This window comes from Paenibacillus bouchesdurhonensis (genome assembly GCF_900155685.1).
Classification (GTDB): Bacteria; Bacillota; Bacilli; order Paenibacillales; family Paenibacillaceae; genus Fontibacillus; species Fontibacillus bouchesdurhonensis.
Window position 1 is genome coordinate 2,319,397 of record NZ_LT732548.1, and the last position, 91,938, is coordinate 2,411,334.

Consider the following 91,938-nt stretch of genomic DNA (forward strand, 5'->3'; position numbering starts at 1 on the left):
CCGCCACTACTTGAAGGATCAGTTAACGGCAGGGCGGGAAATAGTCCTGACGGGCAAATGGGACTTGAGGCGCAGCCAATTGACTGTGTCGGAGTCGGAATTTCCCGATCGCGGCACGCTGCGCAGCGGGAGCCTGCAGCCGGTATACTCGGTAGGCGGGAAAATTACGCAGACCTGGATGCGTAAGATAATTGGCCAGGCGCTGCAGCAATATGGGGAAATGATCCCGGAGATATTGCCGCCGGAGCTTCTCAAGAAGTATTCATTAATGCCGAGGCGGCAGGCGATTTGGCGGATTCATCAGCCTCAGGACAGCGAGGAAGGGCAGCAGGCGCGGCGGCGGATGGTCTATGAGGAGCTGTTTCTGTTCCAACTGAAACTGCAGGCCTACCGGGCGATGAATCACGAGCGCATGGACGGGGTCAAGCATGAGGTCGATAATGCGACGATCCGCGAGTTCGTACGCAGCCTGCCCTTCGAGCTGACGGATGCGCAGAAGAAGGTGGAGTTGGAGATATTGCAGGATATGCGTTCGCCGTTCTGTATGAATCGTCTTCTCCAAGGAGACGTAGGCTCCGGTAAAACGGTTGTGGCTGCGATCGCCCTGTATGCGGCCGTCAAATCGGGACATCAAGGCGCGTTTATGGTGCCGACGGAAATTTTAGCGGAGCAGCATATGCGCTCATTGTCCCGGTTATTTGAATCCTATGGCATTACCGTGGGCCTGCTCACGGGCAGCGTGACCGGACGCAAGCGCAAGGACTTGGTCGCTTCAATGCAGATGGGATTGACGGATATCGTCGTCGGTACCCATGCGCTTATTCAGGAGGACGTCTTCTTCCGCTCGCTCAGTCTGGTCGTGACGGACGAGCAGCATCGGTTCGGGGTAAATCAGCGCAGTATTTTGCGACGCAAGGGCTTTAATCCGGACGTGCTAACGATGACGGCGACGCCGATTCCCCGGACGCTGGCGATTACTGCATTTGGCGATATGGACGTATCTACGCTGTCCGAGCGGCCGAAGGGGCGTAAGCCGATTTCGACCTATTGGGTGAAGCACCATATGATGGATCGGGTGCTTGGGTTCATCCAGCGCGAGGTATCCGCGGGAAGGCAGGCTTATCTGATCTGTCCGCTGATCGAGGAATCCGACAAGCTGGATGTGCAGAATGCCATCGATTTGCACGTATCGATGCAGCAGGCTTTTCCGCATTTCAAGGTCGGGCTGCTGCACGGGCGGATGACTGCGGCCGAGAAGGACGAGGTGATGCGCTCGTTCTACGATAACGAGGTGCAACTGCTCGTTTCGACGACCGTCGTTGAGGTCGGCGTAGACGTGCCGAACGCGACGCTCATGATCGTCATGGACGCGGATCGCTTCGGCCTGTCGCAGCTGCATCAGCTGCGCGGCCGGGTGGGCCGGGGGGAGCACGCTTCGTATTGCGTGCTTATCGCCGAACCGAAGTCGGAGGTCGGTCAGGAACGGATGAAGGTCATGACCGAGACGGACGACGGCTTCGAAGTGGCTCGAAGGGACTTGGAGCTGCGCGGTCCCGGGGATTTTTTTGGCACCAAGCAGAGCGGGGTGCCGGAATTTCGAATCGCGGACATGGTCAGCGATTTCGCGGTGCTGGAGGCGGCGCGGGACGATGCCGCCCAGTTGGTTGGCGACACGCCCTTTTGGACGTCGCCGCAGTATGAGCCGCTGCGCGGGTACTTGCAGCGGGAGCAGGTGTTTCAAGGCGAGTTGATCGATTGACGCAAGCCGAAGAAAGCTATAGCCTAACCATATAAAAAATGCAAGCAATGCCTTCCGTAAGCTGATTATAGTTTACGGAAGGTATTTTTTTGCCCGGATAAATGGATAGTAGGACAAGGGTTGAAATAATATTTTAATTAATTATTATTATATTGATATTAAATATCAAAGAGGGTATAATGATGTTGAAGAAAGCGATTTCAAATAGATCTAGAAGGAGGGAGTACTCTATGCTGGATAAATTAACTACGGAGACTCGAAATGAACGAACGATGCACTTGGATCGGATGAATATAGAGGAACTGCTGACGGTTATGAACGAGGAGGACGCCAAAGTAGCGGGAGCGGTCAAAGAGCAAATTCCTCAGATTGCTGAAGCGGTTCGAGCAATTACGCAAGCAATGCGCAGCGGAGGACGGCTCATTTATTTGGGGGCCGGGACGAGCGGCAGAATTGGGCTGCTGGATGCGGTAGAATGTCCGCCGACCTTCGGAACTTCTTCGGAGCAAGTCGTAGGTCTGATTGCTGGAGGAAGCAGCGCTTTTATTAAGGCGGTAGAGGGGGCGGAGGATCGTGAGGAATTGGGTGCTGCCGATTTACGGGAGCTCGGGCTTAAAGGCAATGATGCTGTAGTTGGATTGGCTGCCAGCGGCCGTACACCGTATGTAATTGGTGGACTTGCGTATGCGAGAGAAATTGGCGCCGCAACGATTAGCGTGAGTTGCAACAAGGATGCGGAGATTAGCGCGAAGGCGGACATTGCAATTGAAGTCGAGAACGGCCCGGAGGTGCTTACCGGCTCCACTCGTCTTAAAGCGGGAACATCACAGAAGCTCGTTTGCAACATGCTGTCTACGGCTTCGATGATCGGATTGGGCAAAGTATACGGTAACTTGATGGTGGATGTTCAGCCTACTAACGAAAAATTGGTGGAACGAGCGAAGCGTATCGTTATGGAGGCCACGTCATGCGATTTATCTACAGCGGAGAAGACGTTAAGCATGGCCGAAAATAAGCCGAAGCCCGCGATTCTTATGATTTTGACGGGCTGCTCCTATTTAGAGGCGCTGGAGAAGCTGGAGCGGACGGAAGGCTTTATCGGCCCGGCGGTAGATGGGCTGTAAGTATGCAGCAAGGATTTGCAAGGAAATGCAAGGAAATATAGCATCAGGCATTCCATCGATAGAATGTAAAGGGAGGTTAAGCAGATGACTCAGATGAACAAGTATGCAGCAATGGCGCAGGAAATTATGGAGCGGATCGGCGGGGCAAGCAATGTGCGGCAATTTACGAATTGCATGACTAGACTTCGGATTAGTGTGAAGGATCATGGCCGGATTGATGAAGCGGCTTTGAAGCAAGTCGACGGGGTGCTCGGGGTTGTGGACGATGAGACCTATCAAGTGATTCTCGGGCCGGGTGTCGTAAATAAAGTGGCCGAGCAATTTGGCGGACTCCTTCAGCAAGCATCCAAGGACGGCCTGGAAGGAAGCAAAGCGCCTTTCGCAGGAAATATGGCAGATTCAAACGCTGATTTCGTTAACACTGCAGCGAGAAACAACGATGATATCAAAGCTGCGCTAAAAAAGAAAAATAATACGCCCTTTAAAAATTTCCTGCGCAAAATTGGCAGTATCTTCATCCCGCTCATTCCCGCCTTGGTCGGGGCTGGCATTATTAACGGCATTGCCGGCTTGATGAACAATCTGATCACATCGGGGAACGAAGCAGCCTGGCTGTTGACGCTGCAGCCGATTCTCGGGGTCATCGGCTCGGCATTCTTTGGATACTTGACGATCTTTGCCGGAATTAATGCTGCCAAGGAATTTGGCGGAACACCGTCGCTGGGCGGTGCAGTTGCTGCAATTATCGTGGCTCCGGCCGTCGCGAAGATTACTTATACGTATCCGTTCTTTGGAGAGATTAGCCTGAACGCCGGCCAGGGCGGAATTATCGGGGCTATACTGGCCGCGGGTCTTGTCTCTATCGTAGAAAAATTTATTCGCAAACGCGTCCCTGCTTCCATCGATATTATCGTCACACCGACGCTGGCCCTGCTCGTGGTCGGATTGCTGACCGTCTTCTTCCTCATGCCGGTTACGGGAATCATATCGCAGGGGATCGGAACGGTTACGACATGGTTGCTAGCTCACGGCGGGCCGCTATCGGGGTTTGTGTTGGCTTCATTATTTTTGCCGCTCGTTATGTTCGGACTGCACCAGGCACTTATTCCGATTCATGCCGAGTTAATCAATCAGGTCGGTTACACGGCATTGCTTCCTATACTGGCAATGGCCGGAGCCGGCCAGGTCGGATCCGCGATTGCGATTTATATTAAGCTGAAGCATAACGCCAGACTGCGCAATTTAATTAAAGGCGCACTCCCCGTCGGATTCCTTGGAATCGGAGAGCCGCTAATTTACGGTGTCAGTCTCCCGCTTGGCCGTCCGTTCATTACCGCCTGTCTCGGCGGAGGCTTCGGCGGAGCGCTGCTTGGGCTGTTCGCTATGTCGGAACGGTTCATCGGCTCTGTGGCGATCGGCCCTTCTGGCCTAGTTCTCATTCCGCTGATGAAAGGGCCGATGGATTTTGGAATGACGGTATTGGCTTACTTGGCTGGGCTGCTCATATCCTATACCGCGGGATTTCTACTTACTTATTTCTTCGGTTTTACAAAGCAGATGCTTGTAGAGCATAATAAGTAAGAGAATCATGGACAGGGGAGATGACGAGTGTCGGGAAGCATCGTAGTGCAAATCGAGGCTGTGCTGCCGCAGCTGCCGGAATCCGAACGAAAGGCGGCTCAATATATTTTGGCTGCGCCTGAGGAGGTTTCGAAGCTGAGCATCCATGTGATGGCGGAAAAAGCAGGAACGAGCGCGGCGGCGATTACCCGTCTGTGCCGCTCCCTCGGCTTAACTGGTTTTCCGGATTTGAAGGTACGGCTTTCGGTAGATAACGCCAAGCCGCAAAAGCCGGGCTATTACGATATTGAGCGCGGCGAGACGGTGCATAATGTGATTCAGAAAACGGTGGCCAATAGCCTGCAGGCCATCCAGGATACGGTGCTGCATTTGCAGCCGGAGCTGATTGAGGAGGTCGTCGGCCTTTTCCGTAAAGCCCCCGTCATCTACATGTACGGGGTTGGAGCTTCTGGAATCGTTGCAGCGGATGCCGCCCAGAAATGGCTCCGTCTTGGCAAGCAGGCTTCAGCGCTGCAGGACGGGCATTTGCTTGCCGCAGCGTTGGCAAGCGCTCCTGCGGATGCGTTGTTTATGGGGGTTTCCTATAGCGGCAATACGAAGGAGGTCGTTCAACTGTTTCGGGTAGCGAAGCAGTATGGTGTACACAGCATTGGTATATCCCGGTTCGGCAATCATAAAGTATCCGAATTAGCGGATACAATGTTGTATACGCCGCTCGCGCCGGAAGCTACGCTGCGCAGCGGAGCTACAGGTTCTCGGCTTGCGCAGCTCGTCGTCATCGATATTTTGTTCTTTGCTTATGCATCTACGCAGTTTGAAGAGACGATAGCTAGACTAGGACAAACGCATGAAGCGATTTCCTTCCTTAAATAAAAGCTAAATAGAAGTGTAGGCAACATGTACATCCTATCCGTCATATATTAGTGGGGATTAGTATGTGACGGGAGGTGTACACAGTTTTGAGTTATCAGCAATATGGCATTAGCCCGCAACTAGTGGAGCGCATTAAGCTGAAAATGAAAAATCCGGCTGTAAAGGAACGCATTAAGGGCCTCGTTGACGGCCTCACTAAAGCGGATTTACAGGATCGGGGCAAGGTGAGACGATTGGTTAAATCGGCTTCTTCGATCCTGAACGAACGATTGACGAGCGTACAGGAGGAACAGATCGTTCAGTTTGTCATCGCTCAAAAGATTGACCCGCGCAATACGCTTCATCTAATTAAATTGTGGGGGATGTTTAGGTAATAGGCCTGTAAAGCATAAAATCGTCGTCCATTTATCCCCTTTAAGTAGGCACTCGGAACTTGAAGGGGATTCTACATGGCTAAAAAGGACAAATATTTAAACAAGTTCGTCTTTTACTTTTAGTTTTCTTATGGACAGTCATTCTATTCAGGTTTCTAAAACGTGTATGTATTTTGAAAAAAAGATAAATGATTATTATTCAAATAAGAATCTGGTTTAGGCAGCCAAAAGATGACTTCTGATGAATTCAGAAGTCATCTTTTTTAAGTGCGCTCGGCATGAGCGATAACTTGGTTAAAGTCAGCTTTTCATCTGTTTGCTTGATAGATGTATGACCAGTCCTATACTCAGAATGCTAGCCCTTCGTTAGCCCGGCTTCGCTGAGAAAGCGGCGCGCAATGTCGATTTGATATTGCACACGAGTTGAAAAAGGAAGGCTCCAGCCCGTTTCCACGGTAACCGTCCTGGCTCCCAAAATGCGGGCGGCGGCGGTGCGGGAAGAACCGGGCAGTTCATGCAGCCGAAGGTTAAAGTAATGGGAAGTGTTGCCGATGCCGCGGTTGAGGGCTTTGATGACCTTTCGAGCCGCAGGCAGGGAAGAGCTCCCCGGATTGCTGATTAGCGTCTGGCCCAGCACTTTGGCATTGCGCTGCGATAGCCCATTTGCTTCATGGAGATCCAAGTACCAGGACGGATGAAAGCGTCTTGCTGCTTCAAACAACGCTGCGGACAAGGTGTGCTTCGCCGCTTGGCCCGCTTTCCGGGGAAAGGTGCGATTCAAATCCGGCACACCGCGAATACGCTGGCGATATGCTTTCTTATTAACGATGGGCACGATCATTAAGCTTCCTTTATGAATCCGCAGTTGATCTTTGCCGATCATGCGGACGAGCTTGCGAGCGGCATGAACACTGGCGGTTTCATTGCCGTGTATGCCCGCCACGATCATAACAGCCGGGCCTGTACGGGCGCTTCTTGCCATGTAATATGAGGTAGAGTAGGGGGTGCTCGGCAATAGCGTATATTTTTGTATAAGCATAATCCTCACCTCCACTTCAATTTAGGAGTTGATGGTGAATATACCATTATACATATGCGTAAGGAGGGAGGATTAACTGGACAGGTACCCCTTGAATTCAGCCCGTAAAAAGACTCAGATTATCGGTTTCTTGTTCCGCGCAAAATCGCAATCAAATCGTTTGTGTATTGCCCAATCGTCAGGCTGACCTGTGACTTCAGGAAATCCTTCGTCATGATAAACTCATCTTCAATTCCGCGGCAAACGAAGCGGTAATGCATGTCCAGACCGTCCATTGATGGTTCGAAAATGCGAATCTGCTGCTCGAGCAAGGATTTCCGGCATCGCTGCATATCCTCTCTGATATGTTGGGCGAGCACTTTCGTCGCTACGGCATAAAGAGATTTGAAGGTTTGGGATGACAATTCGACCTCCCGCTTCTTCTTCTCGACGATTTGGAGGGCGACAGGCAGAATGATGTGTTTTCTGATGGCTTCGATGTCCTTGGCCGTTGGCGGAGAGAGGGCTGGGATCGCCGAAGCGTTCGCCGCCGCATCTCCCGGGGATTCATGCCTAATCGATACAGATTGTTCCTTGTGCTGGGGAAGCATCATCCGGCTTGATTCCCATAGGCCGTTGCCTGTAAGCTTTTTACTCATTTATAGTGTCCTCCAATCTTGCGTGCCCGTTCTCTTGCTTGCCCTGACGTCGTTAATGAGGAGGCTCGGATTATAGCTGCACTGCCATAGCGGTCTTTGATCTGATCGGTCACTCGATCTAGGGCGCGAAATTTCACTTGGTTCTCGAAAAGAGTCAGCTGGTAGCCGCTATCCGCCGCGAGATTGCTAAGCCCGATGCCTAATCGGCGCACCGGTAGGCTGTTCCAGTGACGGTAGAACAGCTTCTTAGCTGATTCATATACAGTGTTTGTATGATGGGTCGGATCCGGCATTTTCATTTGCCGGGAGAAGCCGATCCGCGCGTCATAAGGGCTGCATAGGCAGCTGACGGTGATCACCTGTCCCATATAGCCTTTGCGTCGGCAGTCTCGGCATACTTCCTCCACGAGTTCCAGCAAGATGGTGTCGATTTCCTCAGTCTCCGCGTAGTCTCTCGGCAGCGTCATCATGTGGCTGACCGATTTCGGCGCAGCGTCGAAGGTGCGAGGCGTAACCGGGGAATTGTCCAGCCCGTTCGCCGTTCTCCACATCACTTCCGCCTGAATATCGCTTTGCTTGCCGAAGCGGGCGCGGAATTTATCCTTTAGCACGGGCAAAGGCGTTTTGGCGATATCGCCAATCTGATACATCCCAAGCCGCGTGAAGTGGGCAGCCATCCGGGAGCCGACTCCGAACATTTTGGGGATCGGCTGCGGCCAGAGCGCCGACGGCACGTTAGCGCTGGGCAAAACGTACAATCCGTTCTCAGTCTTCTTCGCCCAAATGTCCGTTGCCAGCTTAGCAAGCATTTTGTTGGAGCTGATGCCAATCCGAACCCAGACTCCAGTTTGTTTCAGTACTTTCTGTTGAATAGATTTGGCCATGACGAGCGGGTCGTCCTGAAATAGATGAAGGCTTCCAGATACGTCGAGAAACTGCTCGTCAATCGAGAAAATTTCGACTAGGTCGGTATATTCCCGGTAAATGTCCGTAATCATCAACGATACATCAATGTAATGCTGCATCCGCGGACGCATGACGACGAGCTCAGGACATTTCCGAATCGCTTCGCCTAATCGTTCTGCAGTAGTTACCCCAAAGCTCTTGGCGATGGGGCAGGCCGCCAGGATAATTCCCGAACGGCGGGCCGGATCTCCGGCCACAGCCACAGGCTTATTCCTACATCCCGGATGATCCGCTTTCTCAATGCTGGCATAGAAGCTCTGGCAATCTGCCAAAAAAATAGTTCTATTGCGTGCGTTCTTCATCTCTTTGGTGCCTCCCATAGTCTCATTAGAAGAATCATCAGCTCCGCTTTTACTAAGCTTCTCAGCATCTTGAAATGATGAATATAGCCTCGAACCCTATACTCCACCTCGACGCCTAGCGTATTCATCGTCGTATGAAGCACTTGAATGTGATGCTGGCGCATTTTGCTTCTAAGCACTTTCAGCTCGAGATGAATGCTGTTCTCAACCTCCTTAAGATAAAAAATCACCAGATTATAAATTAATTTATTCTGATGCAGGCTGAACTCCTGGATATCCCTTGCCAGCATATCAAGCAAAATAGGCAGCAAGGTGTACTCTTTGATGATTTGAATATCTTCTTCTGTCTCGATCATAGAGTTAGTCATGATATTACACCACCATAATGCGAACATGTATTCGTTTATATATTATATACCGAACACAAGTTCGTTATGCAAGTGAATTTTATGGAAAATGGATACTACGTTATAGTTCCTTAATATTATACATTTTGTAATTAAATGGTTCTTATTGGGGGGAGGATGGCTGGGTAAGAAGTCATCTGCGGGTCCTTGCAGTCCTATGGAAAATATCGGAATAAAGTTGCTTTGCAACCATTGAGCCTAGAGTAGGACCAGCGTACGTTTTTTTATAGGGCAACAAAAATTAACAAAACGCTCACAATCCGCGCCGTTAAGCGATTTTCTATCGAGACTTTGGTATCAATTTTGTAACCTTTATGGAAACGAGTGTAAAAATAGAACGAAACTTCGAAAAAAGTTGTGCGTCTAATATGAGCGAACAGCAGGGGCACTGTGTTCTATGAAAACAGCGACTTGGAAATGCAGCATCGTATTGCTTTGTTTTTCAAGTCCTTTTCATAAGGACAAGAGGTTCAGTAATTTAAAGGCGATAATGGAATTAACCGGGATAATGGTGCTAAAAGACTTCGATTACACAGGAAAGGGCCCAGATGCAAAACGCTTCTATCAGCCTAGTTACTTTATTAGAGTACTTGGTTAATGATAGAGGTAATACGTGGGGAGTGGAGGTGTGAGGGGACCGTACTGGTAAAATCGCCTGCATACAAAAAAATAGCGAGGTGACAGGAGCAAAACCGATGACAACGTTAGCGCGAAAAAGGCTAGTTATTTTACTTGTACTTGGCGGTATTTTGATCGCCGGGGGGATTTACCTCATCATCTTAAACCTGCCTCCGTCCCATACGACACACCAAACTTCGGACGGCGCAAAAATCAAGTTCCAGACTTCGGGAGACCGATTTATGGAGTACAAGGGCGAGGGGAAATGGCAGGAGATTTTTGTGAAAGGCGTCAACTTGGGGGCTACAGTTCCTGGTTATTTTCCAGGGGAATTCCCCATCACTGAAGAGGATTATATGCGCTGGTTCAAACAGATTGATGACATGGGCGCAAACGTAATCCGTATTTATACCGTGCATAATCCGGTGTTCTATACGTCCTTAGTTAAATACAACAGAGATAAGGGAGACGATCCGCTGTACTTCATTCAGGGCATTTGGTCGCCTGAGGAGCAATTGATCGAGCTTAAGGATGCATACAACCCTGGAATTAAAGATACGTTCCACAAGGAAATCGAAAAAGCGGTAAAAGCGGTGTATGGAGATTTAAAAATACCGGTGCAGCCGGGAGCTTCGGGAGGAAAGTATAGAGCGAATGCAGGGCCTTATTTGATGGCTTGGCATATCGGCACGGAGTGGGATCCCGAAATGGTTGACAACACGAATACACTTTATGCATCGTCTGTTTCGCCTTATCAAGGCAAGCATTTCTCCGCGCTGGAGAAGGCCAGTCCTTTCGAGAGCTGGCTCGCTGAATTGATTGATCAGACGGCTGAACTGGAAGCCGGCTATGGCTGGCAGCATCCGATGACCTTTACAAACTGGGTCACGACGGATGTGCTTGAGCACCCCGGGGAGCCTTTGTTCGAGGAGGACTTGGCTAGCGTGGACGCTACGCACATTGAACCGGTGGACTGGGAGGCAGGGTATTTTGCAGCTTATCACGTCTACCCGTATTACCCGGACTTCTTCCATCTCGATAAGACGCTGGAGACGATTCCTGACGGAAATGGCGGGTTCAATACGTACAAAGCTTATTTGAAAAAGCTGAAAGAGCATTACAAAGATATTCCGATCATGGTTACGGAGTATGGCGTACCCGCGTCTTTAGGCGTATCGCATATTGGTCCCGGCGGACGGAATCAAGGGGGGCACAGCGATGCCGAAAAGGCCGAGATCGACGTATCTTTGACAAAAGATATTTATGACGAAGGCTATTCCGGAGCCATATTGTTCATGTGGCAGGACGAGTGGTTCAAGAAGACTTGGAATACGATGCGCTTCGAAATTCCCGAGGATCGCCGTTCCCATTGGCTGAACGTTCTGACGAACGAGAAGCTGTTCGGCATTGTAGCTATGGGCTCAGGCAAGGAAGACGACATTATCATCGACGGCAAGCTAAGCGATTGGGATGCATTGCCTGAAGGTGAGATTAAGTCGTGGGACAAGCCAGCTCCCGGCATCGAACGATTCCGCGTGACGCATGACGAGGCTTACGTGTATGTAGGGCTTACGTTAACGGAGGATTTTGATCCCGAGACTCGGCAAATTTATTTGGGGACACATACGCAGCCCGGAGGAAATGAACCGGTCACGGAACTTCCCGGCATTAAGCTAAGCGATGGTCTGGAAAATTTGGTCGTCATCGGACGGGATGAAGAGACAGAAGTGAGAACGGCACCGAGCTATGACTTCCATCGTCGTCTCTATGGACGCTACGGCTACTGGATGCTCGATGAACAGACGGAGGAGCAGAAGGTTCAGTTCCAGCCATGGAAGCTGGCTGTCAGCCTGACGATGTCGCCGCCGGACACCCGGTTCAGCCAACCGTTTAAAGATATGACGGTGGGCAGTCTGGTGCGAGGGACTTCGGATCGAAACGATACAAACTTTAACTCGTTAACTTCATGGCAATACAGCGGCAGTGAAGTAGAGCTCCGCATACCATGGATGCTGCTGGGCTTTGCGGATCCAAGTTCCCTTCAGGTCATTGATTATGGCCAGCTTAAGAAAGACCGCATGTTTACGACGGCGGAAGTCGAGGGGATTACGTTCCTGCCCTGGATGAAGGATCGTCAGAGTCAGGAGGTTTTTGGGCCAGGCAGCAATGGAACCGTCGATCTGGCGGAGCAGCCGAAATATACTTGGTCGCCTTGGGAAACCGTGAATTACACCGAGAATCTAAAGTCCGGCTATTATGCGCTGAAAGAGTACTACGAAAGCTTGCCGGAACATCAACCTGAATAATCCGGTGTTTGGTATATAGAAGGAGGAATGTTCTTTATGTATACGCATCTTACCTTGGCTATCTATTTTATTTACGTATGCCTGGGGCTGATCGGGACTGGAATAGTTCTTTTATTCACTTTAAAGTTCAATCATTTGCACAAAGTAAAAAAGAGTCAGCAATATCTACAGAAGCATCAGGATTACTTCAAATTCATTCAATCTCATCTGAACGGAACTTCGGAGCTTCCTTTGCCGCCGGGCAGGCTTAAGGAGCTCGAAGGCCGGGTCATTCAACAAAAATTCATTGAGTGGATCGACCAGTTCAAAGGCGAGTACCGCGAGAAGCTGGTCAAGCTTTGCCATGATGCGGGGTTTGTGCATCAAGATATCAAGCTGCTGGACAGTCTGTTCTACGGACGGCGAATTGCGGCAGCCTATCGCCTTGGAGGAATGCGTGCCGCCGAGGCCGTGCCCCGGATGCTGACGATGCTGAAGAACGAGCGTTATACTCCGCTTACGATCGTCGTGGCCCGGGCTGTGGCCAAAAGCGCGGAGAAGGAGGAGCAGCTGAAGGAAATGCTGCAGCACCTGCTTCGCCACGGCAAGCCGATCCACAATATGGCTGCGGACATCGTGATGGAGAGCCGGCTTGATGCCAGTCGCTTATTGCTAAAGCTGCTGGATGACGAGAATCAGGATCTTGTGAAGGTGGCTCTCGTAGCCATGTGGGGGCAGGCGATTCCGGAGGTGGTTCCTTCCCTGGATCGTTTGGTCGGCGCCGAACAGACGGATGTCCGCGCCGAGGCCGTCAAACTCTACTTAAGCTCTAATCCGGTGCTTAAGGATGACACGATTAAGAACCTGATGTCCGACAAGGACTGGGAGGTGCGCGCCGCCGTGGCGAAATCACTTGGCTCCCTGCACGCTGCCGGAAGCATTCCGCTTTTGCGCAATGCGCTGAAGGATGCGAACTGGTGGGTAAGGAACAACAGTGCGGAGAGTCTGACGCGGCTGGGAGAAACAGGCTTTGAGGTTCTTTGTCAAATTGCGATGAATGGTTCGGGGGTTGAGCGGGAGACCGCTATGTATCATATCGAAAGAGCGATGCTGCAGGATAATGAGCATCAAAAACTCGACCAAATGGTCGCCTATAACAAAAAAAAGCTGCTGTACGAACGGTATTTCGGCGTGACCGAGCGAAAACCGATTCGTCAGGTTGCGGCGGTCGGAGGCGATTACACTGCTTAGAGACATATTGCTTATTTACGGACTATTTGCCATTTACTATGTAATGACGGTAAATACGATTTATTTTACGATCATGGCTTTTTCATTTCGCAACATTATGACGATTTTCCGCAGGTCAGCTTATTCGAAATACAACACGCTTTCCGGCTCGGAGCTCGTGCCTTCGGTATCCTTGCTTGTTCCGGCCTATAACGAGGAGCTTACGGTTATCGAAAACGTGAAATGCCTGCTGACCTTGAACTATCCGACCTATGAAGTGATCGTCATCAACGACGGCTCCAGCGATAATACGCTGGGGGTACTGCGGGAGGAATTCGGCCTTGAGCCGCTTCCGAATCCGGAAATACGAAACTCGATCGACTGCCAGCCGATCAATGCTGTCTATTTTAATCCTCAGTATCCGCATCTGTATGTAATAGATAAGCCGAATGGTGGAAAGGCGGATTCCTTGAATGCGGGTATCAACCTGTCCCATTTTCCGCTCATTTCATCCATCGATGCCGATTCCCTGCTGGAGAAGGATGCCTTGATCCGCATGGCTCGAATGTATATGGAGAACCCGGAAGAGACGGTAGCGATTGGCGGGGATGTGCGAATTGCCAACGGCTGCCGGATCGAGAACGGCGCGGTCAAAGAAGTGTCGCTGCCGCGCAAAATGTGGCCGATGTTCCAGGCCGTCGAATATTTGAAGGCCTTCCTGGGCGGCCGCATCGGCTGGAGCTCCATTAATGGACTGATCATCGTGTCCGGAGCTTTCGGGATGTTCCGCAAGGACTATGTCATTGCTGTAGGTGGGTACCGGGGAGGGTATCCTGGCGAGGACATGAACATCATCATCAAGCTGCATCGCTACATGCTGGAGAACAAGCTGAAATACCGGGTGGCCTTCTGTCCGGAAGCGGTATGCTGGACGCAAGCGCCGGATACGTACCGCATTTTGTCCAACCAGCGGAAGCGCTGGGGGCGCGGTAACCTGAAGAACATGATCGAGAACTACGATATGGCCTTCAATCCGAAATACAAGGTGATGGGGCTGTTGACCATGCCGTACAACATTATTTTCGAAGCGCTCAATCCGTATTTCAAAATTACAGGACTGCTCGCGCTGGTCGGGTATACGTTCATGGACATGACGAACTGGAAAATCCTCGTTGTGTTCGGGCTTATTAATATTTTGAGCGGGTATTTGCTCAGCATCGGCGCCTTGTTCCTTGAGGAACTCGCATTCAAGCGGTTTACGAAGGTATCCGATTTGGCCCGTCTGCTGCTCTTCTCCGCACTGAAATTTGTCGGATATGCCCAGCTTGGCGGACTATGGCGGATTCAAGGCCATATTCAATTTATGCGCAATAACAATTCCTGGGGGACGATGACCCGAACCAGTTGGAAGGAAGAGGGCAAAGAGGCTAAGACGGCTTAAGCCTTCAAGGCCACGGGAAGTGCTGGAAGGGAGTTGATAGCTGACATGCAGTAGCCCAAGGCAAAGGGTTGAATGATCTACAATAAAAGAAAGGTGGGAGTTCAGATGCCGAATACGGCAGCATTACAAACCGAAATCCAGCAATCCAGTTTATATTCAACTATTGAGCAGTATGTAAAGGAGTCTTCCCAGGAGGCGAATGGAGTTCTGTTCATCTATTCCGCAAATGCTCCGGCCTATTTGGAAGCGCAAATTCGAGGAATTCTGGAATCTCAGCCGGGCGTATCCTTTGATATGTGGAATGGAAACGAGCCTGGAAGCTACGCTGTTCTGCTGCCAGGGCAGCAGCTCGATGCGGTACATTTTCAAGGCTTGCTGCTCAAGCAACGAATTCAGGAAACGAATGGAGAGCTGGATCTCCACATGACATTGTCGAGCTTTCCCGAGCAAGGGGATTTCAGCGAGCAGGTAATCCAGCAAATGGAGGAGTCCGCCAAACTGAGTCCTTCTGGAGATATTCATATTTTTACGAGACAAGAATTTCGTTCGTCGCAAAGCCGCATTCTCATTGTAGAAGGGGATGCCACAGTCCGTGAATTTCTGCAAATCCGCTTGCAGATGCAGGGCTATGAGACGGCTGTTACGGATAATGGTATCTCTGCGCTCGAGCTTATCGAAAGCTGGAAACCTGATCTGGTGCTGACTGAATTAAACCTGTATGGGATTGATGGTCTGCCTTATATCCACCACATTCAACAGCTCAACGTCAAAAGCGTACCTAAAATTGTAGTTTTGACCGAGCAGCGTGTGGAGCAGACGATCAGTCTATGCTTCCAAAATGGCGTAGATGATTATATTACTAAACCATTCTCGCCGGTAGAGTTGGACGCACGGATTCGACGCTGCATTCACTAGAAAGAAACACACTCATACTAGATAAATAAACGGAGGTTGAAACCTGTGAATAAACAATACCATGATTTGTTGGAAGCTATTGAATCGAAAGAAGCTGTGCTATGTGTCGTGGGCCTTGGATATGTTGGACTGCCGCTGGCCGTAGAAATGGTCAAGCAAGGATTCAAGGTCGTAGGTATTGATCTGGATTCCAGAAAAATCGACAAGATTTACCGCGGGGAATCTTATATTCACGATATCTCCTCCAAGACGTTAAATGAAGTGGTACAATCGGGACGTTTCGCTCCAACTACCGACTATGCGGCCCTGCGGGACGTAGATGCTATCAGCATCTGTGTGCCGACTCCGCTTAGCGAAAACCAAGATCCAGACACTTCTTATATCGTAACTGTAGTGGAGAACATTAAACGTTACATGAGAAAAGGCGTTCTGATCACGCTGGAAAGCACGACTTATCCAGGAACGACAGAAGAACTGATCCAACGTGAATTGGAAAGCATGGGATACGTGGTCGGCGAGGATTTCTTCCTCTGCTTCTCGCCGGAACGGGTAGACCCGTCGAATGCGAAATTCAATACATTTAATACGCCGAAAGTCATCGGCGGAACGACAGAGGCATGCCTTGCGCTCGGCGTTGCCGTATACAGCAGATATGTCGAGACGGTCGTTCCTGTATCGTCGCCAAAGGTAGCAGAAATGTCTAAACTTCTCGAGAATACATTCCGCAGTGTGAACATTGCCTTTATCAATGAAATGGCAATGATGTGTGATCGGATGGGTATCGATGTATGGGAGGTTATCGATGCTGCGAAGACGAAGCCATTCGGCTTCATGCCGTTCTACCCGGGTCCGGGAATCGGCGGACATTGCATTCCGCTAGATCCGATGTATCTATCGTGGAAAGCAAAAGGATTCCGCTTCTACAGTCAGTTTATTGAGCTTGCTCAATCGACAAATGATAATATGCCTTATTATGTAGTCAATAAAACATCGAAAATTTTGAATGAGTATGCGAAGTCTATTAAAAAATCGAACATCCTTATTCTCGGCATGGCTTATAAACCGGATATCGGTGATCTGAGAGAGTCGCCGGGACTTGAAGTATATGAGTTGTATAAAGATAGCGGTGCGGCAGTGGAGTATTATGATCCGTATGCCACAAGCTTCAAGGACAAAGCTGGAGTCACCGTGCATAGCGTGGAGTATGACCTCGAGAAGTTCAAATCCTATGATTGCATGGTTCTAGTGACGAATCATACCAATCTCGATTACAGCGCCATTGCAGAGCTTGGCGTACCGATTTTGGATACGCGCAATGCATTCAAGGAATTCAAATTGTCCCACGTGTACAAGCTCGGTCACTCCGTGCAGCATGTGGATGAGCAAGAAGAAGTGCTTGTCGTAGGTTAAAGGCACTCCAATTAGAAGCGGAGGCGGAGATGAATATCAAATCATGGTACACAAGGTATAGAGGGCTAGCAATGATCATAACAGGAACAGCTATCTTACTCGCTGCTTTGGTTGTTGTTCTACTTCGTCCTTCCGTCCCGGAGGCGAAGGCGACTTGGCTTTGGGACACTCGGCTGGTGGAGAGCCACACGGAAGATATTATTGAATTTGCCAAGGAACAAGGCGTAACGACCATCTTTTTACAGATTGGAAATGAGGTGGCCGACGCCTCCTACCAGCGTTTTATCGCGGCTGCCGCCCAAGCCAAGATGGAGGTTCATGCCTTGAACGGACATCCGGAATGGGCGCTACGCGAACAGCGCAAGGAAGCAACCCGTTTTTTGAATTGGGTCAAACAGTACAATAAGGAGTCGAAGCCGGAAGAGCGGTTCGCAGGTGTTCAATTCGACGTAGAGCCTTATTTATTAAAAAGCTGGAGTACCGAGCAGGAAGCGATGGTAGAGCAATGGATGGAGAGCGCCCGGGTATGGGTTGAGAGCGCCCGGCGCGATCAGCTGAAAATCGGAGCTGCACTTCCGTTCTGGCTCGATGGCATCGAGCATGAAGAGCTTGGAGAAGGCCGCGACTTGAGGCAGTGGATGGTGGATAAGTTCGATTATGTGGCGATTATGGCCTATCGGGATGCCGCCGAGGCGATTTATGAAGTGTCTCGCGCTACACTGGAAGAAGCAGACGAGCAGAACAAACAGGTTTGGGTTGGCGTTGAGCTTACCGAGAGCATGGAAGGCCCGGGAGTTTCTTTTTACGAGCAGTCATTATCGTCTGTGAAGCAGGAATTAAACGAACTGGTCTCGCTCGTTGGCAAGCATTCCTCGTTTGAAGGCGTCGCCGTGCATAGCTATGAATCATGGCGGAATAAGCAGGAAACGAAGATCGCCCAAAAAACGGACGATACCTCCGGGGAAGAGGTATCCCCATAACAATAGTTAAATAAACATGCCCAGCGCCATAGGCGCTGGGCAGTTTGTGCTCGACAGTTAGTATAGAAGGAATAATACGATCCTTTTTGATATAATTATGGCTACAAGAGTTTATAAAAAGCGAATGGAGCGATTTCGATGATACTGCATAAAGGAGAGATTTTATTTCGCCAAGGAGACGATGGAAAGTTTCTCTACCATATTAAGAGCGGCCTATTCAAAGTAACGCGGCTGCATGAGAACGGCAATATGGTTCTGTTTAACATTCTGTATCCCGGCGAGACAGTGCCGCATCATTCCTTGATTTCCCCTAAGGAGATTCACGGCACCGCAGTTGCTCTCATCCGCAGCGAAGTGGAGATCATCTCTGCTCAGGAATGGTACCGCGAGTTGGAAGAGAATCCGCAAAAGCCGCTTGAGGTGGCCCGCCTCCTTCAGGAGAAGGTTCGCTTTATGCAGGAGCGCCTAGACCATCTTACGGTAGGTACTCCTGGCGAGCGATTGGAGCTGCTGCAGAAATGGCTTAGCCAACATGCGAACGGCGCTCCCCTAACCGATTATTTGACCCAGGAGGAGATCGGACAGCTGATCGGGATTAGACGCGAAACGGTCAACCGGCTGCTGCGAGGGCAACAGGTATAGCGCTAGCCGGGCAGTACAGAATTAGTTTGTACTGGAGGCGGAGCTGTTCAAGCTGCCGGCAGGCCCAAAAAATTCATAATGGATATTTTCCTCGGGCACATTCATTTCGTGCAAGGCCTGATAGATCGCTTGCATGAACGGTACTGGCCCGCAGAAATAGAAGTCGGACTGTGATGGTGCTGCCGTCGAGAGCCACGAAGCATCGATATATCCGCTTTTATCGCATCTATCGTCAGAAGCTGATGTTTCGTAAACCGTATAGTACTTCAAACGAGGAGAATTAGCGGCAAGCGTCTCGACATGCTCCTTCATAATATGATGCCCTTTGCTGCGAGCGGCGTGAATATATACGATTTCGCGTTCGGAATGCTGCAGCAGTGTCTCCAGCATACTGATCATCGGTGTCAGGCCTACGCCTCCGCTGATTAGTGTGACGGGAGTTTGCAGATCTTGATTCAGTGTAAATTCACCTGCAGGCGCGCTAAGCTCAAGGATATCGCCCTCCATCACGTGCTGATGCAGATAGGTAGATACTACCCCTGCCGGCCGATGATCGTCGCTATCCTCACGCTTTACAGTAATGCGGTAATAGTCGGCTCCTGGGGCGGTGGACAGGCTGTAGTGGCGAAGATGGGTGAACTCCTGGCCTTCCGGTTTTACTCTTACTGTAATATATTGACCAGGCTCGTAGGAAGCGATGGCCTTCCCGTCTTCAGGTACAAGGTAGAAGGAGGCTGCTTCTGAGGTTTCCTGTACCTTGCGATCGACGATAAAGCGACGGAAGCCGCGCCATCCTCCTGGCAGCTGCTCAGAGTGCTCATACATATCGGCCTCAACGCTGATAAATACATCGGCAATGACCCCGTAAGCTTTACCCCAAGCGTCGATAATTTCATCGGTTGCCGCTTCACCAAGGACGGTTTTGATCGCGCCTAGCAGGTTCTCGCCTACAATCGGATAATGTTCTGGAAGGATGCCGAGCGCGCGATGCTTGTGAGCGATGCCGCGAACGACCGGGAGGATTTGTTCCAGGGCATCGATATTTGCGGCAGCGGCATATACAGCATTGGCCAGCGCTGTCGGTTGTTTCCCCTGACGTTGGTTGGCATGATTGAAAATATTCAGCAGTTCGGGATGGTTTTTGAACATCGTTTGGTAAAATGTCCGGGTTATCGTTTCGCCATGAACCTCTAACACCGGAACAGTGGATTTAATGATTTCGATCGTACGGGAGTCAAGCATAACAGTACCCTCTTTCCAATTGAATTATCGTTCAAACTTCCCCATCAGTATAGAGCGGTGACAACCGTCAAAAGGTGATTCTCGTCACATGAAAAATTCCTAAAATGTGAACAAATAGTAAAATGCAATGATATTCATCACAAAATAGAAAGAAAAATAAATATCAGAGCGCCAAGCTGTTTAGTCATCATTGCTGCTGTGTTATAATAAAGATAGATACAAAACCAAAAAGAAAGGATCAGGATACCATGTGTTCCCGAAGGACGAAATCCCTAAGGACGATTTGGAAACGTTGTGATCTCTCTTACACTTAGCTTCTTTTCGTAGTTACGTCGGTTATTTGACTAGCCACCCTACGAAGGAAGCGTGGAATGATGCGAAGGATGACCTCCTCACCAGCCATCTTCGTAGGGTGCTGCCGTAAGGTTAACCAAACTACGATAAGAGGGATTGGAAATGGGGAAAAGAGTAAACTGGCAAGCTTTTAGCTTGCAGGTAACGATGATGCTGCTGGGTACGTTTTTATTGGCCTTTACGTACTATCATATCAATTTTCAGAACGGTTTATCCGAGGGCGGATTTGTGGGCTTAGCGCTGCTGGGCAAGTATTTGTTTGATTTGCCGCCTGCTCTGAGCATGATTATGCTGGATATTCCGGTATTGATCGCCGCCGTATTTTTAAAAGGACGCAAGTTTATTGTAAATACGTTATTTGCATCACTGGCATTTTCGGCATTTTATGAGCTGTGCGAACAGTTCTCGCCGCTTACCTTGAATTTGCAGGGCAATTTGCCAATAGCTGCACTATTGTCGGGCGTGTTCACGGGAATCGGCGCGGGTGTTGTACTGCGAGTAGGCGGGGCGACGGGCGGGGACGATATGCTGTCTCTCATGATCAGTGAACGATCCGGCCTGAAGATCGGCACCGTCTTCATTCTAATGGACGCCGTAGTATTAGGGATTTCTTTAATATATTTACCATTCACGGAAACGGTATTCACAATCATGGCCGTGCTGATCGCGGGCAAGACGATCACCTGGACTGTAAGTTGCGGGAAGCAAGATACCGCTGTTCTCCGTGTGCCATATGCAATCAAAGAGAAAACAGCTCGAGCCTGAGGCTTGGGCTGTTTTTGCCATGGACACAAAAAATAAACAGCCCCGGGAAGCGGGGCTGTTCGTAGCTGAACAACAGCGTTACTTTGCGTTCTCATCCTTCGGGTGGTTCTCATCCCATTCATGGGCTTTGGCCGTGCCGATCGCAATGGCTCTGCCTTCCTCATAGCCTTCCTCAAGCAGGGCATTGGCGATCTCAATCGCCTTGTGGCGAACGCGGACGTCCAAATTTTTCATGGAAACCGGATAGTCGTGCTTGTTCCAAGGCATGGATCGATCTCCTCCTTATTAGAGTGAAGTATATTCTATCTCCTCATATTCATTACCCTAATCAAGGAGCTCGTTAACGGGCTCCGTTATTCGCTGCCCTGCAGACGCTGTGGTTCCTCAAATAAGGGCAAGTATTCTCCATAGCCTTCCTGCTCCAGCTCCTCCTTGGGGATGAACCGCAATGCTGCCGAATTGATGCAGTAGCGCAGTCCGGTCGGCTGCGGCCCATCTTCAAACACGTGGCCAAGATGAGAATCTCCTTCACGGCTGCGGACTTCGGTGCGAGTCATGAAATGGCTTGTGTCCAAATTTTCTTTGATGCTGTAGGATCTCAGGGGCTTTGTAAAGCTCGGCCAGCCGCAGCCGGCATCATATTTATCCTTGGAGCTGAACAGCGGCTCGCCGGATACGACGTCCACATAGATGCCCTCGGCTTCATAATCCCAATACTCGCCCGTAAACGGTCTTTCCGTCCCGTTATTTTGCGTGACCTCATATTGAATTGGAGTGAGCAGCTGCTTCAACTCCTCCTTGTTGGCCGGGCCTGACCAATGGTGATCAATAAAATCCTCCCGTCCCGAGCCTTTGCGGTATCTTTGGTAATGGGCAGGGTTCTTCTTGTGATATTGCTGGTGGTATTCTTCCGCGGCATAGAACGGAGCTGCTGGAAGAATGGCGGTTACAATCGGGCTGGTGAAGCGGCCGCTCTGCTCCAACGCCAATTTGGACGCTTCGGCTTCCTTGCGCTGCTCCTCCGTATGATAAAAAATAGCGGTTCGGTATGAATCGCCCCGATCATGGAACTGACCGCCCTCATCCGTTGGATCGATTTGCTGCCAGAATAGTTCTAGCAGCTTCCTATAAGGAAACACAGAGGGGTCAAATGTAATTTGCACCGCTTCATAATGCCCAGTACGATTAGAGCAAACCTCTTCATAGGTTGGATTTACCGTATGGCCGCCAGTATAACCGGAGACGATGCCGTAAATGCCGGGAAGCTCTTCAAAGGGCGAAACCATGCACCAGAAACAGCCGCCAGCAAATGTAGCCAGTTCTTTGTTTGACATTGGCGTTGTACTCATCATAAGCTCCTTTCCTTTCGTTTCCTTTTAAATTTTATTATATCTTTTTTTGCCGAAATCCCCAAACCCATAACAGAAGGATGAGAAACACGAAATAAAATACGGCGATAAATGTCGCAATAAGAGGCTGTTCTTCCAGCGTTGAACCGACATAAGCATAAACATAGACCGCCGGAAGCTTGCCGACAAGCGACCCGAGGATGAAATGAATGAAGGACATCCCTGTTGCACCGGCATAAATGTTAACTGCCGTTTGGGGAATGAATGGGATCAAGCGGCATATGGCGATCGTTCGAAAAGGTCTGTGGGCAGAGAATTGCGTCAGCTGCTCTAATCTCTTGAAACGGGCCAGCCAGTTTGCAGCAGATTCTCTGAATATAGCGGCTCCTCCGTACACGATAGCTCCTGCCAGTGTGGAGCCGAATAAAATAATCGTCCCACCGCCTAAGGTTCCCATAACATAACCTGCCGCAGCTACCACGATTTTATAAGGCACTACTGGAAAAAGAGCAAGCAGTGTGGAGAGCACAAGCAGCAGCCAGACCGGCGGCGATCCCTGACTCCATGCCGTAAGCTCGTGTCGGTATACATATGTCAGTATGAATAGGACGGCATACAGGATTACGACAGACCATTTTTTCATTGGCAGGCCCTCACTTTCTTCCTGTATCATACCAAAGAAGCGATTCACTAGAAACATTCGCAAAAAATTCACTTTTTTTGTATTGCACTATCCATTGCTCCGGGCGCTTTGGCGAAACTCCTTGGGAGACATGCCGTAGCGCTTGCGGAAAACGCGGTGGAAATAATTGTAGTTCGGAAAGCCCGAGCTTTCTGCGACATGCTCCAGGGATAACGGGCTAAAGATAATGCGCTCCCGCGCCATATTCATGCGAATCTCCAGCGTATATTGAATGATGCTCGTTCCGAAGGCCTGCTTAAAAAGAAATACTGCCCGGGACACGCTAATGCCGACATGAGAGGCGACGTCCTCGAGCTTAAACGAGGATGAGGCGTTTTCTTCAATATAATTTTTAATACGGTGGGCAAGATAGGTTTGATGCGATGGAGCCTGATGCTCCTGTAAATTTCGATCGATGTCCAGACATAAAATTTTGAGATAATATTCGGCGATTTTCGGTGAAGGATTAGACATTCTACGCTGCTCGAGCATGATCTGCCGAAAGGCGCCGAGGATGCCCTCGGATAGCGTGACTTTAAATTTCTGCGGTCGCGCCGTTTGCTGCCACCATTGTTCCACCCAAGCGCCGGACAGAAAAATATGATAATCCGCACTGTCCACCGTATAGTCGCCGGATTGATTCTGCTCTGCCTCAATTTTTAGCTCATAGGGCTCATCTGGAGCGAATAGCAGCAGATCGCCAGCTTCAAGCAGCACGAGTTGGCCGTTGATACGTCCTCCCCGGCATCGGCCTGCCGTCTGGAGACGAATTAAGTAATGTCCCAATCCGTCATCGTTGGTCATATGGAAAGGTTTGCGGTGAAGCGAGTAGCCTGCTGTCAGTATTTGCAAGTCATCATGAAGTCTCATGCATTGTCCTCCATTACTTTGTTAAAAATAATAAGCAGATTGTTCATGTCTCAATCATATTATTCATTTTAAATTAGAACCGAATTTATTACTATGTTAATAGAGTGATGGCAAAACAACAATAACGCTTCTGGGGGTACCACTATAATGACAGGCATGAGAATCGGAATCATCGGATGCGGCAACATCAGCCCAGCCTATTTGAACTATTTGCAGGATAGCAGCATCGTCAAAGTGACAGCGCTTGCTGATATGCTGCCGGAGAAGGCGGCGGAACGAGCCAAGGAGTATGAGATTGAACGGGTATATACAGTAGAAGAGATGCTGCAGTCCCCGGACATCGACATTATCCTTAACCTGACGATCCCGGCTTCCCATGCGGCGATTAATATTGCTGCCCTGGAGCATGGTAAGCATGTTTACGCGGAGAAGCCACTGTCGATTTCTCTTGAGGATGCCAAACACACACTCGCATTAGCGGAAGCCAAGCAACTCCGAGTAGGCTGCGCCCCTGACACATTCCTGGGAGCGGGGATGGAGACCAGCCGGAAGGCGATTCAGGAAGGCCAGATTGGCAGGCCGATCGCTGCGACGGCGTTCATGATGGGAGAAGGGCCGGAGGGATGGCATCCGAACCCGGAGTTTTTCTATGCGGAAGGCGGCGGGCCGATGTTTGATATGGGGCCTTATTACTTGACGGCTCTCGTCAATTTGCTTGGGCCGATTACACGCCTCAGCAGCTCCGCGGCAAGCTTGATCCCAGAGCGTATTGTGAAGACCGGGCCGCGGGCAGGAACGCGGATTCCCGTGCACACGCCCACACACTTTAGCGGAACGCTCGATTTCGCAGACGGAGCAATCGGCACCTTGGTAACGAGCTTCGACATTCCCGGAGGCAGCACGCTGCCGCGTATTGAAATATACGGGACAGAAGGTTCCTTGCTCGTTCCTGATCCAAACTATTTTGACGGCGTTGTGAAGATCCGCAAATACGGCTCCGAAGAATGGAGCACTGTTCCGCCTGCGTTTACTGGGGCCGCTAATGAAAGAGGCAAAGGGATCGAGGATATGGCCAGAGCGATTCTGGAGCACCGGGAGCATCGAGCCAGCGGCAAGCTCGCTTATCATGTGCTTGAAGCGATGCATGCTTTCATTGCCTCATCTAATGAAGGAAGACATATTCATCTGGAAAGCGCTGCGGCATTGCCATTGGAAGCTGCTTTCAGAAGCTCCGTTAAAGCGGTACTTGTATAGGCGAAAGGGATTTGCTGTTCCTGTTAGAGGTTATCCAATCCATTAATCATATGAGGTGATAATATGACACAGTTAGGACTGCAATTGTACACGGTTAGAGATCATTTAGAGAAGGATTTTGAAGGCACATTGCGCAAAGTAGCGGAGCTTGGCTATAAGGGGGTTGAATTTGCGGGCTATTTCGGGCGCACGCCTGCAGAAGTATTAGAAATATTGAAGGAGACGGGGCTGACAGCCATAGGTGCCCACACACCTTATGATCGTCTTCGGAACGCGCTGGAAGAGGAGATTGCATTTAACAAGGCTATTGGCAACCGCTATCTTATTTTCCCATACTTGGCGGAGGATGAGCGTAACCGCTGGGCCCAGGTCATTGAGGATCTGAAGGTGATCGGCCAGCGCGTGGCTGACGCGGGACTTGTGCTTCTCTATCACAATCACGAGTTCGAATTGACGGAGACGCTTGATGGCCAGCCTGTTCTTGATGCGATCTATGAGCGTGTAGGCAAGGAGCTGATTCAGGTTGAATTGGACTCATGCTGGGTATCCTATGCAGGCTTTGATCCGCTAGAGTACATATCGAAGTACAGCGGCCGCATGCCATTGCTGCATTTGAAGGATATGGTCAAGAAAGAAGATGGATCGGCAGAGACGGTTGAGCTGGGCCGGGGGATCGTTAATCTGAAGGCGATCGCAGACGCCGCTGTCAAAGATCAAGTAGAATGGATTATTGTGGAGCAGGATTACTGCGCCAAAGATTCGCTGGACAGCATTGCGGAAAGTATGGAGTGGATTAAAGCTTATGTCCAAGAGGGAGGAAAAATAAATGTCTAAAACGTTAAAAGTAGCTATTATCGGTTGCGGAGGAATTGCTAACGGCAAGCATTTGCCAAGCTTGGCAAAACAGCCTGAAGTTCAAATGGTCGCTTTTTGCGATATTATAGAAGAGCGGGCTCAAAAAGCCGCGGCTGAATACGGCGTTGAAGGCGCTAAAGTATTTACTGATTTCCGTGAGCTGTTAAAAGAAGATGTGGATGTCGTTCATGTGTGTACGCCGAATGATTCCCACGCTGAAATCACGATTTCTTCGCTCGAATCCGGCAAGCATGTCATGTGTGAGAAGCCGATGGCCAAAACGGCAGAGCAGGCGCGCCAAATGCTTGATGCGGCTAAACGTACGGGCAAAAAGCTGAGCATTGCTTACCAGAACCGTTTCCGCAGCGACAGCTTGTATTTGAAGCAACTGTGCGAGAACGGTGAGCTGGGCGATATTTATCTTGGGAAAGCCCTTGCGATTCGTCGTCGTGCGGTACCAACCTGGGGCGTGTTCCTGGATGAAGAGAAGCAAGGCGGAGGCCCGCTGATCGATATCGGTACTCATGCGCTCGATTTGACGCTTTGGCTAATGGACAACTACGAGCCAAAAAGCGTCACTGGGTCGGTATTCCACAAGCTGGGCAGCCGGGAAAATGCGGCAAACGCGTTTGGGCCATGGAACCCTGAAGAGTTCAAGGTAGAGGATTCGGCATTTGGCTTCATTAAGATGAAAAACGGAGCAACGATTATGCTGGAGTCCAGCTGGGCACTGAACGTAGTTGAGACTGGCGAAGCGAAAACGCTGCTCTGCGGTACCGAGGGCGGTGCGGATATGAAGGATGGTCTGCGCCTAAACGGGGAGAAGCTAAGCCGTCTTTATGAGACGAAGGTGGATTTCGGTGGTGGCGGTGTCGCATTTTTTGACGGCGAGGAAGAGTCTGATGCGACTCGCGAAGCAAGATTATGGGTAGAGGCGATTCTGGAAGATAAGGAGCCTTTGGTTAAGCCTGAGCAAGCGCTTGTGGTCACTGAAATTTTGGAGGCGATCTATGCCTCCGCGAGAACCGGCAAAACCATATATTTTGACTAATTAAAAAAAGCTAAGGAGGATCATCCATGAAACTAGGTGTATTTCTCGTACTGTTTGGCGGACGTCCATTAGAAGAGGCTTTAGACTTGGCGGCAGCCCAGGGACTAAAGGCCGTGGAAATTGGCACAGGCGGGCATCCTGGCAATTCTCACTGCAACCCGGATGTGCTGCTGGAAGACAAGGCAGCCCTTGAGCGCTTCAAGAAGGCGGTGGAATCGCGCGGAATGATCATCAGCGCTCTGAGCTGCCACGGCAATCCGCTGCATCCACAGAAAGCGATAGCTAAGGAATTCCATGATGCTTTCGTCAAGACAGTCCAGCTGGCTGAACGCCTTGAGGTTCCAGTTGTGAATACGTTCTCGGGCTGCCCGGGCGACCATGAGGATGCGAAGTATCCGAACTGGCCGGTAGCTCCTTGGCCGAATGACTTCCAGGAAGTACTGACTTGGCAGTGGGACAATAAGGTCATTCCTTATTGGACGGAGTGGGGAAAATATGCCGCTGACCACAATGTAAAAATCGGCTTGGAGCTTCATGGCGGATTCTCTGTTCACACGCCAGCTACTCTGCTGCGTCTACGGGAAGCTGCGGGTGAAGTCATTGGGGCCAACCTGGATCCAAGCCATATGTGGTGGCAGGGCATCGATCCCGTACAGGCGATTTCCATTCTAGGCCGAGCGGGAGCCATTCACCATTTCCATGCGAAGGATACATCCGTTGATCCGATCAACGTCAATATGCATGGAATTACGGATATGCAGCCGTATACGGCAATGATGGATCGGGCATGGCAGTTCAGAACGGTAGGATATGGCCATGATCTCAAAACATGGAGCGATATTGTCAGCGCTCTTCGTCTGGTCGGTTATGATTATGTGATCAGCATCGAGCACGAGGACGGATTAATGTCCATCGAGGAAGGCTTATCGAAGGCGGTACGTAATCTACAAGGAATCATTATTGAAGATTCGGCCGCTGATATGTGGTGGGTATAATTGGGTAAGGAAGCAGTATAATAGAAATAGCGGCTACCGATGCGGTAGCCGCTATTTTTTGAAGCTATTGCATGAATGCCAAAGACCGGGTAGAATTGGAACTTAAAGCGGATTCACTCCTGCTTGTTTTTGCAGTATAATCAAATATTATCCCAGTGTTCACGGTTAAGAAAATATGTTAAGGTTGATATATACTAACTAAACGTAAGTTTTGGGCTTTTCAAGTCCACTCGGGTAGAGAGGTGAAGAGCAATGGAAGATGCGCATCATACACTATGTCCGCGGTTTGAGTCCGCTTTCTCGATATTGGGCAAGCGCTGGAATGGACTCATCATACATTCGTTAATGAATGGGCCCAAGCGGTTTAAAGACATTTCTAATTTAATTCCATCGATGAGCGATAAAATGCTGTCTGAGCGCATGAAGGATTTAGAGAATGAGGGCATTCTTGTACGGCATGTATATCCGGAGACGCCGGTACGGATTGAGTACGAGCTGACGGAAAAAGGACTTGCATTAGAGCCGGTCATGGGCGAGGTTCAAGGCTGGGCCGAGAAATGGATCGATTAGGCTATTCGTGCCGTTACCTGTGACGGATCGGCACGAATATTAAAGAAAGTGGGTGTACTTGTGGCTGAGGTCATTGTGATCGGAGCAGGGCCAGCGGGAGCCAGCGCAGCTTTGTTCCTGGCAAAGGCAGGGAAGGAGACCCTTGTTCTTGACAGCAATACGAGCATGACGAAACGGGCCTGGATTGACAATCATTATGGAACTGCGGGAATATCCGGTCCAGATTTACTTCAAATTGGACGTGAACAGGCAGAGAAGTTTGGGGCCAAATTCATCGAAGAGAAAGTATTGGCCATTGATACCAATGGCGGTTCGAAAGTGGCCGTAAAGACGGAATCAGGCCGCAGCTTTGAAGCATCCCATATCATTCTGGCTACAGGCGTTCTGACGGAGTTGGCAAGCTCGATCGGGCTTGAGCTGAAAGACGGCACAGAGCCGCGGATCAAGACCGTGATCCAAACGGATGGTGCGGGTAGAACGAGCAAGCCGCGAATTTGGGCTGCGGGAACGGCTGCCGGGGTAAGTGTCCATACCATTATTACCGCTGGCGATGGAGCAAAAGTAGCTATAGAATTAATTAGTGAAATGAACGGTGAACGATATGTTGACCACGACATGATGAAGTAGTACAAAACGAAGTCATATCCTAATTTGTTTATGATGAGGGCTGCCCTGGAGAGGGCAAGCCTTTTTTTCGTTTGTAGAATGCATAACTGGTCAAAAAATCACCTTAAGTTGTTAGTCATAAAAATTAGATATTTCATGTGACTGCAATCACAAAGTATGCAAATCAGCTCGATTACGATAATTGTATCCTGGAATTTAGGAGAACAATTTCATGATATGGAGGGTGAGCATCTGTAATTTGCAGCAACCGTCAATCCAATATATGTATTGCGGTATGATTTGCTCCTGTATTTAGGTTTGAGAACTATCAGCGAGTCCGGTATGCTAAAGAAGGAAAACTCGATTTGGCATTTACGGAAAGCAGGTGCAGTCATGAGCTACAAATCTGGTTTAATTCTAATAATGATCGCAATCATTGCTCTGCTTGGCACAGCCTGTGCAGCACAGCCTATAGAAGAGCCAGAGCCGCAGGTTCAGGTAGAAGAGGAAAACCATGATGATGACATTACTTTAAAAATCGACGGCAGCACGTTGATCCCGGATGTAACCAGCAATCTCCACTTCGACTACATGGAAGGAATCACCTTGCGGCAGGCTCTGGAGAGCAGCCAGATGATTGAGCTTACAAATGAAGGCAAAGGGATATCGTCAGTTGGGGATGTGTCGCTGGATTCCACCTTGGAATGGGGCGTCAAATTAAATAAGCAGGACTTGAAGCCGGAAGAGTGGAATACGAAGCTGAAAAAAGGCGATGTTATTTTTGTCTATGTCAAGACGGTTAACAACGAGGCGGACTTGACGGAACAGGGAGCGCTTATTTTAACGGTAAATAATGCATTGTTGAATAGCGGGGAACGGCTTCATTATGTGAGCCGTTATGAAGATAACATCACGGTCAGGGATTTGCTGAGAATGAGCGGCATCGTTAAATTGAACTTGAATAATAAACAGATTATTGCCGTTAACGGGCATCAACCCGGAATGCATGAAAAGTGGATTTTAAAAGTAAATAATAAAGAGCTCAGGGAGAACGGTTTGGAAATGCGCCTAAAGCCGCATGATCATGTGCAGTTGGAGCTTGTTAGAATGTAGCCATCCATGATGTAAATACTCATTTCGCGAAGACACAGCTAGAAAGAATTTCTGCATGATCTTCGCGAAATGTATTTTGCAAGCAGAAAGGAAAGAAAACTGTGACAAGTATTGTGATTATATTCACAATTAATGTGAATGAAATCACAATTCATCTAAAATTTTAAGTATATAATCATCACATAACTTGAGAAAAAGAAAGTTCTAGTTAAGAAGGAGGCATTCCTTAACATGAAAAATAACAAACAAAAACTAGTGGTCATCGGAAACGGGATGGCAGGAATCAGTACAGTCGAACAAATTTTGAAACTGACAACGCAATATGAAATTACAGTATTCGGAAGCGAGCCGCATCCGAACTACAACCGGATCATGCTCTCCTATGTGCTGGAAGGAAGCAAGACAATCGATGATATTGTCCTTAACGATTGGCAGTGGTATGCCGATCATGGCATTACGCTGCATACAGGAACTAAAGTTGCCAAAATCGACGAAACTAGCAAAGAAGTAGTGACGGAAGAGGGAATGCGGGTTCCTTACGATAAGGTCATCATCGCAACCGGATCAAACTCGTTTATTCTCCCGATCCCTGGCAGTGACAAACAAGGGGTAATCGGCTTCCGTGACATCGCCGACTGTAATCAAATGCTGGAGGCGGCAAAGACGTACAAGAAAGCGGCGGTAATTGGCGGAGGGCTGCTTGGACTGGAAGCCGCCAAAGGGTTGGTTCAATTAGGCATGGACGTCACGGTCGTCCACTTGATGGAAGATTTAATGGAACGGCAGCTGGATCATCAGGCTGCGCTTATGCTGCGCAATGAACTAGAGCGCCAAGGCATTAAATTCAAGATGGAAGCTCAGACGGTTGAGTTGCTTGGAGACGACAGAGTAAGCGGTCTGCGCTTTGCCGATGATACGGTTCTGGAGGCGCAGTTTGTCGTTATGGCGGTAGGCATCAAGCCGAATGTCGAGGTCGCTAAAAATAGCGGCATCGAGGTGAATCGCGGCATTGTCGTTAATGATTATATGCAGACCTCAATGAAGGATGTATACTCGGTAGGCGAGTGCAATGAGCACCGTGGCGTATGCTATGGACTCGTGGCTCCGCTCTTTGAGCAGGGCATGGTTCTTGCCAAGCATATTTGCAGTGTGGAAACGGCTCCTTACGAGGGCTCTGTCGTATCGACGAAATTGAAAATATCGGGCGTGGATGTATTCTCTACCGGGGAATTTATCGATGGGCCCGAGCATACGGTCATTGCCAGCAAGGATGACTGGAAGCGCACATACAAGAAAATATTGCTCAAAGAGGGTGTTATGGTCGGCGCCGTGCTCTATGGGGATATTAATGATTCGGCGGAGCTGCAGAAGCTGATCAAGCAAAAGACAGTCATGACCGACGAACTGTATGATACGCTGATGGGCTCGGGCTGCTGCGGCAGCGGAGCGAAGAAAAGCGCTTCGATCGAGACGATGTCCGATGAAGAAATCGTCTGCGGCTGTAACGGGGTCACGAAAGGGAATATCATCGATGCGGTAACGAATCAGGGATTGACGACCGTGGATGAGATCAAGGCATGCACCGGGGCAACCCGTTCATGCGGCGGCTGCAAACCGGTCGTAGAGCAGATTTTGCAGTATGTGCTGGGAGACGGGTTTAAGACAGCGGCCAAGGAGGGCATCTGCGGCTGTACGACGATGGGACGCGACGAAATCGTCGCCGAAATCAAAGCCAAAGGGTTGCAGACGACCAAAGAGGTCATGAATGTTCTCGGCTGGAATCAGCCTGAAGGCTGCTCGAAGTGCCGTCCTGCGCTCAATTACTACCTGGGCATGATCTATCCGGATACTCATGAGGACGAGAAGGAGTCGCGCTTCGTAAACGAGCGGATGAACGCCAACATTCAGAAGGATGGAACGTATACGGTCGTTCCGCGGATGTACGGGGGCGTAACGACGCCGGAGGATTTGAAGAAAATCGCCGATGTATCCTTGAAATATGACGTAAAAGTAGTCAAAGTGACCGGAGGTCAGCGCCTGGACTTGATCGGCGTGAAGAAAGAGGATTTGCCGAAGGTTTGGGAAGAGCTGGATATGCCTTCGGGCTATGCTTACGCGAAGTCGCTGCGTACCGTCAAGACATGTGTAGGATCGCAGTTCTGCCGCTTCGGAACCCAGGATTCGATGAGCATGGGAGCATTGTTGGAACGCAAGTTCGAGCGGATCGATTATCCTGCGAAATTCAAAATGGCCGTCAACGGTTGTCCGCGGAACTGTGCGGAAGCCTGCACGAAAGATATCGGCATCGTCGGTAACGACGGGGGCTGGGAGATCTTTATCGGCGGTAACGGCGGCATCAAGGCCCGCCTGGCAGATTCGCTGTGCAAGGTGAAGACAGATGAAGAATTAATCGAGGTCTGCGGCGCGATCATTCAGTATTACCGGGAAACCGGCAATTACTTGGAGAGAACATCGGAATGGGTCGAACGAATCGGTTTGGAGCAAATCAAGGCGGTTGTCGTTGACGATTTGGAGAATCGCCAGGCATTGATGGAGCGCGTTGAATTTGCCCTGCAGCAAGCGGAAGAGCCATGGAGCAAAATATTGAACGATGATAGCAGCCGGAATAAAATGTTCCACAGCGTAGAAATGAAGGGATAATGAATCAGAGAGGAGTATAGATATGGGAGCAAAGCAGGAAACATTGTTATGTGTAGGGACGCTGGATATGTTTATGAAGCAGATCGGGCGGGTCATCGAGTGGAATGGTGAGCAAATTGCCGTATTTCGCGATTCCGGTGACAGATTATACGCTGTTGAGAACAAGAACCCGCATCCGAAGGGCGGGCCGCTTGCCGAAGGTATCGTATCGGGCCATTACTTGTACGATCCGCTCTACGATTGGAAGATCGACTTGAAGACGGGGCTGGTTCAAGCCCCGGATACCGGGCAGGTGAAGGTATATTCAGTTAAAATAGAAGACGGCAGCGTATGGCTCGGAACCTAGAGCGCAGTTGCATTTTATAGCAAGATGGGAGCAAAGGGGAGAGGGCTGTTATGTATACACAAAATCTAGAGGCCATTATTGAAGCGGCAGTAAAGAAAAGGGATGCGATGAAAGAGAGTTTACCCCGCTACATCGTATCTGCCCTATTGGCCGGCGCTTATGTAGGGCTTGGGATCATACTGATATTTAGTCTTGGCGCTCCGCTTGCCAAAGCGGAGTCCCCGATCCAATCGCTAGTCATGGGTGCTTCCTTCGGAATTGCGCTTACCCTGGTTGTATTTGCGGGTTCGGAGCTGTTCACGGGCAATAATATGTTTTTTACGATCAGCACGCTGGCTAAGCGGACGACGCCGGGCGATACGCTCAAAAATTGGGCGATCGTTTTCCTGGGTAATTTGGCAGGAGCGGTGGCGTTAAGCCTGCTTATCGTCGGCTCCGGACTGTTCAAGACGGCTGGGCCGGAGCACTTGATATTCGCTGCTTCCGCGAAGAAGATGGCGGCCCCGATGTCAGAGCTTTTTTTTCGCGGCATATTGTGCAACTGGCTGGTTTGTCTGGCGCTTTGGATGGCGAACCGGGCCAAAGACGACATATCCAAGCTGATCCTAATCTGGTGGTGTCTCTTTGCCTTCATTGCCAGCGGCTATGAGCATAGTGTCGCTAATATGACCCTGCTCAGCCTATCAGTCCTCCTGCCAAACCATCCGGAGACGATATCGATCGCTGGATGGCTGCATAATATGATTCCTGTAACATTAGGCAATATGGTAGGCGGTGTTGTGTTTGTAGGCATGGCCTACTGGTTCATCTCCCCTGTGCGTAACAATAAAGGCATTTCAAAATCGAAATAATCACTGCATCATAATTGAGGCGTCCTATCGGCCAAATTCGGCTGAAGGGCGCTTTTTGTTTGGCTTGTACTGCATATAACTGCGGTTAGGAAGAAATCCATAGAAATATCTCCTCTAATAGTGGATTTGTCATCCTTACAGGCTGAAAGCCTTATTTTATAATGAAGATGCAAAGCAATACTACTTATATTAGGGAGGTCAAACCGTGAAAAAAAGTCTGATCATGATGGTAAGTCTTATTTTCGTAGCGAGTGCCTTATTAGCAGGCTGCGGGAAGAGCGACAACGGAGGAGGAACGAGCACAGGTGCAAATGGCGGAAATGCGCCGGACGGAGCTAAAGTAGAGTCCTTCGAACTAAAAATGCGTCATATTGAAATTGGTGAACCCAACAAAAATCGCCTAGCTCGCTTGGAGGCCGTAAAGAAAAAGACTGAGGAGCAGGTTCCTGGCTTAACGATCAAGCTGGACGGTGTAGACAGTGAGGTCAACCGGAAAGACAAGCTGAGAAGTGAAATGGCCGCAGGTAATCCACCGGATATTTTCGATGCCTTCGGCAGCCCGGATATCGGCGTTTACGCCAAAGAAGGACTAGTGCTTGACATCGGCCCGATCCTGGACGAACTGAATTTAAAAGAGCGATTCATCAACCTTGACCCGTGGACATATGATGGGAAAATCTACGGCTTGCCGAAGGGCGGATCGATCGAAGGATATTTCTACAACAAAGAATATTTTGCGGCTAATGGTCTGGAAGCCCCGAAAACTCTAGCTGAGTTGGAAGCGCTTGCTGAAAAAGTGAAGGCAGACGGCAAGGTTCCATTTGCCCAAGGCTCCAAAGATGCATGGGTACCTCTCATGACTACGAATAACCTCTGGTCGTACTATGCGGGAGCAGATTACACAGCTGGATTCAAGACCGGGGAATCGAAATGGAATGATCCAAAAATGGTCGAAGCCGTGAGCAAGCACCAAGAGTGGGTGAAGAAGGGATATTTCAAAAAAGGCGAGCTGGGGATCGATTACAACAGCCAGCGCAACCAGTTGCTGACAGATGAAGCTGTCATGATGTATGACGGTTCCTGGGCATCCTCAGTATTCAATGATGCTTTAGATGCTGAGGGCAATAGCAAGTTTGGCTTCTTCGTGATGCCTCCGCTGAACGAAGGTGACGGTTTCAGCTCGATGGTAGACTCGAACAATGGCTATGCGTTCTCTGCGAAGGCAGGGGAAGATCCGCAAAAATTGGAAGCCATCAAAGCCTTTATCGCAACCTTCTTTAGCGATGAAATTCAATTGCAAAGCTTGAAAGAAGACGGTTTGCTTCCTTCCATGATTTTGAGCGAGGATGATTTGCAAGCCAATGCGGCTAATGATCTGATCAAGGAAATCATTCTGCGCATGAATGAGCTAGAGTACAAGTGGCCAGCATTCGACGCGTTGGTTCAGGCTGAAGTCAATACTGAGCTTAGCGGCGGAATCCACCGTGTGATCGAGGGAGTACAAGATCCTAAAGACATGCTGGATGCTGTGCAAAAGGTACAAGAAGAAGCGAATGCAGCCGGCGAATAATCACTTGAATTGACATGTGGAGCACCCCAGGCTAATCAGGTGGTGCTCCTTTTCACAACATAGCCGCATGCAACTATGTCAGAACCTGGAGGGTATTTATGAACAAGGCGATGAGAAATCCGCTGATGTATACATTGTTTTTAATTCCAACTTTTATGGGTATTACTCTGTTTTTCATTTATCCCGTCATCAATGCTGCGTTTTACAGCTTTACCGACTGGAACGGGATTGCTAAGTCATATAACTTTACCGGACTTGCGAATTACACGAAGGCCATGAGCCAAAACGCGTTCTGGGTGTCAGTCAGAAATAACGGATTCTTCATTCTGTTTTCTGTGTTTATCCAAGTTCCACTAATTATATTGTTCTCGCTCTTGATCGCGAACGTCAAGAAGCTGAAGGGGCTGTACAAAACAGCTGTATTTATGCCATCCGTCATGTCAACGGCGGTCATCGGTATTTTGTGGGGCTTTATTTACGAGCCGGACATTGGTCTGTTCAACAACGTGCTCGGATTGTTTGGCATCGATAAGATTTACTGGCTTTCGGATCGCAGCTGGGCAATGATCTCCATCTTGATTACGAATGCCTGGCAGTGGACGGGATTCTATATCGTCATGGTATTGGCCGCGATCATCTCGATTCCGAAGGAACTGGACGAGGCGGCGATGATCGACGGAGCTACCGGTTTCCAGAGAGCCATGCGCATTACGATGCCGCTGATTATGCCAATTGTGTCGGTCGTCATCATGCTTTCGATCGCCGGAGCGATGAAGGCGGCGGACATTATCATCGTCATGACCAAAGGCGGGCCGGCAGGCTCAACTGAGGTAATGGCCACTTATATGCTCAAGCACTCCATCACCAGCTTTAAATATGGATATGGGAACAGCATCGCGGTACTGATCTTTATTTTCACGCTCATCATTACTGCACTCTATCAAGTCCTTGTAGCGAGAAGAACGGAAAGGATCGAATATTAATGACAAAAAAACTCAAGGGCAGTCTGGCTCATATTCTGTTAATGATCTACTTGCTTGTAATTTTATATCCTTTTCTATTCGTATTGTTCTCATCGGTAAAAACCGACAACCTGGCAATTGCGAAAAATCCGTTCGGATTTCCAAGTGAGTTCCAATGGTCTAATTACGTAGAAGCCTGGGTAAACGCTAAAATCAGCACTTATTTCCTGAACAGTTTGTATATTGCGGTTATCGCAGCGGTAGCCACTATTATTATGGCCTCGATGGCATCCTTTGCCATTACGCGAATGCGGTTTAATAAGATCAGTCCTGTTCTGCTCCAAATCATTATTTTAGGGATACTCATCCCGGGTAACGCGCTTCTGCTGCCCGTGTACAATCTGATGCGCACGACGAATTTGCTGGATACGCACTGGGCATTGTTAATTCCGTATGCGGCGAACTCCATACCTTTCTCGGTCGTAATATTGACCGCCTTTATGAAATCATTGCCTGGCGAAATCGAGGAGGCGGCCGTCGTGGATGGATTGAGATCTCCCGGCATTTTTGCCAGAATCGTTATGCCGCTTACCGTACCCGCTCTCGTTACTGTTTTTATCGTTAATTTCCTGGGTAACTGGAATGAGTTTTTGCTCGCCAACTACTTCTTGTCCGAGGATTCGCTCAAAACGCTGCCAGTGGGGATGGTCGGCTTTCGGGATGCATTTAGTATAAACTATGCACAAATGTCGGCAGGGATCGTCTACAGCGTCGTTCCGGTTATGGTTATCTACGCGATACTGCAAGAAAAAATCATAGAAGGTTTGACGGCCGGGGGCGTAAAGGGGTAGATTAACAGGTAGAACGGTGACAACGAAATGGGGTAATACTCTGTGGATATCAAAGCGCTGCTCATTGATGACGAGCCCCTGATACTCAATCATTTGAAAAATGCAATTCCTTGGAGCGAGCTTCAGATCGAGCTCGTGGGAACGGCTCGAAACGGCGTGAAGGGGCTTGAGTTGGTGATGGAATTCGAGCCGGATATTATTTTATGCGATATTCGAATGCCATTGATGGATGGTCTGGAATTTCTGCAGGAAATTCGGAAGCTGGGTTACGAGACAGAGGTTATCATGCTAACCGGGTATCAGGAGTTCGAATATGCCCGGCTTGCCTTGAAGCATGGCGTCAAGGATTATATTCTGAAGCCGATTAATTATACGGAGCTGGAGGCTTCGATCTGCAAGCTCGCGGATGCGGTTCGATCCCAACGTTCGGAGAAGCGTCTCGCGGAGCGGCAGATGAAAAGAATGACCGGACTGGCACACGAGAAAATGATGTTCGATGTGCTGATGGGGTTTACGGCAGATGTGCCGCGGTATTTGGCCGCTGAGGATGAGCAGGGGGATGAGCTTAGCTACGCGCTGATTCTTGTGGATTTAGACGGATACGCACAGCGAACCGTGTCCTGGACAGAGCAGGAGCGCAAGCTATGGAATTTCGCGGTACGAAATGTGCTGCAGGAAGCGATTCCGGATAAGGGGCTTCATTATATCGTTGTTCAAATGCGGCAAGGGGAATGGTGTGTACTGCTTCAGCTTGAGCGTGAGCGTGCACGCTATGCCGTTACCTCGGAACAAATGCATGAATGGGCTCGGCAAATTCAACATGCGGTCAGGGAGCATATCAAGCTGACGGTCAGTTTGTCTTGGGACCAGGGGCCGATTGAGATTCAGGCTTTATCCCAGACCTACATGAAACTGCAGCGCGGTTTGATGCTGTATGCGGGTCATGAACAGTTGCTTCCTTTTACCGAGGAGGAGCTGGCCCGCGATGCTGCGTCGGTATCGGAATGGCAGCTGGTAGAGGAGATTACCTCCGGCCTTAAGATGTATGACAAATCAAAGGTCGAGCAGGGCCTCGAAAGGCTGAAGGCCAAGCTGCCGCTTATATCGGAGCATTCGGCACTTGGGATCGAGAAATTCCTGCAATATGGCATTATCCATTTGCTGCGAGAGATGCGTGAGCTTGATTTCATGAACTCCAGCGAAGAGGGAATGATGTGGCAGCATCTGCAGCATAGTCATAGTGTGAAGGATCTGCTAAATGTGATCACAAAGCTGGAAAGCCATATTAAGGAGCTGGAAATTAATAAGAAGTCTAGCGAACTGCTGATGATTTCGGCAGGAGAGTATATTCAGAGCAATTTGAGTACGGATATTGGGGTTGACGATATTGCGAATCATTTGAATATAAGCTCAAGCTACTTCAGCCATTTGTTTAAGAATCATTACGGGGAGACATTTGTTGAGTATTTGCGGAAGCAGCGCATGGAGCTTGCCAAGACGATGCTGCGCCTGACTTCCCGCAGCGTTACCGAAGTGGGAGCCTTGGTTGGATATAGCGATCGGCGTTATTTTTCCAAGGTGTTCCAGCGCTATACCGGTGTAACGCCTACGGAATATCGGGAGCAGGAAGATCCGCCGGGGAGCAGTGATGAAGGAAATATATACGATGCAGAAAAAAATAAACAGCAGATATGAGACGGCGCACATTGAGGGGAATGCCAATGTTCCACCGTCTCCCTGCGATTCTAACGATTCAAGCTTTGTTCAGTACAGTCGAGAATTTAATATGCTTTCAAAATAAAAAGCAACCTCCTCCCGAATCGAGATGAGGTTGCTTCCTTCGTTTGCCTATCATTAAATCCGGCATATTTCGTTTGGGCATAGCTCACAGTGACAAATGTCCTGCAGCATGACAAGGTCTTTTATAAGGATCATGCCATTTACATATTCCAGCGCGTCTTTTTTGCGTAAATCACTGAGCATCCGGTTGACGCTTTCGCGGGTCGCGCCGATCATGTTGGAGAGATCCGTATGTGTAATCTTTTTGTTAATTAGAATATTATCGCCGTGTTTCTCGCCATAAGTGTTGCTAAGGCGAATCAGGGTCGAGCAGAGCGCCCCCGGCTTGCCGTACATCATCAAGTCGCGGAATTTCGTTTGCGTTAGCCGATGATGGATGCCCATCCATTTCATGAAGTCAATGGCGAAATCACAGTGCTGGCAAATCAGGATCTCCAGATCTTTTTGTTCAATAATGCCGACTTCACTGTCTTCAATGACCTCGGCGGTAAAGCTGTGTTTCGAGCTGAAGAAGGGATCAGCCTGGCCGACCATGTCTCCGCGCCCATACATATATAAAATAAGCTCCTTGCCTTCGTCCGTAGATTTGGTTAATTTAATGCGCCCTCGTTTTACGAAGAACAGTTTATCGGAGAAGTCTCCTTCCCAGAACAAATGCGTTCCTTCCGGATACGTCTTGTCTTTCATAGTTACAAGAAGACGGTTGAAGTTTTGCTCTGTAAAGCAGTTCGTATTCCCACGGGGCGGGGTTGCCGTTGCGAATTCAGTCATTTTAAAATCCCCCTCATACTCCAAATTTTTCTGAAAATTTTAAATTAATTTAAATTAATTATATAACGAACTTAAAGCTTTGGGGCGGGTTTCAAGGGATGAAAAGTGGCTAAATTTTAACATTGTGACTATTTTAACTATCNGATTTGGTTAATTTAATGCGCCCTCGTTTTACGAAGAACAGTTTATCGGAGAAGTCTCCTTCCCAGAACAAATGCGTTCCTTCCGGATACGTCTTGTCTTTCATAGTTACAAGAAGACGGTTGAAGTTTTGCTCTGTAAAGCAGTTCGTATTCCCACGGGGCGGGGTTGCCGTTGCGAATTCAGTCATTTTAAAATCCCCCTCATACTCCAAATTTTTCTGAAAATTTTAAATTAATTTAAATTAATTATATAACGAACTTAAAGCTTTGGGGCGGGTTTCAAGGGCTGAAAAGTGTCTAAATTCTAACATTGTGACTATTTTCACTACCCAAACGCCAAAAAACTCATTGCACAACGGGTGAACCTATGAAAGTTAGCTCACGTTAAATCTGGGTCAAAGGACGCAAGCATGGCTTGTGAGTAACCTTCCGTAAAACTACAAATGTAACCAAAATTGAAAATGTGCATGAAAAAATATCGACAATCATGAAAGTTTTCACTTCTTTAAAGTTTGTGAAAATATTCACTATACAAATTAAAAATCATATGATATGATCTAGGTAACAAAAGAGAAGCAAAAGCTTCCGATGGATAAACCGCAAAGTGAAATGATTCACAATACTTCCTTAGAGAGACATAGAATGGTTGATCCATATGAACTTAGGAGGATGAGAGAAATGGCCGTAAAGAACAATGTGACCCCAAAACAGCAGCCTACTGCAGAGGATTACATCCAATCCCTGATCGACAAAGCAAAGAAGGCAACCGAAGCTTTCATGGGAATGGATCAAGAGCAAATCGATAAGATCGTACAAGCGATGGCTCTTGCAGGTCTGGACAAACATATGTACTTGGCGAAGATGGCTGTAGAGGAAACTGGACGCGGAGTATATGAAGACAAAATTATTAAAAACATGTTCGCGACAGAGTACATCCACAACAGCATCAAGTACGACAAGACAGTTGGCGTCATTGAGGATAATCCTTATGACAGCTTCCAGAAAATCGCTGAACCGGTCGGAATTATTATGGGGATTACACCGGTAACAAACCCGACATCCACAACGATCTTTAAAGCAATGATCGCCATCAAGACTCGCAACCCGATCATCTTCGGCTTCCATCCTTCCGCACAGCGTTGTAGTGCAGAAGCAGCAAAAATTCTGCTGGAAGCAGCGGTCAAACATGGCGCGCCGGCTGATTGCATCCAATGGATCGAAGATCCGTCCATGGATCGGACGAATGCATTGATGAATCACCCTGACGTGGCTTGCATTCTCGCTACAGGCGGTTCTGCAATGGTTAAGGCGGCATACAGCTGCGGCAAACCGGCGCTTGGCGTAGGCCCTGGTAACGTACCTTGCTTCATCGAGAAAAGCGCTGACCTGGATCAAGCCGTCAATGATCTCATTCTATCCAAGACGTTTGACAACGGCATGATCTGTGCTTCCGAGCAAGCGGTCATCATCGAAGAACCGATCTTCGATCAAGTGAAGAAGAAAATGATTGCGAACGGCTGCTACTTCGTCAACAAAGAGGAAGCTGCTAAATTGACAGCTGGCGCGATCATCGCTGATAAATGTGCGGTGAACCCTACGATTGTGGGCCAGTCTGCAACAAAAATTGCTGAGCTATGCGGAATCGACGTACCTGCCGGAACGAAAATTCTGGTTGCCGAAATCGAGGGCGTCGGACCTAAGTTCCCATTATCTGCTGAAAAATTGAGCCCGGTACTGGCGTGCTATAAAGTGAAAACAGCTGAGCAAGGCATCGACCGCGCGCTGGAAATTGTTCAATTCGGAGGCATGGGACACTCATCGGTCATCCATTCCAATAATGAAGAAATTATTCAAAAATTCTCGGATCGCCTGCCAACCTGCCGGATCCTGGTGAATCAGCCATCTTCGCAGGGCGGTATCGGTGACATCTATAATACGAACCTGCCATCGCTTACGCTGGGCTGCGGATCTTACGGACGCAACTCGACTTCGTCGAACGTAACGGCTGTCAATTTGATCAACGTGAAAAGGGTGAATCGTCGTACCGTGAATATGCAGTGGTTCAAAGTACCAAGCAAAATCTATTTCGAGAAAAACTCGACGCAATATCTTGCTAAAATGCAGGACATTAGCCGCGTATTGATTGTAACCGACCCAATGATGGTTAAACTCGGATATGTGGAAAGAGTAGAGCACTATTTGCGTCAGCGCCAAACACCAGTTGCGATCGAAGTGTTCTCGGATGTTGAGCCGGATCCATCGACAACGACGGTGGAACGCGGAACTGAATTGATGGCTAAATTCCAGCCGGACTGCATTATCGCACTTGGCGGCGGTTCGCCAATGGACGCTGCGAAAGGAATGTGGCTGTTCTATGAATATCCGGATACAGAGTTCCACAACTTGAAGCAGAAATTTATGGATATCCGCAAACGGACTTACAAATATCCGCGTCTCGGTCAAAAGGCGAAATTCGTGGCGATTCCTACCACTTCGGGTACAGGTTCGGAGGTTACTCCGTTCACAGTTATTACAGATAAAATCAACGGCAACACGAAGTATCCTTTGGCGGATTACGAGCTGACACCGGATGTAGCGATTATCGACCCAGAGTTCGTATACAGCTTGCCTAAAGTGGCTGTCGCAGATACAGGCATGGACGTTTTGACACATGCGATCGAGGCTTACGTATCGGTTTTGGCTAACGACTATACGGATGGACTTGCGATCAAAGCGATTCAACTCGTATTCCAGTACCTAGAGCAATCGGCGTTAACTGGCGACAAACTGGCTCGTGAAAAAATGCATAACGCTTCGACGCTGGCAGGTATGGCCTTCGCCAATGCGTTCCTGGGCATTAACCACAGCTTGGCGCATAAATGGGGCGGTCAGTACCATACTGCGCACGGTCGTACCAACGCGATTCTAATGCCGCACGTTATTCGCTACAATGCGAAGAAGCCTACGAAATTCGCAGCATGGCCGAAATATACGAACTTCGTAGCTGACGAGCGCTATGCAGAAATCGCCCGCATCCTGGGATTGCCTGCGCGTACGACAGAAGAAGGCGTGAAGAGCTTAATCAAAGCGATCCGCGAGCTGAACAAGAAGCTTGGCATTCCTGAAAGCTTCCAAGAACTCGGCTTCGATGCGAAGGATTTCGAATCGCGCGTTGACTACCTGGCTGACCGTGCATTTGAGGACCAATGTACGACAGCGAATCCTAAGCTGCCGCTTGTGACAGAGCTTGCAGAAGTGTACCGTGACGCGTTCTACGGCCGCTTTGAAGAGTAGTTTCCAGACTGAAAATCAGACCCTTTAAGTTTTAGAAATAAAAAATTAATGTGTTCAATAAATAGTGACAAATATCACTCGAAATGTGATATTTGTCACAATCCTTTTGTCCGATCTGTTATATCATAACAGTATAAAGATCCCTCATAACATTGATGAGTTTAGTGGATTCGGCTAAATATACAAGTGACTTATCAGTGACAGAGTTGTGAAAATTATCACAAATTTTAGGGATCCAAGGTGCGGGATGTAAACCTTCAACCCCGCATACACTATATAAATGGAGGGAATAAAGATGTCGGTGATTGAAAGAGAAGTAAAAGAAGTACAGTCCGCTTGGAGAGGCTTTAAAAAAGGAAAATGGATGAAGGAAGTCAATGTACGTGATTTTATCGACAACAACATTGCACCTTATCTCGGTAACGAATCTTTTCTGGCAGGGCCTACGGATAATACGGTTGCCCTGTGGGACATCGTGTCCGACCTAACCAAGAAAGAGCGGGAGGCCGGTGGAGTACTCGATGTTGATGTGAACACGCCGTCTACGATCGTATCTCACGCTCCGGGCTACTTGGATAAGGACAAAGAACAAATCGTGGGTGTGCAAGGCAGCGAGCCTTTCCAACGCACGATCCATCCTTTCGGTGGAATTAACATGGTCTTTAATTCCTGCAAAGCTTATGGATTTGATTTGCCAGAAAGCATTGTAGATATGTTTACGACGATTCGCAAGACGCATAACCAAGGCGTTTTTGATGCATATACTTCGGAGATGAGAGCGGCTCGTAAGGCTGGTATTATTACAGGTCTTCCAGATGCTTACGGACGCGGCCGGATTATTGGCGACTACCGCCGTGTTGCCCTTTACGGGGTAGACTTCCTAATCAAACAAAAACAAAGTGAACTAAAAAGTCTTGAAGTCGATGTGATTGACGAGGATGTTATCCGTCTGCGTGAAGAGCTGTCTGAGCAAATTCGCGCACTCGGTGAATTGAAACAGCTAGGCGAGATGCACGGCTTCGATATTTCCAGACCTGCAACAACGGCGAAGGAAGCATTCCAATGGCTCTATTTTGCATACCTGGCTGCAGTTAAGGAGCAGGATGGGGCAGCGATGTCTCTTGGACGCGTATCTTCTTTCCTCGACGCTTACATCGAGCGCGATCTTGCGGAAGGAACGATTACAGAAGTAGAAGCGCAAGAGCTTGTCGACCACTTCGTTATGAAATTGCGTATTGTAAAATTCCTGCGTACGCCAGAATACAATGATCTGTTCAGTGGAGACCCTACCTGGGTAACTGAATCGATCGGCGGGATGTCCGTGCAAGGTACTACTCGCGTAACGAAGAACAGCTTCCGTTTCCTGCATACCCTTTACAATTTGGGAGCTGCACCTGAACCTAACCTGACCGTGCTCTGGTCTGAGCAATTGCCAGAGGATTTCAAGAAATATTGTGCTAAAGTATCTATCGAGACAAGCTCGATTCAATATGAGAATGACGATTTGATGCGTCCGATCTACGGGGATGACTACGGAATCGCCTGCTGCGTATCCGCGATGGAAATCGGGAAGCAAATGCAATTCTTCGGTGCTCGTGCGAACTTGGCCAAAGCGCTCCTGTACGCGATCAACGGCGGTAGGGATGAGAAGTCCGGTGCACAGGTTGCTCCTGAATATCCGGTTATCGCTTCCGAATATCTCGATTACGATGAAGTGATGAAACGCTTCAAACCGATGATGGAGTGGCTTGCCAAGCTGTATGTAAACACACTCAATGTTATTCACTACATGCACGATAAATATTGCTACGAGCGGATTGAAATGGCCTTGCATGACCGCGACATTCTCCGTACGATGGCTTGCGGTATCGCTGGTCTATCCGTAGCGGCCGACTCCCTCAGCGCTATCAAATATGCTAAAGTTAAACCGATCCGCGACGAGAACGGCATCGCTGTAGATTTTGAAATCGAAGGCGACTTCCCTTGCTACGGTAATAACGATGATCGGGTTGACCAAATCGCCGTTGAGCTCGTGGAGAGCTTTATGGGTATGATCCGTAAGCACAAAACGTATCGCAACGCGCTGCCAACTCAATCTGTATTGACGATTACTTCTAATGTAGTGTACGGTAAGAAGACAGGTACTACACCAGATGGACGTAAAGCAGGCGAACCGTTCGCGCCAGGGGCTAACCCAATGCACGGACGTGATAAGAAAGGCGCACTCGCATCCTTGAGCTCCGTAGCTAAATTACCTTACGAGCACAGCCTTGACGGTATTTCCAATACCTTCTCGATCGTCCCTAAGGCGCTTGGTAAAGAAGCGGAAATCCGCAAGAACAACCTGGTGTCCATGATGGATGGTTACTTTGGCAGCAACGCGCATCATTTGAACGTTAACGTGTTTGACCGCGAGCAGTTGATGGATGCGATGGAGCACCCAGAGAATTATCCGCAGTTGACAATTCGCGTATCCGGTTATGCCGTTAACTTCATCAAGCTGACACGTGAACAACAACTGGATGTTATCAACCGCACATTCCATGGTTCGATGTAACAAATACAGGGTATGAAAGCAATACATGCAGCCAATTCAGAAAGGGTGACGAAACATGCTTAAAGGTCGCATACATTCATTGGAGACATTCGGAACGGTTGATGGCCCAGGCATTCGCTTCGTCCTCTTCATGCAGGGCTGCTTGCTGAAATGTCAATATTGCCATAATCCAGATACATGGAGCCTGACGGACGGGAAGGAAATGACGTTAGAAGAGGTGCTTGCTGAAATCGAGCCGTACCTTAGCTACTACCGCTCGTCAGGCGGCGGATTGACGGTCTCCGGTGGGGAAGCTACGTTGCAGGCGCCGTTCGTGACGGAATTGTTTCGCGAAGTGAAAAAGCGCTGGAATCTGCATACGACGCTTGATACGAACGGTTATAATGAAGGCCCCAAAATCATCGAGCTTTTGGATGTCACAGATCTGGTCATGCTCGATTTGAAGCATATCGACAATGAGAAGCATATCAAGCTGACCGGGAAACCGAATGAGCGCATGCTGAACATGGCTAGATGGCTATCTAATGAAAGACGCAACATGTGGATCAGGTACGTACTTGTTCCAGGGCTTACCGATGATGAACAGGATTTGCTCAATCTTGGACGGTTTATCGGGGAGCTGCACGCCGTAGAGAAGTTTGAAATACTTCCTTATCATCAGATGGGCATATACAAGTGGCAGGAGCTAGGCTGGAATTATCCATTGGAAGGCGTGCCTTCGCCGACGGAGGCGGAGGTTCAGCGGGCATATGATCTGATTGAAGAAGGAAGAAAGCAGACGGTAGCCACGATTTTATAACATCATAAATATTACAGCCAGGGCTGTCCCAATTAGTTGAAACTAGTTGGGGCGGCTCTTTTATTGTTATCCGCATCATCTAATCCTCCCCCTGTTGCAGAGATTTGTTACCTTACCAAAGAAGATGGTTCAGTCTATAATATAGATAGCTATGTAGATAATTTCATAGACAGCTTCATCTAAAAATAGGGGGCTTAATATGCAGATCAGAAATCGTTCCATATTATGGCTGCTCCTGCTCTTTTTTATTTTAGCCTTGTTTGCGGCTGGCTGTGATGAGAATGATTCCGATAGCAACAGCGCAGCAGAAGAGAAGGGCACATCAATAAACGGGCGAACGCCGCTTCATGATGAGCCTTTTGAAGTTACGATCAGACACACACAGATCGGGGAATCCAAAAAAATTCGGTTAGCTATTCTTAAAGACGTTGTTCGACAGACCGAAGCGGAAATTCCCGGTTTAAAAATAAGGCTGGACGGCGTCGATTCCGAGGTGAACCGCAAGGAGAAGCTGCGGGGCGAGATGGCCGCCGGCAAGCCGCCGGATATCTTTGACGTGTTTGGCAGTCCGGATTCCGGTATATATGCCCGGGAAGGGCTGATGTTAGATTTGACGCCGGTTTTGGAGGAGCTTGGGCTCAAAGATAAGATCAGAGGATTGGAGCCGTACACGCATGACGGGAAAATTTACGGCTTGCCTGCAGGAGCATCCATCGAAGGCTTTTTTTATAACAAAGCATATTTTGAGGAAAAGAGGCTCCAGGTTCCGAGGACGTTGGCGGAGCTGGAACAACTGGCAGAATTCATAAAAGCGGATGGTAAAATTCCCTTTGCCCAATCCTCCAAGGAGGCCTGGATTCCGTTGATGACGACGAATAATTTATGGTGTTATTTCGCCGGGGCGGAAATTACCTCGGACTTTCGCTCCGGCCAAGCGAAATGGAGTAATCCTGACGTCGTAAGAGCCTTCGAGAAGCATCAGGAATGGGTAGAAAAAGGGTATTACAAGCCAGGCGAGTTGGCAGTAGAATACAACGATATGAGGAGCCAGATCATTAGCGGTGAAGCGATGATGATGATGGACGGCTCGTGGGCGAATTCCGTGTTTAGAGATCCGGAACAAGCAGGCGATTTAATCGGGAAAATCGGTTATTTCAACATGCCGCCAGAGGCGGAAGGCGATCCTTATATCATTATGAATGATTTTAACAACGGCTATGGCTTTTCTAGCTCAATGGCTGATGATCCGCGGAAATTGCAAGCGGTTAAACAGTTTATCCAGAATTTTTGGTCAGAAGAAATGCAGATGCGTGGATTGAAGGAGGACGGGGTGCTGCCCGCTTTAATCATCGAAACAGAGCAGTTATCGGCTACGGTGGAGGATCCCTTGTTACAGGATATTTTTAACGGCGTAGAGCAGATTGATATATCTTATCCAGCGTATGATGCGCTCGTACAGACACCGGTGAATGAGGCTTTGGGTCTCGGCATTCAGCAAATGATCAGCGGAGCAGTAGAGCCGACGACGATGCTCGAAGCTGTGCAGCGATCGCAGGACGCCGCAAATGCAGAGTTTCCCTAGCATTAAATTCCGCAAGGAGATAACTTATGAATCTAAGGATTAAGATGTTGACAGCTTTTCTAGGACTAGTCATCGTGCCGCTATTCATCCTTGGCATCGTCACCTTTTTCGTCACCTTTCAATCGATTGAGAAGAAGCATAGCCAACAAGCCGAATATTCTCTCAAGGCGATCAGCTATAGTATCAAAAAAGTGTTTCAAGAGATGGACAATGTGACGGATAATGGAATATCCAACGAAATTTTTAAAATGGCGCTCATGGCCGAAGATCCCGATTCTCAAAACCTGGTCAGCCAAATCCAACTGAACGAGAATCAGAAGAACTTTCGGTCGTTGCTATATAACCATCCTGCGATCGACTATGCCTTTTTATACAGCGAGCGAGGCAAGGGCGAAACTTCCAACGTGGTTACTTTGTTTAATAAGGAAGGCTTCCAAACCCTTCCTTATGAAAAGTTCAAACTGCATCCTCTGTATGAGGAAGTGAAAGCGCTCAAAGGCCAATCCAAGTGGATAGCCCCGTATGAATATCCCGAGTTGACGGGCTCTGACAACGTATTCACACAAATTCGCCTGATCAAGGACAAGCATACGATGAAGCCGCTTGGCATTCTGGCGGTACAGATCAAGAACTGGGAGTTTGAACGTATTTTTCAAAATTTGAAGCTGGGCAGTGAAATGAAGGACACCCGTTTCATGCTGGTCAATGACGACGGGCTGGTGCTGTACGATCATCAATTCGAGTTTGACGGGCAAAGCATTCAGGGCCACATTAATTATGCATTTCACCCAAGCGAGACGTACCAGAGCTTCAAAGGAAAATTCAACGGGCAAGAAAGCATCATTTCCATATACAATTTGCAGGATTATCCTTGGAGCCTGGTGTCTGTGACCTCCTGGAGTTATTTATCGCAGGAAATTACGACCTTCGCCAAGTGGTTTATCGCAATTCTCTTTATTTGCTTGATTACGGCGATGCTGTTCAATGTATTGTTCATGAACCGAATTACCGGGCATATCGGTAAAATCGTTCGGTTTATGCGCAAGGTCGAGGCGGGAGATTTACAGGCCAGAGTGGAAGAAAAGGGCGATGATGAGCTGTTTTTGCTGCAAAAGGGCTTTAACAATCAAATGAACAAGATCAATGAGCTGTTCGAGCAGGTCAAGACGGAGCAGGAGCAGAAGGCCAATGCGGAGCTGCGGGTGCTGCAGGCGCAAATCAAGCCGCACTTTCTCTTTAACACATTGGAGTCGATTAACGTTCTGGCCATCCAAAATGAAGGGCGGAAGGTTAGCGAAATGGTGCTGCGTCTTGCCAGCATTTTGCGAATCAGCATTCAGGAGAAGGAGGAGATCAAGCTTAGTCTTGAAATCGAGCATTTGTACAGCTACTTGGAAATACAAAAAATCAGGTTTGACGATCTGTTTGATTATGCGATCGATATTCCGGCGGAAATGATGCAATATAAGCTGCTAAAATTAACGCTCCAGCCTTTGGTGGAGAACAGTATCCAGCACGGCTTCGAAGGGATTGAATACCCGGGGCGCATTGCTATTACGGGCTTCCTGGAGGAGGATAGAATGGTGCTCCGCATCGAGGATAATGGAATCGGCATCTCTGGCGAGCAGTTGTCATCCATACAATACGCCGAGTTGGATCATGTGAAGTACGAAGCGCTTAAGCCTTATCCGAGACCGGAGAGACAGGGCCTAGGACTGCGCAGCGTCCATGATCGGCTGCGATTGCAGTATGGACGAAGATACGGCTTGTTTATCTGTTCCGCGCCTGGAGAAGGCACGATCATTCAATGCGTCATTCCAAAGCAAAGTTTAACATAGTTATTTAACTTTAAGAAAGTGGGTGCTTAAGTTGGATCAATCAAAACTAACGTTAGAGCAAAAAATCGGGCAGATGTTCATTTGCGGCTTTCCCGGGACTGTGGTGGATGAAGGAATCAAGGCATTAATTGCCGAGCATCATTTAGGTGGAATCATTTATTTTCGGCGCAACATCGATAGCGTGGGTCAACTGGCCCGGCTGTCTGAGGATTTGCAGCAGCTGCCCCGCAGCACACCGGAAATTCCTCTCTTTATTTCGATGGATCAGGAAGGCGGCATGGTGGCGAGATTGGATCATGACGGCGTAAGTAGGATTCAGGGCAATATGGCGCTCGGAGCGGCGAATAATTTGTCGCTGACCGAGGAGGCGGCCGTGTTGGCGGCTAAGGAATTAACTTCCCTCGGCATTAATCTCAACTTTGCGCCTTGTGTCGATGTCAATAACAACTCTGCCAATCCGGTAATCGGCGTTCGCTCTTTCGGTGAAGATCCGCATCGAGTTGCCGAGCACGGGGTCGCTGCGATCCGTGGATACCAGAGCCAGGGAGTCAGCGCCACAGCCAAGCACTTTCCTGGGCATGGCGATACGACGGTCGACTCGCATCACGGCTTGGCAAGTGTGCCGCATAGCCGGGAGCGGTTGTACAGCGTGGAGCTCCCGCCGTTTCGTAAAGCGATTGAAGCCGGAGTAGATATGATCATGACAGCACATGTCATTTTTCCGGCCTTTGAGCCGGAATCAGTGCCAGCGACGCTGTCCCGGCGCGTTCTTACCGACTTACTGCGCAATGAGCTTGGTTTTGAAGGCGTCATCGTAACGGACTGCCTGGAAATGCACGCCATCTCCAAAAGCTGCGGGATCGCTGAGGGCGCCGTACGAGCCATTGAGGCTGGGGCGGATATCGTTCTGGTCAGTCATACTTTGGAGGAACAGGTACGGGCGATTGAAGCGGTATGTGCTGCCGTCCAAAGCGGACGGTTGACAGAGGAACAAATTGATAAATCCGTGACGCGCATCCTTGCTTTAAAACATAAGCGTATCCATAAATCGCAGGGGAGCATCCCTGCCCACTCACTCAGCATCCCGCTTACTCCTATGGAAGAGAGCGAGCCGCTGCTGCGCCGCATAGCCGAGAACAGTGTGACGCTTGTGAGTGATCACAGCGGCAACCTGCCTCTGGCGAAAGAAGAGCCTGTGCTCGTCGTCTGGCCGGAGCTGCGCCACCGTACAGAGGTGGATGAGCCAGCTGTTCATCGGTATACGCTGGCTGACGCGCTTGACCCTTACGCAGAGCATGTGAGCCTGGCTATCGTTGGCACCTCTCCAGACGATTCTGAAATTCAAGAGGTCATCGAGCAAAGCAGGGACTTTAAACAAATAATCGTAATTACTTATACCGCAGAAGGAGAAATTTCTAAAGGGCAAATATCCTTGATAAAGGGATTGAATGAAATTCATGGTTCTAGTATTATAGTTGTATCCACACGGAATCCATATGATATTAATTCTTTTCCTGAGATCGGAACATATTTGTGCCTGTACGAGAATCGGCAGTACTCGCTTGATGCGCTTGCAAAAGTGCTATTTGGGCAGCTACGTCCACAGGGCAAGCTTCCGGTAGGCCTGAATCCACAATTTCCGATTGGACACGGCCTGTAGCACGGAGAGCTATTCGATTCTAATATGGCACTAATTACCTATAAAGCCGGTAAAGGTCCGTATTAATAACGGATTTTTACCGGCTTTTACTTTTGTATGCTAAAAGTAGCAACTTTTCATCTTATTCAGCGTTTAACTATAAGTGTATAAGTGACAGTATTAAACAATGGGAGACAGAAGGAGTTTAGCAATGAATTTGAAAAAAATGGTCCTCACCACCGTATCGATTGCTTCACTAGTGACCATGGTTCTACCTGTTAGTGCGGCAGAGACCGTACCCGGAAGTATCCTAAGCACTGATGACAACGCTGCAGGTCAAATGAACACATTACCAGTATCGCCGAATGCTCCGGCGAATATAACCGATAAACAAATTAACCCAGCTGGCGGTCAGGCCGAAAGCGAAATCCCCCCGAAACCTGATTCTCAGCAGCCCAATGAGACGGACTCGCTTGCAAAGACCGAGGAGGAAACCGGGCTTGTGGCAGCAGGGACTGCGAATGCAGCCTTGAGCTCCGATGTCAGCCAGTTGGTTCTTATGATGAACAGCAATAAAATGTATCAGAACGGCAAGCTATATTTAGCCTCACACCCGATGACCGTCAAGGACGGGGTTTCCTACATTTCCATTCGAGCGATCGTTGAACGCACGGGATTGAAATTATCATATGATAACAAAACGAAAGAGACCGTCATTCGGCGGGGCGGCGATGAGCTGCGCTTCAAGCTGAACAGCAAAAACTATAAAGTGAATGGAACCGTCAAGCAAATGAAAGGCGCCTCATACTCCTCCAAAGGCGTGTTCATGGTTCCGCTAACCTCCATTACGCAAGCTCTAGGCATCCCCTACACCGTAAACCAGCAGGAGAAGAAAGTCATTCTCAGCTTGTCGACAAAGCCAGTTGCTTCTTTTAGTATCGGAAATCCGGAAATCTTTGCCGGCGAGACTTTGGTGCAATATATGCCAAGTGCCTATTCTCCTAAAGGATTACCGATCGTAGAGGAGCAGTGGGAAGGCCGGGAGGACATATTCATGTCGCCAGGCAGATTCGTAGTCAGCTATCGCGTCAAGGATTCCAGCGGTCAATGGAGCGACACGTTCTGGCTTACCGTTACGGTGAACAAGCCGCATACGCCTCCGGTTGCCGATTTTACGACGAATAAGGACACTTACAAAATGGGGGAGCTCGTGACGTACACGGATTACAGTACGGACGAGAACAATGCAATTGTGTCGCGGGAATGGTTCAACAATGAGATGGCTTTTTTCCTGCCAGGGCCAAAGACGATTCGCTTAACCGTTAAGAACAAATACGGACTCTCCTCGACGGTGGAGAAAACGATCATGATTACGGACGAAACGCTGTATTCGCGAGATGATTTCTACAAAATTTATACGCCAGTCGGCAGTAAATACTCGTTTGACGGCACAAAAATACCTACCTGGGACAAGGTTCCTTATCGATATGAGAGCGAGCCCGTAACGTTAATTCGCAGCAATAGTCCCGAGACTGTCTATTCCGAAGGGATCGTTTACCGGGAGTCAGCGATCGGGAATACAAGATTCATGCTGCATCATGTGAATGCGACTAGAAAAAACGTGAAAATGTATGTCATTGCCACAAACCGCAATGCGGAAACCGCACGCTTAACTCAGATGAACCTGGGAATGGGCGGGCCAACAAAATATGCGACAGCTTCGGGAAAAATGTCCGTTCAGCGTTATTTCGAATCGATGCAATACGGCAACAAATATAAGGATGTATGGCTTGCGCCAGGTCAGAGCAAGGTCATTTTCAGCGAACTGAGTTCAAATGCGATGAGGCAGGGAGATGTCATATCCCTATTTGCGGACTTATACAGTGATCAAACGATTCAATATCATATTATTATGCTTCAAAGCACCAGAGATCCCATTAAAGCCTTGCAAAATTTGTCGGTGCTTCCCATGGATAATCACAACCGGGGAACGTATTACGAAGCGACAAGAAATATCCAATACGGCGACCTTATTGGTCTAACGCCTTCCCGGCTGATGATCGGCGACAATTCTCAAGATCCATTTCTAATCGGTACAGACGGGGCAACAGGAACATACCAAATGAACGCAGGCAACTTTGGCGTGCTGTACCGAATCAAGCTTCACCGAGTCGCTCCACAGACCCTTATTACGTTCAACCCTCGCGGAGGGCAATATGATGGAGTGATCATGGTGAACGGGAGGATGGTTCAATTGCCTGAGACCAGCGGTCTAAGAGCTCCTCACGAAGCGGCTGTGCTCTATCGGACGGGCGATCGCGAAGAGACGGTGGAAATGCTCTTTACGGCTGCGCCAGGCAGCAGCTTGTCTGTTAATCTATTATTCCAGCCATTACCTGAAATCAAACATTAATATTTCGAAAATGTATGCTATCAAGCCAGACCAACATATTATTTGTTGGTCTTCTTTTTTTTATGATGCTGCCTGGGGACGTAGATGGGTGAAGCTTCATTGACGCTGCCGTTTTTTTCGGGCATTATTATTAGTGACGCATGCATAACGCAAGTTCAGACGGGAGGTATGCACATGTTGTCGAATGAACAAATTATCGGGATCATGTCCGCCCAAGGTCTACGGATTACGGATCAGCGCAGAACGTTAGCCAAGCTGTTCGCAGAGCGAGATGGGTATTTAACGCCTAAGGACGTTTATGAATATATGGGCCAAAAATATAGTGGGCTCAGCTTCGATACTGTATACCGCAACTTGCGGGTAATGGAAGAGCTGGGGGTGCTGGAGCAGGTCATGTTTGAGGACGGCCTTAAATTCCGGGCCGGCTGCAATGAAGAGCACCACCATCACCATATGATCTGCCTGCAGTGTGAGCGGACGTATCCGATTCACTTTTGCCCGATGCCTTTGACAGACGCCCCTGAACAATTTCAGGTGGTCAAGCATAAATTTGAAGTGTTCGGCTATTGCAAAGACTGCGGACCTGAGCTGGAGGGCAAGCGTTTGCCACAGCACAGCGAGACATCCTAAGATGGGGATAGTTCGCAAAGCGGTCAAAGGCCCAATCATCTTCTATCGTAAATTTATTTCACCGCTTAAACCGCCGACGTGCAGATTCTACCCTACCTGCTCGGCCTATGCTTTGGAGGCGATTGAGGTGCATGGCGCCCTGAAGGGCTCCTGGCTAGCTGCCAAACGCATTTCACGCTGTCATCCGTTTCACCCCGGCGGATTGGATCCCGTTCCACCGAGGAAGTCTTCTCAGTCCAAGGGCGAGGGCAAGCTGGGAGACCATAGCTCGACCTGAAAACTTAAGCCAAGGCAGATCCGGCTGCTCTAGATCATCCGATCGCTTGACAGCCTTCGCGTCTTTTTTTAAGATAGAAGATAAACATGATAAGCAATTAGATAAATGATATTTTTCCGACGAACGGATAAGTACAAAGAGGGACTCAGTGACAGAGAGCCGGGGGAGCTGCAAACCGGTCTGAATCTCTTTGGAAGATGGTCCGGGAGGAACTGCTTTCGAGCCAGCGGCGGCCTATGGGCTGCGGCGGTAAGGGAGCGGCGCGCAATCCGGCGTTAATGGAGGGTCGTTAAGACCGGCTGAGCCTGCCGTCTGCAAAGACGCGGGGAATTTGGGTGGTAACGCGTGAGTCATCTCTCGCCCCATAGGGGGTGGGAGTTTTTTTGTTTTTTTAGGGTTGAACATGAAGGAGGACAATGGAATATGGCTGAGAAAAAAACATTCTATATTACGACACCGATTTATTATCCAAGCGACAAGCTGCATATCGGTCACGCTTACACGACGGTCGCCGGTGACGCTATCGCGCGTTACAAACGGCTGCGCGGCTACGATGTGCGCTATCTGACGGGGACAGACGAACATGGGCAAAAAATTGAACGCAAAGCCCAAGAGAACGGCAAAACTCCACAGCAATTTGTCGACGATATCGTGGTAGGCATTAAGGATCTGTGGCGGAAGCTGGACATTTCTAATGACGACTTTATCCGGACGACTGAGCCGCGCCATAAAGTCGTCGTTGAAGAGATCTTTGATCGTTTATTGAAGAAAGGCGACATTTATAAGGGCGAGTATGAAGGTTGGTATTGTACGCCATGCGAATCGTTCTTTACGGAGCGTCAGCTTGCGGACGGCAACTGTCCAGACTGCGGACGCCCGGTGGAGCTTGTAAAGGAGGAAAGCTATTTCTTCCGAATGAGCCATTATGCGGATCGTCTGCTGAAGTATTATGAGGAGAATCCTGATTTTATTCAACCGGAGTCGCGCAAGAACGAGATGATTAACAACTTTATTAAGCCGGGATTGGAGGATTTGGCGGTATCCCGGACGACGTTTGATTGGGGCGTAAGAGTAAAAGGTGATCCGAAGCATGTCATCTATGTGTGGATCGATGCGTTGTCCAATTATATTACGGCGCTTGGCTACGGCACGGACAATCCAGAGCTGTATGAGCGTTACTGGCCTGCGGATGTCCACCTAGTCGGGAAGGAAATCGTTAGATTCCATACGATTTACTGGCCGATCATGCTGATGGCGCTCGACCTTCCGCTGCCTAAGAAAGTATTTGGACATGGCTGGCTCCTTACCAAGGGCGGCAAAATGTCTAAATCCAAAGGGAACGTTATCGATCCAAATATGCTGATCGATCGCTATGGTCTGGATGCTACGCGGTATTATTTGCTTCGCGAGGTACCGTTTGGCTCCGACGGCTCGTTTACGCCGGAAAGCTTCGTACAGCGCGTTAATTCCGATCTGGCCAACGATCTTGGCAATTTACTGAATCGTACAGTGGCCATGATCGGTAAATATTTTAACGGCGAGCTGCCTGCGTACCGACCAAATGTTACGCCATTCGATGCTGAGCTGTCAGAATTGGCTTTGCAGACGATTCGGAAGGTAGAGGAAGTTATGGAGAATTTAGAGTTCTCCGTGGCATTGACGGCCATTAGTTCGTTTATCGCACGGACGAATAAATATATTGATGAGACACAGCCTTGGGTGCTTGCCAAAGATGAGGCTAAACGGGAGGAACTGGCTTCCGTGATGGTTCATTTAGCCGAGTCTCTGCGGATTGCCTCGATACTGCTGCAGCCGTTCTTGACCCAGGCTCCGGCGAAAATTTGGTCACAGCTAGGAATTGCGGAAGGCGAATTGACTTCCTGGGAGAGTGCGAAGTCATTCGGCCTGATTCCGGCAGGAACGAAGCTTGGAAAAGGCGAACCGATCTTCCCAAGACTTGATGCCGAACAGGAAATTCTGTATATCGTGGATTCGATGTCTGGAGGTGCAGAGCCTGCAGCAGAGGAGCCAGTGAAAGCGCAGAATCCTGCAGCGGCCGAGAAGCAAGAGACAAAGCCGGAGATCGGTATTGATGACTTTGCCAAGGTAGAGCTGCGCGTGGCCGAGGTTATCGCCTGCGAGCCGGTGCCGAAGGCGGATAAGCTGCTCAAGCTGCAGCTCGACCTCGGCTATGAGCAGCGCCAGGTTGTGTCCGGGATCGCAAAGTTCTACAAGCCGGAGGAACTGGTAGGCCGCAAAGTCATCTGCGTGACCAACCTCAAGCCGGTGAAACTCCGCGGCGAGCTGTCGCAGGGCATGATCCTGGCAGCCTCGCAGGGGGATAAGCTGACGCTGGCGACGGTTCCTGATAATATGCCGAACGGTGCTATCGTCAAGTAGGTAGATAGGTAAGGCTAGCATCGAAGAAATTGAAAGGCGAGTCCGCGCTAATTATTGCGCCGACTCGCCTATTTTCATTAATGAATTCCGCTTAATTTAGAATTTTAGAAATAACTTGCACGCTTTCCGCTCTCGTCATCGGTGCTTTAGGAGCAAACTCGTTATTCCCGCGTCCTCGGATGAGATTCATTGCTTGCGCGGCTCCCACAGCGTCCTGCGCCCAAGCTTCAATTCGATCGTTATCACTAAACGAGCTTGGGTTTGCCGCGGTTGTCTCTGCGCCGTGCAAATGCTTATACGCACGTACGATCATAACGGCCATTTCTTCCCGGGTTATGACGGCGTTCGGCGCAAATGTGCTCGAATCGCGCCCATGCACGATCCCAGCGCTGCTTGCGTTGGCTATCGCCTCGGCATACCATTCATCGGGACTCACATCCGTGAACGTAAGGGGATCGGCAGTGGTTAGCCCCAACGCGCGTGTCAGCATCGCCGCGAATTCGGCTCGCGTTACGTTTCTTTGCGGATCGAAACGCGTATCGTCGACCCCTGCGATGATGTGCTTTGCTGCCATTCTTTTAATAGCTTGAATCGCCCAATGGCTCTTTTCTACATCAGCAAACATTTTGTTGTATTCCAGTACCGTATAATTCCCTAAATGATGAAGCTTTGCAGTTATGATGCCGTCCGCCAACGTTCCGCCCATATACTCAAGGGTTCCGTCTGCCGCAATAAAGTAAATGCCCAATAAATCGCGGTCGGCATTCGGATCGACTTGGAACGTCATCGTTAATGGCTTGGTAAAGGCTGTGAGCGGTACGGAAGTTCCGTCCGCGCCAACGGAATACATACTGAAGTTGTACATATCGCTTGCCGCCGTCAATTGAGCCGTAAGGTGGGCGGCAGAGTTGCGAACAAGCCGGGTGGCTTCATCCTTCGGAACGAGCCGCATTAAGAAATGAATTTGCGCCTCTTCGGCCGCATCTCCAGGTACAACGGCTTGGATGCTATTCAGAGATTCAGCAGGGAATTCGATAGTCATCGTCGGCCCTGTGAACCGGAGACGGTTATCTCCGAGAACTTCTGCAATATTCCCCGGAAGAATGACGGTATCTTGATTCTCCGAAATACGAATGATCACTATACCATCGACTGCGTCTCGTAAATCGTCTGCACCAAGCACCAGAGTGTTCGATGGAATCTCGGGCTTCATTGGACTCTTAGGTACTGCTGGAGCTGAAGGCGCGCTCGACGACGGAGCAGTTGCCGTGTCGTCGCGATCTTTGTTATAGACAATCACGGTTCTTGTAACTTCGTCAGCCGCATTGCCCGCAGCATCGTTTACATTGTAGTGGAACGTGTACGTTCCAGCTTTGGATGTATTGAGCTTGGTTTCGCCGTATACGCCGCTGGTTACCGTGGTTACGATGCGATCCGAAATGTCGCCGTCCCGGTCGTCGCTCGCCGTCGCGCCTGCATCCGTGTAGCCCGCGCCAACGGCCAGACGAACAACTGGTTCACCTAACAGGGTAATGACTGGTTTCGTCACATCGGCTTCGACGCCTTCCGTTACGATGACCGTTCTTGTCACCTCGTTAGCCGCGTTGCCCGCGTCATCGCTCACATTATAGCGGATCGTGTAAACGTCTGGAATCGATGTATCGATTGCCGTCAGTCCGTATACGCTGCCGGTCACCGTAGTCACGATCCGATCTGTAATATCGCCGTCCCGATCATCCATCGCCGTCGCGCCCGCATCCGTGTATTCGGTGCCGGCGGGCAAATGGACAACTGGCTCACCGAGTAAAGTAATAACCGGCTTCGTTACATCAGCTTCCGGAATTTTGACCGGTGCAACGCCCACAAAGGACAGCATCGGCGACTGGTTGCTTTGCGCTGCGACTAGCTTAAGAGTCAATGATCCGGCTTCTGCCATAGAGAAGGTATACTCTTTTACTGTGTCAAACGAATTGCTGTCGAGCGTAATGATGTCTACAAGCATGCTTTTGTTGTCATATTCAAGATAGACCTCTTCGGTGCGGGAGTAACCGGACCACCAACTGTATGTGCCAAGTGCTAGCTTATATTCGCCCGCAGGCAGATTGTCAAACGTGTAGGTAAGGGCCGCTCCGATCTGATCGGTGGTATAGACGCCGGTCGTGCTTTGTTTGCTGTATGGGCCGTTTACGATCCCTTTGTAATATACGGACGGCGTGCCGCTAGCGTTGTAGCCGCCATGCCCCCAACCTTTGACGGAGTCGTAAATCCGATCCGGTGCATCGTTGAGAAGCGGTTTGCCGGCAGCGTCGGCAAGGGCCGCGACAGCGCTGTAAGCAGGCGAATCATAGCCGAGCGTATCGGAAGATGTATGTCCTGCTGTCAGTCCGATTGCGGTAGCATTAAGATCCGCGAAATACAAAATGTCTTTAGGGACTACTTCTACGTAACAAACGGTTGTAAGGCTTCCGTAGGTGCCGGTTACGGCTACCGTTTCGTAGGCAGTGTCAAAGCTCACGTCGTCTAGATGCCAATTTACGGTTACGAGCGTTGTAGTCCCGTCTTCACGCGTCGCCTCTACCATCTCGGGGAGCTTGGGCGGACTTCCCGCGTAGGCGGCAGCGTAATGAGGCGAGCTAAGCTCCCGTATATCGCCTGTAAACAACTGGTTCTGGGCAAAAATCAGACGCGACGCGAGTTGTTCGGCTCCCTCCTGATCCAATCGGAAGGAAACAGGATTGGCCAAGGCAGCCAATGCGGCGTTTCTAGCGGCTTCAAAGAGCTGCCAGTCGCTGTCGCGGAATTCGTCCAACTTATTGATGCTTTGTGCCGCTGCAAACGCATCCTGGAGATCGGCCGTATCTGGTGCCCCTTGGACTTCGCCAGAAATAACCGCTATGGCGTCTACAACTAATGTGCCGCTTAATACCTTGATTTGAACGGTATGCTCTTCGTATGCGAGTCCGCGAAGCGTAAGGGTTTGGTACAATTCTTTGGAGGCCAGCGTACTGGCCGAAGGCATTACAATCTGCCCATCCACCGTCACCTCCAGCTTCGCCGAACCGTCATTGGGACCCAGAATATCCAGTCCGGTGCCTATAAACGTATATTCCAGCGCAGCATCAGCGCCTTGGCTGGTGGAAAGAGAGCGTTGATAATGGAACATGCCTTGGCCGTTGTTATGCGCCCACGAACCGCTGTAAACGAGTTTGGTCTTGGGAACGGGAGCCAGGTCGTGCATTTCCAGATCATCAAGCGCCTCGGAATAGTATGGCGCGTATCCATCAACCGTTTCTACCAGCAAATTATCAAAACGAACGTGATAGTAGCCGCTGCCAAGATCCACCCGGCCGGACAACTTGGGATTCGGATCGGTGTAGGAGGCAAGCTCTACGCCGTCAAGGTAGGCTGTCACCTGACTGCCCGCCACTTGAATGGCAATGTTATGCCATGCGTTATAAGCGTTGTCAAAGCCATCGATCTTCACGCCGCCGGAACCAGTCACGACATTTCCGTTTGCCACAGAACGGTTGTCGGCCTGCAGCTGCCAGCCGCCATCGAACCAGAATTTCAGCACATATGGTGTACCATTGATGGTGTGGGAGCTGCCTCCGCCCTGATACCGTGCGCCAATCGCGGCGTAATTTGTGCCGCCTTGGGTATGGTTCGTTTCGAACGAAACGTCGACGCTGGCCTTATAGTTGGTCCATCGGTAATCGCCGATGGTTGTGACGGGCTCGCCGTTGTTCCACGTACCGCCAAGTCCCATAAGCCCTCGATCCAACTGCTGGCGCAAAACATAATTACCGGTTTGCTCGTCCAGATACGCCTCGAACGCACCGTTGCGGTCATGGGTGTAGCGGGGGATTGCGCCTTTTGAGCCGCCGCGGGATTCAATATAGCCTTGGGTGCCCGTAATTTGGCCGCCTGCTCCGATCACTGGAACCGTCTTGCCGGAATAGTCAAAATCGTCCGCGTAAAGAATACGATCCCCGGTATTTTGAACCGATCCGGTCGCATCAGTGTCGAGAATGGTGCGCTCGCCTTCAACGGGGAGCGGTGTATGATATACATTGTTCCCGTTGTTTTCCAATGTCGTTACGGTCACGATCGAATAGGGTTTTACAGGCACGGTGTAAATCCCGCCTCCATCGGCAGAAACCTTCCCTAGATATTGCATGTAACTGCTGTTGAAGGCTTCTCCCTTGTCGGCTGCGCGGGTTTCCCATACTTCCAGGGAAGGATTGCCCGTGTATGCCATATTGACTGTTTGGAGCTTGTAGATTCTCTCATACTCGCTGTCATTTACAATAACGGTTGAAAAATCGCTTTTGTCGGGAGCCGCGAGCGTCATGTAGCTTGGGGTGCCGTTGCGTCCGCTGACCGGATTGGTACCTGTTGCACCGGTGTAGCTGGCTTGCGGAACCGCTCTCCATATTCCCTCGTCATTATTACCGTTCTCCCAGCTGACCTTCGCGAACCAACTAAAATGCTGCAGGACGAGAAGGCCCGCGTCATAATGAATCCAGCCCGACCAAGGGTCGCGCGCACTGACCAATTCCTTGAAGGAATATTGACCGCCTTCGTAGAAGGAGCCGATGGCCGGCTGATAAATAAAATGCGTCCGGCGGGAATTGACAAACCCCTTGATAATGGTGTTGCCCATTTCCAGTGCGCTGCCTGTTCCGCCTATGCCGGTGCCTGCCGCTGCAGGATTCTTCATATTGTTGTTGGGACGGAAGGAAGAGTTGCTGAAGGTGGCCTGCGCCTCGCTGTTCCATACCTCAACGTCGAATTGCTCTGCAAGCCGTTTGAAATTGCCCGCACTGTCATCGTCGGTGTTGTAGTGGTATGCGGCGACCGATACCGCGTCTCGCAGAGAGGCGTCGCTCACCATGCTGCCGCCGAAGGAGCCGATTCCGACTTCATCGGAAATGACAACCTCGACACTGTGATAAAGCGTTTTCTCTTCTTCGCTCGTAAAGCCTGTGTTATCCGTCCTGACCCGCTCCGCATATTGTTTCGTCCACGTCAGATCCGGCGCATGCTCGTTAATATGGGGATTGACGTAATCGACCATATAGCCGTATTCGCGAAAAGCGGCCAGAATGGTGTTTTTATACCAAGTATAAATTTTGTCGTTGTTGTCGGCCCAGGCGGGAGCATTCCAGCGCAGGATGCTCACTTTGAGGTTAGGGTTCACGGCTTTGGCATCGGCTGCAAGCTGGAAGCCGGGATGCCGGGTAACGTTGGCATCTTCATCGGCCGTACGCATTGTGGCCGGATCCGGACCGGTGGAGTTGTTACGGTCGTTGCCCATCTCGATTTTGACATGCGTCATAATGGGGTTATCTCCGCCGAACAGGATCTGCAGCAATTCCGCATAAGCATTGGGGTGCTCAGCCTTATAATCCATCAGCAGAGCACTGGTGCTGTTGGCGCTCAGTACGCCAAATCCCTTGAACGTGAGGCCGTTAACATTGTCGGCTTTGATATCATTGCCGTCCAGCAATACCTTGACCGTAGAAGCTGCATTTTGCCGAGCGTCTTCGATCATTCCTTTGATCTCGCCCTCGGCGATGGCGAACCAGCTCAAGATCGGTTTTTCGCCAGACACATAAGTGTAGGTCAACGTCATGGGAACGCTGGTGTCAATGTCTCCGGGTATCGTAAACTCGCTGGAAATGAACTGGGTCACATTGGTATTGAACTGATCAAGATGAATGGTCTGCGTATCGCCGCTAATATCCAGATACTCGATGCTGGGCCGCATCACCCGGGAGCGGCTGCCGTACCAATCGTGAAAGCCGCTGCTGAGCGTATATGTTCCGGCTTCCAGAGCCTTTAGCTGATAAATGATATGATCGTTGGCAGCGCGCAGCCCGACAACCCATATCGACGAATCGGCAGCGGGGTCCGTATGTCCCCCGTCCTTGGAGTTCTTCACCTTATGTATCGAATCGTCGAATCCCCAGTCGTTGGTTCCGGCAAACTTCTGGTCCGGCAGCTGGTTGAGCAAATGTCCGCCGGTCAGCTCCTTGACCGCATCGTACAACGGCGAGGAACTAGGGACGTTGGCACCGGAATCGCCGCCCCGGCCGCTATCCACGAAATAAACCAAAGGATGGCTTGAGGGCGGAATAACCTCCACATTGGCCACGACCGCCTTGCCTCCCGCCGTACCGGTAACCGTCACGGTCTCGTAAGGCACGCCAAAGGTATCCTCGCCGATATTCCAGGTCACATGCGCGCTCTGGCCGTCCACTTCCATGTTGTCAGGCAAAGTCGTTTCTGCCGTTGTCTTCGCCCCCATATAGGCGGCTGCGTGGACGGTACTCACGCTATCGGCGAATACGTTAGAGAGGCCGAGTGGAGGAAACAATCCAAACAACAGCATCCCAGTCATAGCTATAGAGCATATCCGGTTTCTAACGGTATGCTTTCTGCTCATTCATACATCCTCCTTTTGATACAAACTACAGCCATCGGTATAGGCGGGACACATCTATGAAACCGCCATCAAGAGTAACCTCGTCCGAAGGCCGGATTCGACTCGACTTGCCAGGTGAATCGACCCGATTGATTTTCGGTTTTTTCCTTGGATGCCCACCTCCTCTCAATGCTGGTATCGCGCTTTTTTTGAAAGCGTTTATCAAACTCATTAGCTTACCATACGCAAGATTTCTATGTAACTTTAGCGAATCATGATCCCTGGAAAGAAAATAACGAAAATTTCGAATATTGCAATTTTATTTGCTCCTGAAACAATCACATGATACCATGAGCTGTTTAATTTGCCCAGCATGCGCTCACACTAAATGATGACAAGACGGCAAAAGACAGAATTAGGCGGTTGACAATCGTTTTATGTTGACCCTATAATCCTTATAGTAATAATTACGATTAAGGATGATTAGGAAGGAAGATCATAATGGCTTCATACTTGAAGATATATAAAGGCTGGAAGGTGATCCTGCTGCTTGCAGCGGTTTTGATGCTGGCCGGCTGCGGAAGCGGCAATAGCGAAAACAAGGTCGTTGCGGGTAAAGTCAACGTTGTAACGAGCTTCTATCCGCTCTATGAATTTGCAAAAGAAATTGGCGGGGAGGAAGCGCATGTCATCAATTTGCTGCCCTTAGGCGTCGAGCCTCACGATTGGACGCCGCGCAGCCAGGAAATCCTCAATACTTCCAAGGCACAGCTGTTCTTATATAACGGAGCGGGGCTTGAAGGATGGCTGGATAGCTTCCTTAAAGGATTGGGGAATGACTCCAAGGTGAAGACCGTCGAAGTAAGCCAGGGGATTGCCCTGATCGCAAGCGATGAAGAAGACGGACATGGGCATGCTGAGAATGATCACGGTCATGACCACGGCCACATAGATCCGCATACGTGGGTAAGCCCGAAATCGGCAATGATTATGGCTGAAAATATTAAGAACAGCTATGTTGAGGTCGATCCAGCGCATCGTGAGCAGTACGAGGCCCGCTATGAACAACTGCATGCCCGTCTGCAGCAGCTAGATGCGAAGTTTACTGAGGAGCTGACGAAGACGAACCGGAAGGAGATCGTCGTATCCCATCAATCGTTCGGCTATCTATGCCGTGACTATGGACTGACTCAGCATTCGATTATGGGCCTGACACCGGAAGCTGAGCCCAAAGCCCAGGATTTGATCAATTTATCGAAACTAGTGAAGGAACAGGGAATCCAGTATATATTTTTCGAGGAGCTTGTATCGGATAAGTTAGTCAATACGCTAGCTTCTGAGGCCGGTGTGAAGACACTGGTGCTAAATCCGGTCGAAGGGCTGACAAAACAGCAGGAGCAGGCCGGGGAGAATTATTTTACCTTGATGGAGAAAAATTTGCAAAATCTCGTTATCGCTTTACAATAAAAAGAGACATTTTAGCGGAAGGAAGGTCAAGATGAAACCTGACAACATAGCCCCATCGGCATTAGCCTGCCATGATAACATTATCGAGCTTGCTGATATCTCCTTCGCTTATAAAGACAAGAAGGTCATCTCGGACTTTAGCTTTACGGTGAAAGAGCGCGACTTCGTCGGGCTCATTGGCTCCAATGGAGCAGGCAAAACAACTCTATTGCGTATGATGGTAGGTTTGTTATCTCCTACCGCGGGGGAAATTCGCCTGTTTGGTCAACCGATTCGGCGTTTTCGCGATTGGGATAGAATCGGCTATGTGCCTCAGAAGAACTCGTTTAATCCGTTATTTCCGGCAACCGTAAGAGAGGTTGTCATGTCCGGACTATACAATAATAAGAAGCTGTTTCGCCGCATCGGGAAGGCCGAGCAGAACAAATGCGACGATGCGCTTGAAGTAATGCGCATTAGGGATATCGCGGACAAACGAATCGGGGAACTGTCAGGGGGACAACAGCAGCGTGTTTTTTTGGCCAGAGCGCTGATCAATAAACCGGATTTGCTAATTCTGGATGAGCCGACGGTTGGGATCGACGCTCAAACGCAGGAGGATTTCTTTGAATTGATCTTTCATATGCATGCACACCATCACATGACGTTTTTAATGGTATCTCATGATGTGGAGATGATTGAGGAGAATTTGGGGAACGAACCAGTAGATCGCTGCGGAGCGATTAAGTTCTTCGTGAAGCATTCCCATGATCAAGAATGTGCGATCCCTGATCTTCAACATTCAATTAGCTAGTTTTTCTGTGCACAATAAAGCCTTATGTTTTATATTGCGGTTCGCAAACTTAAAGCCTATGCTAGCGAAGTAGGTTTTGCTTCGCAAAACTTAAGGCCTATGCTTACGAAGTAGGTTTTGCTTCGCAAAACTCTTAGCTTATGCTTACGAAGAAAGTTTTGCTTACGCAAAACTCTTAGGAGATGTGAAACTTGGAAATATTAACGGCAGAATTCTTTCAAAGAGCACTGATAGGAGGGCTGCTTATTGGCATCACGGCCCCCCTGATCGGTATTTTTTTAGTGCTGCGCCGCTTGTCGATGATCGGGGACACGCTGGCTCACGTAACTATCGCGGGGGTGGCTCTTGGTTTTCTCATTCATGCTAATCCGATTTGGATGGGATTGGTCTTTGCGGTTCTTGCCTCCTTCGCGATTGAGAAGCTGCGTAAAGCCTATAAGGCTTACGCCGAGCTATCCATTGCGATCATTATGTCGGGAGGCGTGGCGCTGGCCTCGCTGTTCTTTACGCTCGGGATAGGGTACAATACGGATGTATTGTTTGGCAGCATTTATACCTTGAGTAGGGAAGATTTGTATATTGTCGGTGTGGTTACGCTTGTCGTCATCGCTATTGTTGCCCTGTTCTTCAAGGAGTTCTTCCTTCTTACATTTGAGGAGGATGCCGCTGCGGTCAGCGGATTGCCAGTTAAGCTGCTTAACCTGCTAATCACTGTGCTCACGGCTCTGGTTATTAGTACTGCCATCAAAATCGTGGGCGCCTTGCTTGTCTCTGCGCTAGTCACCATTCCAGCCGCATGCAGCCTGCTTATCGCTCGCAGCTTTAAGTCATCGGTGATATTCTCCGTCATTATTGCGGAAATCGCCGTCGTTAGCGGATTGATTATGGCCGGCATATGGAATCTGGCGCCGGGAGCAACGATCGTACTGCTGCTTATCGCTATGCTGATGGTTATTCTCGTAGGCAAAAAAGGATTATCAGCGTAAATCAGGAACAATGAATACACTATCTCATTATGAGGAATAGGAGGCTGAAATGGCTGACATTAATGTGTTGGTAGCATTCGGGGCAGGCGTCGCCTCCTTCATCTCGCCTTGCTGCTTGCCGCTCTATCCGTCATATTTGTCCTATATAACGGGGATGTCGGTGCAAAAGCTAAAGACAGAGCAGAATAAGCGGGAAGTCCGAATGAAGACGATGACGCATACACTTGCATTCATTTTGGGATTCTCTGTCGTATTCTATACTCTAGGCTTTGGAGCCGGTCTATTTGGCGAGTTTTTCGTAAGCAATCGAGATTTAATCCGCCAGATTTCTGCCATATTAATAATACTTATGGGCTTGTTTCTACTCGGGATTTTCCAACCGCAATTTCTGCTTAAAGAACGGAAAATGGATATTAAAATGAAGAAAACCGGGTATGCGGCTTCCTTTATTTTTGGCATCGGATTTTCCGCCGGTTGGTCTCCTTGCGTCGGGCCAATTTTAGCTGCGATTATTTCACTGGCTGTCAGTGAACCGGGAGCCTGGTTAAGTCTGATTACAGCGTATACGCTTGGGTTTGCTCTTCCATTTTTTATTCTGGCCTTTTTTATCGGCAGCACAAAATGGATTACGCGCTACTCCGGCTCCATTATGAAAATAGGTGGAGCAATAATGCTGTTAATGGGGGTGCTGCTTTTTACAAATCAAATGGCTAAAATTACGATTTGGCTGCAGCAGATTACCCCGGAATGGCTGAAATTCTAAATTCAGGCATACTTGCCAACGGACGAGCACAACATGTATCATTAAATATAGTAGCGATGTTGCTTGGCGCAGTCCATGTCAACTGAGGAAAAGAGGTTCATAAGATGCCAACACCTAGTATGGAGGATTATTTGGAGCGCATTTATAAGCTCATTGATGAGAAGGGATATGCGCGGGTTTCAGATATTGCCGAAGGACTGGAAGTACATCCCTCTTCTGTCACAAAGATGATCCAGAAGCTGGATAAGGACGAATACGTCATTTATGAGAAATACCGTGGCCTAGTGCTTACCAGCAAGGGCAAGAAGATTGGCAAACGTCTTGTTGACCGTCACCATCTGCTTGAGGAGTTTCTGGAAATGATCGGCGTTGATGAGGAGAACATTTATAAAGATGTAGAAGGGATCGAGCATCATTTAAGCTGGGACTCGATTACCCGGATTGCCGCGTTGGTGGACTACTTTAAACGCGACGAATCTAGAATTCAAGACTTGCGCGATGTAGAGAAAGAACTCATGAACGAGTCCTAGTTAAAGCATCTGTCTAATGTGGGCAGATGCTTTTTCTTTTGCAGTATTACAAGGCTAAATCCAATATCTGCCGAAATAGCGCAACTCTTGGGGGTTAAAAGACGTTAGAGATAAGGAGGCGAATTAATTTGAACACCCGCAACAATTTACTAACTATTGGAGGTTACTGATGAAATTCCGAACATGGTTTATTCCTTTTATAATTCTGCTGCTGATCTGGCCATTCTCCGGCCATACGAATGCCGCTGCGGCTCGTCCGATCGAAATCATATTAGATGGCAAGGTATTAACGAGCGATGCCCCTCCGTACATTAAGCCGAAGAACAATGTCACCATGGTTCCGCTTCGAGTAATCAGCGAAGGTTTAGGAGCTCAAGTCGACTGGCTTCAAAGCTCAAAAGCGGTAACCATCGTCAAAGACGGAAATAGCATCGTATTGCGTGCCGGAAGCACGACGGCTCAGGTGAACAACACGGCAGTAAGTCTGGACGTGTCGGTAGAGATTAATTCAGGACGGACAATGGTTCCGTTGCGCTTCGTTGGAGAACAGCTTGGTTTGCAGGTAGATTGGAGCTCTGCGTCTCGAACGATTACATTGACCTCTCAAGGGACGGGCTTTCCGCCGGTAGTTGAGCCAACGCCAACTCCTGTAATCCCCCCAAATGAACAGCCGTCTAACAGCGGCGGAAATGCAGCTGAACTGCGGGGAGTTTGGATTTCTACGGTGATCAATCTCGATTGGCCTACTAAGGCTTCCTTCGGAAAGATAGATCAACAGAAAGAGGAGTACATCAAGCTGCTGGATGAGATGCAGGACATGGGCTTAAACGCAGTTTTTGTTCAAGTCAGGCCCACTGCGGATGCCTTTTATCCATCCAAGCTCGTTCCGTGGTCGATCTATCTGACCGGAACGGCAGGCAGAGACCCCGGCTATGATCCTTTAGCTTTTTTGATTGAGGAAACGCACCGCCGGGGGATGGAGTTCCATGCCTGGTTTAATCCATTCCGGGCGAGCATGAATGCTGACACCAGCAAGCTGCCGAGCAACCACGTCGTTCATCAGCATCCGGAGTGGATCGTAAAGTTTGCCGACAAACTCTACATTAATCCGGGCATCCCTGAAGCGCGTCAGCACATAATCAATGCGATTATGGAAGTCGTGAATGGCTACGATATCGATGGCGTGCATTTGGATGATTATTTTTACCCGTCCGGTGAGACGGCTTCGAGTAAGTTCAATGACGACGCTACGATGAAGAAATACAATTCGAAGCAGCTTAGCAAAGGGGACTGGCGCAGAGATAACATCAATCAATTCATACGCGACCTTGGTCAGAGCATACATGCCGTTAAGCCTGGAGTATCCTACGGGATCAGTCCGTTTGGCGTTTGGCGCAACAAGGCTTCCGATATAACTGGCTCGAATACAAAGGCGGGGATGACGGCGTACGACAGCACTTATGCTGACGTCAGAACCTGGATTCGCCAAGAGTGGATCGATTATGTAACGCCCCAATTGTATTGGAGCTTGACACGCCAAGAGGTACGCTATGATATTCTTGTAGATTGGTGGGCAAAGGAAGTTCGGGGAACAGATGTGAAGCTGTATATCGGGCATTCACCATATAAAATTGGTACACCGGAAATCGGCTGGCAATCGGCTGATGAAATTATCCGTCAGTTGGAGTACAATGAGCGAATTCCTGAAGTGAAAGGCAGCATCTTTTTTAGCGCCAAAGACTTGAAGAAAAACCCGCTTGGACTTATTCCATTATTGAAATCATATTTCGGTTCTTAACCATGACATAGGAATAGCCCCCGTGACATACATAAGCAGTAGACTTGTGTATGAAATGGGGGTTTATTGTTATATGTTGATAAATGGTGTGTTTGAGGGTGGAGGCGTTAAAGGCATATCTCTGGCAGGGGCCGTCCGCGCATCGGAGCGGTATGGAGCGAGGTTCCACCGGGTAGCCGGTACATCGTCGGGCTCTATCGTTGCGGCACTGATTGCGGCGGGATATTCCGCAAAGGAAATGAAGGATATCATCTTGGGCACTTCATTTGTTGAATTTCTAAAAAGATCGCCGATCTTTAACGTGCGGCTCGTCGGGCCGGCGCTTAGGGTTTTACTTAAAAAAGGCTTATACTCCGGAGAGGCGCTGGAGGATTGGATGCAGCAGCTCATGAGGGACAAAGGCATCCGAACCTTTGGTGATTTGCCAAAAGGCAAATTGACCATCATCGCTTCCGACATTACGAGCGGCAGAATATTGATCCTTCCCGATGATTTACAGAAGCTCGGCATTTCGCCCCATAAGTTCGATGTAGCCCGGGCGGTACGGATGAGCTGCAGCATTCCCTATTTTTTTGATCCGGTTCTATTGCGGCTGCCGCCGCAGTTGTCGCTGGGGAAGCCATTTTCAGATCAATTTCTGCATATTGTCGATGGCGGGCTCTTGAGTAATTTTCCGCTATGGCTGTTCGACGAGGACAGCTGCAAGCCTCGCAGCGAAATGATTCCGACGGTCGGCTTCCAAATGGTCGGGAAGAATTCCAACCAGCCCCATATGATCACTGGGCCGTTTACGATGCTACAGGCGCTTGTAGAAACAATGCTATCCGCGCATGATGAAAGGTACATCGAACAAACCAACCGTTATCGGACGATAAAAATACCGACTCTCGGCATCGGTACGACCCAATTCGACATTAGCAAAGAAGAAAGCCTGCTGCTTTATGAATCCGGACTTCAATCCGGCAACCATTTCTTCGACGAGTGGAGTACCCAGCACTATGAAGAACAGTTCATAAAGTATCAGCAGGCTAATAAATAACATTAATGGTACTTCGGGATATCCTCATCATTTTTCCCTTTGTTGCCTTCGATGACCTGGAACGGGTAATGCTTGCGCTTCTGTCCAGAAGTCTGGCGGTGCTCGCCAGCCAGTTTGGCCATCGTGCGAGCAGAAGGCTTGACTTTAGGATGCCGTGCCCTGTATTTACGAGGCGGGAATTTGTAGAGCCAGACCACGATTCCCAAGAGAACTATAGGAATCAGCAGCCTGCTCCAATTCATTTGTCCTTTTCCGAAAAGTGTGTTAACAACACCAAATGCAGCAAGTCCTATAATACTCCAAAATAGGATGGCCTGCTTCTTCATCGCTTATCATCCTTTCACGGGATCAAGGGCTGTATTAGGGGCGGATTGTTCAATGACGCCTTCCCGCTCATATTGTGCATCAAGCTCACGCATCCGATTAAAGGAAGCAATCGACACCTCGACTTGGTCGTCCTTCGGCTCCTTTGTCGTCAGCAATTGAAGCCAAAGTCCCGGATATCCCAGAAAACGCAGCACAGGAATATCGCGAACAGCATTGGTTAAACGCAGTAGTTCAAATGAGACCCCGATAACTAACGGCAGAAGCAGCAGGCGAATGTACATGCGCTCCCAGACATTATCCCAGTGGAAGAAGGAGTAAATGATGACGCCGACAATGACAGTTAGAATAATAAAGCTGCTGCCGCAGCGATAGTGCAGTCGGCTGTATTTCTGAACGTTCTCGACGGTCAGTTCTTCTCCATTTTCGTAAGCTGTGATTACTTTATGTTCAGCTCCATGATATTGGAACAATCTTTTGATCACTGGAGTTTGCGAGATTGCCCATAAATAGATCAGCAGGAGAACGATTTTGATAATACCTTCCACTAGCGTATGCAGCGCCCGGTTGTTAAAGGCGTTTTGGAACAAATATTCCTCCAGCACGGCCGGCACCAGAGTAAAGACGACTTTACCAAAGAGGAAGGACAGAACACCGGCGATAGCAACGCCTACGATCATCGTCAGGGAGAAGCCAGACTCTTCCTTTTCCTTCTGTTTGGCGCGCTCCTCGGGTTCAAGCTCGTCGTCAGCCATCGCTTCGGCGGAGTAATTCAAATGCTTTGAGCCTTTGGCACTAGAATCAATAATGCTGACAATACCGCGAATAAACGGGATTTTACGAAGGCGCTTTACCCATGACTTGTCCTGTTTAGGTACTTCCAGAAAAGTAATTTCTCCATTTTTGCGGCGTACAGCAGTTACGTTAATATGCTTGCCGCCAAACATGACGCCCTCTATTACAGCTTGGCCGCCATAAATATTCGGTGTAGATTGCTCGGGCAAATATTTCACCTTCCCTAATTAATGTCGTTGAAGCTAGAATAATTCCATTGTATCGAATCTGGGAAGCAAATTCTAGTTTGTTTAGTCTTTTTCCAAATGTGCATACTAAACGACAAATGGAAGTCATGGATGAAGCAGGGAAGGAAGGGAAGCGTATGTCACAGCAACAGCAGCAAAGTAAAAATGGAAGGAATGGAACGGATGGTACGAAAGGAACGAAAGGAACGAATGTATGGAGCTTTGCTCTGCAACTCGGTTTTTTCGCGGGATTAATCTGGGGCGGCATAAGGGCACTGATGTATTTTTTCAAATTAACGGTCGTTTTACCGGGATATTTGGCTGAGCCGTTTTTTAAGACACGGTTTCTCCAAACCCAGGGCGGTTATTATGTGGGGTGGGTGTTCTTCATTCTATTCTCCATCGCAGCCGCACTGCTTTATACCCTGATTTTCCGCCGTTTGAAGGGCCCTTATCCGGGCATCCTTTACGGCATCATTTGGTGGGGGATCATATTTATCGTCGTGGGTCCGATGTTCGGGATGACTAAGCCGATTTTAGAGCTTCCATCGGGTACGCTGATCAGCGAGTTCTGCTTATATTTACTGTGGGGATTGTTCATCGGGTACACGGCGGCGATGGAATATACTGACGAAAGGCGTAGAGAACCGCAAAAAGCGCTGCAATAAGCACAAAAGGCTTCTCATTTGCCTCGCACCTATGTTAAAATTACTTTTGGTTATTTTGCAGGAAGGGTGTGGAATGATGTACCGTATCCTGGTATTGAACGGACCGAATTTAAATATGCTTGGGGTTCGTGAACCTGGAGTATATGGGTCTGAAGGACTTCGTGAAATTGAGGACAGGCTTTTGAAACAGGGCGAGCAGGAGGGTCTGATTCTAGAGTTCTATCAATCCAATCATGAGGGATATCTGATCGATAAAATTCATGAAGCGCTGGGCAGCATCGACGGGATCATAATTAATCCAGGGGCATTGACGCACTACAGTTATGCATTGCGAGATGCTTTTGCCGCAGTAAACATCCCATTCGTTGAAGTGCACATGTCGAATATCCATGCTCGTGAATCATTCCGCCACACATCAGTCACTGCAGCCCTGGCGGTCGGGCAAATTGCTGGCTTTGGAGCATACAGCTATGAGCTGGGCCTGATGGCGCTTGTGCGGCATCTGAAAAGTCGGAAATAAGGAGAGCATACGATGGCGAATTCAAGAGTAAGCCGTCTCCGGGAAGCCATGAAGCAGAATCGGCTAGAAGCGATCTGGATAACTGGAGATATCAATCGGCAGTATTTATCGGGTTTTACCGGTTCGTCCGGCTACGTATTGGTTACGTTGGACAAGTCCTATCTGTTGACGGATTTTCGTTATATGACGCAGGCGGCGGAACAAGCGGCTGGCTTTGATATTGTTGAGCATGGCCCGTCTGTGGCACAGACGCTTAAGGAACTGCTTGCGGAGCAAAAGATTAGTGAGCTTGGGTTTGAGGAAGAGAAGGTCGTATTCTCCACCTATCGGGCCTATGAAGAGGATTTGCATCCCGTTAAGCTGATCTCGGTGGCCGGCCTAGTTGAAGGACTTCGCGTTTACAAGGACGATGATGAGCTGGAGCTGATGAAGCAGGCCGCGATACTGGCTGACCAGACGTTTATGCACATGCTTAATGTGCTTCGGCCGGGTGTAACGGAACGAGACATGGCCCTTGAAATAGAGATCTTTATGCGGAGACAAGGTGCTACTTCAAGCTGCTTCGATACAATTGTAGCTTCTGGCGAACGTTCGGCTCTGCCGCACGGGGTTGCTAGTGATCGCGTACTGCAAAGCAATGAGTTTGTCAAAATGGACTTCGGAGCGCTATTGAATGGTTATTGCTCGGACATTACCCGAACCGTAATGCTCGGCAAGCCTACACCGAAGCACCGTGAGATTTATGACATTGTGCTGGAGGCGCAGTTACATACTTTACAGCAGCTCCGCCCAGGCATGACGGGACGAGAAGCGGACGCACTGGCCCGCGATATCATTACGCGATACGGATATGGCGAGCAGTTCGGTCATAGTACAGGCCATGGACTGGGTATGGAGGTGCATGAAGCTCCGCGCCTATCCAAGCTAAGCGACGACATTCTTCGTCCGGGGATGGTTGTTACTGTTGAACCGGGGATATATATACCGGGCTTCGGTGGGGTTCGGATTGAAGACGATGTTGTCATTACGGAGGACGGCTGCCGCAGGCTCACAGAGTCGAGCAAGGAATTTACCGTTATTTGATTGTTAATGTACGGCTTTAAAAGTGGGTAATTTATATTATCATATAGCAGTTGTTCAACTTATTTGATCCTATAGGAGGTTCTATTTGTGATTTCAGTCAACGATTTTAAAACAGGCCTGACAGTAGAATTTGAAGGTGATATTTATACGGTGTTGGAGTTCCAGCATGTAAAGCCGGGCAAAGGGGCGGCGTTTGTCCGTTCTAAGTTGAAAAACCTGCGTAACGGGAACACGGTAGAAAAAACGTTTCGTGCTGGCGAAACGGTAAGCAGAGCAATGATTGAAAACCGCGATGTACAGTATTTGTACGCCAGCGGTCAAGACCATACGTTCATGGACAACGAAACTTACGACCAATTTACATTGTCCTCGGAACAATTGGAATGGGAACTGAATTTCTTGAAGGAAAACATGAACGTGAAAATCGTCAGCTACCATGGTGAAATCCTCGGAATCAACCTGCCTAACAGCGTAGAGCTGCGCGTGGTTGAATCCGAACCAGGCATTAAAGGGAACACGGCGACCGGTGCCACGAAGAACGCCAAGCTCGAGACAGGGCTTAATGTTCAGGTTCCGCTGTTTATTAATCAGGATGATGTTCTTCTGATTGACACTCGCGAAGGCAAGTATATTTCCCGCGCTTAAATTTCACGTCACTTGCATGCCTTAGGGAAGGCAGCGCCGTCCTCCACTCTTGCCGAGTGGAGGAATTTTTTTGGATAATTTTTGATCGTGAAATATGACGAAAACTTCGAATATTATAATGAAAAGCAATGGATTATTACAGCTCTTTCGTATTATACTGGTTTAAAGCGTTACTGCTTGAATTTGAAGCGATTCTATCTCGAACTAATCGTGAATTCATAGCTGTACTGTACTTGGAGAGGATAGTCTATTTTTGGGAGGGTCTGACTTGGCTTTATTTGTCATGAAGTTTGGAGGAAGTTCTGTAGGCGATACAGAACGGATGCAGCGCGTTGCCCGGCGCGTAGTGGAGAAGCAAGATGAGGGACATCAGGTGGTTGTTGTAGTATCTGCTATGGGCGATACGACGGACGATCTTATCGATCAGGCAAAGCTACTTAGCAAAGAGCCGCCGTTGCGTGAAATGGATATGCTGATGACGACCGGAGAGCAAATTTCGATTTCATTGCTATCGATCGCGATTCATGCCGAGGGCCGCAAGGCCGTATCATTTACCGGCTGGCAGGCCGGCTTCCGTACGGATAAGGAACATTCCAGAGCGCGTATTACGGATATCCAGCCACAGCGGGTGCAAGCAGCGTTGGATGAAGGAAATATTGTAGTCGTTGCTGGATTCCAGGGAATTAGCGAGGACGGCGATATTACGACGTTTGGACGCGGTGGATCGGATACGACGGCGGTTGCTTTGGCAGCGGCGATTACTGCAGATTATTGCGAAATTTATACGGATGTGGACGGAATCTATTCGACAGATCCACGGATCGTAAAGAATGCCCGCAAGCTGAAGGAAATTTCTTACGATGAAATGCTGGAGCTGGCTAATCTAGGCGCTGCCGTGCTTCATCCGCGTGCGGTGGAATATGCGAAGCATAATCATGTCCGTCTTGTTGTTCGTTCAAGCTTTAATCATAATGAGGGTACGGTTGTTAAGGAGGAAGCGAAGATGGAACAAGGTGTAGTAGTCAGCGGAATTGCTTACGATAAAAATGTAGCCAGAATCAGCATTTTGGGAGTGTCTCACATTCCGGGCGTATTGGCTCAGGTGTTCGGTTCTTTGGCCGAGGCAAAAATTGATGTAGATATTATCGTTCAGAGCGGTGTTCAGGACGGTAAGGCGGACTTCTCCTTCACCGTAGCTCTTACAGACCGGGAGAAGGCGCTAGAGGTCATTAATGGAATCCGCAGCAGCCTGCCATTTGACGAAGTGACCTCGGAGGACGGATTGGTCAAAGTGTCGATCGTTGGCGCAGGCATGGTCAGCCATCCTGGTGTGGCCGCAAAAATGTTCGATGTCATTTCCAAGCAGGATGTCAATATTAAAATGGTCAGCACCTCGGAAATCAAAGTATCCTGCGTTATCGAGGGAGCGAAGCTTAATGAAGTAGTCAAAGAGCTTCATACAGCCTATGGTCTCGATACGGAAAGTCAAGTTTTTGTCGGCGGGCCCCAGGATCGCCGCTAATCTAATCGGTTAATTCATAACCAGAACAAGGTCGCATTAGCTTGCAGCAATACGCTGCGGGTGAGGCGGCCTTTTTATTTAATTATTTATTTTTGTTATTTTATCCCCCCTTCGCGTTTAAACATAAGGTATAGGTAGATGCCTATGAAGAGGAGCCGCCAACAGGGAGGACTATAAACGTGTTCGATAACAAAGACTGCTTTAAGGAAATGTTCAAGAAAGAACTGGTCAGTCAATTGGGGAAACCTGTCTCTGAAGCAACGGACGCGGATGTATACAACATACTAGGCCTATTGATACGGGAAAGGGTAGGCGAGGATTGGGCTAATACGAACCAAAGGATGAAAGCAAGCAAAGCCCGGCAAGTGTATTATTTCTCCATGGAGTTTCTTATCGGGCGGCAGTTGGGAAATAATTTGCTGAATTTGGGTGTGCTTGAGCTCGTTCGCGATGGACTCCGTGAATTGGGTTTCGATCTGGAGGCCGCAGAGGAAGAAGAAAGTGATCCGGGCTTAGGCAACGGAGGACTGGGCCGCCTTGCAGCCTGTTTCCTTGATTCCTTGGCTGCGCAGCAGCTGCCTGGCCACGGCTGCGGCATTCGCTACCGTTATGGCTTATTCGAACAGAAAATCGTCGACGGGCATCAGGTGGAGCTGCCCGATTATTGGTTGCAGAGAGGCAATGTATGGGAGGTGTGCCGGGAGGATAAGAAGGTAGAGGTTCGCTTCGGCGGGGAAGTGCATATGTCAGAGCGCGATGGTCAGCTTCATTTTGAGCTCACAGGCTTCGAGAGCATTTGGGCGATCCCCTATGATATTCCAGTGATCGGCAGCGGCTCAAGCCACGTCAATACACTTCGGCTATGGAGCGCCCGGCCCGCTAAAGGCCCCATCAAACCAAACACGGGTTATGACGGCAGTTATTATAATTACTTGAATTATTACAGATCGGTTGAATCTGTTTCCGAGTTTCTTTATCCCGACGATTCCGAATTTGAAGGCAAGCAACTGCGTTTGAAGCAGCAGTATTTCTTATGCTCGTCTGGCCTGCAAAGCATACTTAGAACCTTTGACAAACTGGGGTTGCCTATAGCGTCTTTGCCAGACAAAGCAGCGATACATATCAATGATACGCATCCCACGCTCGTAATTCCGGAGCTTATGCGGATATTGATGGACGAGAAGCGCTGCTCCTGGGAAGAGGCGTGGCATATTACGAACCGCGCAGTATCCTATACGAATCATACGACGCTGAGTGAAGCGCTGGAGAAATGGCCAATTGCTTTGGTAAAGCAGCTATTGCCCCGTATCTATATGATTATCGAAGAATTGAATAAACGATTTTGCGCCGAGCTTCTGAAGCATTACCCTGGGGATCACAATCGGATTTCCCAGCTGGCGATTATTTATGGTGATCAAATTCGGATGGCCAATTTAGCGATCGTCGGCAGCTATAGCATTAATGGCGTGGCCTCCCTTCATACAGAAATATTGAAGAACCGTGAAATGAAAGCATTTTATGAGCTTTATCCTGAGAGGTTCAATAATAAAACGAATGGTATTTCGCATCGGCGGTGGCTTATCCACGCCAACCCTGATTTAGCAAGGCTGGTTACGGAAGTGATCGGCTCCCGTTGGATAACCGAGCCCCAGGAACTGGTCGGTTTAATCAAATATGCCGAGGATCGCAGCTTTGTCGAGAGGATTCGGGAGGTTAAGCGGGGAAACAAGCTGCGCCTCGCTAAATATGTGCGGGATAAACTGCATATCAACATCGATCCGGATTCTATTTTTGATGTTCAAGCCAAGCGCCTCCATGCCTATAAGCGTCAGTTGCTCAACGTATTGCATATGATGCATCTATACAACCAGCTGAAGGATAATCCTTCCGCCGATATTTCGCCACGGACATTTCTGTTCAGCGCCAAAGCCGCACCCGGATATTATCTGGCCAAGAACATCATTAAATTGATTAATACGGTGGCGGATACCGTCAACCGCGATCAGGCCGTACGTGACAAGATGAAGGTTGTTTTCCTTGAGAACTATTCCGTATCCTTGGCGGAGAAGCTGATTCCCGCAGCGGATGTCAGCGAGCAAATCTCGACGGCGGGCAAAGAGGCTTCAGGAACCGGAAATATGAAATTCATGATGAATGGGGCGCTGACGATCGGCACTTTGGACGGGGCCAATGTGGAAATGTACAATATGTTAGGCGACGACAATATGTTTCTCTTCGGATTGAGGGCGGAACAGGTGATGGCATTCAATCAGAGCGGCGAATATTCCCCTTGGCATATTTATGATGTGGATTCGCGGGTGAAGGAAGTGATGGATCAGTTGATCGAGCCAGGCCGCTTCTGCTCGGAAGGCCAGGATTTCGATTCGATTTATCAATCAGTGCTCCAGCATCAGGACGAGTTTTTTGTGCTCAAGGATTTTGCCAGCTATGTGGAAGCCCAACTACGGATTGATCTTGCTTATTGCAATCCTAGCGATTGGTTGAAAAAATCCATTCTTAATATCGCTCACTCCGGCAAGTTTTCCAGCGATCATACGATTAAGCAATACGCATCGGGCATATGGAATATCGAGCCCTTAAAAATGTGAGAAAGGAAATAGCATTGCCTAGTAGAAGGTCACCGAATTAGCGGTGGCCTTCTTTCTATTTTTTGCAAATAAAAAGAGATGGCGGGGCATAAGGTAAGAGAGAATGGACAAGAAGGGAGGGGATTCGGTTGTGCTCGATAAATTCGTGGCCAGCATGGCAACCATTCGAATAATTTCCGGTTCGATCGAAATCGCAGCCGCCTTATTGATGTTTAAGCTGGGGCGGGTGGATAAGGCGTTGGCGGTGAACTCTATGCTTGCGTTTGTCGGGCCGACAGTCCTTCTTATCACGACGGCAATCGGGCTTGCCGGGATGGCAGATAAACTGTCATGGAGTAAATTGATTTGGATCGGCTGCGGCATTTCATGTCTCTTAATCGGCATTTTGAAGAAATGATAGATTTCCCGTCATAAAGACAAAGTACAGGCATAAACATGAGATTATAACACGAACAAAGCAATAGAGTGGTTGATTTTTTTGGAAAAGAAGTATTTGGGGGTACATGGATGAACAACCCTAGCTGGTTAGCTGTATTTCCCGATAACATCCGCTCCATGCTTCTTAAGCTGCCTCCCGCTTTGTTTGCAAGCTTGGAGGAAATCCGCATTCGTGAGGGACGGCCTATGGAAGTGAATGCCGCTGGCAGGCATTATTTCCTGACCCCGGATGGTGAAACGACCCGCGATCCGGCATTCGCCTATAAGCCAGGCAAGCAGGAAGGCAACCGGCTCCTTGATTTAATAACGAATCATTCTCTGTACACAATGGAAGAGGAACTGCGTAAAGGCTTTATAACGATTGCCGGAGGCCACCGAGTCGGACTTGCGGGCAGAACCGTCTTGAGCGGAGGAAAAGTAGAGCATATCAGGGACATAAGCGGCTTTAATGTTCGAATTGCAAGAGAGGTGCTAGGCGTCAGCAACCGTATATTGCCTAATTTGCTTGATTTCAAGCATAGGACAGTCTTTCATACGCTAATTTTGTCTCCGCCTCAGCAGGGAAAGACAACCTTGATTCGCGATCTTGCCAGAGGGATCAGCAGCGGTGCCTGGGGACATCCAGAGGCAAAGTGGCCAGGTCTGAAAGTCGGGATTATCGATGAACGTTCAGAGATTGCCGGCAGCAAGCGCGGGGTGCCCAGTTTTGATGTAGGCCCGAGAACTGATGTGATGGACGGCTGCCCCAAGGCGGAAGGAATTATGATGATGATCCGCTCCATGTCTCCGGACGTGATCATTGTAGATGAAATCGGCCGTCCTGAGGACGCGGACGCTTTGGCCGAAGCCTTGCATGCCGGGGTAAAAGTGATTGCTACCGCCCATGGATCAGACGTGAGCGAGCTGTCCCATAGGCCCGCGTTCTCTAAACTAGCCGATCCGCCTTTCTTTGAAATGTATGCCGTACTTAACCGCAGTGACAATGGGCTTGCCTTTCGCCTTTGGGACGGCAAGCGGAGGGGAATAGACAATACAGGACTGAACGTGAAGGGCAGGGAACGATATGGTTAAGATGCTGGGCGCGGCAATGGTGCTCCTTGCGGCCACGCTCGCTGGATTAGCGAAGGCGCGGCAATTTGCCAGTCGTCCGAATCAGATTCGGAGGCTCATTCTGGCGCTTAAGCGGCTGGAAACGGAGATTATGTATGGCTACACACCGCTGCCTGATGCGCTGCAGCGCATCGGGGATCAGAGCGGTGAGCCGATAAAGGCACTGTTTGAAAGAGCCGCGACCCAGATGAATCCGCCGTTAAATTGGACAGCCCAGCAGAGCCTGCATCATGCCGTCGAAGCGGGGTGGAAGCATACAGCAATGAAGGCGGCGGAGAAGGAGGTCATGCTCCAGCTTGGATTTACGTTAGGGACAAGCGACCGGACAAATCAGCTGGGGCATATCGCAACAGCGGTACGCCAACTGGAGAGTGAGGAGCATGCTGCGCGCGAAGAACAAGCGCGTTATGAGAAAATGTCCAAAAGCTTAGGGCTGCTTGGCGGGGCGTTTATCGTTATTTTGCTCTATTAACTGGAACTACCCTCCCATCATCGATGACTTTGTATTTGCAAAAATGATCGTGAGGTGCCAAATCAATGAACTTAGAAGTGAACGCCATATTTCAAATTGCAGGCATTGGCATCATTATCGCCATGATACACACCGTGCTAAAGCAAATGGGCAAAGAGGACATGGCGCATTGGGTGACCGTGATCGGATTCGTCGTTGTGTTGTTCATGGTCATCCGATTACTAGACAGTCTATTTCAGGAAATTAAATCGATCTTTTTATTCCAGTAGGTGATTCGGCAGTGGAAATGATTCAGATCGTAGGCTTGGGACTGATCGCCACCATACTCATCCTCACTATCAAAGAGCAAAAGCCGATGTTTGCATTTCTCATCACGATTGCCACGGGCATCATGATCTTTATGTATCTAGCAGGAAAAATCGGCGAAATCATCGAGGTGCTGGAGCAGTTGGCCGAATCCTCCGGTGTGCAGATGATCTACCTCAAGACGATCCTTAAGATTATCGGAATCGCCTACATTGCTGAATTCGGAGCCCAAATCGTCAGAGATGCCGGACAAGAAAGCATTGCTTCCAAAATTGAGCTGGCGGGAAAAATACTCATCATGGTTTTGGCCATTCCAATCATCAGCATCATCATTGAAACTGTAATGAGGATGCTGCCTGCTTAACGAAATGGGGACAAGTGATGAAAAAGACGAAATTCATTTTGCGTAACCGATCGATTCTAGTTCTTGTCCTCGGCCTCGTCATTTTGTGGCCAATACCGATGTTTGCGGCAGCCCCAGATGATAATTGGATCAACAAACAGGCAGAAGAGCTTCCTACGGATCAGGTGGAAATCTATTGGCAGGAGCTGATGAAGGAATATGGCGGTTTTTTTCCGGATCAGAACATTCCTTCTTTTATGGAGATGCTGCTGCAGGATGGGAATGGGGATTCGTTTAGTGTAAAAGCAGGCGCGATGGGTCTTTTGAAATATATGTGGCACGAGGTACTGTACAACGGGCATATTTTGACGACGATTGTCCTCCTCTCGGTATTCAGCTCGATTCTAGAAACATTTCAAACTGCCTTTGAACGCAAACAAGTCAGTAAAGTGGCCTATGCCATTTGTTATATGGTTATTCTCATTTTGGCGATCAACAGCTTTCATGTCGCGATTACATATGCTACGGACGCAATTCGAAGCATGATCGATTTTATGATGGCGATGGTGCCGCTGCTGTTCACTCTGCTGGCTTCTATGGGCAACATGGTCACCGTATCTGTCACGCACCCGCTCGTGGTGTTCATGGTGCATACGGTAGGTACGGTTGTCTACACGATTGTCTTCCCTTTGCTCTTCTTCTCGGCTGTCTTGCATATCGTCAGTTCATTGTCAGAGAAGTACAAGCTGACCCAGCTTGCCAATTTATTGCGTACGATCAGCATGGCGCTGCTTGGAGTCATGCTGACCATCTTCCTCGCCGTCATCTCAGTAAAAGGAATTACCGGCTCGGTGGCGGACGGTGTGACGCTTCGGACGGCCAAATATTTGACCGGGAACTTCGTCCCGGTTGTAGGTAAAGTATTTGCCGATGCGACGGATACCGTCATATCGGCCTCATTGCTCGTGAAAAATTCGATCGGACTTGTCGGCGTAATCATTCTGCTGTTTTTATGCGCTTTTCCCGCTATTAAAATTTTGACTTTAGCTTTGATTTATAACTTATCGGCAGCGGTCATGCAGCCGTTAGGAGAGACGCCGATCGTAGCCTGCCTGGAGACGATTGGAAAGAGCATGATATATGTGTTCGCTGCCCTCGCCGCAGTTGGATTAATGTTCTTTCTTGCCATCACAATTACCTTAACCGCTGGCAACGTCACAGTGATGATGAGATAGAAGGAATGTGGGGGATGTCTTAATGACCTGGCTAGCAGAATGGTTGAAGCAAATTATTTTTGTTGTGCTTCTGGCGACGTTCATCGATTTGCTGCTTCCTAACCGTTCGATGGAGAGATATGTAAAGCTTGTAGTCAGCCTACTCATTTTACTAACTCTGATTTCACCGGTGATGCGCCTGTTTGCTCCGGATGCGCAGCGGCAACTAGAGACGGCCCTTATGGATAGTACGGGGGAAGGGGCCGTAGGAGCAGTCGGAACCGACGAAATATTGCGGCAAGGGGAGCAAATGAGGATGAAAAGGGAACGTGAAGCGATTGAGATGGCTAGCGAGGAAGCGGCGAAGCGGATCAAAGAGCAAATCGAGCGGGAAACCGGTCAACGTGTGGAACGTGTAGTCGTTGGACTGGAACCGCCTGAGAACGGAGTGGAACCCCTCATCTCTGCCGTTGAAGTGTACATCACTCAGGAACGGGGACAGGAGGAGCAGGAGGAGCAGGAGCTATCCAGCGAGGAGAATACGCCGAATAAAGGACGGAGCGAGGAGCTGGAGCAAATCTCTATCGCCCCGGTCGAGCCGATTCGCATAAAGGTAGAGCCTCCGGGAAATCAAGATACCGATGAGGTCGCTGGTGAAAGTGTCCCGGCGATGGCGATAACCGGGAGAGTCAGTCCAACCGGTGAAAGATCCGTTTCCACGAATAACAATGCACAAACATACGGTCTTACAGAACAAATTGCCGATATCCTGACACGCAACTGGGGAATTCCAAGAGAACTCGTTCGCGTCGTGATTGAGGAAATTAATTAGCAAGGGGGGGATGATGATGATGAATTGGTGGAAGAAACTAGAGTCGTTCATTGGGCGAAGCCTGGAGGGCAAGAAGAAGCTAAATACTTATCGCCTGCTTATTATACTCGGGTTAATCGGAGTGGCGATTATGCTGTTTAATTCTTTTGTCAACGTGAAAAAGATCGACTCTGGCGGGGCGGGGAGAGAGCCTCCGACAGGGCAAGAGGTACTGTCGTCCGTGCTCCCCGAGCAGGGAGCTGCGGCTGGCACCTTTGATGCTATTGAAATGTCGCTCGAGAACAAGACGAAGGAAATTTTGGAGAAAATCGTTGGCGTCGGAGCTGTAGACGTACTTGTAACGATCGATTCGACAGAAGAGCTCATCATCGGACGCAATACGAAGGATACGCAGCAATTGACGGAAGAGAATGACAGAGACGGGGGAAAGCGGCATATTACCCAGTATACCCGGGATGGTCAAATTGTAACAAATGAAGAGAGCGGAAGTGAAAAGCCGATTGTTACGAAAAAAATCAAGCCGAAGGTTCGAGGGGTTCTAATTGTGGCGAGAGGCGCTGAAAATAAGACCGTGAAAAATTTAATTGTCGACGCGGTGGAAAAGGGGCTGAACGTCCCGGCATACCGGATATCCGTCGTACCAAGAAAACAATCGCAGTAAACCTAAGGATTCAACTTTATTAAAAATAATTAAAAACAACGATTCTAGGAGGAAAATGCAATGAAATCGAAAAGACAGACAATTTGGCTTGTCTCTATGCTTAGCTTAATGGTTATTCTCTCAGCTTATTATTTATTTACGGAAGATTCCGCAACGAATAAGCCTAAAACAGCCGATGGGAAGCAGGTTACGACGATGGAGCAAGCGGCGACTCAGGAAACCATAATTGAAGGCGGCGCATTATCCGATGATGATATCATTGTTACGGAGGTTACGGCGGAGGATGACGCAGTGAAGGATATGTTAAATTCCGAAGAGCAGCCTGCTCTTGATAGCGAAAGCACAGATGCTTCGAAGCAGCAGGCGGAAATTAACGAGAAGACAGGTCAAGACGGTCAAAAATCCGAACAGCCAGAGGCCGCTGATCAGGCTTCAGAGAGCGTGAAGGATGAAGATGTACTTAAAAAGTTAGAGTCGGAGGGAACGCTATCTAGAGACTACTTAACCGCGTATCAGATGGATCGGGCCGAGCAGAATACTAGAAAGCATGAGCAACTGATGCAAACGATGAACGATGATAAGAAATCCTTGGATGAAGCGGCAATGGCCCAGCAGCAGCTCAGTGCGCTGGAGGAGAAGGAAGCAAAAATTACTGACATCGAAGAACGTCTTCAACAGCAGTATGCCAATGCTGTAGTGACGGAAGATAATGACAGCTATAGAGTCGTCGTCATCAGCGAAAAACTTCAAGTAAAAGAGGCCGTAAGCATCGTCGATATGGTCATTAAAGAGCTTGGCGTGTCTCAGGATAAAGTTCAAGTTCAGTATGTATCGCAATAATCACTCAGGTATTCAGTCCCGTTAAAATTAATCATTTTCCTAGTAAAATTGGAGAGTCCAAGAGGATCTTGGACTCTTTCCATTTTGATCGATTGTGATATAATACATAAAGTTATGATGCGAAAAGGCCCGAGCTTTGCGAAAAAGCTGAAGGAGTGAAGGGAAAATATGTTCAAATTGAATGAAATCAAGGAGCTTATCGAACTGTTGGACAAGACCTCGGTTCATGAGCTTGAAATCGAAAACGAAGGTACAAGACTATGCATTCGCAAGCCCGGCAAAAGTGAGCTTGTGCATGTCCAGCCAACGGTAGTACCCAGTGCGCCTCAGGCTTTGGCACCAGTGCAGGTCGCACCGGCTGCTGTGGACAATGGACAGGCCGGGGCTGCCGGACAGCCCGCAGAAAGTGCAGCTGCTGATGCAAACCTACATAAGATTGTGTCCCCGATGGTTGGAACATTCTATAGAGCTTCTTCCCCGGATGCAAACCCTTATGTGAATGTAGGAGACAAGGTAGGCGATAAGACGACCGTCTGTATTATCGAAGCGATGAAGCTGATGAACGAGCTGGAGGCGGAAGTCAAGGGCGAGATCGTGGATATTCTCGTAGAGAACGGTCAGCTCGTAGAATTCGGACAGCCTCTCTTTTTGGTGAAGCCGGAATAAGCTACGGTTGAAGGGGGCCTTGTACGGGTCCGATCTAGCTTTCCAAGGAGGATGGGAGATTAGTGAAATTTCAAAAGATTTTGATTGCGAACCGCGGGGAAATCGCAGTACGGATTATTCGTGCTTGCCGCGAGCTCGGTATTTCGACCGTGGCCGTATATTCGGAAGCGGACAAGGACTCGCTTCATGTTCGTCTTGCGGATGAAGCTTATTGCATTGGACCGACATTATCCAAAGACAGCTATTTGAATTTTACCAACTTGATGAGTGTAGCGACGCTTACCGAGTGCGACGCGATTCATCCAGGATATGGATTCCTGGCTGAGAACGCAGATTTCGCGGAGATTTGCGATTCCTGCAACATTACCTTTATCGGCCCTTCCCCGGAAGCCATAACAAAAATGGGGGATAAGTCTGTAGCAAAACAAACGATGAGGAGCGCCAATGTACCCGTAATTCCAGGGTCGGACGGTCTGGTCGATGACCTGGATGAAGCGGTTATGGTCGCTCGAGATATCGGCTACCCTGTTATTATAAAGGCGACAGCGGGCGGCGGCGGCAAGGGAATTCGCCTTGCCGAGGACGAAGCCTCGCTTATTCAGCAAATCACAATGGCACAGCAGGAAGCGCAGAAGGCCTTTGGTAACGCCGGCGTCTATTTAGAGAAGTATTTGACAGGCATGAAGCATGTTGAAATTCAGATTATCGCCGACAAGCACGGCAATGTCGTTCATTTAGGGGAACGAGACTGCTCCGTACAGCGCAGACGACAAAAGCTGGTAGAAGAGGCTCCATGCCCTGTGCTCTCTTCCGAGAAGCGTCAGGAAATGGGTGAAGCGGCAGTACGTGCCGCCTTGGCTGTCAATTATTCCGGAGCGGGAACGTTGGAATTTCTGCTCGGCCCCGATGGCCAATTCTATTTCATGGAGATGAATACACGGATTCAGGTTGAGCATCCCGTTACGGAGATGATTACCGGGATTGACCTGATTCAGGAAATGATCTCCGTTGCCGAAGGAAATCCGCTCTCATTTAAACAGGAGGATGTCATTCTGACCGGTTGGTCGATTGAGTGCCGGATCAATGCAGAGGATCCTTTGCGTAACTTCTTACCATCTCCCGGCAAGATCGATTTTTATTTGGCACCGGGCGGGCCTGGGGTTCGCGTGGACAGCGCTGCGTATCAGGGATATACGATCCCTCCTTATTACGATTCCATGATTGCCAAGCTGATCGTTTGGGCCGCGACTCGCGAGGAAGCAATAGCAAAAATGAAACGCGCCTTAGCCGAATTCGTGATCGAAGGTATTCATACAACTATCCCATTCCATCAGAAACTATTGGATCATCCCAAGTTTATCCGGGGCGATTTCGACATAAAGTTTTTGGAAGAAAATGAGATTTAGATTTCACTGACTGTTTGTCATAATGATCCTGAAATGATATAGTATTTATAATAAGTGGCCAGCCTCTTTGTCATGAGGTTTCGTCAAACTTATTGAGAGGTGGATGAATAGTAATGAGTACATTGCCTACGGAATTTGAACGTACGGATATCGGAGAAATTCAAATTGCCCCCGAGGTTATCGAAGTGATCGCCGGCCTTGCTACGGTCGAAGTTAAAGGCGTTGCTGGCATGAGCGGCGGATTCGCCGGCGGCATTGCCGAGCTGCTTGGCAGAAAGAACCTGTCCAAGGGCGTGAAGGTGGAAGTTGGCCAGCGTGAAGCGGCTGTTGATGTATCCGTCATTGTGGAATACGGTAATCGTTTGCCAGAGGTTGCTACGGAAATCCAACGCAATGTGAAGCGTTCGATCGAAACGATGACCGGACTGACTGTGGTAGAGGTTAACGTACATATTCACGACGTCATTTTTAAGACGGCCGAGAGAAGTGAAGAGACGGAACTGAACCATAGGGTGAAATAATGATCAAGTTAAGAACCCCCGACGATCACCGTCAGGGGTTTACTATAATTTAAGGAGGCTCCATCCGTCGTGCCCAAAATTTTGGACAGACTTTTGCTGTTTATTTACAGCTTAAGTATCGGAATACTATCTGTAATCGCCATCCTCCTGGTGACGAATGCCGTCCCCGTTGATTTGAAGCAATATGATGGGAACGCTTGGATCATTGCCGCCGTCAGCGTAGCGGCTGTGCTGTTTCTGCTCAGCATTCGCTTCTTTTACATTTCAATCAAACGTGATCGCGGCTCGCTCCCATCCATTGATCAGCGAACGGAATATGGGGATATTCAAATATCGGTGGAGACGATTGAGAATTTATCCTACAAAGCGGCTTCACGGGTACGGGGCATTCGCGATGTGAAGACACGTATCCGTATTACGGACTCCGGTCTGGAGATTATGGTTCGCGCATTGGTGGACGGAGAGACTTCCATTCCAGAGCTTACGGAGGAAGTGCAGAAGCAGGTACATGATCATGTAGAGGAAATTACCGGTATTCCCGTTTCTTATGTTTCAGTGTATATTGCTAACCTTGTGCAATCTCCTGTTATCAAAAGCCGGGTTGAATAGGGGTGAAGATCCCGATGAATTGGAAGCAATTATGGGAGGATTACAAGGGACGCTTGCTGGGAACGGCAGCAGCGATATTATTCATTCCCATTTATCTGTTTTTCGGATTTTGGAACATGTTATTTTGTGCGCTTCTCCTTTATGTCGGTTATACGATCGGCAAATATAAGGATCTTGACCAAGGCCCGCTCATCCCATGGAGAGAGCTGATGGACTGGTTGAATGCGCGCTGGCGCCCTTTTAAATGATTCCTGTGATATGCTGTCCTCCGGAAAAAGAGCTGCATTTTATCCTGCCCATTTTTGTGGAGAGAGCATGTCACGGGTTTTTTTTGTTTGAAATTCGGTGAAAAACACATTGCGATCGGAAAAAACGCATGAATATCAGCCGAGTGTAATAGAATTTAAGCATTTTGGTTCATCATTTAGGGTAGAAAGTATAACACGCTGTTCTGATGGAGGTTAAGGAGGAAGCACATGAAACGGAGACTAGCACGAGAAATCGCGATTCAAAGCTTGTACCACATGGAAATGAACGAGGTTGACGCGGAGGAAGCCGTGTCGATGCTCATAGCAGAGGCTGCTGGCGAGAATGAAAGCGAAGTTGAATTGTCCGATGTCAACAAGACGACAACCTTCGTCTTGGAGCTCGTAGGTGGAACATGGGAGCATAAGGCCGCTATTGATGAAATGCTCGCTGGCTATTTGAAGAACTGGCAGGTTAGCCGCTTGTCCAAGGTAGACAGGCAGGTATTGAGATTAGCGGTATACGAAATGGTATTCCGCAGTGACGTGCCAGGCAAAGTAGCTGTGAACGAAGCGATCGAGCTGGCGAAGCATTTCGGCGTAGAGGAGTCCGGCAAATTCGTCAATGGCGTGCTCGGTAAGATGATTCATGATTTGGAGACATTGAAAAATAAAAATAATATGTAATCGAAGAGAAGGGGAGAAGTCTATGTCAGCACCAATCATTAACGGAAAACAGGTATCTGAGGAAATTAGAGCCAATCTTCGCCAAGAGGTGGAACAGCTTGCCGGTAAGGGCTTTACGCCGGGGCTGGCTGTCGTACTGGTGGGAGAAGATCCGGCATCCCAGGTCTATGTACGTAACAAGGAGAAGGCCTGCCACGATCTTGGGTACTACTCCGAGGTTCACCGTCTATCTGCTTCCACCACGCAAGAAGAGCTGCTTGCGCTCGTGGACAAGCTGAATCGCCAAAGCAATATTCACGGCATTCTCGTTCAGCTTCCGCTGCCGGGTCATATCGAGGAGAAAGCAGTCATCGATGCGATCGCAGTGGAGAAAGACGTGGACGGCTTCCACCCGGTCAACGTTGGCAACCTGGTCATCGGCGATGATAGTTTGCTTCCGTGCACGCCTGCAGGCGTAATCGAACTCATCAAGCGTACCGGAATTGAAATGTCCGGAAAGCATGCCGTCGTCATCGGTCGCAGCAATATCGTCGGCAAGCCGGTGTCCCTGCTGCTGCAGCGCGAGAATGCAACGGTTACGATGTGCCATTCCCGCACGGCGAACATGAAGGAGCTGACGAAGCAAGCCGATATCCTCGTTGTGGCGATCGGCCGGGCTAACTTTGTGGATGCTTCCTATGTGAAGCCGGGAGCGGTCGTGATTGACGTAGGGATGAACCGCCTTGATAACGGTAAATTGGCGGGAGACGTTGATTTCGAGAGCGTGAAGGAAGTATCCGGCCCGATTACACCGGTTCCTGGCGGCGTTGGCCCGATGACGATTACGATGCTGATGCAGAATACGCTAATTGCAGCTAAGCGGCTTGAAGGGCTTGCCTGAGCTGAAATGATAAAAGGGGGAAGGTGAAGACCCCATGGAGCAAAAAATTTATTCGATCAAAGAATTGAATCGCTATATCCGCATGAAGATGGAGTCCGACAAGCTCCTCTCGGAGGTATGGATTCGCGGGGAAATATCCAACTTCACGCATCATTCCAGCGGACATATGTATTTTACGCTAAAAGATAAGGACAGCCGGATTAAGAGCATCATGTTCGCTTCGCATAATCAGCGGCTGCCCTTTATCCCGCGGGAGGGAACCCGTGTTATTGCACGGGGCAATGTGTCGGTCTATGAGCGGGACGGGCAATACCAGTTCTATGCGACGCAGATGCAGCCCGACGGGATCGGCAGCCTGTATTTGGCCTTCGAGCAGCTGAAGCAGAAGCTGGAGGCCGAAGGACTGTTCGCGCCGCAGCGGAAGCGACCCTTGCCTGCGTTTCCGCGCGTAATCGGCGTCATTACGTCCCCGACCGGAGCAGCCGTTCGGGACATTCTGACGACGCTCGAACGCCGCTATCCGCAGGCTAGGATCGTCCTGCACCCTGTGCTGGTGCAGGGCAAAGGCGCAGCGCCGTCCATCGTCAAGGCCATCCGGACGATGAACGCGCTCGGCGAGGCCGACGTGCTGATCGTCGGGCGGGGCGGCGGTTCACTCGAGGAGCTGTGGGCGTTCAACGAAGAGGCGGTCGCGCGCAGCATCTACGACTCGGCGATTCCTGTCATCTCGGCCGTAGGCCACGAGACGGATTTTACGATCGCCGATTTCGTCGCTGACCTGCGGGCCGCCACGCCCACTGCTGCCGCCGAGCTCGCCGTGCCGCACGCCGCCGAGCTG

80 protein-coding genes and 1 pseudogene are annotated in these 91,938 nt (G+C 49.2%); 67 read left to right on the forward strand and 14 right to left on the reverse strand.

The features are described from left to right. The 5 genes from recG to CZ379_RS14665 form a co-directional block, all read left to right on the forward strand. Window positions 1-1,759, forward strand: a 1,759-nt coding sequence (recG, locus tag CZ379_RS14645; RefSeq protein WP_110932288.1) for an ATP-dependent DNA helicase RecG, incomplete at its 5' end; no start/stop codon positions are given. A gap of 230 nt (window positions 1,760-1,989) precedes the next feature. Beyond that, complete coding sequence (gene murQ, locus CZ379_RS14650; RefSeq protein ID WP_110932289.1) at window positions 1,990-2,883, forward strand: N-acetylmuramic acid 6-phosphate etherase; 894 nt, start codon at window positions 1,990-1,992, stop codon at window positions 2,881-2,883. A gap of 93 nt (window positions 2,884-2,976) precedes the next feature. Continuing rightward, window positions 2,977-4,464: a PTS transporter subunit EIIC gene (locus CZ379_RS14655; RefSeq protein WP_199925826.1), complete on the forward strand. Its 1,488-nt coding sequence runs from the start codon at window positions 2,977-2,979 to the stop codon at window positions 4,462-4,464. 27 nt (window positions 4,465-4,491) lie between these two features. After that, a complete protein-coding gene (locus CZ379_RS14660) occupies window positions 4,492-5,337 on the forward strand; it encodes a MurR/RpiR family transcriptional regulator (RefSeq protein WP_110932291.1) in 846 nt (281 codons plus the stop codon). An 86-nt stretch (window positions 5,338-5,423) separates the two neighbouring features. Further along, window positions 5,424-5,711 (forward strand): stage VI sporulation protein F, encoded by a 288-nt coding sequence (locus CZ379_RS14665; protein ID WP_110932292.1) that lies wholly within the window; start codon window positions 5,424-5,426, stop codon window positions 5,709-5,711. A gap of 355 nt (window positions 5,712-6,066) precedes the next feature. Here CZ379_RS14665 and CZ379_RS14670 read toward each other — a convergent pair whose 3' ends face one another. From CZ379_RS14670 to CZ379_RS14685, 4 genes are all read right to left on the reverse strand, one after another. After that, window positions 6,067-6,750, reverse strand: coding sequence for a succinylglutamate desuccinylase/aspartoacylase family protein (locus CZ379_RS14670; protein ID WP_110932293.1), 684 nt, complete (start codon window positions 6,748-6,750; stop codon window positions 6,067-6,069). A gap of 119 nt (window positions 6,751-6,869) precedes the next feature. Continuing rightward, window positions 6,870-7,388, reverse strand: coding sequence for a YhjD family protein (locus tag CZ379_RS14675; RefSeq protein WP_110932294.1), 519 nt, complete (start codon window positions 7,386-7,388; stop codon window positions 6,870-6,872). Beyond that, window positions 7,385-8,656 (reverse strand): DNA polymerase IV, encoded by a 1,272-nt coding sequence (locus CZ379_RS14680; RefSeq protein WP_110932295.1) that lies wholly within the window; start codon window positions 8,654-8,656, stop codon window positions 7,385-7,387. Before CZ379_RS14680 ends, CZ379_RS14675 begins: the two co-directional genes overlap by 4 nt. Next, window positions 8,653-9,024: a YhjD family protein gene (locus CZ379_RS14685; RefSeq protein ID WP_110932296.1), complete on the reverse strand. Its 372-nt coding sequence runs from the start codon at window positions 9,022-9,024 to the stop codon at window positions 8,653-8,655. Before CZ379_RS14685 ends, CZ379_RS14680 begins: the two co-directional genes overlap by 4 nt. A gap of 734 nt (window positions 9,025-9,758) precedes the next feature. Here CZ379_RS14685 and CZ379_RS14695 point away from each other — a divergent pair. From CZ379_RS14695 to CZ379_RS14725, 7 genes are all read left to right on the forward strand, one after another. Further along, on the forward strand, window positions 9,759-11,987 hold the full coding sequence (locus CZ379_RS14695; RefSeq protein WP_110932298.1) for a glycoside hydrolase family 5 protein: 2,229 nt from the start codon (window positions 9,759-9,761) through the stop codon (window positions 11,985-11,987). 36 nt (window positions 11,988-12,023) lie between these two features. After that, window positions 12,024-13,217 carry a HEAT repeat domain-containing protein gene (locus CZ379_RS14700; RefSeq protein ID WP_110932299.1) on the forward strand — a complete coding sequence of 398 codons (1,194 nt, stop codon included), beginning with the start codon at window positions 12,024-12,026 and terminating at the stop codon, window positions 13,215-13,217. Between the two features lie 43 nt (window positions 13,218-13,260). Next, window positions 13,261-14,637 carry a glycosyltransferase family 2 protein gene (locus CZ379_RS14705; protein ID WP_199925827.1) on the forward strand — a complete coding sequence of 459 codons (1,377 nt, stop codon included), beginning with the start codon at window positions 13,261-13,263 and terminating at the stop codon, window positions 14,635-14,637. 105 nt (window positions 14,638-14,742) lie between these two features. Further along, window positions 14,743-15,552 (forward strand): response regulator transcription factor, encoded by an 810-nt coding sequence (locus CZ379_RS14710; RefSeq protein WP_110932300.1) that lies wholly within the window; start codon window positions 14,743-14,745, stop codon window positions 15,550-15,552. A gap of 45 nt (window positions 15,553-15,597) precedes the next feature. Further along, window positions 15,598-16,962, forward strand: coding sequence for a nucleotide sugar dehydrogenase (locus tag CZ379_RS14715; protein WP_110932301.1), 1,365 nt, complete (start codon window positions 15,598-15,600; stop codon window positions 16,960-16,962). 29 nt (window positions 16,963-16,991) lie between these two features. Then, window positions 16,992-17,942: a hypothetical protein gene (locus tag CZ379_RS14720; RefSeq protein WP_110932302.1), complete on the forward strand. Its 951-nt coding sequence runs from the start codon at window positions 16,992-16,994 to the stop codon at window positions 17,940-17,942. Window positions 17,943-18,080: 138 nt separating this feature from the next. After that, window positions 18,081-18,584, forward strand: coding sequence for a Crp/Fnr family transcriptional regulator (locus CZ379_RS14725; RefSeq protein WP_110932303.1), 504 nt, complete (start codon window positions 18,081-18,083; stop codon window positions 18,582-18,584). A gap of 21 nt (window positions 18,585-18,605) precedes the next feature. Here CZ379_RS14725 and hmpA read toward each other — a convergent pair whose 3' ends face one another. Continuing rightward, window positions 18,606-19,826, reverse strand: a complete 1,221-nt coding sequence (gene hmpA / locus CZ379_RS14730; RefSeq protein ID WP_110932304.1) for an NO-inducible flavohemoprotein — start codon at window positions 19,824-19,826, stop codon at window positions 18,606-18,608. Between the two features lie 456 nt (window positions 19,827-20,282). Here hmpA and CZ379_RS14735 point away from each other — a divergent pair, with 456 nt between their 5' ends. Further along, window positions 20,283-20,945 carry a YitT family protein gene (locus CZ379_RS14735; protein WP_110932305.1) on the forward strand — a complete coding sequence of 221 codons (663 nt, stop codon included), beginning with the start codon at window positions 20,283-20,285 and terminating at the stop codon, window positions 20,943-20,945. Between the two features lie 78 nt (window positions 20,946-21,023). On the opposite strand, the gene CZ379_RS14740 is transcribed toward CZ379_RS14735, so the two are convergent. The 4 genes from CZ379_RS14740 to CZ379_RS14755 form a co-directional block, all read right to left on the reverse strand. Continuing rightward, window positions 21,024-21,212, reverse strand: coding sequence for a DUF2188 domain-containing protein (locus CZ379_RS14740; RefSeq protein WP_110932306.1), 189 nt, complete (start codon window positions 21,210-21,212; stop codon window positions 21,024-21,026). A gap of 86 nt (window positions 21,213-21,298) precedes the next feature. Continuing rightward, complete coding sequence (gene msrA, locus CZ379_RS14745; protein ID WP_110934394.1) at window positions 21,299-22,294, reverse strand: peptide-methionine (S)-S-oxide reductase MsrA; 996 nt, start codon at window positions 22,292-22,294, stop codon at window positions 21,299-21,301. A gap of 37 nt (window positions 22,295-22,331) precedes the next feature. Next, a complete protein-coding gene (locus CZ379_RS14750; RefSeq protein ID WP_199925619.1) occupies window positions 22,332-22,937 on the reverse strand; it encodes a TVP38/TMEM64 family protein in 606 nt (201 codons plus the stop codon). Window positions 22,938-23,024: 87 nt separating this feature from the next. Continuing rightward, window positions 23,025-23,846, reverse strand: a complete 822-nt coding sequence (locus CZ379_RS14755) for an AraC family transcriptional regulator (RefSeq protein ID WP_110932308.1) — start codon at window positions 23,844-23,846, stop codon at window positions 23,025-23,027. A gap of 147 nt (window positions 23,847-23,993) precedes the next feature. Here CZ379_RS14755 and CZ379_RS14760 point away from each other — a divergent pair, with 147 nt between their 5' ends. From CZ379_RS14760 to CZ379_RS14825, 14 genes are all read left to right on the forward strand, one after another. Then, complete coding sequence (locus CZ379_RS14760; RefSeq protein ID WP_110932309.1) at window positions 23,994-25,100, forward strand: Gfo/Idh/MocA family protein; 1,107 nt, start codon at window positions 23,994-23,996, stop codon at window positions 25,098-25,100. Window positions 25,101-25,163: 63 nt separating this feature from the next. Then, complete coding sequence (locus CZ379_RS14765; RefSeq protein ID WP_110932310.1) at window positions 25,164-25,934, forward strand: sugar phosphate isomerase/epimerase family protein; 771 nt, start codon at window positions 25,164-25,166, stop codon at window positions 25,932-25,934. After that, window positions 25,927-27,006 (forward strand): Gfo/Idh/MocA family protein, encoded by a 1,080-nt coding sequence (locus tag CZ379_RS14770; RefSeq protein ID WP_110932311.1) that lies wholly within the window; start codon window positions 25,927-25,929, stop codon window positions 27,004-27,006. Before CZ379_RS14765 ends, CZ379_RS14770 begins: the two co-directional genes overlap by 8 nt. 26 nt (window positions 27,007-27,032) lie before the next feature. Continuing rightward, window positions 27,033-28,001 (forward strand): sugar phosphate isomerase/epimerase family protein, encoded by a 969-nt coding sequence (locus tag CZ379_RS14775; RefSeq protein ID WP_110932312.1) that lies wholly within the window; start codon window positions 27,033-27,035, stop codon window positions 27,999-28,001. Window positions 28,002-28,253: 252 nt separating this feature from the next. Further along, window positions 28,254-28,571, forward strand: a complete 318-nt coding sequence (locus CZ379_RS14780) for a winged helix-turn-helix transcriptional regulator (protein ID WP_110932313.1) — start codon at window positions 28,254-28,256, stop codon at window positions 28,569-28,571. 60 nt (window positions 28,572-28,631) lie between these two features. Continuing rightward, window positions 28,632-29,198: an FAD-dependent oxidoreductase gene (locus CZ379_RS14785; protein ID WP_110932314.1), complete on the forward strand. Its 567-nt coding sequence runs from the start codon at window positions 28,632-28,634 to the stop codon at window positions 29,196-29,198. A gap of 372 nt (window positions 29,199-29,570) precedes the next feature. After that, window positions 29,571-30,290, forward strand: coding sequence for a hypothetical protein (locus CZ379_RS14790; protein ID WP_110932315.1), 720 nt, complete (start codon window positions 29,571-29,573; stop codon window positions 30,288-30,290). Window positions 30,291-30,521: 231 nt separating this feature from the next. Beyond that, window positions 30,522-32,951 (forward strand): nitrite reductase large subunit NirB, encoded by a 2,430-nt coding sequence (gene nirB, locus CZ379_RS14795; protein ID WP_110932316.1) that lies wholly within the window; start codon window positions 30,522-30,524, stop codon window positions 32,949-32,951. Between the two features lie 22 nt (window positions 32,952-32,973). Continuing rightward, the gene (gene nirD / locus CZ379_RS14800; protein ID WP_110932317.1) at window positions 32,974-33,297 is read left to right on the forward strand and encodes a nitrite reductase small subunit NirD; all 324 of its coding nucleotides are present in this window, start codon (window positions 32,974-32,976) and stop codon (window positions 33,295-33,297) included. 50 nt (window positions 33,298-33,347) lie between these two features. Then, window positions 33,348-34,148, forward strand: a complete 801-nt coding sequence (locus CZ379_RS14805) for a formate/nitrite transporter family protein (RefSeq protein ID WP_110932318.1) — start codon at window positions 33,348-33,350, stop codon at window positions 34,146-34,148. A gap of 205 nt (window positions 34,149-34,353) precedes the next feature. Next, window positions 34,354-35,718 (forward strand): ABC transporter substrate-binding protein, encoded by a 1,365-nt coding sequence (locus CZ379_RS14810; RefSeq protein WP_199925620.1) that lies wholly within the window; start codon window positions 34,354-34,356, stop codon window positions 35,716-35,718. Window positions 35,719-35,816: 98 nt separating this feature from the next. After that, window positions 35,817-36,701: a carbohydrate ABC transporter permease gene (locus CZ379_RS14815; protein ID WP_110932319.1), complete on the forward strand. Its 885-nt coding sequence runs from the start codon at window positions 35,817-35,819 to the stop codon at window positions 36,699-36,701. Then, a complete protein-coding gene (locus CZ379_RS14820) occupies window positions 36,701-37,531 on the forward strand; it encodes a carbohydrate ABC transporter permease (RefSeq protein ID WP_110932320.1) in 831 nt (276 codons plus the stop codon). Before CZ379_RS14815 ends, CZ379_RS14820 begins: the two co-directional genes overlap by 1 nt. A 42-nt stretch (window positions 37,532-37,573) precedes the next feature. Continuing rightward, on the forward strand, window positions 37,574-39,226 hold the full coding sequence (locus CZ379_RS14825) for a response regulator transcription factor (RefSeq protein ID WP_110932321.1): 1,653 nt from the start codon (window positions 37,574-37,576) through the stop codon (window positions 39,224-39,226). A 159-nt stretch (window positions 39,227-39,385) separates the two neighbouring features. On the opposite strand, the gene CZ379_RS14830 is transcribed toward CZ379_RS14825, so the two are convergent. Beyond that, window positions 39,386-40,102 (reverse strand): Crp/Fnr family transcriptional regulator, encoded by a 717-nt coding sequence (locus CZ379_RS14830; RefSeq protein ID WP_110932322.1) that lies wholly within the window; start codon window positions 40,100-40,102, stop codon window positions 39,386-39,388. 145 nt (window positions 40,103-40,247) lie between these two features. Beyond that, a pseudogene (locus CZ379_RS14835) lies at window positions 40,248-40,433 on the reverse strand (Crp/Fnr family transcriptional regulator); the annotation flags it as partial. Between the two features lie 490 nt (window positions 40,434-40,923). On the opposite strand from CZ379_RS14835, the gene adhE reads away from it, so the two are divergent. The 10 genes from adhE (at window position 40,924) to metG (ending at window position 57,674) form a co-directional block, all read left to right on the forward strand. Beyond that, window positions 40,924-43,539, forward strand: coding sequence for a bifunctional acetaldehyde-CoA/alcohol dehydrogenase (gene adhE / locus CZ379_RS14840; RefSeq protein WP_110932323.1), 2,616 nt, complete (start codon window positions 40,924-40,926; stop codon window positions 43,537-43,539). Between the two features lie 295 nt (window positions 43,540-43,834). Further along, a complete protein-coding gene (gene pflB / locus CZ379_RS14845; protein ID WP_110932324.1) occupies window positions 43,835-46,096 on the forward strand; it encodes a formate C-acetyltransferase in 2,262 nt (753 codons plus the stop codon). A 55-nt stretch (window positions 46,097-46,151) separates the two neighbouring features. Continuing rightward, window positions 46,152-46,895 (forward strand): pyruvate formate-lyase-activating protein, encoded by a 744-nt coding sequence (gene pflA, locus CZ379_RS14850; RefSeq protein ID WP_110932325.1) that lies wholly within the window; start codon window positions 46,152-46,154, stop codon window positions 46,893-46,895. 199 nt (window positions 46,896-47,094) lie between these two features. Beyond that, window positions 47,095-48,477, forward strand: a complete 1,383-nt coding sequence (locus CZ379_RS14855; protein WP_110932326.1) for an extracellular solute-binding protein — start codon at window positions 47,095-47,097, stop codon at window positions 48,475-48,477. Window positions 48,478-48,503: 26 nt separating this feature from the next. Continuing rightward, window positions 48,504-50,315, forward strand: coding sequence for a cache domain-containing sensor histidine kinase (locus CZ379_RS14860; protein ID WP_110932327.1), 1,812 nt, complete (start codon window positions 48,504-48,506; stop codon window positions 50,313-50,315). 31 nt (window positions 50,316-50,346) lie between these two features. Further along, a complete protein-coding gene (gene nagZ / locus CZ379_RS14865) occupies window positions 50,347-51,975 on the forward strand; it encodes a beta-N-acetylhexosaminidase (RefSeq protein WP_110932328.1) in 1,629 nt (542 codons plus the stop codon). Window positions 51,976-52,165: 190 nt separating this feature from the next. Continuing rightward, window positions 52,166-54,367, forward strand: coding sequence for a stalk domain-containing protein (locus tag CZ379_RS14870; RefSeq protein ID WP_110932329.1), 2,202 nt, complete (start codon window positions 52,166-52,168; stop codon window positions 54,365-54,367). Between the two features lie 174 nt (window positions 54,368-54,541). After that, window positions 54,542-54,997 carry a Fur family transcriptional regulator gene (locus CZ379_RS14875; RefSeq protein ID WP_110932330.1) on the forward strand — a complete coding sequence of 152 codons (456 nt, stop codon included), beginning with the start codon at window positions 54,542-54,544 and terminating at the stop codon, window positions 54,995-54,997. A 1-nt stretch (window position 54,998) separates the two neighbouring features. Then, window positions 54,999-55,274 (forward strand): membrane protein insertion efficiency factor YidD, encoded by a 276-nt coding sequence (yidD, locus tag CZ379_RS14880; RefSeq protein ID WP_110932331.1) that lies wholly within the window; start codon window positions 54,999-55,001, stop codon window positions 55,272-55,274. 423 nt (window positions 55,275-55,697) lie between these two features. After that, the gene (gene metG / locus CZ379_RS14885; RefSeq protein WP_110932332.1) at window positions 55,698-57,674 is read left to right on the forward strand and encodes a methionine--tRNA ligase; all 1,977 of its coding nucleotides are present in this window, start codon (window positions 55,698-55,700) and stop codon (window positions 57,672-57,674) included. Window positions 57,675-57,765: 91 nt separating this feature from the next. Here the strand turns inward: metG and CZ379_RS14890 are convergent, their stop codons facing one another. Continuing rightward, window positions 57,766-64,122 carry an S-layer homology domain-containing protein gene (locus CZ379_RS14890; RefSeq protein ID WP_110932333.1) on the reverse strand — a complete coding sequence of 2,119 codons (6,357 nt, stop codon included), beginning with the start codon at window positions 64,120-64,122 and terminating at the stop codon, window positions 57,766-57,768. Window positions 64,123-64,602: 480 nt separating this feature from the next. Here CZ379_RS14890 and CZ379_RS14895 point away from each other — a divergent pair, with 480 nt between their 5' ends. The 7 genes from CZ379_RS14895 to CZ379_RS14925 all read left to right on the forward strand — a co-directional run bounded on the left by CZ379_RS14895 (window position 64,603) and on the right by CZ379_RS14925 (window position 71,477). Then, complete coding sequence (locus CZ379_RS14895; protein WP_110932334.1) at window positions 64,603-65,568, forward strand: metal ABC transporter substrate-binding protein; 966 nt, start codon at window positions 64,603-64,605, stop codon at window positions 65,566-65,568. 31 nt (window positions 65,569-65,599) lie between these two features. Next, a complete protein-coding gene (locus tag CZ379_RS14900; RefSeq protein ID WP_199925621.1) occupies window positions 65,600-66,361 on the forward strand; it encodes a metal ABC transporter ATP-binding protein in 762 nt (253 codons plus the stop codon). 191 nt (window positions 66,362-66,552) lie between these two features. Then, complete coding sequence (locus CZ379_RS14905) at window positions 66,553-67,347, forward strand: metal ABC transporter permease (protein ID WP_110932335.1); 795 nt, start codon at window positions 66,553-66,555, stop codon at window positions 67,345-67,347. Between the two features lie 49 nt (window positions 67,348-67,396). Beyond that, complete coding sequence (locus tag CZ379_RS14910) at window positions 67,397-68,110, forward strand: cytochrome c biogenesis CcdA family protein (RefSeq protein WP_110932336.1); 714 nt, start codon at window positions 67,397-67,399, stop codon at window positions 68,108-68,110. A gap of 104 nt (window positions 68,111-68,214) precedes the next feature. After that, window positions 68,215-68,640, forward strand: coding sequence for a transcriptional regulator MntR (mntR, locus tag CZ379_RS14915; RefSeq protein WP_055107667.1), 426 nt, complete (start codon window positions 68,215-68,217; stop codon window positions 68,638-68,640). Between the two features lie 169 nt (window positions 68,641-68,809). Next, window positions 68,810-70,438: a family 10 glycosylhydrolase gene (locus CZ379_RS14920; RefSeq protein WP_110932337.1), complete on the forward strand. Its 1,629-nt coding sequence runs from the start codon at window positions 68,810-68,812 to the stop codon at window positions 70,436-70,438. A gap of 73 nt (window positions 70,439-70,511) precedes the next feature. Next, window positions 70,512-71,477: a patatin-like phospholipase family protein gene (locus CZ379_RS14925; protein WP_110932338.1), complete on the forward strand. Its 966-nt coding sequence runs from the start codon at window positions 70,512-70,514 to the stop codon at window positions 71,475-71,477. Between the two features lie 2 nt (window positions 71,478-71,479). On the opposite strand, the gene CZ379_RS14930 is transcribed toward CZ379_RS14925, so the two are convergent. Together CZ379_RS14930 and CZ379_RS14935 are read right to left on the reverse strand one after the other, a co-directional pair. Further along, window positions 71,480-71,803 (reverse strand): hypothetical protein, encoded by a 324-nt coding sequence (locus CZ379_RS14930; protein WP_110932339.1) that lies wholly within the window; start codon window positions 71,801-71,803, stop codon window positions 71,480-71,482. Window positions 71,804-71,809: 6 nt separating this feature from the next. Further along, window positions 71,810-72,805 (reverse strand): DUF1385 domain-containing protein, encoded by a 996-nt coding sequence (locus CZ379_RS14935; RefSeq protein ID WP_110932340.1) that lies wholly within the window; start codon window positions 72,803-72,805, stop codon window positions 71,810-71,812. Window positions 72,806-72,960: 155 nt separating this feature from the next. On the opposite strand from CZ379_RS14935, the gene CZ379_RS14940 reads away from it, so the two are divergent. The 23 genes from CZ379_RS14940 to xseA form a co-directional block, all read left to right on the forward strand. After that, a complete protein-coding gene (locus CZ379_RS14940) occupies window positions 72,961-73,491 on the forward strand; it encodes a YqhR family membrane protein (RefSeq protein WP_110932341.1) in 531 nt (176 codons plus the stop codon). 76 nt (window positions 73,492-73,567) lie between these two features. After that, window positions 73,568-74,011 (forward strand): type II 3-dehydroquinate dehydratase, encoded by a 444-nt coding sequence (gene aroQ, locus CZ379_RS14945; RefSeq protein ID WP_110934397.1) that lies wholly within the window; start codon window positions 73,568-73,570, stop codon window positions 74,009-74,011. Window positions 74,012-74,023: 12 nt separating this feature from the next. After that, a complete protein-coding gene (locus CZ379_RS14950; protein ID WP_110932342.1) occupies window positions 74,024-75,094 on the forward strand; it encodes a M24 family metallopeptidase in 1,071 nt (356 codons plus the stop codon). A gap of 87 nt (window positions 75,095-75,181) precedes the next feature. After that, window positions 75,182-75,739 carry an elongation factor P gene (gene efp / locus CZ379_RS14955; protein WP_110932343.1) on the forward strand — a complete coding sequence of 186 codons (558 nt, stop codon included), beginning with the start codon at window positions 75,182-75,184 and terminating at the stop codon, window positions 75,737-75,739. Window positions 75,740-76,007: 268 nt separating this feature from the next. Then, on the forward strand, window positions 76,008-77,261 hold the full coding sequence (locus CZ379_RS14960; RefSeq protein WP_110932344.1) for an aspartate kinase: 1,254 nt from the start codon (window positions 76,008-76,010) through the stop codon (window positions 77,259-77,261). A gap of 179 nt (window positions 77,262-77,440) precedes the next feature. Further along, window positions 77,441-79,870, forward strand: coding sequence for a glycogen/starch/alpha-glucan phosphorylase (locus tag CZ379_RS14965; RefSeq protein ID WP_110932345.1), 2,430 nt, complete (start codon window positions 77,441-77,443; stop codon window positions 79,868-79,870). Between the two features lie 130 nt (window positions 79,871-80,000). Beyond that, entirely contained in the window at window positions 80,001-80,267 is a 267-nt protein-coding gene (locus tag CZ379_RS14970; protein ID WP_110934398.1) for a YqhV family protein, read from the forward strand. A 110-nt stretch (window positions 80,268-80,377) separates the two neighbouring features. Beyond that, window positions 80,378-81,379, forward strand: coding sequence for a stage III sporulation protein AA (spoIIIAA, locus tag CZ379_RS14975; RefSeq protein WP_110932346.1), 1,002 nt, complete (start codon window positions 80,378-80,380; stop codon window positions 81,377-81,379). Next, window positions 81,372-81,890: a stage III sporulation protein SpoIIIAB gene (gene spoIIIAB, locus CZ379_RS14980; protein WP_110932347.1), complete on the forward strand. Its 519-nt coding sequence runs from the start codon at window positions 81,372-81,374 to the stop codon at window positions 81,888-81,890. Before spoIIIAA ends, spoIIIAB begins: the two co-directional genes overlap by 8 nt. Before the next feature lie 65 nt (window positions 81,891-81,955). Then, window positions 81,956-82,159: a stage III sporulation protein AC gene (gene spoIIIAC, locus CZ379_RS14985; RefSeq protein ID WP_110932348.1), complete on the forward strand. Its 204-nt coding sequence runs from the start codon at window positions 81,956-81,958 to the stop codon at window positions 82,157-82,159. An 11-nt stretch (window positions 82,160-82,170) separates the two neighbouring features. Further along, window positions 82,171-82,560, forward strand: a complete 390-nt coding sequence (gene spoIIIAD / locus CZ379_RS14990; protein ID WP_110932349.1) for a stage III sporulation protein AD — start codon at window positions 82,171-82,173, stop codon at window positions 82,558-82,560. A gap of 17 nt (window positions 82,561-82,577) precedes the next feature. Beyond that, a complete protein-coding gene (gene spoIIIAE, locus CZ379_RS14995; RefSeq protein WP_110932350.1) occupies window positions 82,578-83,774 on the forward strand; it encodes a stage III sporulation protein AE in 1,197 nt (398 codons plus the stop codon). Window positions 83,775-83,796: 22 nt separating this feature from the next. Beyond that, window positions 83,797-84,585: a stage III sporulation protein AF gene (spoIIIAF, locus tag CZ379_RS15000; RefSeq protein ID WP_110932351.1), complete on the forward strand. Its 789-nt coding sequence runs from the start codon at window positions 83,797-83,799 to the stop codon at window positions 84,583-84,585. 16 nt (window positions 84,586-84,601) lie between these two features. Then, complete coding sequence (gene spoIIIAG, locus CZ379_RS15005) at window positions 84,602-85,246, forward strand: stage III sporulation protein AG (RefSeq protein WP_199925622.1); 645 nt, start codon at window positions 84,602-84,604, stop codon at window positions 85,244-85,246. Between the two features lie 60 nt (window positions 85,247-85,306). Beyond that, window positions 85,307-86,086: a SpoIIIAH-like family protein gene (locus CZ379_RS15010; RefSeq protein WP_110932353.1), complete on the forward strand. Its 780-nt coding sequence runs from the start codon at window positions 85,307-85,309 to the stop codon at window positions 86,084-86,086. Between the two features lie 168 nt (window positions 86,087-86,254). Next, the gene (gene accB, locus CZ379_RS15015) at window positions 86,255-86,752 is read left to right on the forward strand and encodes an acetyl-CoA carboxylase biotin carboxyl carrier protein (protein ID WP_110932354.1); all 498 of its coding nucleotides are present in this window, start codon (window positions 86,255-86,257) and stop codon (window positions 86,750-86,752) included. 62 nt (window positions 86,753-86,814) lie between these two features. Beyond that, on the forward strand, window positions 86,815-88,158 hold the full coding sequence (accC, locus tag CZ379_RS15020; protein ID WP_110932355.1) for an acetyl-CoA carboxylase biotin carboxylase subunit: 1,344 nt from the start codon (window positions 86,815-86,817) through the stop codon (window positions 88,156-88,158). A gap of 113 nt (window positions 88,159-88,271) precedes the next feature. After that, entirely contained in the window at window positions 88,272-88,679 is a 408-nt protein-coding gene (locus CZ379_RS15025; protein WP_110932356.1) for an Asp23/Gls24 family envelope stress response protein, read from the forward strand. Window positions 88,680-88,748: 69 nt separating this feature from the next. After that, window positions 88,749-89,288: an alkaline shock response membrane anchor protein AmaP gene (amaP, locus tag CZ379_RS15030; RefSeq protein WP_110932357.1), complete on the forward strand. Its 540-nt coding sequence runs from the start codon at window positions 88,749-88,751 to the stop codon at window positions 89,286-89,288. A gap of 14 nt (window positions 89,289-89,302) precedes the next feature. Continuing rightward, complete coding sequence (locus CZ379_RS15035) at window positions 89,303-89,536, forward strand: DUF2273 domain-containing protein (RefSeq protein ID WP_110932358.1); 234 nt, start codon at window positions 89,303-89,305, stop codon at window positions 89,534-89,536. Between the two features lie 228 nt (window positions 89,537-89,764). Next, window positions 89,765-90,220 carry a transcription antitermination factor NusB gene (gene nusB, locus CZ379_RS15040; RefSeq protein WP_110932359.1) on the forward strand — a complete coding sequence of 152 codons (456 nt, stop codon included), beginning with the start codon at window positions 89,765-89,767 and terminating at the stop codon, window positions 90,218-90,220. A gap of 22 nt (window positions 90,221-90,242) precedes the next feature. Then, window positions 90,243-91,100 carry a bifunctional methylenetetrahydrofolate dehydrogenase/methenyltetrahydrofolate cyclohydrolase FolD gene (gene folD / locus CZ379_RS15045; RefSeq protein ID WP_110932360.1) on the forward strand — a complete coding sequence of 286 codons (858 nt, stop codon included), beginning with the start codon at window positions 90,243-90,245 and terminating at the stop codon, window positions 91,098-91,100. Between the two features lie 34 nt (window positions 91,101-91,134). Continuing rightward, a partial coding sequence (gene xseA, locus CZ379_RS26680; RefSeq protein ID WP_234404916.1) for an exodeoxyribonuclease VII large subunit occupies window positions 91,135-91,938 on the forward strand: 804 nt, incomplete at its 3' end.

Coding starts and splice junctions, on each gene's coding strand:
- murQ (WP_110932289.1), top strand. CDS start 1,990: ATGCTGGATAAATTAACTACGGAGACTCGAAATGAACGAACGATGCAC.
- CZ379_RS14655 (WP_199925826.1), top strand. CDS start 2,977: ATGAACAAGTATGCAGCAATGGCGCAGGAAATTATGGAGCGGATCGGC.
- CZ379_RS14670 (WP_110932293.1), bottom strand. CDS start 6,750: ATGCTTATACAAAAATATACGCTATTGCCGAGCACCCCCTACTCTACC.
- CZ379_RS14675 (WP_110932294.1), bottom strand. CDS start 7,388: ATGAGTAAAAAGCTTACAGGCAACGGCCTATGGGAATCAAGCCGGATG.
- CZ379_RS14680 (WP_110932295.1), bottom strand. CDS start 8,656: ATGAAGAACGCACGCAATAGAACTATTTTTTTGGCAGATTGCCAGAGC.
- CZ379_RS14685 (WP_110932296.1), bottom strand. CDS start 9,024: ATGACTAACTCTATGATCGAGACAGAAGAAGATATTCAAATCATCAAA.
- CZ379_RS14695 (WP_110932298.1), top strand. CDS start 9,759: ATGACAACGTTAGCGCGAAAAAGGCTAGTTATTTTACTTGTACTTGGC.
- CZ379_RS14700 (WP_110932299.1), top strand. CDS start 12,024: ATGTATACGCATCTTACCTTGGCTATCTATTTTATTTACGTATGCCTG.
- CZ379_RS14705 (WP_199925827.1), top strand. CDS start 13,261: ATGACGGTAAATACGATTTATTTTACGATCATGGCTTTTTCATTTCGC.
- CZ379_RS14710 (WP_110932300.1), top strand. CDS start 14,743: ATGCCGAATACGGCAGCATTACAAACCGAAATCCAGCAATCCAGTTTA.
- CZ379_RS14720 (WP_110932302.1), top strand. CDS start 16,992: ATGAATATCAAATCATGGTACACAAGGTATAGAGGGCTAGCAATGATC.
- CZ379_RS14725 (WP_110932303.1), top strand. CDS start 18,081: ATGATACTGCATAAAGGAGAGATTTTATTTCGCCAAGGAGACGATGGA.
- hmpA (WP_110932304.1), bottom strand. CDS start 19,826: ATGCTTGACTCCCGTACGATCGAAATCATTAAATCCACTGTTCCGGTG.
- CZ379_RS14735 (WP_110932305.1), top strand. CDS start 20,283: ATGGGGAAAAGAGTAAACTGGCAAGCTTTTAGCTTGCAGGTAACGATG.
- CZ379_RS14740 (WP_110932306.1), bottom strand. CDS start 21,212: ATGCCTTGGAACAAGCACGACTATCCGGTTTCCATGAAAAATTTGGAC.
- msrA (WP_110934394.1), bottom strand. CDS start 22,294: ATGAGTACAACGCCAATGTCAAACAAAGAACTGGCTACATTTGCTGGC.
- CZ379_RS14750 (WP_199925619.1), bottom strand. CDS start 22,937: ATGAAAAAATGGTCTGTCGTAATCCTGTATGCCGTCCTATTCATACTG.
- CZ379_RS14755 (WP_110932308.1), bottom strand. CDS start 23,846: ATGAGACTTCATGATGACTTGCAAATACTGACAGCAGGCTACTCGCTT.
- CZ379_RS14760 (WP_110932309.1), top strand. CDS start 23,994: ATGACAGGCATGAGAATCGGAATCATCGGATGCGGCAACATCAGCCCA.
- CZ379_RS14765 (WP_110932310.1), top strand. CDS start 25,164: ATGACACAGTTAGGACTGCAATTGTACACGGTTAGAGATCATTTAGAG.
- CZ379_RS14770 (WP_110932311.1), top strand. CDS start 25,927: ATGTCTAAAACGTTAAAAGTAGCTATTATCGGTTGCGGAGGAATTGCT.
- CZ379_RS14775 (WP_110932312.1), top strand. CDS start 27,033: ATGAAACTAGGTGTATTTCTCGTACTGTTTGGCGGACGTCCATTAGAA.
- CZ379_RS14780 (WP_110932313.1), top strand. CDS start 28,254: ATGGAAGATGCGCATCATACACTATGTCCGCGGTTTGAGTCCGCTTTC.
- CZ379_RS14790 (WP_110932315.1), top strand. CDS start 29,571: ATGAGCTACAAATCTGGTTTAATTCTAATAATGATCGCAATCATTGCT.
- nirB (WP_110932316.1), top strand. CDS start 30,522: ATGAAAAATAACAAACAAAAACTAGTGGTCATCGGAAACGGGATGGCA.
- nirD (WP_110932317.1), top strand. CDS start 32,974: ATGGGAGCAAAGCAGGAAACATTGTTATGTGTAGGGACGCTGGATATG.
- CZ379_RS14805 (WP_110932318.1), top strand. CDS start 33,348: ATGTATACACAAAATCTAGAGGCCATTATTGAAGCGGCAGTAAAGAAA.
- CZ379_RS14815 (WP_110932319.1), top strand. CDS start 35,817: ATGAACAAGGCGATGAGAAATCCGCTGATGTATACATTGTTTTTAATT.
- CZ379_RS14820 (WP_110932320.1), top strand. CDS start 36,701: ATGACAAAAAAACTCAAGGGCAGTCTGGCTCATATTCTGTTAATGATC.
- CZ379_RS14830 (WP_110932322.1), bottom strand. CDS start 40,102: ATGACTGAATTCGCAACGGCAACCCCGCCCCGTGGGAATACGAACTGC.
- adhE (WP_110932323.1), top strand. CDS start 40,924: ATGGCCGTAAAGAACAATGTGACCCCAAAACAGCAGCCTACTGCAGAG.
- pflB (WP_110932324.1), top strand. CDS start 43,835: ATGTCGGTGATTGAAAGAGAAGTAAAAGAAGTACAGTCCGCTTGGAGA.
- pflA (WP_110932325.1), top strand. CDS start 46,152: ATGCTTAAAGGTCGCATACATTCATTGGAGACATTCGGAACGGTTGAT.
- CZ379_RS14855 (WP_110932326.1), top strand. CDS start 47,095: ATGCAGATCAGAAATCGTTCCATATTATGGCTGCTCCTGCTCTTTTTT.
- CZ379_RS14860 (WP_110932327.1), top strand. CDS start 48,504: ATGAATCTAAGGATTAAGATGTTGACAGCTTTTCTAGGACTAGTCATC.
- CZ379_RS14870 (WP_110932329.1), top strand. CDS start 52,166: ATGAATTTGAAAAAAATGGTCCTCACCACCGTATCGATTGCTTCACTA.
- CZ379_RS14875 (WP_110932330.1), top strand. CDS start 54,542: ATGTTGTCGAATGAACAAATTATCGGGATCATGTCCGCCCAAGGTCTA.
- yidD (WP_110932331.1), top strand. CDS start 54,999: ATGGGGATAGTTCGCAAAGCGGTCAAAGGCCCAATCATCTTCTATCGT.
- metG (WP_110932332.1), top strand. CDS start 55,698: ATGGCTGAGAAAAAAACATTCTATATTACGACACCGATTTATTATCCA.
- CZ379_RS14890 (WP_110932333.1), bottom strand. CDS start 64,122: ATGAGCAGAAAGCATACCGTTAGAAACCGGATATGCTCTATAGCTATG.
- CZ379_RS14895 (WP_110932334.1), top strand. CDS start 64,603: ATGGCTTCATACTTGAAGATATATAAAGGCTGGAAGGTGATCCTGCTG.
- CZ379_RS14900 (WP_199925621.1), top strand. CDS start 65,600: ATGAAACCTGACAACATAGCCCCATCGGCATTAGCCTGCCATGATAAC.
- CZ379_RS14910 (WP_110932336.1), top strand. CDS start 67,397: ATGGCTGACATTAATGTGTTGGTAGCATTCGGGGCAGGCGTCGCCTCC.
- mntR (WP_055107667.1), top strand. CDS start 68,215: ATGCCAACACCTAGTATGGAGGATTATTTGGAGCGCATTTATAAGCTC.
- CZ379_RS14920 (WP_110932337.1), top strand. CDS start 68,810: ATGAAATTCCGAACATGGTTTATTCCTTTTATAATTCTGCTGCTGATC.
- CZ379_RS14925 (WP_110932338.1), top strand. CDS start 70,512: ATGTTGATAAATGGTGTGTTTGAGGGTGGAGGCGTTAAAGGCATATCT.
- CZ379_RS14930 (WP_110932339.1), bottom strand. CDS start 71,803: ATGAAGAAGCAGGCCATCCTATTTTGGAGTATTATAGGACTTGCTGCA.
- CZ379_RS14940 (WP_110932341.1), top strand. CDS start 72,961: ATGTCACAGCAACAGCAGCAAAGTAAAAATGGAAGGAATGGAACGGAT.
- aroQ (WP_110934397.1), top strand. CDS start 73,568: ATGTACCGTATCCTGGTATTGAACGGACCGAATTTAAATATGCTTGGG.
- CZ379_RS14950 (WP_110932342.1), top strand. CDS start 74,024: ATGGCGAATTCAAGAGTAAGCCGTCTCCGGGAAGCCATGAAGCAGAAT.
- spoIIIAA (WP_110932346.1), top strand. CDS start 80,378: ATGAACAACCCTAGCTGGTTAGCTGTATTTCCCGATAACATCCGCTCC.
- spoIIIAB (WP_110932347.1), top strand. CDS start 81,372: ATGGTTAAGATGCTGGGCGCGGCAATGGTGCTCCTTGCGGCCACGCTC.
- spoIIIAC (WP_110932348.1), top strand. CDS start 81,956: ATGAACTTAGAAGTGAACGCCATATTTCAAATTGCAGGCATTGGCATC.
- spoIIIAE (WP_110932350.1), top strand. CDS start 82,578: ATGAAAAAGACGAAATTCATTTTGCGTAACCGATCGATTCTAGTTCTT.
- spoIIIAF (WP_110932351.1), top strand. CDS start 83,797: ATGACCTGGCTAGCAGAATGGTTGAAGCAAATTATTTTTGTTGTGCTT.
- spoIIIAG (WP_199925622.1), top strand. CDS start 84,602: ATGATGAATTGGTGGAAGAAACTAGAGTCGTTCATTGGGCGAAGCCTG.
- CZ379_RS15010 (WP_110932353.1), top strand. CDS start 85,307: ATGAAATCGAAAAGACAGACAATTTGGCTTGTCTCTATGCTTAGCTTA.
- accB (WP_110932354.1), top strand. CDS start 86,255: ATGTTCAAATTGAATGAAATCAAGGAGCTTATCGAACTGTTGGACAAG.
- CZ379_RS15025 (WP_110932356.1), top strand. CDS start 88,272: ATGAGTACATTGCCTACGGAATTTGAACGTACGGATATCGGAGAAATT.
- CZ379_RS15035 (WP_110932358.1), top strand. CDS start 89,303: ATGAATTGGAAGCAATTATGGGAGGATTACAAGGGACGCTTGCTGGGA.
- nusB (WP_110932359.1), top strand. CDS start 89,765: ATGAAACGGAGACTAGCACGAGAAATCGCGATTCAAAGCTTGTACCAC.
- folD (WP_110932360.1), top strand. CDS start 90,243: ATGTCAGCACCAATCATTAACGGAAAACAGGTATCTGAGGAAATTAGA.